This is a genomic window from Streptomyces sp. NPDC037421 (genome assembly GCF_055602105.1).
In genome coordinates this window covers 113,735-227,580 of record NZ_JBVJWV010000009.1, presented here as the reverse complement: position 1 = coordinate 227,580, position 113,846 = coordinate 113,735, and the positions used below count along the sequence as shown (strand labels likewise).

The 113,846-nt window shown below is 72.8% G+C and carries 95 protein-coding genes, 2 tRNA genes and 4 pseudogenes (2 of these 101 running past the window's edge); 46 read left to right on the top strand and 55 right to left on the bottom strand.

The genetic code is table 11. The annotated features are described in order from the left end of the window. Together ACZ7IF_RS16540 and ACZ7IF_RS16535 are read left to right on the top strand one after the other, a co-directional pair. Positions 1–6, top strand: partial view of a CTP synthase C-terminal region-related (seleno)protein gene (locus tag ACZ7IF_RS16540; protein ID WP_470971501.1) — the end only. Its footprint begins 750 nt before the window's first position; 6 of the gene's 756 nt are visible here — the last part of the coding sequence; the start codon falls outside the window, past its left edge; it ends in the stop codon at positions 4–6. Between the two features lie 74 nt (positions 7–80). Beyond that, positions 81–153: transfer RNA gene (locus ACZ7IF_RS16535), tRNA-His, on the top strand. 63 nt (positions 154–216) lie between these two features. Here ACZ7IF_RS16535 and ACZ7IF_RS16530 read toward each other — a convergent pair. From ACZ7IF_RS16530 to ACZ7IF_RS16520, 3 genes are all read right to left on the bottom strand, one after another. Beyond that, a complete protein-coding gene (locus ACZ7IF_RS16530; protein ID WP_470971329.1) occupies positions 217–972 on the bottom strand; it encodes an alpha/beta fold hydrolase in 756 nt (251 codons plus the stop codon). Positions 973–1,061: 89 nt separating this feature from the next. After that, a complete protein-coding gene (locus ACZ7IF_RS16525) occupies positions 1,062–1,520 on the bottom strand; it encodes an XRE family transcriptional regulator (protein WP_470971326.1) in 459 nt (152 codons plus the stop codon). Positions 1,521–1,593: 73 nt separating this feature from the next. Beyond that, positions 1,594–3,657, bottom strand: coding sequence for a phosphocholine-specific phospholipase C (locus ACZ7IF_RS16520; protein WP_470971323.1), 2,064 nt, complete (start codon positions 3,655–3,657; stop codon positions 1,594–1,596). Between the two features lie 329 nt (positions 3,658–3,986). On the opposite strand from ACZ7IF_RS16520, the gene ACZ7IF_RS16515 reads away from it, so the two are divergent. Further along, on the top strand, positions 3,987–6,086 hold the full coding sequence (locus ACZ7IF_RS16515; RefSeq protein WP_470971319.1) for a GTPase-associated protein 1-related protein: 2,100 nt from the start codon (positions 3,987–3,989) through the stop codon (positions 6,084–6,086). Here ACZ7IF_RS16515 and ACZ7IF_RS16510 read toward each other — a convergent pair. Continuing rightward, positions 6,064–6,393: a hypothetical protein gene (locus ACZ7IF_RS16510; protein WP_470971314.1), complete on the bottom strand. Its 330-nt coding sequence runs from the start codon at positions 6,391–6,393 to the stop codon at positions 6,064–6,066. The two genes, ACZ7IF_RS16515 and ACZ7IF_RS16510, sit on opposite strands and share 23 nt — an antisense overlap. Before the next feature lie 39 nt (positions 6,394–6,432). Continuing rightward, complete coding sequence (locus tag ACZ7IF_RS16505; protein WP_470971309.1) at positions 6,433–7,974, bottom strand: hypothetical protein; 1,542 nt, start codon at positions 7,972–7,974, stop codon at positions 6,433–6,435. A 176-nt stretch (positions 7,975–8,150) separates the two neighbouring features. Here ACZ7IF_RS16505 and ACZ7IF_RS16500 point away from each other — a divergent pair, with 176 nt between their 5' ends. From ACZ7IF_RS16500 to ACZ7IF_RS16475, 6 genes are read left to right on the top strand one after another with little or no spacing between them, the layout of a single operon-like run. Beyond that, on the top strand, positions 8,151–9,173 hold the full coding sequence (locus ACZ7IF_RS16500) for a 3-oxoacyl-ACP synthase III family protein (protein ID WP_470971305.1): 1,023 nt from the start codon (positions 8,151–8,153) through the stop codon (positions 9,171–9,173). After that, positions 9,170–9,916, top strand: coding sequence for a glycosyltransferase family 2 protein (locus ACZ7IF_RS16495; RefSeq protein ID WP_470971299.1), 747 nt, complete (start codon positions 9,170–9,172; stop codon positions 9,914–9,916). The genes ACZ7IF_RS16500 and ACZ7IF_RS16495 overlap by 4 nt, the downstream gene beginning before the upstream one ends. Next, a complete protein-coding gene (locus ACZ7IF_RS16490) occupies positions 9,916–11,400 on the top strand; it encodes an AMP-binding protein (protein ID WP_470971293.1) in 1,485 nt (494 codons plus the stop codon). The genes ACZ7IF_RS16495 and ACZ7IF_RS16490 overlap by 1 nt, the downstream gene beginning before the upstream one ends. Further along, a complete protein-coding gene (locus ACZ7IF_RS16485; protein WP_470971288.1) occupies positions 11,397–12,152 on the top strand; it encodes a glycosyltransferase family 2 protein in 756 nt (251 codons plus the stop codon). The genes ACZ7IF_RS16490 and ACZ7IF_RS16485 overlap by 4 nt, the downstream gene beginning before the upstream one ends. Then, the gene (locus ACZ7IF_RS16480) at positions 12,149–13,240 is read left to right on the top strand and encodes a cytochrome P450 (protein ID WP_470971281.1); all 1,092 of its coding nucleotides are present in this window, start codon (positions 12,149–12,151) and stop codon (positions 13,238–13,240) included. The genes ACZ7IF_RS16485 and ACZ7IF_RS16480 overlap by 4 nt, the downstream gene beginning before the upstream one ends. After that, positions 13,237–14,142 (top strand): NAD-dependent epimerase/dehydratase family protein, encoded by a 906-nt coding sequence (locus tag ACZ7IF_RS16475; RefSeq protein WP_470971276.1) that lies wholly within the window; start codon positions 13,237–13,239, stop codon positions 14,140–14,142. The genes ACZ7IF_RS16480 and ACZ7IF_RS16475 overlap by 4 nt, the downstream gene beginning before the upstream one ends. Here ACZ7IF_RS16475 and ACZ7IF_RS16470 read toward each other — a convergent pair. Together ACZ7IF_RS16470 and ACZ7IF_RS16465 are read right to left on the bottom strand one after the other, a co-directional pair. Beyond that, positions 14,120–14,332: pseudogene (locus ACZ7IF_RS16470) on the bottom strand (peptide-methionine (R)-S-oxide reductase); the annotation flags it as partial. The gene ACZ7IF_RS16475 and the pseudogene ACZ7IF_RS16470 sit on opposite strands and share 23 nt — an antisense overlap. Before the next feature lie 54 nt (positions 14,333–14,386). Next, complete coding sequence (locus ACZ7IF_RS16465; protein ID WP_470971272.1) at positions 14,387–15,508, bottom strand: NADAR family protein; 1,122 nt, start codon at positions 15,506–15,508, stop codon at positions 14,387–14,389. Between the two features lie 84 nt (positions 15,509–15,592). On the opposite strand from ACZ7IF_RS16465, the gene ACZ7IF_RS16460 reads away from it, so the two are divergent. From ACZ7IF_RS16460 to ACZ7IF_RS16450, 3 genes and pseudogenes are all read left to right on the top strand, one after another. Next, positions 15,593–16,966, top strand: coding sequence for a hypothetical protein (locus ACZ7IF_RS16460; protein ID WP_470971267.1), 1,374 nt, complete (start codon positions 15,593–15,595; stop codon positions 16,964–16,966). A gap of 68 nt (positions 16,967–17,034) precedes the next feature. Next, positions 17,035–17,107, top strand: a tRNA-Ser gene (locus ACZ7IF_RS16455). A gap of 55 nt (positions 17,108–17,162) precedes the next feature. After that, positions 17,163–17,435 (top strand): annotated as a pseudogene (locus tag ACZ7IF_RS16450) (HNH endonuclease); the annotation flags it as partial. Positions 17,436–17,514: 79 nt separating this feature from the next. On the opposite strand, the gene msrB reads toward ACZ7IF_RS16450, so the two are convergent. From msrB to ACZ7IF_RS16430, 4 genes are all read right to left on the bottom strand, one after another. Then, positions 17,515–17,922, bottom strand: a complete 408-nt coding sequence (msrB, locus tag ACZ7IF_RS16445; protein ID WP_470971260.1) for a peptide-methionine (R)-S-oxide reductase MsrB — start codon at positions 17,920–17,922, stop codon at positions 17,515–17,517. A 15-nt stretch (positions 17,923–17,937) separates the two neighbouring features. Further along, entirely contained in the window at positions 17,938–19,332 is a 1,395-nt protein-coding gene (murC, locus tag ACZ7IF_RS16440) for a UDP-N-acetylmuramate--L-alanine ligase (protein WP_470971253.1), read from the bottom strand. Positions 19,333–19,389: 57 nt separating this feature from the next. Next, on the bottom strand, positions 19,390–19,857 hold the full coding sequence (locus tag ACZ7IF_RS16435) for an indole-3-glycerol phosphate synthase (RefSeq protein WP_470971247.1): 468 nt from the start codon (positions 19,855–19,857) through the stop codon (positions 19,390–19,392). Between the two features lie 146 nt (positions 19,858–20,003). Continuing rightward, positions 20,004–20,807 carry a pyrimidine reductase family protein gene (locus ACZ7IF_RS16430; RefSeq protein WP_470971240.1) on the bottom strand — a complete coding sequence of 268 codons (804 nt, stop codon included), beginning with the start codon at positions 20,805–20,807 and terminating at the stop codon, positions 20,004–20,006. Positions 20,808–20,843: 36 nt separating this feature from the next. On the opposite strand from ACZ7IF_RS16430, the gene zapE reads away from it, so the two are divergent. The 4 genes from zapE (at position 20,844) to ACZ7IF_RS16410 (ending at position 24,941) form a co-directional block, all read left to right on the top strand. Further along, a complete protein-coding gene (gene zapE, locus ACZ7IF_RS16425; protein ID WP_470971235.1) occupies positions 20,844–21,950 on the top strand; it encodes a cell division protein ZapE in 1,107 nt (368 codons plus the stop codon). A gap of 62 nt (positions 21,951–22,012) precedes the next feature. Next, positions 22,013–22,438 carry an OsmC family protein gene (locus tag ACZ7IF_RS16420; RefSeq protein ID WP_470971229.1) on the top strand — a complete coding sequence of 142 codons (426 nt, stop codon included), beginning with the start codon at positions 22,013–22,015 and terminating at the stop codon, positions 22,436–22,438. Between the two features lie 156 nt (positions 22,439–22,594). Beyond that, on the top strand, positions 22,595–23,935 hold the full coding sequence (locus ACZ7IF_RS16415; RefSeq protein WP_470971224.1) for an alkaline phosphatase PhoX: 1,341 nt from the start codon (positions 22,595–22,597) through the stop codon (positions 23,933–23,935). 85 nt (positions 23,936–24,020) lie between these two features. Then, a complete protein-coding gene (locus ACZ7IF_RS16410) occupies positions 24,021–24,941 on the top strand; it encodes a polyphosphate kinase 2 family protein (RefSeq protein WP_470971219.1) in 921 nt (306 codons plus the stop codon). Between the two features lie 26 nt (positions 24,942–24,967). On the opposite strand, the gene ACZ7IF_RS16405 is transcribed toward ACZ7IF_RS16410, so the two are convergent. The 3 genes from ACZ7IF_RS16405 to ACZ7IF_RS16395 are packed head-to-tail and all read right to left on the bottom strand — an operon-like array spanning position 24,968 to position 27,581. Further along, positions 24,968–26,221 (bottom strand): HTTM domain-containing protein, encoded by a 1,254-nt coding sequence (locus ACZ7IF_RS16405; RefSeq protein ID WP_470971214.1) that lies wholly within the window; start codon positions 26,219–26,221, stop codon positions 24,968–24,970. Continuing rightward, a complete protein-coding gene (locus ACZ7IF_RS16400; protein WP_470971211.1) occupies positions 26,218–26,862 on the bottom strand; it encodes a DUF5819 family protein in 645 nt (214 codons plus the stop codon). The genes ACZ7IF_RS16405 and ACZ7IF_RS16400 overlap by 4 nt, the downstream gene beginning before the upstream one ends. Before the next feature lie 50 nt (positions 26,863–26,912). Further along, positions 26,913–27,581, bottom strand: coding sequence for a hypothetical protein (locus ACZ7IF_RS16395; protein ID WP_470971208.1), 669 nt, complete (start codon positions 27,579–27,581; stop codon positions 26,913–26,915). A 215-nt stretch (positions 27,582–27,796) separates the two neighbouring features. Between ACZ7IF_RS16395 and ACZ7IF_RS16390 the strand changes: the two genes are divergently transcribed. Continuing rightward, the gene (locus ACZ7IF_RS16390) at positions 27,797–28,696 is read left to right on the top strand and encodes a polysaccharide deacetylase family protein (protein WP_470971205.1); all 900 of its coding nucleotides are present in this window, start codon (positions 27,797–27,799) and stop codon (positions 28,694–28,696) included. 24 nt (positions 28,697–28,720) lie between these two features. Here ACZ7IF_RS16390 and ACZ7IF_RS16385 read toward each other — a convergent pair whose 3' ends face one another. The 4 genes and pseudogenes from ACZ7IF_RS16385 to ACZ7IF_RS16370 form a co-directional block, all read right to left on the bottom strand. Next, entirely contained in the window at positions 28,721–29,377 is a 657-nt protein-coding gene (locus ACZ7IF_RS16385; RefSeq protein ID WP_470971201.1) for an ABC transporter, read from the bottom strand. Next, the gene (locus ACZ7IF_RS16380; RefSeq protein ID WP_470971497.1) at positions 29,374–30,198 is read right to left on the bottom strand and encodes an ABC transporter ATP-binding protein; all 825 of its coding nucleotides are present in this window, start codon (positions 30,196–30,198) and stop codon (positions 29,374–29,376) included. The genes ACZ7IF_RS16385 and ACZ7IF_RS16380 overlap by 4 nt, the downstream gene beginning before the upstream one ends. Then, positions 30,195–30,869 carry an AIM24 family protein gene (locus tag ACZ7IF_RS16375; protein WP_470971196.1) on the bottom strand — a complete coding sequence of 225 codons (675 nt, stop codon included), beginning with the start codon at positions 30,867–30,869 and terminating at the stop codon, positions 30,195–30,197. The genes ACZ7IF_RS16380 and ACZ7IF_RS16375 overlap by 4 nt, the downstream gene beginning before the upstream one ends. A 103-nt stretch (positions 30,870–30,972) precedes the next feature. Next, positions 30,973–31,629: pseudogene (locus ACZ7IF_RS16370) on the bottom strand (RNA-guided endonuclease InsQ/TnpB family protein). Between the two features lie 143 nt (positions 31,630–31,772). Here ACZ7IF_RS16370 and ACZ7IF_RS16365 point away from each other — a divergent pair. The 5 genes from ACZ7IF_RS16365 to ACZ7IF_RS16345 all read left to right on the top strand — a co-directional run bounded on the left by ACZ7IF_RS16365 (position 31,773) and on the right by ACZ7IF_RS16345 (position 37,759). Next, a complete protein-coding gene (locus ACZ7IF_RS16365; RefSeq protein WP_470971192.1) occupies positions 31,773–32,522 on the top strand; it encodes an aminoacyl-tRNA hydrolase in 750 nt (249 codons plus the stop codon). Between the two features lie 157 nt (positions 32,523–32,679). Continuing rightward, complete coding sequence (locus tag ACZ7IF_RS16360; protein WP_470971188.1) at positions 32,680–33,969, top strand: MbnB/TglH/ChrH family RiPP precursor modification enzyme; 1,290 nt, start codon at positions 32,680–32,682, stop codon at positions 33,967–33,969. Next, the gene (locus tag ACZ7IF_RS16355; protein WP_470971184.1) at positions 33,966–35,027 is read left to right on the top strand and encodes a TIGR04222 domain-containing membrane protein; all 1,062 of its coding nucleotides are present in this window, start codon (positions 33,966–33,968) and stop codon (positions 35,025–35,027) included. Before ACZ7IF_RS16360 ends, ACZ7IF_RS16355 begins: the two co-directional genes overlap by 4 nt. A gap of 84 nt (positions 35,028–35,111) precedes the next feature. Continuing rightward, positions 35,112–35,870, top strand: coding sequence for a TIGR04222 domain-containing membrane protein (locus ACZ7IF_RS16350; RefSeq protein WP_470971180.1), 759 nt, complete (start codon positions 35,112–35,114; stop codon positions 35,868–35,870). Between the two features lie 107 nt (positions 35,871–35,977). Next, positions 35,978–37,759: an alpha/beta hydrolase gene (locus tag ACZ7IF_RS16345; protein WP_470971175.1), complete on the top strand. Its 1,782-nt coding sequence runs from the start codon at positions 35,978–35,980 to the stop codon at positions 37,757–37,759. 111 nt (positions 37,760–37,870) lie between these two features. Here the strand turns inward: ACZ7IF_RS16345 and hemQ are convergent, their stop codons facing one another. Together hemQ and hemG are read right to left on the bottom strand one after the other, a co-directional pair. Next, complete coding sequence (gene hemQ, locus ACZ7IF_RS16340) at positions 37,871–38,584, bottom strand: hydrogen peroxide-dependent heme synthase (protein WP_042802045.1); 714 nt, start codon at positions 38,582–38,584, stop codon at positions 37,871–37,873. Between the two features lie 23 nt (positions 38,585–38,607). After that, positions 38,608–40,083, bottom strand: coding sequence for a protoporphyrinogen oxidase (gene hemG / locus ACZ7IF_RS16335; RefSeq protein WP_470971170.1), 1,476 nt, complete (start codon positions 40,081–40,083; stop codon positions 38,608–38,610). A 139-nt stretch (positions 40,084–40,222) separates the two neighbouring features. Between hemG and ACZ7IF_RS16330 the strand changes: the two genes are divergently transcribed. Both ACZ7IF_RS16330 and ACZ7IF_RS16325 read left to right on the top strand, forming a co-directional pair. Continuing rightward, the gene (locus tag ACZ7IF_RS16330) at positions 40,223–41,239 is read left to right on the top strand and encodes a DUF4349 domain-containing protein (protein WP_470971165.1); all 1,017 of its coding nucleotides are present in this window, start codon (positions 40,223–40,225) and stop codon (positions 41,237–41,239) included. A gap of 63 nt (positions 41,240–41,302) precedes the next feature. Next, on the top strand, positions 41,303–42,685 hold the full coding sequence (locus ACZ7IF_RS16325; protein WP_470971160.1) for an FAD-dependent oxidoreductase: 1,383 nt from the start codon (positions 41,303–41,305) through the stop codon (positions 42,683–42,685). 140 nt (positions 42,686–42,825) lie between these two features. Here ACZ7IF_RS16325 and hemE read toward each other — a convergent pair whose 3' ends face one another. Further along, entirely contained in the window at positions 42,826–43,890 is a 1,065-nt protein-coding gene (gene hemE, locus ACZ7IF_RS16320; RefSeq protein ID WP_470971155.1) for a uroporphyrinogen decarboxylase, read from the bottom strand. Positions 43,891–43,981: 91 nt separating this feature from the next. Here hemE and ACZ7IF_RS16315 point away from each other — a divergent pair, with 91 nt between their 5' ends. The 3 genes from ACZ7IF_RS16315 (at position 43,982) to ACZ7IF_RS16305 (ending at position 47,064) form a co-directional block, all read left to right on the top strand. Next, positions 43,982–44,638, top strand: coding sequence for a DUF3000 domain-containing protein (locus ACZ7IF_RS16315; protein ID WP_470971151.1), 657 nt, complete (start codon positions 43,982–43,984; stop codon positions 44,636–44,638). Between the two features lie 298 nt (positions 44,639–44,936). After that, on the top strand, positions 44,937–45,599 hold the full coding sequence (locus ACZ7IF_RS16310; protein WP_007267191.1) for a helix-turn-helix transcriptional regulator: 663 nt from the start codon (positions 44,937–44,939) through the stop codon (positions 45,597–45,599). A gap of 175 nt (positions 45,600–45,774) precedes the next feature. Next, complete coding sequence (locus tag ACZ7IF_RS16305) at positions 45,775–47,064, top strand: HRDC domain-containing protein (RefSeq protein WP_470971145.1); 1,290 nt, start codon at positions 45,775–45,777, stop codon at positions 47,062–47,064. Between the two features lie 115 nt (positions 47,065–47,179). Here ACZ7IF_RS16305 and ACZ7IF_RS16300 read toward each other — a convergent pair whose 3' ends face one another. Next, entirely contained in the window at positions 47,180–48,349 is a 1,170-nt protein-coding gene (locus tag ACZ7IF_RS16300) for an alpha/beta hydrolase (RefSeq protein ID WP_470971139.1), read from the bottom strand. Between the two features lie 336 nt (positions 48,350–48,685). Here ACZ7IF_RS16300 and ACZ7IF_RS16295 point away from each other — a divergent pair, with 336 nt between their 5' ends. Both ACZ7IF_RS16295 and ACZ7IF_RS16290 read left to right on the top strand, forming a co-directional pair. Beyond that, positions 48,686–49,912, top strand: a complete 1,227-nt coding sequence (locus ACZ7IF_RS16295) for a thiolase family protein (protein WP_470971133.1) — start codon at positions 48,686–48,688, stop codon at positions 49,910–49,912. Further along, complete coding sequence (locus tag ACZ7IF_RS16290; protein ID WP_470971127.1) at positions 49,909–52,047, top strand: 3-hydroxyacyl-CoA dehydrogenase NAD-binding domain-containing protein; 2,139 nt, start codon at positions 49,909–49,911, stop codon at positions 52,045–52,047. The genes ACZ7IF_RS16295 and ACZ7IF_RS16290 overlap by 4 nt, the downstream gene beginning before the upstream one ends. 64 nt (positions 52,048–52,111) lie before the next feature. Here ACZ7IF_RS16290 and ACZ7IF_RS16285 read toward each other — a convergent pair whose 3' ends face one another. Both ACZ7IF_RS16285 and ACZ7IF_RS16280 read right to left on the bottom strand, forming a co-directional pair. Further along, positions 52,112–53,851 (bottom strand): polysialyltransferase family glycosyltransferase, encoded by a 1,740-nt coding sequence (locus tag ACZ7IF_RS16285; RefSeq protein WP_470971119.1) that lies wholly within the window; start codon positions 53,849–53,851, stop codon positions 52,112–52,114. After that, positions 53,848–54,822: a glycosyltransferase family 2 protein gene (locus tag ACZ7IF_RS16280; protein ID WP_470971112.1), complete on the bottom strand. Its 975-nt coding sequence runs from the start codon at positions 54,820–54,822 to the stop codon at positions 53,848–53,850. Before ACZ7IF_RS16280 ends, ACZ7IF_RS16285 begins: the two co-directional genes overlap by 4 nt. 275 nt (positions 54,823–55,097) lie before the next feature. Here ACZ7IF_RS16280 and ACZ7IF_RS16275 point away from each other — a divergent pair, with 275 nt between their 5' ends. Genes ACZ7IF_RS16275 through ACZ7IF_RS16260 form a run of 4 tightly spaced genes read left to right on the top strand, consistent with a single transcriptional unit; the run spans position 55,098 to position 59,156 of the window. After that, positions 55,098–56,375 carry a DUF6716 putative glycosyltransferase gene (locus tag ACZ7IF_RS16275; protein ID WP_470971109.1) on the top strand — a complete coding sequence of 426 codons (1,278 nt, stop codon included), beginning with the start codon at positions 55,098–55,100 and terminating at the stop codon, positions 56,373–56,375. A gap of 37 nt (positions 56,376–56,412) precedes the next feature. Beyond that, a complete protein-coding gene (locus ACZ7IF_RS16270) occupies positions 56,413–57,171 on the top strand; it encodes an acylneuraminate cytidylyltransferase family protein (RefSeq protein WP_470971102.1) in 759 nt (252 codons plus the stop codon). 6 nt (positions 57,172–57,177) lie between these two features. Then, the gene (locus ACZ7IF_RS16265) at positions 57,178–58,095 is read left to right on the top strand and encodes an N-acetylneuraminate synthase family protein (protein ID WP_470971097.1); all 918 of its coding nucleotides are present in this window, start codon (positions 57,178–57,180) and stop codon (positions 58,093–58,095) included. After that, the gene (locus ACZ7IF_RS16260; protein ID WP_470971094.1) at positions 58,092–59,156 is read left to right on the top strand and encodes a hypothetical protein; all 1,065 of its coding nucleotides are present in this window, start codon (positions 58,092–58,094) and stop codon (positions 59,154–59,156) included. Before ACZ7IF_RS16265 ends, ACZ7IF_RS16260 begins: the two co-directional genes overlap by 4 nt. Here ACZ7IF_RS16260 and ACZ7IF_RS16255 read toward each other — a convergent pair. Then, positions 59,130–60,257: a PLL family lectin gene (locus ACZ7IF_RS16255; RefSeq protein WP_470971091.1), complete on the bottom strand. Its 1,128-nt coding sequence runs from the start codon at positions 60,255–60,257 to the stop codon at positions 59,130–59,132. The two genes, ACZ7IF_RS16260 and ACZ7IF_RS16255, sit on opposite strands and share 27 nt — an antisense overlap. A 156-nt stretch (positions 60,258–60,413) precedes the next feature. Between ACZ7IF_RS16255 and ACZ7IF_RS16250 the strand changes: the two genes are divergently transcribed. Next, positions 60,414–61,517 (top strand): LCP family protein, encoded by a 1,104-nt coding sequence (locus ACZ7IF_RS16250; RefSeq protein WP_470971087.1) that lies wholly within the window; start codon positions 60,414–60,416, stop codon positions 61,515–61,517. Here ACZ7IF_RS16250 and ACZ7IF_RS16245 read toward each other — a convergent pair. From ACZ7IF_RS16245 to ACZ7IF_RS16220, 6 genes are all read right to left on the bottom strand, one after another. Beyond that, entirely contained in the window at positions 61,514–63,010 is a 1,497-nt protein-coding gene (locus tag ACZ7IF_RS16245; RefSeq protein WP_470971080.1) for an amino acid permease, read from the bottom strand. The two genes, ACZ7IF_RS16250 and ACZ7IF_RS16245, sit on opposite strands and share 4 nt — an antisense overlap. A gap of 102 nt (positions 63,011–63,112) precedes the next feature. Beyond that, a complete protein-coding gene (gene dxs, locus ACZ7IF_RS16240; protein ID WP_470971075.1) occupies positions 63,113–65,029 on the bottom strand; it encodes a 1-deoxy-D-xylulose-5-phosphate synthase in 1,917 nt (638 codons plus the stop codon). A gap of 252 nt (positions 65,030–65,281) precedes the next feature. After that, positions 65,282–66,574, bottom strand: coding sequence for a sugar ABC transporter permease (locus ACZ7IF_RS16235; protein WP_470971069.1), 1,293 nt, complete (start codon positions 66,572–66,574; stop codon positions 65,282–65,284). Continuing rightward, positions 66,571–67,359 carry an ATP-binding cassette domain-containing protein gene (locus ACZ7IF_RS16230; protein ID WP_007267176.1) on the bottom strand — a complete coding sequence of 263 codons (789 nt, stop codon included), beginning with the start codon at positions 67,357–67,359 and terminating at the stop codon, positions 66,571–66,573. Before ACZ7IF_RS16230 ends, ACZ7IF_RS16235 begins: the two co-directional genes overlap by 4 nt. Positions 67,360–67,541: 182 nt before the next feature. After that, the gene (locus tag ACZ7IF_RS16225) at positions 67,542–68,657 is read right to left on the bottom strand and encodes a sugar ABC transporter substrate-binding protein (RefSeq protein WP_470971063.1); all 1,116 of its coding nucleotides are present in this window, start codon (positions 68,655–68,657) and stop codon (positions 67,542–67,544) included. 117 nt (positions 68,658–68,774) lie between these two features. Further along, a complete protein-coding gene (locus ACZ7IF_RS16220; RefSeq protein WP_401242047.1) occupies positions 68,775–69,989 on the bottom strand; it encodes an ROK family transcriptional regulator in 1,215 nt (404 codons plus the stop codon). A gap of 612 nt (positions 69,990–70,601) precedes the next feature. On the opposite strand from ACZ7IF_RS16220, the gene mgtA reads away from it, so the two are divergent. The 3 genes and pseudogenes from mgtA (at position 70,602) to ACZ7IF_RS16205 (ending at position 74,423) form a co-directional block, all read left to right on the top strand. Continuing rightward, entirely contained in the window at positions 70,602–73,322 is a 2,721-nt protein-coding gene (gene mgtA / locus ACZ7IF_RS16215) for a magnesium-translocating P-type ATPase (protein ID WP_470971052.1), read from the top strand. 6 nt (positions 73,323–73,328) lie between these two features. Next, positions 73,329–73,469, top strand: a pseudogene (locus ACZ7IF_RS16210) (MgtC/SapB family protein); the annotation flags it as partial. A 78-nt stretch (positions 73,470–73,547) separates the two neighbouring features. Further along, complete coding sequence (locus ACZ7IF_RS16205; RefSeq protein ID WP_470971047.1) at positions 73,548–74,423, top strand: hypothetical protein; 876 nt, start codon at positions 73,548–73,550, stop codon at positions 74,421–74,423. 17 nt (positions 74,424–74,440) lie between these two features. On the opposite strand, the gene ACZ7IF_RS16200 is transcribed toward ACZ7IF_RS16205, so the two are convergent. From ACZ7IF_RS16200 to acnA, 4 genes are all read right to left on the bottom strand, one after another. Then, positions 74,441–75,367 carry a carbohydrate ABC transporter permease gene (locus tag ACZ7IF_RS16200; RefSeq protein WP_470971040.1) on the bottom strand — a complete coding sequence of 309 codons (927 nt, stop codon included), beginning with the start codon at positions 75,365–75,367 and terminating at the stop codon, positions 74,441–74,443. A 13-nt stretch (positions 75,368–75,380) separates the two neighbouring features. Then, positions 75,381–76,328, bottom strand: a complete 948-nt coding sequence (locus ACZ7IF_RS16195; RefSeq protein WP_470971037.1) for a carbohydrate ABC transporter permease — start codon at positions 76,326–76,328, stop codon at positions 75,381–75,383. A 37-nt stretch (positions 76,329–76,365) separates the two neighbouring features. Further along, positions 76,366–77,790 (bottom strand): N-acetylglucosamine/diacetylchitobiose ABC transporter substrate-binding protein, encoded by a 1,425-nt coding sequence (gene ngcE / locus ACZ7IF_RS16190; protein WP_470971489.1) that lies wholly within the window; start codon positions 77,788–77,790, stop codon positions 76,366–76,368. A 320-nt stretch (positions 77,791–78,110) separates the two neighbouring features. Beyond that, the gene (gene acnA / locus ACZ7IF_RS16185) at positions 78,111–80,825 is read right to left on the bottom strand and encodes an aconitate hydratase AcnA (RefSeq protein WP_470971033.1); all 2,715 of its coding nucleotides are present in this window, start codon (positions 80,823–80,825) and stop codon (positions 78,111–78,113) included. A 484-nt stretch (positions 80,826–81,309) separates the two neighbouring features. On the opposite strand from acnA, the gene ACZ7IF_RS16180 reads away from it, so the two are divergent. Next, positions 81,310–82,839 carry a helix-turn-helix domain-containing protein gene (locus tag ACZ7IF_RS16180; RefSeq protein WP_470971030.1) on the top strand — a complete coding sequence of 510 codons (1,530 nt, stop codon included), beginning with the start codon at positions 81,310–81,312 and terminating at the stop codon, positions 82,837–82,839. A 239-nt stretch (positions 82,840–83,078) separates the two neighbouring features. Here ACZ7IF_RS16180 and ACZ7IF_RS16175 read toward each other — a convergent pair whose 3' ends face one another. Continuing rightward, positions 83,079–83,714, bottom strand: a complete 636-nt coding sequence (locus ACZ7IF_RS16175; protein WP_189970091.1) for a VOC family protein — start codon at positions 83,712–83,714, stop codon at positions 83,079–83,081. Positions 83,715–83,869: 155 nt separating this feature from the next. On the opposite strand from ACZ7IF_RS16175, the gene ACZ7IF_RS16170 reads away from it, so the two are divergent. Together ACZ7IF_RS16170 and ACZ7IF_RS16165 are read left to right on the top strand one after the other, a co-directional pair. Then, a complete protein-coding gene (locus ACZ7IF_RS16170; RefSeq protein ID WP_470971025.1) occupies positions 83,870–84,529 on the top strand; it encodes an excalibur calcium-binding domain-containing protein in 660 nt (219 codons plus the stop codon). A gap of 103 nt (positions 84,530–84,632) precedes the next feature. Beyond that, positions 84,633–86,015 carry a cytochrome P450 gene (locus ACZ7IF_RS16165; RefSeq protein WP_470971022.1) on the top strand — a complete coding sequence of 461 codons (1,383 nt, stop codon included), beginning with the start codon at positions 84,633–84,635 and terminating at the stop codon, positions 86,013–86,015. Here ACZ7IF_RS16165 and ACZ7IF_RS16160 read toward each other — a convergent pair. Beyond that, the gene (locus ACZ7IF_RS16160; protein ID WP_470971018.1) at positions 86,006–86,593 is read right to left on the bottom strand and encodes a hypothetical protein; all 588 of its coding nucleotides are present in this window, start codon (positions 86,591–86,593) and stop codon (positions 86,006–86,008) included. The two genes, ACZ7IF_RS16165 and ACZ7IF_RS16160, sit on opposite strands and share 10 nt — an antisense overlap. Positions 86,594–86,628: 35 nt before the next feature. Beyond that, complete coding sequence (locus ACZ7IF_RS16155; protein WP_470971012.1) at positions 86,629–88,194, bottom strand: MFS transporter; 1,566 nt, start codon at positions 88,192–88,194, stop codon at positions 86,629–86,631. 82 nt (positions 88,195–88,276) lie between these two features. Between ACZ7IF_RS16155 and ACZ7IF_RS16150 the strand changes: the two genes are divergently transcribed. Continuing rightward, positions 88,277–90,337 (top strand): S9 family peptidase, encoded by a 2,061-nt coding sequence (locus ACZ7IF_RS16150; protein ID WP_470971006.1) that lies wholly within the window; start codon positions 88,277–88,279, stop codon positions 90,335–90,337. Between the two features lie 73 nt (positions 90,338–90,410). Here the strand turns inward: ACZ7IF_RS16150 and ACZ7IF_RS16145 are convergent, their stop codons facing one another. The 14 genes from ACZ7IF_RS16145 to ACZ7IF_RS16080 form a co-directional block, all read right to left on the bottom strand. Next, positions 90,411–91,430 carry an ABC transporter ATP-binding protein gene (locus ACZ7IF_RS16145; protein WP_470971000.1) on the bottom strand — a complete coding sequence of 340 codons (1,020 nt, stop codon included), beginning with the start codon at positions 91,428–91,430 and terminating at the stop codon, positions 90,411–90,413. Next, complete coding sequence (locus ACZ7IF_RS16140; RefSeq protein WP_470970995.1) at positions 91,427–92,455, bottom strand: ABC transporter ATP-binding protein; 1,029 nt, start codon at positions 92,453–92,455, stop codon at positions 91,427–91,429. The genes ACZ7IF_RS16145 and ACZ7IF_RS16140 overlap by 4 nt, the downstream gene beginning before the upstream one ends. Further along, a complete protein-coding gene (locus tag ACZ7IF_RS16135; RefSeq protein WP_470970990.1) occupies positions 92,455–93,441 on the bottom strand; it encodes an ABC transporter permease in 987 nt (328 codons plus the stop codon). The genes ACZ7IF_RS16140 and ACZ7IF_RS16135 overlap by 1 nt, the downstream gene beginning before the upstream one ends. Further along, positions 93,438–94,397 (bottom strand): ABC transporter permease, encoded by a 960-nt coding sequence (locus tag ACZ7IF_RS16130; RefSeq protein ID WP_470970986.1) that lies wholly within the window; start codon positions 94,395–94,397, stop codon positions 93,438–93,440. The genes ACZ7IF_RS16135 and ACZ7IF_RS16130 overlap by 4 nt, the downstream gene beginning before the upstream one ends. Before the next feature lie 23 nt (positions 94,398–94,420). Further along, positions 94,421–96,166, bottom strand: coding sequence for an ABC transporter substrate-binding protein (locus tag ACZ7IF_RS16125; RefSeq protein ID WP_470970980.1), 1,746 nt, complete (start codon positions 96,164–96,166; stop codon positions 94,421–94,423). Between the two features lie 220 nt (positions 96,167–96,386). Beyond that, positions 96,387–97,097, bottom strand: a complete 711-nt coding sequence (locus ACZ7IF_RS16120; protein WP_470970975.1) for a GntR family transcriptional regulator — start codon at positions 97,095–97,097, stop codon at positions 96,387–96,389. Between the two features lie 56 nt (positions 97,098–97,153). Further along, positions 97,154–98,119 (bottom strand): ornithine cyclodeaminase family protein, encoded by a 966-nt coding sequence (locus tag ACZ7IF_RS16115; protein WP_470970972.1) that lies wholly within the window; start codon positions 98,117–98,119, stop codon positions 97,154–97,156. After that, a complete protein-coding gene (locus ACZ7IF_RS16110; protein WP_470970969.1) occupies positions 98,116–99,135 on the bottom strand; it encodes a proline racemase family protein in 1,020 nt (339 codons plus the stop codon). The genes ACZ7IF_RS16115 and ACZ7IF_RS16110 overlap by 4 nt, the downstream gene beginning before the upstream one ends. Continuing rightward, a complete protein-coding gene (locus tag ACZ7IF_RS16105) occupies positions 99,132–100,136 on the bottom strand; it encodes a proline racemase family protein (RefSeq protein ID WP_470970965.1) in 1,005 nt (334 codons plus the stop codon). Before ACZ7IF_RS16105 ends, ACZ7IF_RS16110 begins: the two co-directional genes overlap by 4 nt. Before the next feature lie 17 nt (positions 100,137–100,153). Beyond that, positions 100,154–101,080 carry a dihydrodipicolinate synthase family protein gene (locus tag ACZ7IF_RS16100; RefSeq protein ID WP_470970961.1) on the bottom strand — a complete coding sequence of 309 codons (927 nt, stop codon included), beginning with the start codon at positions 101,078–101,080 and terminating at the stop codon, positions 100,154–100,156. A 76-nt stretch (positions 101,081–101,156) separates the two neighbouring features. After that, positions 101,157–102,614, bottom strand: a complete 1,458-nt coding sequence (locus tag ACZ7IF_RS16095; protein ID WP_470970956.1) for an FAD/NAD(P)-dependent oxidoreductase — start codon at positions 102,612–102,614, stop codon at positions 101,157–101,159. Then, the gene (locus ACZ7IF_RS16090) at positions 102,595–102,909 is read right to left on the bottom strand and encodes a (2Fe-2S)-binding protein (RefSeq protein WP_470971484.1); all 315 of its coding nucleotides are present in this window, start codon (positions 102,907–102,909) and stop codon (positions 102,595–102,597) included. The genes ACZ7IF_RS16095 and ACZ7IF_RS16090 overlap by 20 nt, the downstream gene beginning before the upstream one ends. Positions 102,910–103,118: 209 nt before the next feature. Next, a complete protein-coding gene (locus ACZ7IF_RS16085; protein ID WP_470970953.1) occupies positions 103,119–104,273 on the bottom strand; it encodes an NAD(P)/FAD-dependent oxidoreductase in 1,155 nt (384 codons plus the stop codon). A 93-nt stretch (positions 104,274–104,366) separates the two neighbouring features. Then, positions 104,367–106,754 carry a collagenase gene (locus ACZ7IF_RS16080; RefSeq protein ID WP_470970949.1) on the bottom strand — a complete coding sequence of 796 codons (2,388 nt, stop codon included), beginning with the start codon at positions 106,752–106,754 and terminating at the stop codon, positions 104,367–104,369. A 168-nt stretch (positions 106,755–106,922) separates the two neighbouring features. Between ACZ7IF_RS16080 and ACZ7IF_RS16075 the strand changes: the two genes are divergently transcribed. Continuing rightward, positions 106,923–108,296: an aminopeptidase P family protein gene (locus tag ACZ7IF_RS16075; RefSeq protein WP_470970945.1), complete on the top strand. Its 1,374-nt coding sequence runs from the start codon at positions 106,923–106,925 to the stop codon at positions 108,294–108,296. A gap of 3 nt (positions 108,297–108,299) precedes the next feature. Here the strand turns inward: ACZ7IF_RS16075 and ACZ7IF_RS16070 are convergent, their stop codons facing one another. Continuing rightward, positions 108,300–109,202, bottom strand: coding sequence for a LysR family transcriptional regulator (locus tag ACZ7IF_RS16070; RefSeq protein WP_470970941.1), 903 nt, complete (start codon positions 109,200–109,202; stop codon positions 108,300–108,302). Positions 109,203–109,304: 102 nt separating this feature from the next. Between ACZ7IF_RS16070 and ACZ7IF_RS16065 the strand changes: the two genes are divergently transcribed. Together ACZ7IF_RS16065 and ACZ7IF_RS16060 are read left to right on the top strand one after the other, a co-directional pair. Then, complete coding sequence (locus tag ACZ7IF_RS16065; RefSeq protein ID WP_470970938.1) at positions 109,305–110,054, top strand: SDR family NAD(P)-dependent oxidoreductase; 750 nt, start codon at positions 109,305–109,307, stop codon at positions 110,052–110,054. A gap of 43 nt (positions 110,055–110,097) precedes the next feature. Continuing rightward, positions 110,098–110,307 carry a tautomerase family protein gene (locus ACZ7IF_RS16060; protein WP_470970934.1) on the top strand — a complete coding sequence of 70 codons (210 nt, stop codon included), beginning with the start codon at positions 110,098–110,100 and terminating at the stop codon, positions 110,305–110,307. Between the two features lie 2 nt (positions 110,308–110,309). Here the strand turns inward: ACZ7IF_RS16060 and ACZ7IF_RS16055 are convergent, their stop codons facing one another. Beyond that, complete coding sequence (locus ACZ7IF_RS16055) at positions 110,310–110,708, bottom strand: RidA family protein (protein WP_470970929.1); 399 nt, start codon at positions 110,706–110,708, stop codon at positions 110,310–110,312. Beyond that, entirely contained in the window at positions 110,705–111,829 is a 1,125-nt protein-coding gene (locus ACZ7IF_RS16050) for an acyl-CoA dehydrogenase family protein (RefSeq protein WP_470970926.1), read from the bottom strand. The genes ACZ7IF_RS16055 and ACZ7IF_RS16050 overlap by 4 nt, the downstream gene beginning before the upstream one ends. A gap of 134 nt (positions 111,830–111,963) precedes the next feature. Here ACZ7IF_RS16050 and ACZ7IF_RS16045 point away from each other — a divergent pair, with 134 nt between their 5' ends. Next, the gene (locus ACZ7IF_RS16045; RefSeq protein WP_470970921.1) at positions 111,964–113,583 is read left to right on the top strand and encodes an AMP-binding protein; all 1,620 of its coding nucleotides are present in this window, start codon (positions 111,964–111,966) and stop codon (positions 113,581–113,583) included. Between the two features lie 4 nt (positions 113,584–113,587). Further along, positions 113,588–113,846, top strand: the 5' portion of a protein-coding gene (locus ACZ7IF_RS16040) for a PaaX family transcriptional regulator (RefSeq protein WP_470970916.1). 548 nt of this gene lie beyond the right edge of the window; 259 of the gene's 807 nt are visible here — the first part of the coding sequence; the start codon lies at positions 113,588–113,590; its stop codon lies beyond the right edge, outside the window.

Here is a 113,846-nt window from a genome sequence, read left to right as displayed (position 1 = left end):
GGATAACCCGTCGCGGGACCACCCCGCGGATCGGCTATGCTGTGCATGCACAACGAACGGGTGGTCCGCCGCCCTTCGTGGTGGGTGTAGCTCAGTTGGTAGAGCACCTGGTTGTGGTCCAGGTGGCCGCGGGTTCAAGTCCCGTCACTCACCCTGTTGGTCCCGTAGGGGGTACGAGGTTCGCCTCGCACCCCCTACGGGCTTTCCGCATCCGGGTCAGCCGCGCAGGAAGGCCTCCACCTCCGTGGCGAAGGCGACCGGGGTCTCGTGGGGCGGGTAGTGGCCGGCGCCGGGGATCGTGACGATTCTGCAGTTCGGGTACGAGGCCTGCCAGGTGGCCCGCATCACCTCGGCCGTCAGGGCCAGGTCGTACTCGCCCACCAGGACGAGCACCGGCACGGTGCTGCCCTTGATCGCGGAGAACAGGTCGCGGGGCTGCCAGTCGGCGAGGTAGCCGGCGAAGGCCTCGGGGCGGGAGACGTCGAGGGAGTGGCCGACCATGCGCTCCAGCCAGTGGCGGCTGGCCCGGTTGCCGGTGACCAGGTCGAGGATGGTCCGCCGCTTGCCGGGGTCCTCGGCGGCCCCGTAGAAGAGGGCGTGGGTCGCGTCGTCCATCGGGTACGGCCCGGCGGGGACGGGGGTGAGGCCGATCAGCTTCTCGACGCGCCCGGGGGCGCGGGCCAGTACCTGCTGGGCGGCCTTGCCGCCCATGGAGTGGCCGAGCAGGGAGAAGGTGTCCCAGCCCAGCTGGTCGGCGAGCGCGAGGACGTCGTCGGCGATCTCGGGGAGGCTGTAGCGGCCGGGGACGTCCCGCCGCTCGCCGTAGCCCCGGTAGTCGAGGAAGGCGTACGAGAACCCCTGCGGGTCCAGGTAGTCGAGCACGGAGCCCCAGTTGGCGGAGGTCCCGAACCAGTCGTGCAGCACGATGACGCGGACGGGTCCGGTGCCGATCCGGCGATGGGCGATGGCCATGCGTTCTCCCTCGGTGACGGGGGTGGTGGGAACCGACGCGGTACGTTCTGCCCATCCGGCCTACGATCACACCATCACCCGCAGCCGCCTCAGGCCACGGTGTACTCCGTGTCCCCGAAGTCGGCCACCACCCTCAGGCGGCCGCCGAGCGCCTCCACGTAGGAGCACAGGGTCGCCACCTCCGTGCGGTCGGTCTCGCCGTTCTCGATGGCCGAGACCCCGGGAGCCGAGACGCCCATGGTCTCCGCCACGTCCTTCTGGGTCAGAGCCTGCTCCTGGCGGATCTCGGCCAGCCGGCAGGCCCGGGCCTCGGCCATGAGCCGTTCCATGGCGGCCCGCTTCTCCGCCGGGGACCGCACGGGCAGGCCCGCAGCCGCCCGGCGCTCGCGCACCTGGCGCTTGGCCTCCTCCCAGCCGACGGCACCCGTTCGTACTCCCTCGTGTCCAGCTCGGCGATGTGGCTGCTCGGCACTGCTCCAGTCCGTCTCGGCCAGCGTCTCGAACCATTCCGCCACCTCGCCGACGAGGATCACTTCCCGTTGAGACACGCCCGCGAAGTCAACGCTTGCGTTGACTTCGCGGGCGTGGAACCGGGCCGGTTCACCCGTACGGGACCACGCGTCAGACGGTCTTGATCGCCGGGTCGGAGACGCTCGGGGCGCCCGTCTCCACGTGGCCGGCGAAGCGGCGCAGGAAGCCGGCGTCGGCGTCCGAGACCACGGAGACGTCGTACCAGCGGCCCGAGGCGCGCAGGTCGACGGTGTGGGAGACCGTGGCGCCCGGGTTGACCTTGAAGGTCTGGGCGGCGCCGCCGTAGGTGTTGGTCACCGTGAGGTTCACCGCGGCGGTGCCCCCGTTGACCAGGGTCAGGGCCAGGTTGCCGGTGGCGTCCACGTGGCGGGCCGTGACCTCGGGGCCGGCCTTCTTCGCCGGTCCCTTCCAGGTGCGCAGGAAGCCGTTGGGGCCCCAGACCGTGAGGTCGATCTTGTTGCCGGTGGAGCTGCTGGTGCTCCAGGTGTCCGAGAGGGTCTTGCCCGCCTCGACCGTGTAGGGCCAGGGGCCGTCCGTACGGTTGCCCGCGGTGCTGTGGAAGTGGGCGCCGAGCTTCGGGCCGGAGGAGAAGGTGAGCGTGAACTTGCCCGTGGAGACGGTGCGGGAGCCGTCCACGTACGGGCTGTAGCCGAGCGCGCGGGCCGGCTTGGAGCCCGCCTCCTGCTTGGGCAGGGTGCCGGTCGCCGGCACGGTCGGGTAGTAGGACGGGTGGCGGTCCTTGTCCGCCGGGACGTACCCGGCCGTGGAAGGCAGCGGGGCGGGCGCGGCGTCGGCCTGGGTGAAGTCGAAGGCCGAGGTCAGGTCGCCGCAGACGGCGCGGCGCCACGGCGAGATGTTGGGCTCCTGCACCCCGAAGCGCTTCTCCATGAAGCGGATCACCGAGGTGTGGTCGAAGGTCTCGGAGCAGACGTAGCCGCCCTTGCTCCACGGGGAGACCACGATCATCGGGACGCGCGGGCCCAGGCCGTACGGGCCGGCCGAGTACCCGGAGACTCCCCCGGTGTACAGGTCCCCGGTGACGCTCGCCGTGGACAGGCCCCAGGCGGAGGACGCCGGCGGGTACGGCGGGACGACGTGGTCGAAGAACCCGTCGTTCTCGTCGTAGGTGATGAACAGGGCCGTCTTCGCCCACACGGCCGGGTTCGCGGTCAGCGCGTCCAGCACCTGCGAGATGTACCAGGCGCCGAAGTTCGTCGGCCAGTTGGAGTGCTCGCTGAAGGCCTCCGGGGCGGCGATCCAGGAGACCTGCGGGAGGGTGCCGTTCACCACGTCCGCGCGCAGCCGGTCGAAGTACCCGTCGCCCGCCTTGACGTTGGTGCCCGTGCGGGCCTTCTCGTACAGGGGGCTGCCGGGCTGGGCGTTGCGGTAGGTGTTGAAGTACAGCAGCGAGTTGTCGCCGTAGTTGCCGCGGAAGGCGTCGTTGATCCAGCCCCAGGAGCCGGCCGCGTTCAGGCCGTCGCCGATGTCCTGGTAGACCTTCCAGGATACTCCGGCCGCCTCCAGGCGCTCCGGGTAGGTCTTCCAGCCGTACCCGGCCTCCTGGTTGCCGAGGACCGGGCCGCCGCCCACGCCGTCGTTGCCCGTGTACCCCGTCCACATGTAGTAGCGGTTGGGGTCGGTGGCGCCGATGAAGGAGCAGTGGTAGGCGTCGCACACGGTGAAGGCGTCGGCGAGGGCGTAGTGGAACGGGATGTCGTTCCGCGTCATGTACGACATGGTCGTGGCCGTCTTGGCCGGGACCCACTTGTCGTACTTGCCCTTGTTGTAGGCCTGCTGGCCGCCGGCCCAGTCGTGGTTCAGGCCCGTCAGGAACTGCATCCCGAGGTCCTCCACCTGCGGGTGGAAGGGCAGGATGTCCTTCGTCCCGTTGGACTGGTGGAAGACCGACTTGCCGTTGTCCTGGATGACCGGCCGCGGGTCGCCGAAGCCCCGGACGCCCTTCATCGAGCCGAAGTAGTGGTCGAAGGAACGGTTCTCCTGCATGAGGACGACGATGTGCTCGACGTCCTGGATCGTGCCGGTGGTGCCCTGCGCCGAGATGGCGGCGGCCCGCGCGATGCTGTCGTTGAGCATCGCGATGGCAGCCGTGCCGCCGGCGATCTGGAGGAACCTGCGCCGGTTGAGTTCAGCCATGGGTGACGACCTCTAGGGGGTGAGGGGGGATCGAGGGGCGCCCCAAGGACAGCGGTCCCGGGGTACCGGCCGGAGATCCCCGTCTGACGTCGGGCCGTACAGCGGGCGAACGGAAGCCCCTGTGGACGGAACTCCCGGACGCCCCCGATATCTGCTGGAATGGCCTCCACACACTGCAACGGGGGGCGCAGACGGATGGCGGGGGACGTGAGGGGGCGTGCCGTGCGCTCCGCTGCCGGTACGGTACGGGCAACCACGCCCCGCACAACAGTCCCTGACGTCACGTCAGTTCGGGTCGGGGCGGGCTCCGGCCGGGCGGGGGGCCGGGCGTGAACCTCCCCCAGCTGCACTACGAGGGCGGCCCCGGGGGCTCCGGCTTCACCTCCGTCACCCCGGGGGTGGGCGGTGAGCTGCTGCGGGAGGCGGAGCCGCTCCTGCGGTACGAGCCGCCGCGGGAGGCGCCGTCCGCCGGGTTCCCCGAGGCGCTGTCGCTGAGCCTGCTCTCCGACGGGAGCCGGCTGCTGTCCCGTGCGGTGCACACCGGTGCGGGCTTCGACTTCGACTCCGGGTACGGCGCCGGGTCCGGCGCCGGGGAGGGCTTCCACGCGCACGCCGTGCACCTGCCCGAGCCCGCCGGGGCGGGCCCCGCCCGGCCGCTGCCGGTCACCGCCTGGGGCTCCGCGCAGTGGGAGGAGCGGACCCCGGCGGGCGGGCCGCCCCCGCCGCTGGAGCGGATACCCGCGCCGGGGCGGCACGACCGGGCGGCGCTGGCCGCCTTCGTCGCCGCCCGGGGGCCGTGGCTCGCGGGGTTCTTCGCCGATGTGCGGCGGGCAGCGGAGGAGCCGGACGCCCCGCGCGTCCTGCTGGTGGAGGAGGACAGCGCGGCCGTGGCCCGCTGGGTGATGCTGGCCTGCGGGGTGCTGCCGCACGAGCGTGGACAGTGGCTGACCTTCACCACGTACGCCCGGCGGCCACTGCTCGCCCCGCAGCGGCTGGTCGGGGTGCTGCCCGGGGAGGAGCCGTCGCAGCCGGGGCCGTGGCGGGTGTACGGGGCCGCGGGGGCGGGCGCCCCCGGCGAGTGCGGGGACCTGTGGGCGCGGACGGCCTCGGCGGTGTGGCTGGCGGAGCGGCCCGAGCTGTTCGCGCGGGTGCGCCGGCTGTCCGCGCCGCCCTACGCGGCGGGCCCGCTGGCCTCCCTGGCGCTGGCCGCCGGGATACCGCTGGAGGAGGCGGCCCGGGAGGCGGCGGCCGAATGGGAGGCCCCCGCCGGACAGGCGGCCGCGCCGGAGGCCGTACGGCACCCCGTGCCCGCGCCGGAGCCGTCCGGCGGGGAGCCCCTGCCGGAGGTGGCGCGGCGGCTGGCGTTCGCGCTGTTCGCCGACCCGGACCGGGCGTACGGGCAGGAGGAACGGGAGTCGCTGGAGCGGCTGCCGGTGCTGCGGGCCCTCGTACTCGACCGGCTGGACGCGCTCGCCGCGGGCGATCCCGCCGCCGGGGCCCGGCTGTTCGAGCGGACCGGGCTGCGGCTGGGAGCGGCGGAGGCGCTGCCGCACCTGCGGATGTGCGCCCGGGCGGCGGAGGTCGCGGACGCCCACGAGGACCGGGCCGTCGCGCTGGACGCCCTGCTGCGGGAGGCCGGGGTCTCGCTGTACGCCGAGCCGCTCGTACTGCGCACCGGGATGCGGCTGGTCTGGGCCGGGCACCCGCCGGAGGCGGCCGAGGCCGGGCTGCTGCTGGCGACGACGGGTGCCGCCGTGCACCGGGACGCCGGCACCTGGGAGCTGCTCGCCCGCGCCGCCGCGGCGGCCCCCGCAGGGGACGGGGCGGCGGCGGACCTCGCGCCGGAGCTGCTGCGGCACTTCGGGGCGGAGCTGCCGGACGGGGCGCGTCCCGCGCTGCTGCTGTGGGAACTGGTCCGGGACCTGCGCGCGGGCGGCCCCGCCGGGGACGGGCTGCGCCGGGCCCTGGAGCTGGGGGCCCTGTCCCCGGAGCCGGGCGCGCTGGAGGCGGCGTACGCGGCGGTGGCCGGACGGCTGCTCGCGCGGGACGGGCCCGGGGAGCCGGGGCTGCGGGCCCTGGCGGGCAGCGAGGACCCCGGCCTGCTGGCCGCGTACCGGCAGGCGGCGCGCTCCGCCCCGGTGGCGGAGCTGCTGCGCAGCGACCCGGGCTACCTCGCCTCCTGCTACGCCGCCTGGTCGGCGCAGCCGCAGGCCGGGCCGCTGTGGCGGCAGACCCGTACGGAGCTGCTCGAAGGGGTGCTGCGGCCGCTCGTGCGGGAGCTGCCGGCCGGCCACCTGGCCGCGGCCGGGCGGGAGCTGGCCCGGCAGGACGGCCACCGGGCGCGGGAGTTCCACGCCTGGCGGCGCCCGTCCCCCTCCGACCGGCTGCGCGGCGCCCTGCGGGCGCTCATCCCCCGAGCAGGGCGCTGATCTGCTGGGCGAGGGCCAGGCCGCCGCTGCCCGCGCCCAGGCCGAGGGTGATGGTCTCCAGGCTGCGCCGGACCAGCCCCGGTTCGGGGGCGCGCTGCTCCCGGCCGGCCTCCCCCAGTTCGCCGCTCAGGGTCCGCGCCGCGTCGATCCGCTCCGGGGCGGCGCCCTGGTCGGTGAGCCACCGGGCGAGTTCGGCGGCCAGCCGCAGGACCCGGGCGGCGTCGTCCTCCCGCCCGATGTTGATCACGCCGTTGTCGCCGTAGTTCCCGGGGCCGTTGACGTTCCCGTGGAAGTGGTACGTGCCCATGCGGGGCTCCTCGTCCGGTGTCGGGGGTACGGGCCGGGCTCAGGGCTTGGCGGGGGTCGCCGGGGACGGTCCGGAGCCGCCGGGGGCCTGGGACGGGCCGGGCGTGCCCGGGCCCGGCAGCGGGCCGGGGGCGGCCGTGATCACGGAACCGCCCGCCCCGAAGTTGCCCGGCCCGTTGATGGGGCCCTGGAAGTTGTAGTTGTTGGTGTGGTTGATGACCTGCCGGGCCTCGTCGAAGGAGCTGGTGTCGACGTTGTGGTCCTTCAGGAACCGCTCGGTCGCGGTGAGCACGCCCTGCTGGAGGCGCTGGAAGAAGTCCACCGCGTCCATCTGCTCGGTGAATCCCATGCGCTCCCAGTCACCGGCCCGTTCGCGGATGCCGCCGGTCGCCCCGTAGTCGAACTCGGTGTGCCGCCGGCCGATGACCCATCGCCAGTACCGCAGCCGGCCCCAGCGCAGGCCCCTCGCCCAGCCCTTGCGCAGCAACCGGGCCGGGGCCTTGAACAGGAGGGGCAGGAAGCGTCGGGTGCCGAAGGCGAGCAGGGTGGACCAGCGGCCGAAGGGGTCCAGCCGGAGCGTGCGCACCGCCTCGAAGTCCTCCCGCAGGGGCGGGATGACGTAGGCGGCCACCTCCCAGGTGAGGCTGGGGTGCTGGAGCCGGGCCCGCAGGTACATGGAGACGATGACCCGGTCGCCCTCACCGGCCCGTTCCAGGCAGAGGTGCGTGCGCATGCCCCCGCCGGGCCGGGTCAGGCCCGCCCGCACCACCTCCTGCGGGACGACGGGGCGCGGCCGCCGCAGCGGGTCGGGCAGCAGCTCCGCGCCCGCGTAACGGACCCGGGTACCGAGCACGTACAGCCGGTCCTGGGCGCGCAGCCCCTCCAGGCCGGCGATGGTGCCCATCTGCTCGGCCACGAAGGCGTGCAGGTCGACGACGTCGAAGGGGATGATCTGCGGCGCCTGCCCGCCCGGAGGGGCGGGGGCGGGCGTGCTGACGTCGATGGGCTGCCAGACTCGCGGCTGGAAGGCCCTGCCGCTGCCGACGAACGGGGTCTCCCGCTCCGCCGTCTCGTGGTACGGGATGACATTGGCGCGCTCCTGCTCGCGCAGCGCGGCCTCGACCGCCGGGGCGAGCGGCGGGACCAGCCGTTCGGGGGACTCCTCGTCCCTGATCGCCCGCAGGGCCAGGGTCCGCGCCCGGTGTTCGGCGGCCAGCACCAGCAGCCAGGCGGCGAGGAGCCCGCCCACGACCGCGAAGCGGGAGAAGTCCAGCAGCGGCTCCGGCCAATCGACGGCGCTCGCGTAGAAGCGCAGCACGAAGCCGCCCGCCACCACCGCGAGCAGCCCCGTCAGCAGTGCGTCGCGCAGGTCGGTGCGGCGTGTCGCGGCGTGGGCGTGACGGGCCACCGCGACCAGGTCGAGGCCCAGCGAGGGGCCGAGGGCCTCCAGCCGGTCCCCGGTCAGTTCGACCGCCGTCCCGTGCGCGAACTCCTCGTCCAGGTGCGCGGCCGCGCTCAGCAGCCGGTTGGTGGCGTCGTCCCCGTAGGTGACGAGTCCGGGTAAGGCTCTGCCGTCCGCCATGTTCCCTCCCCCGTGGGTGGCCGGTCGGACCACGATACGTAAAGCCGTGCGCGGTGTCCCGGGGTTCGACGGTGCGTTCTCTGGGTGGGTGAGCGGGGGTCCTACTCAGCGTCCCCACAGGGGAACTGAGCATCCGTACTCAGGCCCGGGCGCGGCCGGATCGTCATCGTGGAGGCATGTCCATACAGTCTTGTGATCCGCGGCCGCGCGTCGGCATAACCGCCGTCGGCAGCCTGCTGCCCGAGGACGTGCTGTCCTCCGACGAGCTCCAGCGGGAGGTGGCCCGGCGCAGCGGACTGGCGCTGCCCGCGCGGCTCCTGACGCAGGCCACCGGGATCGTCTCGCGACGGGTCGCGGCTCCGGGGGTGTACGCGTCCACGCTCGCGGTGGGCGCGGCACGCCGGGTGCTGGACTCGGCCGGGCTCACCCCGATGGACGTGGACCTGCTGGTCTTCGCCTCCGCCTCGCGGGACGTGGTCGAGCCGGCGACGGCGCACATCGTGCAGGCCGAACTGGGTTCCAGGGCGCACGCGGTGGACGTGACCAACGCCTGCAACAGCTTCGTCAACGGGATCGACCTCGCCCGGAGCACGGTCCTCGCCGGGCGGGCCCGGCGGGCGCTGGTGGTCACCGGGGAGACCCCGAGCCGGGCGGTGCGCATGGACCCCGCCGACTTCGCGGAGTTCCGCAGCGGTTTCGCCGGCTACACCTTCGGCGACGCGGGCGCGGCCGTCCTGCTGGAGGAGGTGGGGCGCGGCGGGATCCTGGACGTGGACAGTGAGACGCATTCGGAGCACTGGGAGGTCGGGGGCATCCCGGGCGGCGGGTCGCGGCACCCGCGCGGGGACGCGTACACGTACTTCCAGGGGGACGGGCACGAGCTGCGCGGGGTGTTCGAGAAGGTGGGGACGGCGGTGATCGACCGGACGCTGCACCGGACGGGCATGGACTGGGACGGTTTCGCGAAGGTGCTGGTGCACCAGGTGACGGTGCCGTACCTGGAGCGGTTCGCGGAGCTGACCGGGGTGCCCGCGGAGAAGCTGGTGGTCACGGTGCCGGAGCTGGGGAACGTCGCGAGCGCGAGCATCGGGGTGCAGTTGGAGCGGGTCTTCCCGGAGCTGGCGGCCGGGGAGCGGGTGCTGTTCGTGGGGCTGGGCGGCGGGATCAGCATCATGACGATGGTCTGGGAGAAGTCTTGAGCACGCGGATGTGGGTGGTGGTGCCCGCGCACGAGGAGGAGGCGCGGCTCGCCGGCACCCTGCGGGCGCTGGCCGCGCAGCGGGACCGGGACTTCACGCTGCTGGTCGTCGACAACGCCTCGGCGGACGGCACGGCCGGCATCGCGCGGGAGTTCGCGGCCCGGGCGCCGTTCCCGGTGGAGGTGATCGAGGAGCCGGAGAAGGGGGTCGGCTCGGCGGTGGACACCGGGTTCCGGTACGCGATCGCGCGCGGCGCCACCCTGCTGGCCCGCACGGACGCCGACTGCCTGCCCCGGCCCGGCTGGACGGGCGCGGCGCGGGCCGCGCTGCTGGGCCGTCCCGGGCTGGTGTGCGGGCGGGTCACGGCCCGGCGCGACGAGCACGGGCCGCTGGGCCGGGCCGGCTTCGCGGGCCTGGTCGCGCTGGCCGCGCTGTTCGGGCGGCTGCGGCCCGAGCACGCCCGGCGGCGCGGTTTCCGGGCGCCGTACCGGATGCACGCGGGGAACAACATGGCGATCACCGCCGAGCTGTACCTGGCGGTGGGCGGGATGCCGCGGCGCCCCTCGCCGACGGACCGGCTCTTCCTGAACGCGGTGCGCCGCCACACCGACCGGATCTCCCGCTGCCGGGGCATGGTCGTGGAGAACTCCACGCGCCGGCTGCGTGCGTACGGCCTCGCCGGAACCGCCCGCTGGTACCTCGACCAGGGCAGCGGCACGCACGGAACGGACGACCCCCGCTGATGCTGGACCGACTCGGCAAGGCGCTGCGGGCCCGGCCCGAGCAGCCCGCCGTACTCTCCGCGACCCGTTCGGGCGGCACCCGGGTGCGCGCCACCCGGGGTGAACTCGCCGATCTGGCCGATGACTTCGCGGCCGCACTGCACGCGCGCGGGCTGCGCGCCGGGGACACCGTCGGGGTCGCCGTGCGGCCCGGGCCGCGCGCGCTGGCGGTGCTGCTCGCGCTGTGGCGGCTCGGGCTGCGCGGCGCGGTGCTGGATCCCGGGGCCGGCGCGGAGGTGCTGCGGGCCCGGCTGGAACTGGCGCGGCCCGCGCTGGTGCTGGCGGACGGCGCCGCGCAGGCGGTGGCGGGGTGGGCCCGGCCGCTGGCCCGGCGGGCGGCGCTGGAGCTGCCGGAGCTGGCTTCGCTGGGGCCGGTGGCCACGGTGGGGCCGCGGCTGCCGGGGTGTGCGCCGTCGCTGGAGCGGGGGGCGTCCCGGGCGGGGGTGCCGGGCGGCTACGGGGGTGACGGCGACGCGGTGATCGTGTTCACCTCCGGGACCACCTCGCGGCCCCGGGCCGTGGTGCACACCCGGGCTGGGCTGGCCGCCGGGATGGAGACGGTGTCGGAGCTGTTCGACGGGGGTTCCGACGGGCCCGTGCTGGGCGGGACCTTCTTCGTGCTGGTGCCCTCGCTGACGCGCGGGGCGCCGGTCGCGCTGCCGGCCCGCTCCCCCGCGACGCTGGCCCGGCAGCTGGCGCGGCTGCGGCCCCGGGACACGTACCTGACCCCGCCGCAGCTGCGGGACGCGCTCGGCGCGGGTGCCCGGTTCGGGGGCCGGGTGTGGACGGGTTCGGCTCCGGCGAGCGCCGGCCTGCTGGGCCGGGTCCGGGAGGCGGGCGCGGAGCAGGCGTGGGGGGTGTACGCGCTGACCGAGCTGTTCCCGGCGGCCGCGGTGGAGTCCCGGGAGAAGGCCGCCTTCGACGGGGCCGGGGACCTGGTGGGCGCCCCGCTGCCCGGGGTGCGGACCGCCGTGGACGCGGGCGGCCAGCTGCTGCTGACCGGGCCCGCGGCCCGGGACCGCTACCTGGGCGAGGAGCCCGATCCCTGGGTGGCGACGGGGGACCGGGCGAGCCTGGACGGGGCCGGCCGGATCGTGCTGGAGGGCCGCTGCAAGGACATGGTGCTGCGCAGGGCGGAGAACATCTACCCGGGCCTGTACGAGCCGGCCCTGCACGTGCCCGGGGTGGAGCTGGGCGTGCTCGTCGGGGTCCCGGCGGGCGACGGGGACGAGCGGCTGGTGGCGGTGGTCCAGCCGCGGCCCGGTGTCCCCGAACCGGCCCTCCGCGCCGCGCTGTCGGAGCCGCTGCGGCGGATGGGCACGGCCCGGCCGGACGCGCTGCTGTTCGCGCGGATCCCGCTGTCGGGGCGCTCGCGCAAACCGGACCGGGCGGCGGCGTCGGCGCTGGCGGCCCGGCTGGTGACGGCTTCGGGAACGCGGCCGTGAGCCTGTGGGTGGTGGTCCCCGCGTACAACGAGGCTGCCTCGATCGGGGGGACGCTGGCGGCGCTGGCCGCGCAGGAGGACACCGGGTTCCGCCTGGTGGTGGTCGACAACGCCTCCACCGACGGGACGGCCCGGATCGTGCGGGAGTTCGCGCGCTCGGCGCCCTTCCCGGTCGAGCTGGTCCACGAGCCCGAGCCGGGGGCGGGGACCGCCGCCGACACCGGCTTCCGGCACGCCGTACGCGGCGGGGCGCGCCTGCTGCTGCGTACGGACGCGGACTGTCTGCCCGCCCGGGACTGGACGGCGGTCGCCCGGGCGGAGTTCGGGCGGGGGGCGGAGGTGCTGTGCGGGCGGAGCGTGCCGCGCCGCGACGAGCGGCCGACGTTCGCCGAGGCCCGGCTGCTCCCGGCTCTGGTGCGGCTGTCGGCGCTGTACGGGCGCCTGCGCTCCGCGCACCGGGACCCCCGCTACCTCGCCCCGTACGTGTTGTGCCACGGCCACAACCTCGGCATCACCGCCGAGCTGTACGTGCGCTGCGGCGGGGCCCCGCGCGAGCGGCTGGAGGAGGGCTCGGAGGACGTCACCCTGCTCAACCGGGCCCGCGAGCACAGCGCGCGCGTCGTGCGCGCCGAGCGCTTGGTGGTGCAGAACAGCCTGCGGAGGCTGCGCTCCTGGGGTGCGCGGCGCACCCTGCTCTGGTACTGGGACCGGCGTTACCGGCCCGCCGACACGAAAGAGGTCCACGTCCGATGACCACCACCGCCCACGCCCGGGCCCGCCGGCGCGACCGCCGGGTCTACCTGCGCAGCCATCCGCTGCTGTTCGGGCTGCTCGCCGCCACGCGGGGGCGGGCCGCGCGCCGGATCGGGGGCACGGTGCTGGTGCACGGTGCCGGCGCCTACCGGGAGGCGCTGACCCGGATCCCGCTGGACAGGACGGCGGCCGGGACCACGGGCGGGGCCGCGCGGGAGGCGCTGCGCGGGGCCGGCGGGGTGCTGTTCGACCAGGAGGGCGGCGGGCACCGGGCGGGCCGGCGCTCCCTCGCGGAGGGCCTCGGCGCGGCCGGGGTGGAGGAGCTGCGCGCGCTGTGGCGGCCGCTGCTGGTACGGGGGCTCGCGCCGCTGGGCCGGGGTGCGGAGGTGGACGTGGTGGCACTGGCGCGGGAGCTGGCCGGGTCGGTGGCGGCGGCCCTGCTGGGCTGCGCGGCCGAGCCGCGGGTGCTGGCGGAGGCGGCCGCGGAGGCCGCGTCGGCCTCGGTGCGCGGCCACCTGCCGGGCCCGCCGAGGCCCGGGGCGGCGGCGGGCGCGGCCCGGGCGGCGGAGCGCCTGCGGGGGGTGCTGGGCGGCGGGGACGCCCTGGACGCGATGGTGGCGGTGGCCGCGGTGAACACCACCGTGGCGGCGGTGCCCCGGGCGGTCGCCTGGTGCGCGGACGCCGGGCTGTGGGAGCAGGCCGCGGACGCGGGGCTGCGGCCCCGGCTGGCGGAGGAGCTGCTGCGGGTCACGGCGGCCTCGCCGGTGCTGCCCCGGGTCGCGGCGGGCGCGGGGACGGTGGGGGGCTGCCCGGTGCGGGGCGGGGACCGGCTGCTGCTGGTGGCCCGGCACGCGGCGGGGGCGCACCGGCGCGACCCGGACGGGCGGGACCCGGCGGGGGCGGGGGTGGCGCGGCTGGTGTTCGGGGCGGGGCCGCACGTGTGCCCGGGGGCACGGCTGGCGACCGTACTGCTGGAGGACGTGCTGGGGGCGCTGGCTCCGCACCGGCCGGTGGTGGTGCGGTCCCGGGTGGACCGCCGGGCGGCCCTGCCGGGGTGGCGCGTGCTGACGCTGAGGGCGGGCTCGTGAGGATCGCGGTCACGGGCGCGAGCGGCTTCTGCGGCGGGCACGTCGCCCGCGCGGCGGCCGCGGCCGGGCACTCCGTCGTCTGCCTGGGCCGCGGGCCGGGCCCGCTGGGCGAGCACCGGTTCTGGGACGCGGCGTCGGCCGGGCCGGACCTGTCGGGGGTGGACGTCGTGGTGCACTGCGCGGCTGCGGTGGGCGATCCGGCGCCGGGCTCGCGGGCGGAGGCGGCCATGCGCGCGGTGAACGTGGACGGCACCGCGCGGCTGCTGCGTGCGGCGGCCGGGCGGCCGGTGGTGTGGGTGAGCAGCGCGAGCGTGTACGACCCGCGCCGCGGCCGTGCCCGGGTCACGGAGGACCACCCGCGCGCGAACCACCTCAACGCCTACGGCCGTACGAAGGCGGCGGGCGAGGCCCTGGCCCTGGCGGCGGGCGCGGTGGTGCTGCGTCCGAGGGCGGTCTACGGCCCGGGCGACACCCAGCTCCTGCCCCGCCTGCTGTCGCGGGTGCGCGCCGGCACCCTGCTGCTGCCGGGCCCGGACGTGGAGCTGAGCCTCACGGCGGTGGAGAACCTGGCGGACGCCTGCCTGGCGGCCCCGGGCTGGACCCCGGGCGCGTACAACGTGGCGGACGCGGCCCCGTACGCCCGGGACGCGGCGGTCGCCGCGGTCCTGCGCGCCCACGGGGTCCGGGCGCGGATCCGCCACCTCCCCCTCCCGGTGGCGGCCGCGGCGGCCCGCGCGGCGGAGTCGGTGTCCCGCCTGACCGGCACCGAGCCGGCCCTGAGCCGCTACGCGGTGGACCAGCTGGCGCACCCGGTGGTCCTGGACGTGGCCAGGGCCCGCGCGCAGGGCTGGACCCCGCGGCGGACCCTGGAGGACTACCTCAGTCCCGCTGTGCGGGGGTGAGCCGCAGGGAGATGCTGTTGATGCAGTACCGCTGGTCGGTGGGGGTCGGGTAGCCCTCGCCCTCGAAGACGTGGCCGAGGTGGGAGCCGCACTTCGCGCAGAGGACCTCGGTGCGGACCATGCCGTGCGAGGTGTCGGCCTTCAGCTCCACCGCGTCGGTGTCCTTCGGGTCGAAGAAGGACGGCCAGCCATCATCCTTGGCGATTCACACTTCTCCGGCGCCCGGACGCCTCAACCCGCCCCATCAGGGCATGAGACCAGCACGGTCAGCAAGGAGTTCAGCCCGGACGAGCTCAAGGAGTCGCCCCATCCAGTTGCGCCCTGCCCGACCGTGCTGGCCCCAATACCCGGGAGATCCCATATCGGTGTAGAGCAGCGTGGCATCTCCCGTGCCGAGCAGCTCCTCGGCGAGCGCGGGGTGCTGCGTGTACTTGGCTCGGAGCAGCTGTGCCATCACGGCCGGGCGGGCTTCGTCCCACTGCGCCCGCCGAGGGGCGTCCTGCGCCAGGCTCCGTGCCTCGAGTGCGTTCTTGGCCGAGCGGATCGCGGCCTGGTGCTCAGGGTCGTCGGTGGACAGCGTCCAGTAGGCGTGCCCGACGGTCGGATACTCGACGTCACCCACCCGTATCGGCGCGGGATACTCGTTGCGCAGAGCCAGCGTCCCAGGGTCCTCGGGCCAGCCGTTCGGATGGAAGACCTGGCCCAGTTCAATGGCCGGGGTACGCGGTTCCTGCGGTCCGTCCGCAGTGCGGCGGCGCTCGGCCACCCTGCCCCATTCTGCGCGCTCGGTGAAGTAGTCGAGGGCGTGTGCGTACTCTTCGTCGTCGACGGCCTCGGGAAGCCCGGGCAGAGTCCCGCCCGGTCCCGCGGCCAGGACCTTCAACGGCCAGTCCTTGCGGTCCATGTCGCCCAGGGCATAGAGGCGCATGGACTCCGGAATATCCAGGTAGGCATCCCGCAGTCCGGCTCTGTTCGCCTCGGTCGGATCGGCGAGGAAGGTGTCCACCGCGGTGAGGCAACGCTCGGTGGAGGTGGGCCGGCCGTTCAGCCGCTCGATCTCGTCGCGGACTTCGGCGAGCAACCAGTCCTGCTGCATGTACGAGTGGACATCCGTGAACCTCCACCCGCCCACGTCGTGTGCGGAGGCCTCCGCCCCCTCCTCCAGCTCTGTCGCGACCCACCCGGTCCGCAGCTTCTCGGCGAACTCGTCCACCGTGACCAGTCCCCAGCAGTCGATCAGCCCGTCGGCATAGATCAGAAGGTCCGTCAGGAAGTAGGTGGAGCCGTTGCGGATGAAGGCGTGCCGCCAGGTCCCGGGTATGCGCTCGCCGTCAACGAACCGATAGGTGAGGTGTCTGCCTGCCATGGCGAAAGGCTAGGCGAAAGGCGGAGCGAAAGACCGCTGGTTATCCGGTGGAGGTCCCGTGCGCTCGATGGCAAGGTGTGGCGCATGCCTTCGCCCCATGCCGAGCAGCTGCTGCGTGAGTTGCACGCCTCGCTCGGGCTCCGCAAACGCCCCGAGGACATAGCCCAGCTGATCCAGGACCTGTTCGCCGCCCGGAAGGTCGCCCTCGACCCCGTCACCACCGACGCCCTGGAGAAGGCCGCCGAGCATTCGCTGCACAGGCTGTGGCACGGCTACACCTCCATGCTCGAGGACTTCGCCCGACCGGTTGGCGCGCAGCGCCAGCTCGCCCGAGCCGGGGCACTGTTCGCGTCCGTGCCTGGAATCCCCGAGGGAGCCGGAGACGATCCCGCGGAGATCGAGGCCGTGATCCGTCGGGCCGGCGAGGAGATCCACCGGCAGTACGGGGAGAACGACTTCGGCCTCGACCGGCTGAACCGGGCCGAGCGGGCCGAAGCCGGCATCGGCGAGGTCTCCAAACGCCAGTACAACAAGCGTTTTCGTCTGCTGCGCCGGATGGAAGCCAAGCTGGCCCGACTCGTCCACGAGCAGTGCCGCCGCGAGGTCACCGTGACCGGCAAGGGCGCGCTCGCGCACACCCTGTCGTACGAGCTGTTCTCCGCCGACCCGGACACCGCTGCCTTCATCGCATACCTCACCGCCCGCGCGAACATGCGCAGCATCTTCACCAACGGCAAGCAACGCCGCCCCTACGACGAGGTCGCCGACGCGCTGTTCCGGCGACTGCGCGCGGCGCCCGAGCAGACGGACTGGTACGCCGTCGCGCACGTCCACCCCACCGCCGAGGTGCTGGGGCACCTCTCCGATCAGGAGCTCACCCGGCTCCTGGTCCGCTGGAACGGCTTCCTGCGGACCGTGGCCGACCTGCTGGAGGACGCCTGGAACCGTTCCCGCATCGAACCCGCGAGCATGATCGTGCGGCGCGGCGACGACTCCTCGACGTGGAACCAGGCGGCGCAGGCCTGGAGCACCGCCCGAGCGCATTGGTTCGCCCTGATGACCGAACTGGGCCAGGAGGAGATCCTGGACCGCGTGTGCCCGGGCAAGGTGCCCCGGCTGATGGCGGCCGACGTGGCCTACTGGCACCGCAGGAGCGGCGGCGGGCTGCACCCGGACACGTACGTGTGGGCGGAACTGCCCCGGCCGTGGGAAGTCCTGCGGGGCGAGAAGGAATGCCCCCGCTCGCTGGTCGAGGCGGCCTGCACCCGAAACGGTGTGGACCCGGTGGCCGGCGGCTGGACCGCGCCCCGGCCGACCGCGGAGGCCGTCCGCTTCAGCCGCACGCCGGAACTGGTGCACGGCGTGGCTGTCGCCGATCCCCTGATGGCGAGCGCCCTGCGGTCCGCCGGAGTGTTCTCGGGCCAGGGCAAGCGTGCTGCCGCCGAGGAATGGCTCTGACGTTCCGACCATCCCGGGCCGCAAATCAGTTGCCCGGGACGTCCGCGCTTGACGAGAATCGGGGCGGCGGCGAGGAAGCTCTGCGGAGGAGCGCCCGGCTCGATCTCCGGGTGGACGTAGGTTCGAATCCTGCCCTTGCCGCCGCCCTCACCACTACGTCGACATGGCGACATGCACCGCAGGCGGAACGAGCCAAAGCCAGGACGGCCCGCACGAGGTGAACAACGGGCTGGCACTGTGCTCCCTCCACCACTCTCTCTTCGACCTCTGAGTGCTGGGACCCCTGCCTGACCTGCGCATCCATGCCTCCCAGATGTACGTGGCGCGGAGCCGGTCAGGACAGGCCGCCGACGCCCTGCACGGCCAGCCGGTGTCAGCGGCCAGGCCCGGACCGGCCACCGTCGCCCCGAAGTTCGTCCTCTGGCACGGCCGCCAGGTCTTCAAACGCCCAGGCGTACAAGGTGCTTAGCACGAGAGCCCCGGAAACCATCGGTGTCCGGGGCTCAAGGCATCTCGGGGGCGCGCGGTCGACTACGGCGGCCGGCCTATCAGCCCTCGTTCGGGGTCAGGCGCAGAGAGATGCTGTTGATGCAGTAGCGCTGGTCGGTGGGGGTCGGGTAGCCCTCGCCCTCGAAGACGTGGCCGAGGTGCGAGCCGCACTTCGCGCAGCGGACCTCGGTGCGGACCATGCCGTGTGACGTGTCGGCCAACAGTTCTACGGCGTCCGAGTTGCGTGCATCGTAGAAGCTCGGCCAGCCGCAGTGCGAGTCGAACTTCTCCGAGGAGCGGAAGAGCTCGGCTCCGCAGCCGCGGCAGGAGTAGACGCCCTCCGTCTTGGTGTCGGTGTACTCACCGCGGAAGGCGGGCTCGGTGCCGGCGAGGCGCAGCACCTGGTACTCCGACGGGGTCAGCTCCGCCTGCCACTGCTCGTCCGTCTTCTGGACCTCGTACGCCATGACGCTCCCGCTCCCTCAGTTCGACAGGCGGGCGAGGATCTTCGGTCCCAGATCCGTGACGTCGCCCGCGCCCATGGTGAGAACGAGATCACCGGGCTTGGCCATTCCCGCGATCACGTCGGCGACGGCGTCCTTGTCGTGCTCGGCGGCGACGTCGGCTCCGGCGGTGCGGGCGGCGGAGATGATCAGCTCGCTGGTGATGCCGGGGATCGGGTCCTCGCGGGCCGGGTAGATGTCGAGGACGACGGAGGCGTCGGCCAGGGCGAGGGCCTGGCCCATCTCCTTGCCGAGTTCCTGGGTGCGGGAGAAGAGGTGGGGCTGGAAGACGACCAGGATGCGGGAGTCCCCGGCGGCGCCGCGGATGGCCTCCAGGTCGGCGGTCATCTCGGTGGGGTGGTGCGCGTAGGAGTCGATGACCTGGACCCCGGCGGCCTCGCCCTTGAGCTGGAGGCGGCGCTTGACGCCGGTGTACTTGCCGAGTGCGGCGGCCAGGTCGTCGGCCGGGATGCCGAGGGCGATGCCGGCGGCCAGGGCGGCGACGGCGTTGTGGGCGTAGTGGCGGCCGGGCACGGAGACGGTGAAGACGATCTCGCGGCCGTCGATCACGACCGAGACCTCGCTGGTCAGGCCCCGGGGGGTGACCTTCCGGATCCAGACGTCGGCGCCCTCGTGCTCGCCGTACGTGGTGACCGTCAGCTCGGGGTTGCCGCTGACCCGGTAGGCGATCTCGGCGGCGCCCTCCTGGCCGTGGGCGACGACGAGGGTGCCACCGGGGACGATCTTGCCGACGAATGTCTCGAAGGACTCGTAGATCTCCTCCATCGACGCGTAGTTCGCGTGGTGGTCGAGCTCCGCGTTGAGGATGATCGCGACCTGCGGGGTGTACTTGTGGAAGCTGCGGTCGCTCTCGTCCGCCTCGGCCACGAAGACGTCGCCCTCGCCGTGGTGGGCGTTGGAGCCGGGGGCGTCCAGGTCGCCGCCGATGGCGTACGAGGGGTCCAGGCCCAGGGCGCTGAGCGCGACGGCCAGCATCGAGGTCGTGGTGGTCTTGCCGTGGGTGCCGGCGACGGCGATCGGACGCAGGCCGTCCATGACGGAGGCGAGGGCGTCCGAGCGGTGCACGACCGGGATGCCGAGCTCGGCGGCACGGGCCAGCTCGGGGTTGTCGGCGCGGATCGCGCTGGAGACGACGACGCAGGTGGCGTCGGTGGCGAGGTGGCCGGCGGCGTGCCCGATGTGGACCGTGGCCCCGTGGGCGCGCAGCGCCTGGGCGGTCTCGGAGTCGCGGGAGTCGCTGCCGGCCACCTGCGCACCGCGCTGGGCGAGGATCTTCGCGATGCCGGACATGCCGGCGCCGCCGATGCCGATGAAGTGGGGCCGTTCCATCGCGGTCGGCAGGCCGGGCTTCATTCAGGTCGCTCCAGGATCGAGTGCGGGGCGTGCCCGCCGGGGTGTGTCCGCCCCAGCCTATTCGTTGTGGGCGAAGAGCTTGAGCACCGGAACCTCCACTTTGTGCCGGGCGCGGGAGGCCCAGTCGCGGTGGAAGAACTCCTCGACGAGGTGGGGGGCGGTCAGGACGATCACCTCGTCGGCTCGGGTCTCGTCGACGACGGCCTTCAGTTTGTCGAGCGGGTGGTCCTCGACGATCTGGCCGACGGCCTTGGCGCCCTTGGCGCGCAGGGCGGCGAGTGAGTGTTCGAGCGCCTGCGCGGCGGGCCCGAGGGCGGCCTCGCCCTCGGGCACGTCGGCCTCCCGGAGGGCCTCGGGCAGCTCGCCGAGCGCCACGTCGTCGATGGCACGGAGCAGTCGGTCCTGGTCACCCCTGGGTTGCATGAGGACGAAGAAGGAGACCGCGTCGTCTCCGTGCAGGGTGGTGACGAAGTCCACGTCCACCGTGGTCAGCGGCTGCTCGATCATCAATACGCTCGTGAACACGGACGCCCTCTCCTTCATGGGCCGAGGCCGGTCGGCCGGCCCCTGCGGAAACCATCCTGCCCCGCCGGCGCGCGGGGCCTCGCGAGTATGTGTGCCCAGGTATGTGCCCGTCGGAAGCTAAGCGGAACGAGAAATTCCGCTCCTTGTCAGATCCGACGGTAGCGGGTGAACAGGAACCCGGCCTCTTCCAGTACGCAGGCGGGCGTGAGCCGGTGCGGAACCGGGACGGAGGGCCCGCCGGAGATCCGCTGGGCGCCGCCCGCCGTGAGCGTCGGGGAGATCGTCAGGCACAGCTCGTCCAGTACGTCGGCCGCCACGAACTGGCCCAGCAGCCGGGGCCCGCCCTCGGTCAGCTGGCGGCACAGCCCCCGCGCGGCCAGCTCGCGCACCGCCCGCTCCGGGTCCACGGCGGCCCCCTCGCCCGCCACCACGACCTCGGCCCCGGCCGCGGCGGCCTCGGCCACCCGGTCCGAGGGGGCACCGGCACCGGTGACCACCAGGGTGGGGACCAGGGGCGAGGTGAACAGGGGCAGGGTGAAGTCAAGGTCCAGGCTCGCGGTGACCACCGCGATGGCGGGGGCGGGGCCCTGCCCCGCGGCCGCGCGGCGGGCCGCGAAGGCCTCCCGGGCCCGCGCCGGGCGGTAGCCCTCCTGGCGAACCGTTTCCGCCCCCACGACCACCACATCGGCCAGGGCCCGCAGGGTGCCGAAGATGCGCATGTCGGTCTCGCCCGAGATGGGCTGGGAGCGCCCGTCGTGCTGGGCCGCGCCGTCCAGGGTGGAGACCATGTTGGCCCGCAGCCAGTGGGCGCCGGGGGCCAGCGCGGGGTACGCGTAGGCGTCGGCGAGCTCGTCCAGCGACCACTCCCGGTCGCCGGACGGCCACGCACGGTCGGCCGGGCCCCCGGAAGCGGTGGATGTCTGATCGGTCACAGGGAACAGGCGTCGCATCGGTGCAGTGTGACACGCCCCGTAGAGTTAAGAGCTGTGTCAACATCACTCTCCACCTCCGGTCCTGCCTCCGGGCAGCCCCCGATAGCCGACGCGGGCCCGCTGGCCCTGTGCGCCCGCGAACCGCGCGTGCCCGCCGAACGGCTGGTGGCCGAGATGGTCCCGCCGCCCCGCTTCGACTCGGTGCGCTTCGACACCTACAACCCCGACCCCGCCCAGCCGAGCCAGGCCGAGGCCGTCACCGTGCTGAGCGGCTTCGCCGCCGGCCTGGGCGGGGCCCACGCCAGCGGCGCCGGCAAGCGCAGGTGGTTCCAGAAGAAGGCCCCCGCCCCGGCCCCCGGCCCGCGCGGCGTCTACCTCGACGGCGGCTACGGCGTCGGCAAGACCCACCTCCTCGCCTCGCTCTGGCACGCCACCCCGGCCGAGCCCGCGCTCAAGGCCTTCGGCACCTTCGTGGAGCTCACGAACCTGGTCGGCGCGCTCGGCTTCCAGCAGACCGTGCAGACCCTGGGCGGGCACCGGCTGCTGTGCATCGACGAGTTCGAGCTCGACGACCCGGGCGACACCGTGCTGGTGTCCTCCCTGCTCAGCCGCCTGGTGGAGCAGGGCGTGGCGCTGGCCGCCACCTCCAACACGCTGCCCGGCAAGCTCGGTGAGGGCCGCTTCGCCGCCGCCGACTTCCTGCGCGAGATCCAGGGGCTGTCCGCGCACTTCCGGCCGCTGCGCATCGACGGCCAGGACTACCGCCACCGCGGCCTGCCCGAGGCCCCGGCGCCCTTCTCCGACGAGCAGGTCGCGAAGGCCGCGTACGCGACCCCGGGCGCGAGCCTCGACGACTTCCCGGGCCTGCTGGACCACCTGGCGAAGGTCCACCCGAGCCGCTACGGGGCGCTGACGGACGGGATAGCGGCGGTCTGCCTGACCGACGTCGTCCCGGTGCCGGACCAGTCGACGGCGCTGCGCCTGGTGGTGCTGGCCGACCGGCTGTACGACCGCGAGGTCCCGGTACTGGCCTCCGGGGTGCCCTTCGACCGGCTGTTCAGTGAAGAAATGCTCAACGGGGGTTATCGGAAGAAGTACTTCCGAGCCATATCGCGGCTCACCGCGCTCGCGCGCGACGCGAAACCCCTGGTGTCCCAGTAGGTTTGGCACGGCCGGGTCGCTTCTCGCGGCCCGGCCGTTTCCACTTCTGCGAAGGGATCACCATGGCCACCACGCGTCACGCGCACACCGTCTGGGAAGGCGACCTCCTCAAGGGCAAGGGCGTCGTCTCCCTCGACTCCTCGGGCATCGGCTCGTACGACGTCTCCTGGCCGGCCCGTTCGGAGGCGGCCAACGGCAAGACCAGCCCCGAGGAGCTGATCGCCGCCGCCCACTCCAGCTGCTTCTCGATGGCCCTCTCGCACGCCCTCGCGGGCGCGGGCAACCCTCCCGCCCGCCTGGAGACCAAGGCCGACGTGACCTTCCAGCCGGGTGAGGGCATCACCGGCATCCACCTGACGGTGGAGGGCGAGGTCCCGGGCATCGACAACGACGCCTTCGTCGCCGCCGCCGAGGACGCGAAGAAGAACTGCCCGGTCAGCCAGGCCCTGACGGGTACGACGATCACCCTGAGCGCCAAGCTCGCCTGATCCCCTTCCTGCTGTCACCCCACCGGGCCCCGCGCGCAGCGCCGGGGCCCGGTGGGGTGACGGGGGCAGGTGCCCGCACGCGTCGCGCGGGACCCGGACGCCCTGCGTGGTACCACGGGCCGGTCACATCTCCAGTGGTCCAGCGGGGAGTTGCCGATGTCCGTCACCCGACGCAGCCTGCTCGCGGCCGGCGCGGTCGCCTTCAGCGGAGCCCTCGGAGCACTCTTCGCCCCGGGCCGGGCCCGCGCCTCCGCCCGGGGGTACGGGCCGCTGCTGCCCGACCCGGCCGGGCTGCTGGACCTGCCCGCGGGGTTCTCGTACCGGGTGCTCTCGCGGGCCGGGGACCCGCTGCGCTCGGGCGAGGGCACGGTGCCGGCCAACTGCGACGGCATGGCCGCCTTCGGCGCGGGCCGCGGCCGGCTCCGCCTGGTCCGCAACCACGAGAACCGCGCCACCGCCGCGCTGCGCGTCCCCGCCGTGGACGGGCTCACGTACGACCCCGGGGCGCTGGGCGGCTGCACGGTACTGGAGCTGGACGCGGCGGGCGCGGTGCGCGCCGAGCGGGTCGGCCTCGCCGGGACCGCCGTCAACTGCGCGGGCGGGCGCACTCCCTGGAACACCTGGCTGAGCTGCGAGGAGACCGAGGACCGGGCCGGGGACTCGGGGTATTCCCGGGACCACGGGTACGTCTTCGAGGTGGACCCCGCCGACCCGCACCGGCTCGGTGCCGTCCCGCTGACCGCGCTGGGCCGCTTCGCGCACGAGGCCGTCGCCGTGGACCCGTACCGGGGTGTGGTCTACGAGACCGAGGACGCGTTCGTGCGGCCCTTCGGGCTCTTCTACCGCTTCCTGCCCGCGCTGCCGCTCGCCGGCCGCGGCTCCCTGCGGGCCGGCGGCGTCCTGGAGGCGATGCGGGTGCCCGGGGTGGCGGACCTGTCGGCGGTGGACGAGCCGGGGGCGGAGTTCCCGGTGGAGTGGGTCCCCGTACCGGATCCGTCGGCGGCCGGGACGCCGGTCCGCTTCCAGGACTTCGGTCCGCGCGGGATCACCCACGCGCAGAAGCTGGAGGGCTGCTACTGGGGAGGCGCCGGGGTGTACTTCGTGTCCAGCTACGCCCGCGGCCGCGAGGGGGCCGCCGCCGACCACCACGGGCAGGTGTGGTTCCACGACCCGGTGCGCGGCCGGCTCCGGCTGGAGGTGCTCTTCGGTCCGGCGGCGGACACCGCCCTGCCCGGGGACTCCCCCGACAACATCTGCCTGGCGCCCGACGGGGGGCTGATGGTGTGCGAGGACGGCGGCGGCGACCAGTACGTCTTCGGCGTCACCCCGGGCGGGGCGGTCTACCCGGTGGCCCGCAACGCGGACGACGTCGGAATCGCCGGGGCGCCGGAGTGGGGGGAGTTCGCGGGGGTCACCTTCTCCCCCGACGCCCGGACGATGTACGTCAACGCCTACGCGCCGGGCACCACGTTCGCGGTGACCGGCCCCTGGCGGTGACCCGCCGCCCGGCCCCGGCCGTCTCGCGGTCGCGTTCGATCTGCTGCACGATCGTACGGAACCGACCGGATCGGGGTGGACAGCGGTGGCCGAGAAGGACGAGAAGGGCGGCGGCGCCCGCCGGGCCGGGGACGCCCGCAAGGCCGGTGGGACCCGGGAGGGGCAGGGACCGGCGGTCGCGCCGCTGCTGCGGGTGACGCCCGGGGAGCGGGTCGCCCTGGCCGCGCTGGACACCTCCGCGACCCCGGGCGGGCCCTCCGGCAAGGCGGCCGGGACCGAGGCCATCGCCCGGATGGCCGCACCGCTGGCCTCCCTCCAGGAGCGGCTCTACGCGGCCAGCACCGCCGGGGACCGCCGCAGGCTGCTGCTCGTCCTCCAGGGCATGGACACCAGCGGCAAGGGCGGCACGGTCAAGCACGTGATCGGCCAGTTCAACCCGTCCGGCTGCCGGATCAGGGCCTTCAAGGCCCCCACCCGCGAGGAGCTCAGCCACTCCTTCCTCTGGCGGATCGAGAAGGCCCTCCCCCAGCCCGGCGAGATCGGCATCTTCGACCGCTCGCACTACGAGGACGTCCTCATCGCCCGGGTCCGCGAGCTGGTGCCGGCCGACCGGGTGGAGCGCCGCTACGCGCAGATCAACGCGTTCGAGAAGTCCCTCGCCGACGACGGCGTGACCCTGGTGAAGGTCTTCCTGCACATCGGCTGGGAGGAACAGCGCGAGCGGCTCCTGGCGCGGCTCGACGACCCGCACAAGCACTGGAAGTTCAGTACGGGCGACATCGAGGAGCGCGCGCTGTGGCCGGCGTACCGGGAGGCGTACGAGCTGGCGCTGGAGCGCTGCTCCACGGAGGCGGCACCCTGGTACGTGGTCCCCGCGGACCGCAAGTGGTACCGCAACTGGGCGGTCGGCAAACTGCTGCTGGAGCATCTGGAGGCGATCGGGCCGAAGTACCCGCCGGGCGGCTTCGACGTCCAGGAGTGCCGTAGGCGTCTGCTGGCGGGCTGAGTCCCCCGCCGCCCGGTTCCCGTCGGTCATCTCCGGGCGGCCAGCGCCCTCCGGACGCGCGCGTCGAGGGCGAGGAGCAGGGCGGTGGGCAGGAAGAGCGCGTCACAGACGATCATGCCCAGGGAGAGGAACGGGAGCCCGAGGGCCACGGCGATCCCCGCGTGCTCCGCCATCATCACGGCGAGCAGGACGTTCTTGATCCTGCGGTTGGCCAGGGTGAAGGGGAACGCCACCTGGAGGATGACGGTGGCGTACGCCATGACCACGAGCGGGACCATCCCGGAGGCCAGCAGCTCGGACAGCCACGGCCAGGGCCGGAAGTGGTCCAGGTGCAGGGCGTAGTACAGGGCGCTGCCCTCCTGCCAGCGCGAGCCCTGGATCTTGTACCAGCCGGCGGTGCCGTAGATGAAGCAGACCTGAAGGGCCAGTACGGCCATCGCGCAGTTGTGCAGCATGCCGGTCAGGCGGTCCAGTACCGCACGGGCCTCGTGCCGCGGGAACCACCGCTCGCCCGCGTGGCGCAGTCCCCGGGCCGCCCAGAGGGCCCACAGCACCGCGCTCCAGCCCCACTGGGGAAATCCGAACAGGACTCCGAGGAACACGCCCGTCCCCTGCCACAGGTGCAGCCCGGAGCGGTCCGGCCGGCCGGCTTCCCGCAGGCGGCGCCGTCGGCGGGCGTCCAGCGACCAGACCTCGGCGCAGCGGAGGAAGACCAGGTAGATCGCCATGATCCGCAGGACGTTGTCGCCGCCGTCGCCCAGGAACGGCGAACGGAACTCCAGGGACAGCACACCCACCATGAAGAACACGGAGGTGCCGCGGGTGCGCCAGCCCACCATCAGCAGGAGGGCGGCCGCCAGGGTGGCGTGGTAGACGGTCTCGAACCACCACCGGCCGGACCACCAGGTCAGCACGCTGAAGGCCTGGTCCTCGCCGATCAGCCGCACGGCCATGTCCAGCGGCCAGGGGTTGAGGTCGCCGAAGAGGATCCGGCGGTGCGGCCATTCGCGCACGAGGAAGCCCGCGAAGACGAAGGCGAAGCCGATGCGGACGACCGCCGCCTGGTGGGGGAACCGGGTCCGGCCGATGGACTCGACGAACGCGGTCAGCCTCTCGGGGACGGTCCGCCCGGGTGCGGGCCTCCCCTCGGCGGCGGCGGCGACGGCGACGGCGGGCGGGGCTTCGGGGCGGGCGGGCGCCGGGACGCCGGACGCGTCCGGTGCCGGGGCGGGCGCCGGGATGAGCGGCTTCATGTCGGCGGGTTTGCGGTCAGGGGTCACAGGTCCTCCCCGTCCTTCGGCTCGACCGGCCACCAGGGCAGCGTCAGTTCGCGGGGGGTGGTGTCGAGGGGGCTGAGGTCCCAGTCGGGCGGTTCCACCGCCGTGACCCGCGTCCTGAGCTGGACCTCGACGGGCCGCTCCGCGCCCTCGGCGGCACCGAGGCGCTGGAGCACGATCCTCCTGAGGTACTGCTCGGACATGCCCGCTCGCGCGTCCGAGGCCCGGCCGTCGTCCTCATGGGTGACCTTGTAGAAGTCCCAGGCCCGGCGCAGCAGGTTCTGGTGCAGGTGGCTGGGGACCGGAGTGCCGTGGATGGCCTCGATGTCCTGCGCGGTCAGATCGGTCCACGCCCCGACGCGGCCGCCGTCACCCGGGCCGGTCCGTACCCGGGCGGAAATCGCCATGTTCTCCTGCACCGGGTTGGGCGCGAAGAGCTTCCAGTCCTGCCCGAACTCCGGGCGGACATGGCCGTCGATCCCCTCCGCGTACTCCCGTGAGATGCCATTGGGGGGTGCGAGGGAGAGGAACAGCGCCGTGCCGTGCCACAGCGCGGCACCGGCGAGGATCGCGGCACCCGTGAGGAGCGCCGCGAGGGCTGGTGGGGACCAGGCCCGGGGAGGTTGTTCCTGAGTGCCCGTCATGGCTGTGCGCTCCTGATTCCGCCGGGCCTGATCACGCGTCCTGTTGTGCGTCAGCGGGTGAGGCCGAGGATGCCGAGCAGGCCGCCGGAGGAGGAGCCGGGCAGGCCGGAGGAGCCGGAACTGCCCGAGGAACCGGAGGAACCACCAGAGGTGCCGCCGGAGGAGGACGCGCCGGAACTGCCCGAGGAACCGGAAGTGCCCGAGGAGCCGGAAGTGCCGGAAGATCCGCTGGATGAGGCACCGGAGGAGCCGGAGCTGCCGGAGGAGCCGGAGCTGCCCGACGAACCCGAGCTGCCCGACGAACCGGAGGAGCCAGAGGAACCCGAGGAGCCGGAGGAGCCGGAGGAGCCGGAGGAGCCGGAGGAGCCGGAGGAACCCGACGAACCGGAGGAACCCGAGGAGCCGGAGGAGCCGGAGGAACCCGAGGAGCCCGAGGAGCCGGAGCTGCCCGAGGTGCCGGACGAGCTGCCGTCGCCGTCGTTGTCGTCGCCGTCGCCGTCGCCGAAGATCAGCCTGCGGATGTTCAGGTCGACGCGCGGCCGGAACTCGTTGGTCTGGTTGCAGAAGCCGTTCAGGACCGGTCCGCAGTTGTGACGGATGGTGTTCGTCTGGGAGTTGTTGGAAGAGTCGCCGTTCTGGTCGGCCACGGCGACCTGGCCGAATGCCGAAGCACCGACGATCGACACCACGACCAGCAACGACTGGAGAGCACGCTTCATCGCGCCACCTTCTTTCCTCGCGCCGGACGGCGACCTCACCGGCTGCCGCAGCCGCCCCAACGAAGGGATCCGGCCAAGGGCATGCGGATCGGCACCCGAAATGGGCCAGGCCGGTGAGGGAAGTCCACGGAAGGCCCCGTCCGGATTCAGACGCCCCGCCGGCTTGACCGCCTGTCGCGCGGCCCTCTTATCGGAAAGTCATATATTTTTCGTGCGTGACCCTTTCTGCACGCAAAGTGGCGGCCTTGGCCCTGCTCGGCGCCGCCCTCACGGGATGCGGGAGCGGCTCCTCGGGCCCCCCGCAGGGCGCCGGGCAGGCGCGTCTGGCCAGTCCCGCGGCCTCCGGCCCGGCCACCGCGTCCGCCCAGGCCTCCCCCTCCGCCCCCGCCTCCCCGCTGCCCGGCGCGCCCGCCCGGGTCCCGGTCCTGAACCCCGGCGCGAACGGCCTGACCCCCGTCTTCGAGCGGACCCGGCAGCGCTCCGAGAAGACGGTGGCGCTCACCTTCGACGCCGACATGACCTCAGATCAGGGACCGCGCGCCGCCTCGGGGGAACGGTTCGACAACCCGGACCTGATCGCGACCCTGCGCCGGCTGAAGGTGCCCTCGACGGTCTTCATGACGGGCCGCTGGGCCGAGGAGTACCCCGACCAGGCCAAGTCCATCGGTACGGACCCGAACTTCGAGATCGCCAACCACTCGTACAGCCACCACGCCTTCAAGTCCCCCTGCTACGGGCTCCCCGCGCTGGACGGCGAGGCCGCTCGGGCCGATGTGGACCGGGCCTTCGCGGCGTTCAGGAAGGCCGGCGCGGTCAACACCGTCCCGTACTTCCGCTTCCCCGGCGGCTGCTACGACGACCAGGCGCTGAAGGCCCTGTCCCCCGCCAAGGTCACCGCGGTGCAGTGGGACGTGGTCAGCGGGGACGCCTTCGCGAAGGACCCCGACGCGGTGGCGGAGCAGGTGCTGGCCGGGGTGAAGCCCGGTTCGGTGGTGGTGATGCACTGCACGCGCAGCGCGGCCCCGGTGACCGAGCAGGCGATCCAGAGGATCGTCCCCGAGCTGCGAAAGCGGGGATTCCGCTTCGTGAAGGTGTCGGAGCTGATGGGGAAGTGACGTTCCTCCCCCGGCCCGCCCCGGTCAGCTCCGCCGTCTGCTGACCAGGCAGGCCACCGCCCCCGCCGCGCCCGCCAGCAGCAGCGCCCCCGCCAGCGCGCCGAGCGGGAGCGGCGCGGCGTCCGCGCGGGCGGCCCCGACCAGGGCGGACACCGCGTTGCGGGCCGGGGAGAAGGCCGCGACCCAGGCCAGCAGCGAGCCCACGCCCCCGGCGAGGACGGCGCGTCCCCGCCCGCGGAGCAGCGGCCTGCTGCACACCGCGCCCACGGCCGCCCCCGTCAGGGCGCACACCGCCACCGCCACCGCTCCGGCGAGGGCCGCCTCGGCCGGGGGCTGGTGCGTGAGGTCGCCGAGCAGCAGGGCGTAGGCCGTGCCCGCCGCCCCGGCGAGCAGCGTCCCGGCCAGCGCGGTCAGCAGGGCCGCCGCGTGCACCCGTACCGGACCGGCCGCGGCGGCGGAGACGGCGCGGGCCGCCGGGGGTTCGGCGGTGACGCAGATCCGGACCAGCCAGACGCTCAGCGGCACCAGGCCGGCCGCCGTGTAGCCGAGGGCGTCGAGCGCCGGGTCGCCGGAGCGGATGCCGACCGCGAGGAACGCCGCGTACACGACGAGCGGGCCGATCCAGTGCTGGGAGTGCAGCAGCAGGGCGCCCTGGTAGCGCAGCAGGGCGGTCACGGTCACGGGAGTTCCTCCACGGCGCGGATGTGCCAGGGCGGGCTGGCGGTGAGCAGTTCGCGCAGTACGGCGTCGGAGCGGGCGGCGTCCACGGTCAGCAGGACCCCGCCGTCGGGGGCGGGTCCGGCTGCGGTGGCCAGGCCCGGGGGCGGGGCGGTGCCGGGCGGGCCGGCCGCGTGGATCCGTACGGCGGGTACGCGCGTGACGGGGTGCGCGGCCGGGTCCTCCAGGGTGCCGCCGCGCACCCGGTAGCGGGCATCGGGCAGGCCGGCGAGCCGGGCGGGGTCGTGGTCGACGAAGACCACCGTGCCCCCGGCGGCGGTGCGTTCGGCGACGGCGCGGTCCAGTTCCGCCCGGGCGGGCGCGTCCAGCCCGGTCCAGGCCTCGTCGAGGACGAGCAGCCCCGGCCCGGCGAGCAGTGCCTGGGCGACGGCCACCTTCTGGCTGGTGCCCTTGGACAGTTCGGCCATCGGGGTGCGGGCGTACGCGGCGGCGCCGAAACGCTCCAGCCCCTCGGCCGCCCGCCGGGCCGCCTGCGCGCCCGTCAGGCCGTGCAGCCGGCCGAGGTGGGTCAGGTAGGCGCCGGCCGTGAGCGGCAGGGCCGCCGGGAAGCGTTCGGGGACGTAGGCGGTGCGGGGCGGGCGGCCCTCGATCCGGCCCTCGGTCGGCGTGTCGATGCCGGCGATGACGCGCAGCAGGGTGGACTTGCCGCCGCCGTTGCCGCCTTCGACGCGGACCAGGGCGCCGGCCGGCAGCTCGGCCGTGATCCCGCGCAGCACCCAGGGCCGGCGCCTTCCGTAGCGGCGGCCCACGTCGGTGAGCTTCAGTGCGCGGCCGCCGTCTCGGTGAGCTCGCTGGGCCGGACGATGACGAAGCCCTCGCCGCTCAGCCTCAGCTGGACGGCCTCGCCGGAGCCGCCGCGGATCATGGAGCCGACGGACTGGGAGCGGTGCAGCCCGGTCTCCAGCGCCGCGCTCCAGCCGACGACCGCGTCCGTGTCCACGTACACCGGCGCCTGGGCGGTGACCGGGATGATGATCGGGTTGCCGTCGCAGACCACGGCGAGCTTGCCGGTGCCGGTGAAGAGGCTGTTGAAGAGCCCGCCGCCGGTCATGCCCGCGCCCTTCACCATCCTGATCTCGTAGGAGAGGGTCGGATCGAAGCACAGGACGTTGCGCCCGTTGATGGTGAGGGCGTCGCCGTGCTCGAAGTCGATGATGAAGCAGTTCCCGGCCTGGTGCGCGAACCAGGCCTCGCCCTGGCCGCGTACGGACATCAGCGCGAGGCCCTCGCCGGTGACGGCCCGCTTGAGCATGCCGCCGATGCCCTGGCCCTTGCGCTCGAACTGGAGGTTGCCGCGGAAGGCGACCATCGACCCCTGGCGGGCGAGCATCTCCCCGTTGACGGCGTACTTCACGGACTTGGCGTTCTGCAGGGTCATGCCCGGTGCGGTGGCGGGCTGGACGAGGTTCTCGCTCGCGAAAAGGTCGCTCTTCATGGAGTCGATCCTCGCCTGCGCCGGCCACCCGGGACATCCTCCTGAAGGCGGAGGCCGGCATGCCTTGCAGGTTGACTTCCTCTCGTCCTGAAGGAGGGGGTTCCTACGGCTCGCGACGCCGTGGGGTTTCCTGCTTCACGGCCGACCGCCCGCCCGGACTCGTCCGTTGAGGTCTTGCGCCGGCTCCACAGGCTGTCACCGCCAGCCCGGCGGGCAGAAGGGTTTGCGATGCGTTCGTGTCCCGGTCGGGTGGTCAGCTTGTGCAAGTGGTCCCGGCGCCGGTCGGCGATCCGGGCGTGGATCCTGGCGACCTTGCGCCGGGCCTTGGCCCGGTTCGCACCGTCGCCAGCGGGTCCTTCATCCTGGCGAGCGTGAGCCGGCCGTCCCTGTACTTGAAGGCACTCGTGGTGTACTCGGCAGATCGCCTGGACTTTTTCCGCGACTTGAATCGCGGGTACTTGGCCCGCTTCCCGGAGAATCCGGCGAACGCCATCTGCAAATGCCGGAGCGTCTGCTGGAGCGGAACGGACGACACCTCGTTGAGATGCGCGGGCTCCTCGGTCTTCTTCCAGGCCGTGAGCATCGCCGACGTCTGGTTGCAGTTGACGCGCTCCTGACGCGTCCACGCCTCCGTCCGCGCGGCCAGCGCCGTGTTGTAGACCTTCCGCACGCACCCGAAGGTGCGCGACAGCTCGGCCGCCTGCGCATCCGTCGGATGGAAGCGGTACTTGAACGCCCGCTTCACGTGAGTCGAAGCCACGCCTCACAAACTTATAGAGTCGCTCAGTGAGAGGACAATCCCTGGCCAGAACAGCGCAACAGCGAACTCCGCCACTGTCGCCGGCCAGAAGGTGATTTCTCTCGCCGGCCTGTAGAGCTGGCTTTCCACTCAAGGAGAATTCGATGAGCAGCCAGCACGTGAACGAGACCACAGACGTACCCGCGGTCGGCGCGGACAGCCCCTTCCGGCGCGAGCGCGCCCTGCGCGACGAGGCCCCGCAGTTCGTCCTGCCTCTGGTGGTGCGGATCGAGAAGGCCGAGCCGCCGGCGCGGACCGACGCGCTGGAGACGGCGGCCCGTGCGGTGCTGGTGCTGCTGACGGACGAGCGCTCGCACGGCGAGGGCGAGTGGGCTCGGGCAGTGCGCGACTGGCAGGACGCGCGGATCCGCAAGGTGGTCCGGCGGGCGCGCGGGGCGGAGTGGCGCAAGGCGGGGACCCTGCCGGGCGTCACGGTGGAGGGGCGGGCCTCGGAGGTCCGGGTCTTCCCGCCGGTCCCCCTGGACGGCTGGCCCAAGGAGCTGGCCAAGCTCCAGGTGTCGGGCACCGACCTGGACGACCCGGAGCCGGCGGGCCCGGTCGAGCCGGGGATCCCGGTGCTGTGGCTGAACCCGGACCTCGGCATGTCGGCGGGCAAGGCCATGGCCCAGGCGGGGCACGCGGCGCAGCTGGCCTGGTGGGAGCTGACGGCGGCCGAACGCGCCCTGTGGCAGGCCTCCGGCTTCCGGCTGGCGGTACGCACGGCCCCGCGCGAGCGGTGGGCGGAGCTGAGCGGCAGCGGCCTGCCGGTGGTCCGCGACGCCGGCTTCACGGAGATCGCCCCGGGTTCCTGCACGGTGGTCTCGGACCACCCGGCCCTGCGCGCCCGGCTCTGAACCGGCGGGGCCGGTTCCGGCCTGGTGGGGCGTGAGGCCGTGACCGCGGCCGTGGAACCTCAAATGTTGCTCTGAACGTCCCCAACCGGTGGTTGGCCGGGCCGCGCCGGGGCCATCACTTCGGCATACGGTCCGGATAAGGGGGGCGAGGGGGGACATGAAGCCCATGGAACGCCTGGGGGTGGGCATCGGCTGGCGGCCGGAGATCGCGGACGCGGTCGAGCGGCTGGACGGCCTGGACTGGGTCGAGGTGGTGGCGGAGAACGTCTGTCCGGGCCACCTGCCCGAGTCCCTGGTGCGGTTGCGCGAGCGGGGGGTCCGCGTCGTGCCGCACGGGGTCTCGCTGGGCCTGGGCGGGGCCGACCGCCCCGATCCGGCGAAGCTGGCGGCGCTCGGGGAGCGGGCGGTGGCGCTGGGGGCGCCGCTGGTCACCGAGCACATCGCCTTCGTGCGTACGTCCTCGCCGCTGCTGGAGGCCGGGCACCTGCTGCCGGTGCCCCGGACCCGCGACGCGCTGGCCGTGCTGTGCGAGAACGTGCGGATCGCGCAGGACGCGCTGCCCGTGCCGCTGGCGCTGGAGAACATCGCCGCGCTGGTGTCGTGGCCCGGGGAGGAGCTGACGGAGGGGCAGTTCCTGACGGAGCTGGTCGAGCGGACCGGGGTGCGGCTGCTCATCGACGTGGCGAACCTGCACACCAACCGGGTCAACCGCGGCGAGGACCCGGCCGCCGTGCTGGATTCGGTCCCGCTGGAGGCACTGGCGTACGTGCACGTGGCCGGGGGGGTGGAGCGCGACGGAGTCTGGCACGACACCCACGCGCACCCCGTGCCGCCGGTGGTGCTCGACGTACTGGCCCGGCTGCGCGAGCGGGTGGACCCGCCCGGGGTCCTGCTGGAGCGGGACGACGACTTCCCGCCCGAGGCGGAGCTGGCCGCCGAAGTGGCGCGGATCCGCGCGGTGGTGGACGCGGGCGGGCCTCCGGGCACCGTGCGGGAGCGGGTGGCCCTGCGCGAGGAGGCCCCGGGGCCGGCCGGGGAGGCCGCGCGGACCCGGCTGGCACTGGGGCAGGCGGCCCTGCTGTCGGCGCTGGTCGCCGGGACGCCCGTACCGGAGGGCTTCGACCGGCAGCGCGTCCGGGTGCAGGCGCGGGCGCTGGCCGCCAAGCGGGCCTCGGTGGTCGCGAAGGTCGCGCCGGAGCTGCCCGGGATCCTGGGAGGTCCTGCCTCCTACCGCACCGCCTTCCTCGGCTACGCCCGCGGCCGCCCCATGACGGCCGGGTACCGCCGCGACGCGCTGGACTTCGCCGAGCACCTCCTCGTACGGGACCTGCCGGCCGACCCGGCCGCGCGGCGCCGGCTCACCGCCTGGTGGCGGGAGCGGGCGGGGGTGCGGCCGCGGGGCCGGGTCGCACGCTGGGCACGCGCCCTGGTCGGGCGGACCCGGTGAACACGCTGGCCGTCGCCGTCTGGGCGGCCGTCACCCTCTCCACCGTCCTGCTGCTGCGCGCCCTGCGCCGCGCCCGGCCACCGGTGTCCGGGCCCGCGCCGGCGCTGCACGACCTGTCCGAGGCCGCGTTCCTCACGGGCGGTCCCGGCACCGTGGTCGACAGCGCGCTCGTCTCGCTGTTCGGGGACGGCCGGCTGGCCGTCGGCGGCCCGGGCATCGTGCAGGCCCGGGCGGGGGCGCGGGGCGCGGACCCCGCCGAGCGGGCCGTACTGGCGGCGCTCGCGCAGGCGCCGTCCGGGTGGCTCTACCAGGTGCGGTACGCCGCCATGTGCGAGCCGGCCGTGCAGGAGACCGGGGACGCGCTGGCGGCCCGCGGGCTGCTCTCGGCACCCGGAGCGGGGCGCGGGGTGCGGTTCTGGGGGCTGGCGCAGGCGGTGGTGTGCGTGGCGATGGTGCCGGTGTCGCTGGTGGTCACCTCGGTGTTCTGGTCGCTGTACCCGGGGCCCCAGGTGCCGTTCGTCCTCAAGGTGCTCCCGGCGCTGTTGGGCGGCTTCGCGGCGGGTGTGCTGTGCGCGCGGCGGGCCAGGCTGCGGATCACCCCGACGGGGAAGCGGGCGCTGGCCGGCTTCCGGGAGCGGTACGCGGCCGATCCGGCTCCGCGGGTGCAGGTGGCGCTGTTCGGGCTGCGTGGGCTGGGGGACGCCCGTCTGCGCGAGCAGCTGGTGCCGGCGGCGCGTGACACCCGGCTGGCGGCGGCCCAGTCCCGGGTGCGCGGGCGCGGCTCGTCGGACACGTTCGGGGCGGCGTCGGCGGAGCTGCTGCCGGTGCTGTGGTGCGCGTCGGGCGACGGCGGGGGCGGGTCCTCGGGGTCCGGTGGCTGCGGTTCCTCCGGAAGCAGCTGTTCCGGCGGCTCCGGTTCGGGTTGCTCGGGTGGTTCCGGTTCAAGCTGCTCCAGCAGTTCCGGTTGGAGCTGGTCCAGCGGTTCGGGTTGCGGCAGTTCCTCTGGTTCCAGCTGCTCCAGCAGTTCCTCCGGTTCGAGCTGCTCCAGCAGTTCCTGACCGACCATCACCAGCGCATCACGAGCTGCTCACGCTTGGGCACCGGCCGCCTGAAAGCGGCTCCGGCGGCTGTAGAAATCGGCCATGTTCTGGATCTTGTTCCTGCTGCTGGCCTGGGCCGGGGTGCTGTCCTCGGCCGCCCGCCTGCTGCGGGCCGCCACCGAGGCCGCCGAGCCGGCGCCGTGCCCCGCCGCCGCCCGGCCGCCGGGGGCGCTGAACCTGTACGAGGCCGCGTACCTGGCCGGCGGCCCGGAGCGGGTCGCCGTGCTGACCCTGCTGTCGATGGAACGCCGGCACCGGCTGCTGCTGGCCCGCACGGGGTGGGCCACCGTGCTCGACCCGGTCGCCCGTGACGCGCACGAGCGGGCCGTGCTGGCCGCGTTCGGCCCCGACGGCCAGTCCCCGGTGTCGGCGCTCCGGCGGGCCGCCGCCGCGCACTCGGCCGTACGGGCCCTCGCGGACCGGCTGGACGAGGCGGGCCTCGCGGTGCCGTGCGGGGTACGGGACGCGGTGGCGGACGGGGTCCGGTCGGTGCGGTGGGCCGCCGTGCTGGTGGCGGCCATGGCGGGGGCGGCGCTGGCCGTCCCGGCGGACGGGGCGGACGTGTCGAAGGTGCTGTACTGGTTCGCCCTGCCGATGCTGCTCGCGGTGTGCTGCCTGGCCATCGCCGGCACCGGCGGCCCCGCGCACTCCCCCTGGGCCTCCCCGGCCGGGCAGCGGCTGCTCGTCGCCCTGGACCGCGAGAGCGGCGCCGGCGACCTCCTGGCGGCGGTGGCCGTCCGGGGCCTGAGCGCGGTGCGCGACCCGGACCTGCGGGCGGCACTGGGGCGCGACGCGCCGTGAGCCCTACGGCAACAGGGCGTACCGGGAGGGGCGTTCCGGCGGTTCGCCCGTACCCGCGCGCGGTCCTGGCATCTCATCGGACCGGACGATGAGATGAAGGGGTCGCCATGCGGACGGGTCGGACGTGCCGGACGACGACGCTCACGCGGCAGGGGGTCGCCGCGGCGGCGCTCTGCCTCGCCCTGTGCGCACCCGCGCCGGCCCGGGCGAGCGGGCCCGGACCGGGAGGCGGGGGCGGTGGTGGCGGGGACGCCCGGACCGCCGCCGAGGACGCCGGCGCGGAGCTGGTCGCGCGGCGGGCCGCCGCTGCCGCCGCGCCGCGTCCGGCGGGCGGGACGGCCGGGGCGGGCGGGGCTCCGGCGCAGGGGGACCGGCCCGTGACCAGGCCCGTGGCCCGGCCCCCCGCCGCCGGGGGCGGGCTGGAGTTCCGGCCGTGTCCCGCCGTCGAGGAGCTGCCCGACCCGGTGCGGTGCGCCACCCTGCGGGTCCCGCTCGACTACGCCCGCCCCGACGGCCCGCAGGTCTCCCTCACCGTCAGCCGGGTCCCCGCCACCGGGCGCGGCGGCGCCGCCCGGCAGGGCGCGCTCGTGTACAACCCCGGCGGGCCGGGCGCCTCCGGGATGTCCTTCCCGCTGCTCGCCGACCGGCCCGCGTGGGCCCGTATCGCGGCCGCCTACGACCTCGTCGGCTACGCCCCGCGCGGGGTCGGCCGCTCCGCCCCGCTGACCTGCCAGGACCCGGCCGAGCGGCCGCAGGGGCCGACGCAGGTCCCGGCCGAGCCCTCCGCCGCGTACAAGCGGGAGCGGCTGGCCGCCGCCCGGGCCTACGCCCAGGGGTGCGCACGCCACGCCGGGTCCGCGCTCGGGTCCTACACGACCCTGAACAACGCCCGCGACCTGGACGTGCTGCGGGCCGCGCTCGGCGAGCCCCGGCTGACCTTCATGGGGGCCTCGTACGGCACCTACCTCGGGGCCGTCTACGCCACCCGCCACCCCGGGCGCGTGCGCCGCATGGTCTTCGACTCGGCGGTCGATCCGGACCCGCGCGGCATCTGGTACTCCAACAACCTGGCCCAGGCCCCGGCCTTCGAACGCCGCTGGGCCGACTTCCGCGCCTGGGCGGCCCGCCACCACTCCATGTACGGGCTCGGCACCACGGCGCGGGCCGTGCGGGAGAGCTACGAGAAGGTCCGCGCGGCCGTGGCCCGTACCCCGGCGGGCGGGGTGGTCGGGACGGGCGAACTGCACGCGGCGTACCTCCAGACCGCGTACTACGACGACGTCTGGCCGGAGCGGGCCGCGGCCCTCGCCGCCTTCCTGCGCGGGGACCCGGCCCCGCTCGTCCGGCAGGCGGCCCGCGACCCCGCGACGGCGCAGCGGGCGGCCAACGCGACCGCCGTCTACACGGCGGTGCTGTGCAACGACGCCCCCTGGCCCGGCGACTGGGAGACCTGGGACCGCGACAACACCGAACTGGCCCGCCGGGCCCCCTTCGAGACCTGGGCCAACGCCTTCCTGAACCTGCCCTGTGCCTCCTGGCCGGTGTCCGGGCGGCAGCGGCCCGTGGACGTGGGGGCGGAACCGGGCCGGCTGCCGGGGACGCTGATCGTCGCGGCGGAGCGGGACGGGGCGACGCCCCACGGGGGCGCGCTGGAACTGCAGGGGCGGCTCGGCGCCCGGGCCTCGCTGGTCACGGAGCAGCGGGCGGGCACCCACGGGGTGGCCGGCGGACGCAACGCGTGCGTGGACCGGCATGTGGAGCGGTACCTGCTGACGGGTGCCACCCCTGGGTGGCGCGTCACGTGTGCGCCGCATCCGGAGCCCGCACCGGTGTCGCTGGACGACCGGGCAGCGGGCGCCTCCAGGGCGCTGCTGCCTCCGGTCGTCTGAACTTCCGGGCGGGATCTCCGGCTGCGTCGTTTCGGGGGCAGGGCCTCCCGATCCCCGGAGGCCACCCTTGTGTCACGGGTGTTCCTCCGGTCCTTCCCCCCAGGGGAGGTATCAGGCGAGCCCGGCCACCAGATCGGCGACGGACTTGCGGCGCCCGGTGTAGAAGGGCACCTCCTCGCGGACGTGCATGCGGGCCTCGGAGGCACGCAGGTGGCGCATGAGGTCGACGATGCGGTAGAGCTCGTCGGCCTCGAAGGCCAGCAGCCACTCGTAGTCGCCCAGCGAGAAGGAGGCGACGGTGTTGGCGCGCACGTCCGGGTAGCCGCGGGCCATCTTGCCGTGGTCGGCGAGCATGCGGCGGCGGTCCTCGTCGGGCAGCAGGTACCAGTCGTAGCTGCGCACGAAGGGGTAGACGCTGACGTAGTCGCGGGCGACCTCGTCGGCCAGGAAGGCCGGGATGTGCGACTTGTTGAACTCGGCCGGGCGGTGCAGGGCCATGTTCGACCACACCGGCTCCAGCGCGCGGCCCAGCTTGGTGCGGCGGAACAGGTTGTAGGCGGTCTGCAGCTCGTCCGCGGTCTCGGCGTGCCACCAGATCATGATGTCCGCGTCGGCGCGCAGGCCGGAGACGTCGTAGGTGCCGCGGACCGTGATGTCCTTGGCGGCCAGCTGGTCGAACAGCTCCTGGACCTCGTCGGCGAAGCCGGTACGGTCCTCGGGCAGGACGTCCTTCAGCTTGAAGACGGACCACAGGGTGTAGCGGATGACCTCGTTGAGGTCCTTCGCCTTCTTCCCCGCGTTGGGAATCTTCTCTGGTGCAGTCATGTGTCCATTGTCCCGTGTGCTGATCAGTGGTCTGTCCCAGGGGTGGCCAAAGCGGCGATCACCGCGTCGGCCGCCTTCCCGGCGCTCGCGACGCAGGCCGGGATGCCGACCCCGTCGTAGAGGGCTCCGCAGACCGCGAGGCCCGGCAGCCCGGCCACGGCGGCCCGGATCCGCTCGACCCGGTCGAGGTGGCCGACCGGGTACTGGGGCAGTCCGCCGTCCCAGCGGGTGACGGTGGCGGCCACCGGCCGGGCGGCCAGCCCGACGGCCTCGCCGAGGTCGCCGAGGGAGACGTCGACCAGCTCGGAGTCCTCCCGCTTGAGGTCGCCCTCGTCGCCGTGGCGGCCGATGGAGGTGCGCAGCAGGAAGAGCTCGGGGTCGGCGCCGGCCCAGGACCACTTGTTGCTGGAGAAGGTGGACGCCTTGATCGTGCGGCCGTCCACCGGCGGTACGAGGAACCCGCTGGCGCCGCCGTCGGCGATCGCGGCGGGCAGGTCGGAGCGCCGGAAGGCCATGGTGACCAGGGCCATGGAGGCGTACTCGACCTCGCGCAGCCCGGCGGCGGCCGCCGGCGCGAGGCCGGCGAGCAGCCCGGCGGCGGGTCCGGCGGGGGTGGCGAGGACGACGGCGTCGGCGTCGAGGACCTCGCCGCCGGCGGTGATCCGCCAGCCCCCGGGCGTACGGGCGATCCCGCGCGCGGGGGTGCCGGTCAGGATCCGCGCCCCGGCGGCCCGGCATGCGTCGGCGACGGCGAGCGGGAGGCGGCCGATGCCGCCGGCGATCCCGGCGAAGAAGGCGCCGGTGGCGGCGGCGCCGGTGACGGTGGTCCGCTCGGCCGCGCGGGCCGCGGCGCCGCCCTGGAGGGAGCGGACGCTCTCGGTGAGCGTGGGGTGGGTGCGGACGGCCTGGTAGAGGGCGGGGACGGCGGCGCGCATCGAGATGCGGTAGGCGTCGCCGGCGTAGACCCCGCCGAGCAGGGGTTCGACGAGCCGGTCGACGACCTCGCGGCCCATGCGGGCGGCGACGTACTCGCCGACGGCGACGTCCTCGCCGACCTCGGTGGGCGGGAGTCCGGTGTCGGCGGCGATGCGGGCGAGGCCCTCGGCGGAGAGCACGCCGGAGGCGGCGAGCGGGGCGGTGTCGCCGGGGACTCCCATGACGTGGCCCTTGGGCATGTCGCGCAGGGCGCCCCGGGTCCACAGCCGGGCGGTGGCGGTCGCCGGGGGCTGGAGGGCGTCGCCGAGGCCGACGGCCCGGGCCAGCTCCAGGGCCTCGGGGCGGCGGGCGAGCACGGATTCGGCGCCGAGGTCGACGGGGGCGCCGGCGAGCTCTCCGGCGTACAGCTTGCCGCCGAGGCGCGGGCCGGCCTCCAGGAGGGTGACGCGGACCCCGTCGGCGAGCAGCCGGTGGGCGGCCGCGAGGCCGGAGATGCCGCCGCCGATGACGACGACGTGCCGCGGGGCGCCCGGCCGGTCCGTACGTGTGTCCGCTTCGTGCATGAACACATCGTCTCAGACGGCACCATGAGGCCTGAACGTGACCACTTCGGGACCGGCTCGGGACCTGGCGGGCGAAACCCGCCGGGGGCCCGCGGGCGTCGAAACGGGGACACCAGCCGATCCCCCGGGGGTACAGACGATGCAGACGCTCCACAGACACCGCGGCGCCGTGGCGCTGGCCGGACTCTCGCTCGCGGGGGCCCTCGCGCTCACGGGCTGCGGGGCCGACGGCGGCGCGAAGCCCTCCTCGGACCGGGCGGCGGTCGCCGGGCCCCGGGAGGGCGCGGCCGCCCAGGGCAAGCCGGGGGCCGGGGCGGCCGCGCCCCCGGCCGCGGCGCAGGATTCCAAGGCCGGGCCGCAGGCGCCGGTGCGCCCGCACGTCATCCGTACGGGGACGCTGGGCATCGAGACGGCCGAGCCGCAGAAGGCCCTCGCGGCGGCCCGTACGGCGGCCGAGGGCGCGGGCGGGTACGTCGGCAACGAGTCCACCGAGCGCGGCCGGGACGGCCGGATGACCTCGACGCTGACGCTGCGGGTGCCCGGCGAGCGGTTCGACTCGGTGATCGGCGCGCTGGAGGGCAGCGGGAAGCTGCTGAACCGGAAGGTCGAGGCGCAGGACGTGACCGAGAAGGTCGCCGACGTCGACAGCCGCGTGAAGTCGCAGCAGGCCAGCGTGGCCCGGGTGCGGGAGATGATGGAGAAGGCCTCGGCGCTGAGCGACGTGGTGATGCTGGAGGGCGAGCTGAGCCGGCGTCAGTCCGACCTGGAGTCGCTGCTGGCCCAGCAGAACGCGCTGAAGGACCAGACGGCGATGGGCACGATCACGGTGTCCGTCTCGGAGCCCGCGGCGGTCGCGGCGGAGCGGAAGAAGGAGGAGGCTCCGGGGCTGGGCGATGCCCTGGGCGCCGGCTGGGGCGTGTTCGTCACGCTCGTGCGCTACCTGGCCCTCGCGGTCGCGGCGGTGCTGCCGTTCGGGATCGCCGCCGCCCTGCTGGTCCTCGCGTTCAAGGCCTACCGCAGGCTCCGTCCGGCGAAGCCGAGGACGGGCGTCAACCGCACCCTGGTGCCCCGGCAGGCGCCCGCCCCCGCGCCCGTGCCCGCGCAGGCCCCCGCCCCGGCGCGGTCCGACGCCCCTGGAGCGGATCTCCAGGACTGACGGCGGGTCCGCCCGTAGCGTGTCCCCGTAGGCGCAGGCAGCGGCACGGAGGCGGGGCGGACGATGGCGGTGGAACGACTGGTGGTGGTCGGCGGCGACGCGGCGGGGATGTCCGCCGCGTCGCAGGCGCGGCGGCTGAAGGGCCCGGCGGAGCTGGAGATCGTCGCGTTCGAGCGCGGGCACTTCACCTCGTACTCCGCGTGCGGGATCCCGTACTGGGTCGGCGGGCAGGTCGGCGGGCGGGACGAACTGATCGCCCGTACCCCCGAGGAGCACCGCGCCCGGGGCATCGACCTGCGCACGCGGACGGAGGTCGTGGAGCTCGACGTCGCGGGCCGCCGGGTGCGCTCCCGGGACCTGGAGAGCGGCGCCGAGTCCTGGACGGGCTACGACAAGCTGGTCCTGGCGACCGGCGCCCGCCCGGTCCGGCCGAAGCTGCCGGGGATCGGCGCGCACGGGGTGCACGGGGTCCAGTCCCTGGACGACGGTCAGCGCCTGGTGGACGACCTGGAGCGCACGCGGGGCCGCCGGGCGGTCGTGGCCGGCGCGGGCTACATCGGCGTGGAGATGGCCGAGGCCCTGGTGAACCGGGGCTTCGAGGTCACCGTCCTGCACCGGGGCCCGCAGCCCATGTCCACCCTGGACCCGGACATGGGGGGCCTGGTGCACGCCGCGATGAACGCCATGGGCATCGTGACGGTCGCCGGCGCCGACGTGGCGAAGATCCTCACCGACGAGGAGGGCCGGGCCCGCGCGGTGGCCACGGCGGACGGGCGCGAGTACCCGGCGGACGTGGTCGTGCTCGGCATCGGCGTGGAGCCCCGTACGGCTCTCGCCCGTGCCGCCGGGCTGCCGCTCGGCGGGTCGGGGGGCCTGCTGACGGACCTGTCGATGCGGGTCCGGGGCCACGAGGACATCTGGGCCGGCGGTGACTGCGTGGAGGTCCTGGACCTGGTGGCGGGCCGGACGCGGCACATCCCGCTGGGCACGCACGCCAACAAGCACGGCCAGGTGATCGGCTCGAACGCGGGCGGCGGCTACGCCACCTTCCCCGGTGTCGTCGGGACGGCGGTCAGCAAGGTCTGCGACCTGGAGATCGCCCGTACTGGGCTGCGCGAGAAGGACGCCCGGGAGGCGGGCCTGCGGTTCGTGACGGCCGCCATCCGCTCCACGAACACGGCGGGCTACTACCCGGGCGCACAGGAGATGACGGTCAAGATGCTGGCGGAACGCCGCACGGGCCGGCTGCTCGGCGTGCAGATCGTCGGCGGCGCCGGCTCCGCGAAGCGGGTGGACATCGCGGCGGTCGCCCTGACGGCGGGGATGACGGTGGAACAGGTGGTCTCCCTGGACCTGGGCTACGCCCCGCCGTTCTCTCCCGTGTGGGACCCGGTGCTTGTGGCGGCCCGCAAGGCGGTTGCCGCGGTCCGCTCGGCGGGGGTCTGACCCTGCGGGGCCGGACCCCTGCCCTCCCCCCGGACTCCGTCCGGGGGGACCCCCGCTTCGCCCGTTCCCCTGGGCTCCGCCCCGGGAAGCGGAGAAAGCGCGGGGCGGGGAGCAGCGCCGCAGGCACCGCCCCCGTACCGCTAGCGCTGCGTCCGGGTGTGGACGTAGTCCACCAGGCGGGTCAGCGCGTCCGGGTCGGTCGTCGGCAGGACGCCGTGGCCGAGGTTGAAGACGTGGCCCTCCAGGCCGGCCGCGGCCGCCAGGACCTCGTCCGTCTTGGCCTGGACGGCCTCCGGGGTGGAGAAGAGGACGGCCGGGTCCAGGTTGCCCTGGAGCGCCTTGCCGGGGCCGACGCGGCGGACGGCCTCGTCCAGCGAGACCCGGTAGTCGACGCCCATGACGTCCGCGCCGGCCTCGCCCATCAGGCCGAGCAGCTCGCCCGTGCCCACGCCGAAGTGGATGCGCGGGACACCGTACGAGGCGACGGACTCCAGGACCTTCGCGGAGGCCGGCATGACCGAGCGGCGGTAGTCCGCCGGGGCCAGGGCGCCGACCCAGGAGTCGAACAGCTGGACCGCGGAGGCGCCGGCCTCGATCTGGACCTTCAGGAAGGCGGAGGTGATCTCGGCGAGGCGGTCGAGCAGCTCGGCCCACAGCTCCGGGTCCCCGTACATCAGGGCCTTGGTGTGCTCGTGGTTCTTGGACGGGCCGCCCTCGACGAGGTAGCTCGCGAGGGTGAAGGGCGCGCCGGCGAAGCCGATCAACGGCGTGCCGCCCAGTTCACCCGTGAGCATGCCGATCGCCTCGGTGACGTACGGGACGTCCTCCGGGGTGAGGTCGCGCAGCTGTGCGAGGTCCTCGCGGCGGCGGATCGGCCGGGCGACGACCGGGCCGATGCCCGGCTTGATGTCCAGGTCGACGCCGATGGCCTTCAGGGGGACCACGATGTCGGAGAAGAAGATCGCCGCGTCCACGTCGTGGCGCCGCACGGGCTGCATGGTGATCTCGGTGACCAGGTCGGGGCGCATGCAGGACTCCAGCATGGCCGTGCCCTCGCGCACCTTGCGGTACTCGGGGAGTGAGCGGCCGGCCTGCCTCATGAACCACACCGGCGTGTGGGGTACCGGCTCCCGCCGGCACGCCTTCAGGAAGGCTGAATCGTACGTCTGGCTCGGCGGGCCCTGGGGGCGGTCGTTGGCGCTCACGACCCAAATCTTCGCACGTATGAAGAAGTGCCCGGCCCGGCACGGGTGTCCCTGCGCCGTACGGGCGCTCGTTCCGCCTAGTCTTCCCGGCATGGCTGCGGCTCAGGGACGATTTTCAGATGGCGCCGAGGGTACGGACAGCGCGAAGGAGAGTTCGGTCCCGCTCCCGTTCCGGCGGGCGGTCGACGGCTTGCGCAAGGCGCGGCTGCGGCCCGGGATCGAGATCGAGCCGACGAAGCCGCCCCAGCGGCTGGCGCCGTACGCCTACGCGCTGGAGGCGGCGGTCGTGGACGGGGAGGAGGACCTGGCCGACGGCCGGCTGATCCTGCTCCACGATCCGGCCGGGCACGACGCCTGGCAGGGCACCTTCCGGCTGGTGACGCTGGTACGGGCGGAGCTGGAGCCGGAGATGGCGGCGGATCCGCTGCTGGCGGAGGTGTGCTGGTCCTGGCTGACGGGGGCGCTGGAGGCGCGCGGCCTGGCGTACGGGGAGGCGAGCGGCACCGTGACGATGGCGGCCTCGCACTACTTCGGCGGGCTCGCGGAGCGGCGTCCGGCGACCCAGATCGAGATCAGGGCCTCGTGGACGCCGCGCGAGGGGGTGGGCGGGGTGCCGGACACGACCGCGCACCTGGCGGCCTGGTGCGAGCTGCTGTGCCAGATCGCGGGGCTGCCCCCGGTGGGGCCGACGGACAACGGCACGGGCGTGGTGTCCCTGCCACAGCGGCGCGGTCCGCACCACCCGTAGCCGGACGCCCCGAGGGGTCCGTACGGCCCCGTCCGGCCCCGTCGCCGGCCCCTCCGTGCGCACCGTAACGACCGGTCGTTGTCATAACGGTGCGTCAGAACGGCGCGCGCCGGGCGGCCTTCTGATCATCCCTTGATCGATCGTGCGTCCGAATTGCCCGAATTGTTACTCACCAAATCGTGATCATTCCCTAAAGCCGGGTGGGTGACGTGCCGAAGGAGTCAGTGACCATCCGCACGGTGCGAACCGGCTTCCTTCCCCGAGCCGGCCCGTCCCGCCACTCCCCCAGGAGGCCTAGGTGTCCGTTCTTCTCGAGCAGCCCGCAAGCCTGGTCGCCTACCGCCCGAACAAGCCGACGGCCATGGTCGTCGTGGCCGACCCGCGCGTCCGTTCCACGGTGACCCGCCATCTGTGGGCCCTCGGAGTCCGTGACGTGATCGAGGCGTCGTCCATCGCGGAGGCCCGCCCCCGCGTCGGCAGCCCGCGCGACATCTGCGTGGCCGACGTACACCTGCCCGACGGCTCCGGCCTCACCCTGCTCTCCGAGACCCGTGCCGCGGGCTGGCCGAACGGCCTGGCCCTGTCCGCCGCCGATGACATCGGTGCCGTGCGCAACGCCCTCGCGGGCGGGGTGAAGGGCTACGTCGTCACGGGTACGCGGACCAACATCGGGCTCCCCACCCGGCCCGGTGCCGCCCCCATCGGTGCTGCCGCCGCCCGTATGCACCGCCGCCCCCCGGGTGCCCCGAGCCACCCGGGCGGCTACCGAGAGCTCTCCGGCCGCGAGGTCGAGGTCCTGCGCCTCGTCGCGGAGGGCCAGTCCAACAAGGCCATCGGCGTCTCGATGGGCCTGTCCGCCCTGACCGTCAAGTCCCACCTCGCCCGGATCGCCCGCAAGCTGGGCACCGGCGACCGGGCCGGGATGGTCGCCGTCGCACTGCGGACGGGGATCATCCACTGATCCGTCCCGAGGCTCCGGGGCCAGGGGGTGTCCGGCGGAGCCGGGCCCGGCCATGATCCGCCGGACACCCCCGGCCGCCGGGAGACCCCGGGAACCGGCCGCCGTTCTCCCCTTCGCGCCCGTCGACGGAACGTTCCGGCGACGGGCGCGTCACATACACGGATACCCTTTACCGGTGACCGACGCCCAAGAGACCGCAGCACACCTGCGCACCACCACCGGGGGCGGCCCCCCGGACGCCGAGGTTCCGTCCGATGGGCAGCCGACGCCGATCCCCTTGCTGGAGCCCCGTGAGGGCATCCCCCCGGTCGTCGCCGACGCCGACGCCCTCGCCCGGGTCGTCGCGGCCTTCGCCGCCGGCACCGGGCCCGTGGCCGTCGACGCCGAGCGCGCCTCCGGCTACCGGTACGGCCAGCGCGCCTACCTCGTGCAGCTGCGCCGCGAGGGCGCGGGCTCCGCGCTCATCGACCCGGTGGGCTGCCCGGACCTGTCCGCGCTGGGCGATGCGCTCTCCGGAACCGAGTGGATCCTGCACGCCGCCACCCAGGACCTGCCGTGCCTGCGTGAAATAGGCATGGTGCCCACCTCGCTCTTCGACACCGAGCTGGCCGGCCGTCTGGCGGGCTTCCCCCGGGTCGGGCTCGGCGCGATGGTCGAGAGCGTGCTCGGCTACGCGCTGGAGAAGGGGCACTCCGCCGTCGACTGGTCCACCCGCCCGCTCCCCGAGCCCTGGCTGCGCTACGCCGCGCTCGACGTGGAGCTGCTGGTGGACCTGCGGGACGCGCTGGAGAAGGAACTGGACCGGCAGGGCAAGCTGGAGTGGGCCCGCCAGGAGTTCGACGCCATCGCCTCGGCCCCGCCCGCCCCGCCCCGCAAGGACCCGTGGCGCCGTACCTCCGGCATGCACAAGGTGCGCCGCCGCCGGCAGATGGCGGTCGTCCGGGAGCTGTGGGAGTCCCGCGACCGGATCGCGCAGCGCCGGGACGTCTCCCCCGGCAAGGTGCTGGGCGACGCCGCGATCGTGGAGGCGGCCCTCGCCCTCCCCGCGAACGTGCACGCCCTGTCGTCCCTGCCCGGGTACGGGCAGCGGATGGGCCGGCGCCAGCTGGACCAGTGGATGGCCGCCGTGGACCGGGCGAAGGCCCTGCCCGAGAACGAGCTGCCGCAGCCCGGGGCGTCCCCGTCCGGCCCGCCCCCGCCGCGTTCCTGGGCGGACAAGGACCCGGCCGCCGCGGCCCGGCTGTCGGCGGCCCGCGCGGCCGTCTCCGAGCTGGCCGAGCGGCTGAACCTGCCGCAGGAGAACCTGGTCACCCCGGACACCGTCCGGCGGCTGTGCTGGGAGCCCCCGAAGCGGCTGGAGGCCGCCACGGTGGCCGAGGCCCTGGCGGGCTACGGCGCCCGCCCCTGGCAGATCGAGCAGGTGACCCCGGCGCTGGTCACGGCCCTGGCCGCGACCGCCGCCTGACCGGCCCCCCAAGAGGCCCGAACCCGCGAGCGGTGACGCGCTGAGAGCCCCCGGCCACCCCGGCCGGGGGCTTTCGCGCGGGCCGGCCGCGCGAGTACGCCGGCGCCCCGGCGTCCTACGGCACGGGCTGCGGCGTGACGTCGTCGTTGTCGTCCAAGTGGAAGCTGCCCTTGCCCTTCCCGAACACCTTGCCGTGCTTGAGCCACTGCTTCGACATGGTGTGCAGCATCGTGCGCCGGCCCTCCCACGCCATCTGGTGACTGGCGCAGGACACCTTGAACATCAGCTTGTTCTCACCCGGGATGGCCTTGTAGAGCTCCGTGACGGATGCGATCCCGGTGGTGACGGTCCTGTCCAGGTCCCCGTACACGATGAAGACGGGGACCGGGCCGCCGAGCGTGCCGTGCAGGGGCACGGTCTTCTTGTTCCAGCCCCACCAGAAGGTCTGGCGCTGGCGATTGATCCCTTCCGTCCCACCGCCCGGCAGCGGCTTCCCCCACGTGCGGCCCACGGGGTCGCTCGCCATGATCGCTTCCCAGACCGTGTCCTCGACGCCCGGCGCCCGCTGGCCCGGGCAGGCGGAGCTGGTCTCGGCGTCCCAGGCGTCCTTCAAGCCCTTCTTGATGCCGAGGGCCATCGGGTACGGCGGGGTGTCCGTGGGCAGCGGGACCGGGGCGCCGAACTCGGTCCCGGGGGCGCTGTCAGTGCCGTTGGGCGTGAAGGCGGGTGCCTGGAACATCAGGCTGCGGACGTTGCCCTCGTGCTGGATGGTGTAGGGGCCCAGCGCGAACGCGGCGGCGGAGTTGCCGATCAGGTCCACCTGCTGCACGCCGTGGAGGTCCTTGATGTACTTGACGACCGCGTGGACCTCGTCCCAGTCGCTCTGCGAGTTGCCGAGTTGGTGGGGGTACGTAGGGGGGCCGTCGGAGGTCAGCGGCAGGTTGGGGTAAAGGACGCGGTCGTGCTGGGCCGGGTTGCCGTTGTACGCGCTGTCCATCTCCGGGCGGGGCGAGAGCCCCATCCCTTGGAGGTCCATCATGAACACGTCGTAACCGGCCTGCGCCAGCACCCTGGACCAGCTGTAGTCGCCGAGACCGATGTCGTACACCGCCAGGACCGGGACGGTCCTGCCGTGCAGCATAAGGACGACGCGGCGGTTCTCGGGCGAGGCGCCCGACGGAGTCCCGTCGTACTCGCGGACGAAAAGGTTCACGGACTGGCCGTAGTTGGCGGGGACGGTCGACTCGTGCGGGACGGCGTGGTCGGTCTGCTTGATGGGCGCCATACGGCACTCCGTTTCCGTCGGAGGGGGCCCGGAGGCGGGCGCCCCCGGGCGGAGCCAAGGATCGGGGCCGCCGGGACGCCCGGCCCGGAGCCGGACCGGGCGGGCGGCCGAGGACGACCCCATCGAGGCGTCCTGCCGGTCCGATCGGCCGGGCGCACGGCGGGGCACGAGAGGGCTCACACGGTGCGGGCGAGTGTGACCTTCGCCGCTGTTCCGGGTGGGGGTGTCCACAAGGGTTACCCGCAAGTAGCATGGGCCGGGTGAGCGGGCGCTCAGCCATACCGGCCGGGCCGCCCCCGCGCAGCAGCGCCATCCCGTACCTGGAGGAGAGCCAACGTGCCTCGTACCGTCAGGGACGTCGTCTTCGTCGACGGCGTCCGCACCCCGTTCGGCAAGGCGGGCCCGAAGGGCATCTACCACGAGACCCGCGCCGACGACCTCGTCGTGAAGGCGATCCGGGAGCTGCTGCGCCGCAACCCGGACCTGGACCCCAAGAAGATCGACGAGGTCGCCATCGCCGCGACCACGCAGATCGGCGACCAGGGCCTGACGCTGGGCCGCACGGCCGGCATCCTCGCGGGCCTCCCGCAGTCCGTGCCGGGCTACTCCATCGACCGCATGTGCGCCGGCGCGCTGACCGCCGTGACCGCCGTCGCGGGCGGTGTGGCCTTCGGTGCGTACGACGTCGCCCTCGCCGGCGGTGTCGAGCACATGGGCCGCCACCCCATGGGCGAGGGCGTGGACCCGAACCCGCGCTTCGTCTCCGAGAAGCTGGTCGACGAGTCCGCCCTGTTCATGGGCATGACCGCCGAGAACCTGCACGACCGGTACCCGACGATCACCAAGCTGCGCGCCGACCAGTACGCCGTGCGCTCGCAGGAGAAGGCCGCCAAGGCGTACGCCGACGGCAAGATCCAGCAGGACCTGGTCCCGATCTCGGTCCGCAACACCAACGAGGCCGCGGGCGAGACGGGCTGGGGCCTGGTCACCACCGACGAGCCGATGCGCCCGGGCACCACGCTGGAGAACCTGGCCGGCCTGAAGACCCCGTTCCGTACGCACGGCCGGGTCACCGCGGGCAACGCCGCCGGTCTCAACGACGGTGCCACCGCCGCGATCATCGCGTCCGAGGACTTCGCCCGCGAGAACAACCTCCCGGTCAAGATGCGCCTCGTCTCGTACTCCTTCGCGGGTGTCGAGCCGGAGGTCATGGGCTACGGCCCGATCCCGGCGACCGAGAAGGCCCTCGCCCAGGCCGGCCTGTCCATCGAGGACATAGGCCTGTTCGAGGTCAACGAGGCCTTCGCGGTCCAGGTCCTCGCGTTCCTGGAGCACTACGGCATCGCCGACGACGACGCCCGGGTGAACCAGTACGGCGGCGCCATCGCCTTCGGCCACCCGCTCGCCTCCTCCGGCGTCCGCCTGATGACGCAGCTGGCCCGCCAGTTCGAGGAGCAGCCGCACGTCCGCTACGGCCTGACCACCATGTGCGTCGGCTTCGGCATGGGCGCCACGGTCATCTGGGAGAACCCGCACTTCAACGCCGAGGGAGACTCCAAGTGAGCACCACCGCTGAGCTCCTGAAGGGCGCGGCCGAGCTGTTCCCGGACGAGGTCGTCACGTCCGCGCACGTCCGCCACCTGGACCTGCCGTTCGGCGCGGGGCGCTTCGCGCTCATCACGCTGGACAACGGCTTCGACCACACCAAGCCGACCACCTTCGGCCCGCAGTCGCTGGCCAACCTGAACGCGGCGATCGACCAGGTCGAGCAGGAGGCCACCGCCGGCTCCATCGTCGGCGCGGGCATCACCGGCAAGCCGTTCATCTTCGCCGTCGGCGCCGACCTCAAGGGCGTCGAGCTGCTGAAGAAGCACGACGAGGCGCTCGCCATCGGCAAGGGCGGCCACGACGTCTTCAAGCGCCTCTCCGCGCTGGCCGTCCCCACCTTCGCGTACTACAACGGCGCGGCGATGGGCGGCGGTGTCGAGGTCGGTCTGCACTGCTCCTACCGCACCGTCTCGAAGGCCATCCCGGCCTTCTCGCTGCCCGAGGTCTTCCTCGGCCTGGTTCCGGGCTGGGGCGGCTGCGCCATCCTCCCGAACCTGATCGGCGCGGAGCGCGCGGTCTCGGTCATCATCGAGAACTCGCTGAACCAGAACCGCCAGCTCAAGGGCAAGCAGGTCTTCGAGCTCGGCATCGCCGACGCGATCTTCGAGGGCGCGGACTTCCTGGAGCAGTCGCTCCTGTGGACCGCGAACGTCCTGAACGGCACCACCGAGGTCGTCCGCGCCGAGGTCGACCGCGGCGAGGCCTGGGACGCGGCCGTCGCCAAGGGCCGTGCCATCGCGGACTCCAAGGTGCACGGCGCCGCTCCGGCCGCCTACCGCGCGCTGGAGATCATCGCCGCGGCCAAGGACGGCGACCTCCAGGCCGGCTTCGACGCCGAGGACAAGGCCCTGGCCGACCTCATCATGGGCGGCGAGCTGCGCTCGGGCATCTACGCCTTCAACCTGGTCCAGAAGCGCGGCAAGCGCCCGGCCGGTGCCCCGGACAAGTCCCTGGCCCGTCCGGTCACCAAGGTCGGCGTCGTCGGCGCGGGCCTGATGGCCTCGCAGCTGGCGCTGCTGTTCCTGCGCCGCCTGGAGGTGCCGGTGGTCCTCACCGACATCGACCAGGAGCGCGTGGACAAGGGTGTGGGCTACGTCCACGCCGAGATCCAGAAGCTGCTCGGCAAGGGCCGCATCAACCAGGACAAGGCCAACCGCCTGACCGCCCTGGTGACCGGTGTCCTGGACAAGGCCGAGGGCTTCGCGGACGCGGACTTCATCATCGAGGCCGTGTTCGAGGAGATGTCCGTCAAGCAGAAGGTGTTCGCGGAGGTCGAGGCGGTCGCCCCGGCGCACGCGATCCTCGCCACCAACACCTCCTCGCTGTCGGTGTCGGAGATGGCCTCCAAGCTCCAGCACCCGGAGCGCGTGGTCGGCTTCCACTTCTTCAACCCGGTCGCGATCCTCCCGCTGCTGGAGATCGTCCGCGGTGAGCAGACCGACGACGCCTCGCTGGCCACGGCCTTCGGTGTCGCCAAGAAGCTGAAGAAGACCGCGGTCCTGACGAAGGACGCCCCGGCGTTCGTCGTGAACCGCATCCTGACCCGCTTCATGGGCGAGATCCAGAACGTCATCGACGAGGGCACCCCGGTGGCCACGGCGGAGAAGGCCATCGAGCCGCTCGGCCTGCCGATGTCCCCGCTGGTCCTCCTGGAGCTCGTGGGCCCGGCGATCGGTCTGCACGTCTCCGAGACGCTGAACCGTTCCTTCCCGGAGCGCTTCACCGTGTCGCCGAACCTCAAGCGCGTGGTCGAGGCCGGCAAGCGCGGCTTCTACGTCTACTCCGCCGAGAACGGCTTCAAGCCGGAGCTGGACCCCGAGGTCGCCGCCCTCCTGGTGCAGGGCGACGCCGTCCTGACCGAGGAGCAGGTCCGCGACCGCGTCCTGGACGCGGTGGCGCAGGAGATCGGCCTGATGCTGGAGGAGGGTGTCGTGGCCGAGGCCCAGGACATCGACCTCTGCCTCATCACCGGTGCGGGCTGGCCCTTCCACCTGGGCGGCATCACCCCGTACCTGGACCGTGAGGGCGTCTCGGAGCGGGTGAACGGCAAGAAGTTCCTCGCCCCGGGTGTCGCCAGCGTCCCGGCGTAACACCGCGAGCAGTACCGAGAGGGGCCCGTCCGCACCTGGTGCGGGCGGGCCCTTCCGCGTACGCCTACCTGCGGCCGAGCCGGCCGGTCTTGACCAGGCGCTGGGCGGCCGGCGAGTCCGGGTTGATGCCGAGTGCCCGCTGACCCGCCCGCAGGCGCAGGTCGTCGCCGCGCTTGCCCAGCTTGGCGGCCGTCTCCGCGATCCGCAGCCACACCAGGGCGCGCCCGCTGTCGGCGGAGATCTCGGCGGCCCGCTCGATCCGCTGCCTGGCCTGGTCGGTCTCCTTGCGGCGGATGTGGGCCTGGGCCATGCCGATGAGCAGGTCGAGGTTCTCCTGTTCGGCGAGCAGCCGCGCGCCGACCTCCAGGACGCCCCGGTCGTCCTTGGCCTCGACGAGCGAGGCGAAGCCGCTCATCGAGACGTCGGTGACGGGCACCTCGTCCGGCTCGCGGCGCTCCCCGGTGCTGCGCAGGGTCCAGCCCAGGCCGCGCCGCCACTTCCAGGTGCGCGGGCCGGGCAGTTCCAGGCGGGTGCGGGTGCGCTCGTTGAAGTGCATGGACAGCTCGGGGCGGCCCTCCCACTGGTCGACGGCCGCGGCGATGTACGCCTCGGCCACCGGGCGCAGGAAGCCGAACCGCTTGGGCTGCATGCAGTAGCCGACGGCCTGGACGTACGGGGTGACCTCGGTCCGGATGTGTTCGGCGTCCAGGATCCGGTCGGCCGGGGCGGCCGTCGGCTCCTCCAGGTCGGGGACCAGGGCGTGGGTGAGGGTGGCGGGGATCCGGTTGCTGTTGGCGTACGGGCGCATGCGCCGGACGACCTCCAGGGCGCCGATCTGGGCGACGGGGATCCCGTACAGGGCGCGGGCGGTGAACAGGCCGGTGGAGAAGCAGCCGATCACCCGGCTGGGGCGCAGGTACTCGAAGACCGTCTCGGCGAGGACCGGGACGTCCAGCACGAGGAAGGGGACGCCGGCCTCGCGGGCCGCCCCGGCGAGGGCGTCGGAGAGGCTGGAGGGGGCGCTGGGGTGGGGTTTGAAGACGACGGAGGTGTGGCCGAGCCGCACCGCGTGCTCGAACATGCGCCGGTGCAGATCCTCTTCCTCCTCTTCGGTGAGGATGCCGAGGGGGGAGAGGTACTGGCCGAGGAGGAGTGCGGTCTGCGGGCCGCGCTCGGCGAGCTGCGGCGGGATCACCCGGTCGAGGATCGGGCGGCACTCCTCGGTGAGCTCCGCCATCAGTTTGAGGACGGCTCCGGTGTGCACGGGCTGTGAGGGGATCCCGTACTCGGTGAGGAGCATGGGCAGCAGGGTGGGGATGAGGTCGAGGTAGAGGACCTGGTCGATCCGGCCGTGGATGGGGCGGGGCAGGTCGTTGCGGGTGGGGCCGTAGCTCATGACGCCGTCGGCGTACACGGCGAGGGTGGCGTCGGAGAAGATCTTGCAGAGCGTCTGGGCGGGCTTGACCTGGATCGACTCGACGACGAGTTCCAGGGGTCCGGGCCGGATGGCCATCTTCTCCCCCATGACGGTGCGCCAGAGGGGGGCGTCCTCGTCGCGGGGTGCCCACAGCGCCGGGTGGAAGGGGTAGATGAGGTCGTTCCAGTAGACGACCCGGTGGAAGCGCGCGAGGACGGCGGCGGCGCCGGGCATGCGGTGCAGCGGGGTGGCGACTTCGGGGATGTCGACGTTGTTGCAGACGAGCAGGACGCGCTCGCGGTCGTCATGGCCGAGCTGCCCGGCGTCGATGGCGGCGGCCACCGTCATGGCGCCGTAGAGGGTGGAGGCTGCGAATATCCGGGTCATCGGGCGGCGGCGCCCTGGTGCTGCGACATGAGTTCCCTGAGCTTGGTCACGCGTGCGGAGTCCATTCCGGCCAGGGTTCCTTCGAGGATGTCCTGGGGGAGGTCGAAGAGGATCTGCGCGCTGCGTTCGCGCAGCAGCTCCCGGGTGAGTTCCTCGTACTGCTCCTCGCGGCCCAGATGAATGACGACGAGCGCGCACAGGGTCCGCATGGCCTTGAACGACAGTTCATATCCGCGCGGGTGGTGGGAGAGTTCGCCGAAAATCAATCGGAAGGCCGGAAGGAAGTCCAGCTGCCGTTCGTCGGGGACCTTGGTGAGGGAAGTGGACACGTCGCGGCGGTAGAAGATGCCGTGGAGGTCGACCACTCCGAAGGAGCGCATCCGCAGGTGCAGCTTGTAGAACCAGGGGCGGTCCTCGGCGGTGCGCAGGCTCTCGTCGAAGAACAGCGCGTCGGCCTCCCGCAGGCGCTCCCGGTCGTAGATGCCCGCCCAGGACTGCGGGTAGTCCATGAAGGTGGAGGCGTCGACGGGGCCGATGTAATCGGCGGGATCCAGCGGGAGGGCCCTCGGCGCGAGCGGCGCCATGACGATCTTCCGCTTCCTCCCGTAGACGCGGACATGGCCGGTGCGCAGGAAATCCACGCCGGACTGGCTCATCCAGCCGACGAGTTGCGCGAGATATCCGGGTGCGTACCAGTCGTCGCCGTCGAGGAAGGTGAAGAACCGGCCGCGGGCGGCGGCGAGGCCGATGTTGCGGGTGGCCGATATCCCCAGGTTCCGCTCGTTGCGGATCAGCACGGCGCCGGGAATTCCCGGCACCATCTCCCGCAGGATCTCTGACGTGCCGTCAACGGAGGCGTCGTCCACGACGATGAACTCGAAGTCCTCCCGGGCATTGAGCGCCAAGGACTTGAGCGCCGTCCGACAGAACTCCCGGACGTCACACATCGCGACGATTACCGAAAGGGTCACCACCGGAAGCACTCACCTTCTCCCCATTGCCCACACACATCCGCCGAAGCCCCGCGGACGGACCGGACATCATGATAGAAGCGCCCGGAGAGGCACCCGGATCCTCCGGGTGTGACGTACAACTCCCCGGGCCGTCGAAGCCTTTCCGTGACACATAAGGCTCAGGTGAGCATGTAGGGTCTATGGGGCCCGGCGGCAGTCCCGCCCCTCGCCCGCGCCGGCCGCGGGTACGCCGACGGCAGTTGGGCTCCGCCGACCGACCCGGGAATCACCAAGTGCGCATCCACGTGCTCGCAGACTCCGACACCCGCTGGAAATGGGGCGCGGGGCTGGCGGTGGGCCTGGCACCGGGCAGCAAGGTGCACGCCCACATGCTGCGCGGCCGCAGTACTCCGACGGCGCGCCAGCTGGCGGAGGTCGGCATCACCCCCGCCTCGATCACCGAGGCCACGCTCGCCGATTTCGCGGCGGCGCCGGAACTCGACGGAGCGGATCTGATCATCCTGGGAACGGTCGGCGGCGCCACCCACGCGGCCCTGCACGCGCTCGCCCACCGGTTCGCCGGGGCGCCGCGGCGGCCGGTCCTGATGACGGGATACGTGGGCGTCGTCTACGAGAAGATGGCCGACGGGCTCCTGCTGCGGGCCGGCGCGGACATCGTCCTCGCCAACAGTCCTTTCGACCGGCGCCGTTTCACCGAGGTGTACGGGCCCCTCGGAATTCCCGTTTCCTGCATAGTCCAGACGGCGCTCCCCTTCCTCGACCAAAGGCCTTACGACCCGAACCGCACGTACGCCACCCACCCCTATACGGTGTGCTTCGCCGTCCAGCCGTCGGTGCCCGCCGACCGGAACGGCCGCCTTTACATGCTGCGCCGCGCGATATCCCATGCGCGGCTGCGTCCGGGGCGCGACGTACTCGTCAAACTCCGCAGCAAGCCCGGTGAGGCGACCACCCATGTGGAGGCCTTCCACTACCAGGTGCTCGCGGAACAGCTGGAAGAGCCGCTGCCGCCCAATCTGCATTTCGTCTACGGAAACATGTCGGACACCCTCGACCGCACCGACCTGCTGGTGACGGTCAGTTCCACGGCCGCGCTCGAATCGATGCACCGGGGAATGCCCACCGCGATCCTCAGCGATCTCGGAGTCCGGGAAGTCCACGGAAACCACTATTTCACCGGTTCCGGCTGCGTCACCGACTGGACCGCGATAGACGACGGCGACGCCCCGCTCGCGGACGAATCCTGGACGGCCGACCAGGGAATCCGCGCGGTGGATCCGTACGGGGAACTGCGTCACCGGATCGACCAGTTGCGCGGTGCCGCGCTGCCGCCGATATCCCCGTACTACACGGCCGACAGCGCCCCCGAATACGTGGGTACGCTGCTGCGCCGCCGGGGGCTGAACCCGGACGGCTCCCCCGGCGCGGCCGCCGCCGCCCGCCGCCCGAGCGGCCCCATGCGGCGCACCTCCCGCCGCGTGCTGAAGGTCGCCTACCAGTTCGGGGTCCAGCGCGTGGCCCCGAAGATCCAGCAGTGGGGCGGCGTGTGACCGCCCCCGTCGTCCCGGCACCCCAGGGGGAAGCCTCGTGAACGTCACCGCCGTCATACCCGCCCGGGGCGGCTCCAAGGGCATCCCCGGCAAGAACACCGCCGAGGTCGGCGGGGTCCCGCTGGTCGCCCGCGCGGTCCTCGCCTGCCTGGGCGCCGCCCACGTGACGCGGGTCGTGGTCTCCACCGACGACGCGGCCATCGCCCGCGCCGCCCGCGGGGCCGGCGCCGAGGTCGTCGACCGCCCGGCCGAGCTGGGCTCCGACCGGGCATCGAGCGAGTCCGCGCTGCTGCACGCGCTGGACGTGCTGGAGGAACGTCACCGCGAGCCCGTGGACGTACTCGTCTTCGTCCAGTGCACCAGCCCCTTCACCACCCCGGAGGAGGTCGAGGAGACCGTCCTGGCCGTGGTCCGCGACGGCGCCGACTCCGCCTTCACCGCCGTGCCCTTCCACGGCTTCCTCTGGGGCACCGGGCCCGCCGGGGCAGAGCCCGGCCACCACGCGCACGGGGTCAACCACGACAGCTCCGTACGCCTGCGCCGCCAGGACCGCACCCCCGAGTACCTGGAGTCGGGCGCCGTCTACGCCATGCGCGCCGACGGCTTCCGCCGGCACGGCCACCGCTTCTTCGGCCGGACCCAGCTCGTCCCCACGGCCCCCGAGCGGGCCATCGAGATCGACGAGCCCGGCGACCTCGACCGGGCCCGGTCCCTGGCCCCCCTCCTCGACCCCCAGCAGACCCCGGCGGCCCCGCCGTCGCCGGACCCCTCGCAGTACCCCGGAAAGGAACTCTGAACAGTGGTGCACAGCAGCCGAATCCGCCGTATCGGGAACAAGGAGGTCGGCCCCGGCCGGCCCACCTATGTGATCGGCGAGATCGGGATCAACCACAACGGTGAGCTCGCCAACGCCCTCGCGCTGATCGACGCGGCCGCCGACGCCGGCTGCGACGCCGTCAAGTTCCAGAAGCGCACCCCCGAGATATGCACCCCGCGCGACCAGTGGGACATCGAGCGGGACACCCCCTGGGGCCGGATGACGTACATCGACTACCGCCACCGCGTGGAGTTCGGCGAGGACGAGTACCGGGCCATCGGCGAGCACTGCGCGAAGCGCGGCATCGACTGGTTCGCGTCCCCGTGGGACACCGAGGCGGTGACCTTCCTTGAGAAGTTCGACGTGCCCGCCCACAAGGTGGCCTCCGCCTCCCTGACCGACGACGAGCTGCTGCTCGCCCTGCGCGCCACCGGCAAGACGGTCATCCTGTCCACCGGGATGTCCACCCCGCAGCAGATCCGGCACGCCGTGGAGGTGCTGGGCAGCGCGAACGTCGTCCTGCTGCACGCCACCTCGACGTACCCGGCCAAGGCCGAGGAGCTCAACCTGCGCGTCATCAACACGCTCCGGGAGGAGTACCCCAACGTCCCGATCGGCTACTCCGGCCACGAGACCGGCCTGCAGACGACCGTGGCAGCCGTCGCCCTCGGCGCGTGCGCCGTGGAGCGGCACATCACCCTGGACCGCGCCATGTGGGGCTCCGACCAGGCCGCCTCCGTCGAGCCGGGCGGCCTCGCCCGCCTGGTCCGCGACATCCGCACCATCGAGACCGCCCTCGGCGACGGCGTCAAGCGCGTCTACGCCTCCGAAATCGGCCCCATGAAGAAGCTCCGCCGCGTCCAGGGCACCCTCCCCGCCGAGGGCGTGACGGCCTCGGCATGAGCGACACCCTCGCCCTGGTGGAGAGCCCGGCTCAACTACTGAACGTGCTGGAGTGGGCGTACGTCCACCCGGGCGAGGCAGCGTCCCTCACCATCGCCGTCCTCCAGCCGGTGGACCCGCGTTCGCGCGCCCAGGTCCGCCGGCTGTGCCGGTTCGCCTCCCAGTCCAAGGTGGTCTGGCGGCGCTACGAGGTCCGCGCGGGCTATCTGGGGCGGGCCGGGGAGCTGGTCCGCCTCGGCCGTGCGGTCGCGGCCGCCCGGCGCCTGGTGATCGGGGACCTGTTCTCCCGTACGATCCAGCTGCTGCTGCCCCGCTCCAAGGCCCGCGAGGTGGTCGTCGTGGACGACGGCACCGCCACCACCGAGCTGGTCAGCCTGCTGACGTACGGCGGGCAGCTGACCCGCTGGCACCAGGGCGAGCTCAAGCCCTCCGCCAAGGGCGGCCCGGTCAACCGCTGGCTGGCCCGGGAGGACCTGGAGCGCGCCGTCTTCTTCACCTGCATGCCGGTCGCCGCGCCGCCCGGCACCGAGGTACGGCCCAACGACTACGCCTGGAGCCGGGCCGCCTTCGGTCCGGTGCGGGTGCGGCCCGGGGCCGATCTGGCGGGCAGCTCCCTGGTGGAGACCGGGGTCGTCGACGAGGACCGGTACATCGACGCGGTCGGCTGGATAGCCCGCCACCGGGCGGCCGGCCGGTACTTCGCGCACCGCCGGGAGAGCGGGCCCAAGCTGGAGCGGATCGCCGGGCTCACCGGCATGGAGATCGTCCACCCCGAGCTGCCGCTCGAACTGACCGCGCTCACCGAGCCCATCGGCCAGTCCCTGCTGACCTTCGCGTCCACCATCGCCTACACCCTGCCCATCGTGCTGGGCGGCTCGCCCGTGCGGGTGGAGCTGTGCGACATCGACGACGCCTGGATCACCCCGGACACCGCCGAGCGGTCGGTGGACTTCCTGCGGCGGATATCGGCGCTGGCGGTGGACCGGCACAACCTGACGAGGATCCCGCCGCAGGGGCGGCGGCGCCCCGAGCCGTCAGAGGCGCTGCCAGCGGCCCAGTGACAGACCGGAGTTGTCCTTCTGCCGGCTGACCAGCAGTTCGCCCCGGGCGCTGACACAGGCGATGACGACCAGGCCCCGGGCGTCGACGGCGAGCGCCGGGGAACCAACGCACTCCTCGCCGATCTCGGTCCACCAGAGCCCCGCCGCCTCGTGTTCCGTGGGGTACGCCGCGAGGGCGGTGCGCCCGTTCACGCCCCGGTGGGCCAGCACCGTGCAGTCGTAGCCGTCGACCAGCGCGCGGACGGCCGCGACCGCGCCGACCGCCGGTCCGCCGCCGAGCGCCAGCACCCCGGCGCCCTCGCGGCAGGCGAACACCCCGCTCCCGTCGGCCGCGTGCCAGAAGTGGGTGACGCGGCCCGGGGCCGTCTCCAGTGTGCGCACCGAGCCGTCCTGGACGGGGTACGGGATGTCCTCGGCCCGCTCCATGGGGCCGCCGGGCGTGCTCTGGGTCCAGCGGGAGAGCCCCTTCTCGCCGGGCGCGGCCAGCCAGACCCGGCCCTCGGCGGCCGAGTCGGCGCCGATGCCCTCGAAGGCCTTGCTGCCCCTCAGGTCCTCCCAGGCGTGCCAGTTGCCCTTGCTGTCCTGGCGCCTGACGTGGACGCCGCGGCCCGCGTTGCGGACGAAGACGTGGGGCGATCCCTGGGCGTCCACCGCCAGGGCGGGCGGTCCGCCGCGGTGCGACGTCCCGGGCCGCTGGTAGAGGGTGCCGAGGGATTCCCAGGGGCCCATCGGGCGGCCGCTCTGGTACTGCACCGCGTGGTGGTAGGTGACCGTCTCGGCGTCCCCGGTCCTGGTGCGGCGCCGGCCCGCGAAGTGGGCGTACCCGTCCGGGCCCTGGCCCACCGCGAGGTCGGTCAGCCCGTCGGCGGGGAGGAGGTCGGGGCCGCTCCACCCGGGGCCGCCGGGGGCGCTCTCGGTCCAGCGGAGCAGACCGCCCCCGGCATGCGCGTAGGCGGTGAGCCGGCCGTCCTTGCCGGCGAGGAGCCAACGGCCCGTCAGGGGGCCCGGCGTCACGGTGTTCCGGTCGCCCGTGGGGGACCCGACGGCTCCGGAGGGCTGCTCGGGGGATCTGTTCGAACCGCGCCGGGATCGCGTCGCCATGAAACCGCAGCAACCCTTCCGCTTCGCCGTTCGAACAGAATCAGGATACCCCGGGGCTCCCGGGCGGCCCCCTGCGTCTATGTTGTAGGCCGCGAGATCCCCTCGAGATCCCCACCGGATCTCCCGCCACCCGTTCGGAAGGACCGGTTCCCGGGCATGACTTCAGACTCCACCCCCACCACGAAGCCGCCCCGTTCGCGAGCCTCCCGGATCCGGCGGGGGCTCGCCTGGACGGCGGCCGTGGTGGTCCTCGGCGCGGCGGGGTCCGGCTGGTGGGTCTACGGCCACCTCAGCGGGAACATCGACAGCGTGGACCTCGACCAGGCCATCGGCGCGGACAACCGGCCGCCGAAGGTGGCCGGGAACGCGCAGAACGTCCTGGTGCTCGGCTCCGACTCCCGGGCCGGGGCCAACGGCGAGCTCGACCACGGCGACGTCAGCGGGGCCCGCTCCGACACCGCGATGCTGGTGCACATACCCGAGGGCCGGGCCAGGGCCACCGCGGTGAGCATCCCGCGCGACACCCTGATCACCCGGCCCGAGTGCAAGGACGAGGACGGCAGGACCGTCCCCGGGGCCGGCCGGGTCATGTTCAACTCCGTCTACTCGCTGGCCGGTCCGGCCTGCGTGGTCAAGACGGTGGAGCAGCTGTCCGGGATCCGCGTGGACCACTTCGTGGAGGTGGACTTCGCCGGCTTCAAGGGCCTCGTCGACGCCCTCGGCGGGGTCACCGTCACCCTCGACAAGCCGATGACCGGCGCGAAGGGCGGCCTCAGACTGGACGCGGGGACGCACCGCCTCAACGGCACCGACTCGCTGAAGTTCGTACGGACCCGCTACGGCTACGGGGACAGCAGCGACCTCGGACGCATAGGGCTCCAGCAGCAGTTCATGCTCGCGATGCTGTCCGAGATCAAGAAGCAGGACGCCCTCGGCAATCCGGCGCGGCTCTACAAGCTCGCCGACGCCGGCACCAAGTCGCTGACCACCGACTCCGATCTGGCCTCGCTCACCGCGCTGTCCGACTTCGCGCGGAGCATGCAGGGCGTGGACCCGTCCACCATGGAGACCATCATGCTGCCGGTGGCCTACGACAAGGTGGACCCGAACCGGGTCGTGGTCGCACAGGAGCGGGCCTCCCAGCTGTGGGAGGCCCTGCGCAACGACCAGAAGGTCCCCGCCTCGGCGAAGGACTCCCCCGCCAAGGGCGGCGGCCCGGGCGCCAAGTCCCGGGCGCCCGGGCCGTCCCCGTCGTCCTAGTACTCCGCGTCCTGGCCGACCTGCGCCAGCCGGCTCTTCCGCTTGCCGTACAGGAAGTAGACGACGAAGCCGACCACCATCCAGATCCCGAAGCGCAGCCAGGTCTCGGCCGGCAGGTTGAGCATCAGCCACAGCGAGGCCGCCATCGACAGGATCGGGACCACCGGCACCCACGGGGTGCGGAAGGACCGGTGCAGGTCGGGGCGGGTCCTGCGCAGGATGATCACGCCGAGCGCCACGATGACGAAGGCGAACAGGGTGCCGATGTTGACCAGTTCCGCGAGCTTCGCCAGGCTGGTGAACCCCGCGATGACCGCGATGACCCCGCCGAGGAGCAGGGTGGCCCGGTACGGGGTGCGGTACTTGGGGTGGGTGACCGAGAAGACGCGCGGCAGCAGTCCGTCACGGCTCATCGCGAAGAACACCCGGGTCTGGCCCAGCAGCAGGATCATGCTGACCGTGATCAGGCCGACGGCCGCCCCGAGGCTGATGGCACCGGAGAAGAACGGCTGGTTCACCGACTTGAAGGCCTCGGCGAGCGGCGCGGTCGGCGACATCTCCGCGTAGTACTGCATGCCGGTGACCACGATGGTCACGGCGACGTAGAGGAGCGTGCAGATGAGCAGAGAACCGAGGATGCCGCGCGGCATGTCCCGTTGCGGGTTCTTGGTCTCCTCGGCCGCGGTGGCCACGACGTCGAAGCCGATGAAGGCGAAGAAGACCAGGGAGGCCGCGGTGAAGATGCCCATGACGCCGAAGTTGGTGGGCTCGAACCCGAACAGCAGCTGGACCAGTGGTGCCGTCCAGCCGCTGCCGCTCGGCTGCGGCTGCGCCGGGGGGATGAACGGCGAGTAGTTGTCGGCCTTGATGAAGAACAGGCCCGCGATGATGACCAGCAGCACCACGGTGACCTTGATGGCCACGACGACCGCGGTGATGCGCGCCGACAGCTTCGTCCCGACGACGAGGATCGCGGTCAGGGCGAGGACCAGCAGGAAGGCCATCAGGTCGAAACTGCCGCCCGCGTCGGGCCCGGACAGCGCGACGGGCATGTCCCAGCCGAGGTTCGTGTGCATGAGGTGGCGTACGTACCCGGACCAGCCGACCGCCACGACGGCCGTGCCGAGCGCGAATTCGAGCACCAGGTCCCAGCCGATGATCCAGGCCGGCAGCTCGCCGATCGAGGCGTACGCGAAGGTGTACGCCGATCCGGCCACCGGGACGGTGGACGCGAACTCGGCGTAGCAGAGGGCCGCGAGGGCGCAGACGACGCCCGACACCACGAAGGAGAGCGCGGTGGCGGGGCCGGCGTTGTTCCGGGCCGCGATGCCCGTGAGGACGAAGATGCCGGTACCGATGATGACGCCGACACCGAAGACGGTCAGGTCCCAGGCGGAGAGCGATTTGCGGAGCGCGTGCTCCGGTTCCTCCGTGTCACGGATGGACTGTTCCACCGTCTTGGTGCGGAACGGGCTGTTCTGATCCGTGCTCACCGACGCACCTCCCAAGAAGTACGCGAACGGGCCGGGAGGCCCACCCTTCAAGGGTGATCTCCCGGCCCGTGACGTGCAACCGCGCGATCCGGCCTGTTCCGGCTAGTCGACGGCGGCGGCCCGCTCGCTCTCGAAGCGGCCGTCCAGCTTGGCGACCAGACCGGTGACCTGGCGGGCGATGTCCGGGGCGGTCAGGCCGATCTCGGCCATGATCTCCTTGCGCTGCGCGTGGTCGAGGAAGCGCTGCGGGATGCCGAAGTCGCGCAGCGGTACGTCGACGCCCGCGTCGCGCAGTGCCTGGGACACGGCGGCGCCCACACCGCCGGTGCGGCCGTTGTCCTCGACGGTGACGACGACCCGGTGCCGGTCGGCGAGCGGGGCCATGGCCTCGTCCACGGGCTTGACCCAGCGGGGGTCGACCACGGTGCAGGAGATGCCCTGCTTGTCGAGCAGGTCGGCGATCTCCAGGCACATCGGGGCGAGCGCGCCGACGGAGACGAGGAGTACGTCCGGACGGGTGACCTCGGGGGCCGGGGTGCGCAGGACGTCCATGCCGCCGATCCGGCCGACGGCCGGGACGGCCGGGCCGACGACGCCCTTGGAGTAGCGCACGACGGTCGGGGCGTCCTTGACCTCGACGGCCTCGCGCAGCTGGGCGCGCAGCTGCTCGGCGTCGCGCGGGGCCGCCAGGCGCAGTCCGGGGACGACCTGGAGGATGGACATGTCCCACATGCCGTTGTGGGAGGCGCCGTCGTCGCCGGTGACCCCGGCCCGGTCGAGCACGAAGGTGACCCCGCACTTGTGCAGGGCCACGTCCATGAGGACCTGGTCGAAGGCACGGTTGAGGAACGTGGCGTAGACCGCGAAGACGGGGTGGACGCCGCCCGTGGCGAGGCCGGCGGCCGAGGTGGCGCCGTGCTGCTCGGCGATGCCGACGTCGTAGATGCGGTCCGGGAAGGCCTCGGCGAACTTGTTCAGGCCGACCGGGTGGAGCATGGCGGCGGTGATGCCGACGATGTCCTCGCGCTCGTGGCCGAGCTTGACCATCTCGTCGGCGAAGACGGAGGTCCAGCTGGCGGCGGCGGTCTTGACCGGGAGGCCGGTGTCGGGGTGGATCACGCCGACCGCGTGGAAGCGGTCCGCCTCGTGCTCCAGGGCCGGGGTGTAGCCGCGGCCCTTCTGGGTGAGGCAGTGCACGATGACCGGGCCGCTGAAGCGCTTGGCGCGCTGGAGCGCGGACTCCAGGGCCTCGATGTCGTGGCCGTCGATGGGGCCGATGTACTTCAGGCCCAGGTCCTCGAACATGCCCTGGGGGGCGATGAAGTCCTTGAGGCCCTTCTTGGCGCCGTGCAGGGTCTCGAAGAGCGGCTTCCCGACGACGGGGGTGCGCTCCAGGATCTCCTTGCCGCGGGCCAGGAAGCGCTCGTAGCCGTCCGTGGTGCGCAGGGTGGCCAGGTGGTTCGCGAGGCCGCCGATGGTGGGGCCGTACGAGCGCTCGTTGTCGTTGACGACGATGACGAGCGGGCGGTCCTTGGCGGCGGCGATGTTGTTCAGCGCCTCCCAGGCCATGCCGCCGGTCAGCGCGCCGTCGCCGATGACGGCGGCGACGTGGTGGTCCTCGCGGCCGAGCACCTCGTTGGCCTTGGCGAGGCCGTCGGCCCAGCCCAGCACCGTGGAGGCGTGCGAGTTCTCGATCACGTCGTGGTCGGACTCGGCGCGCGAGGGATAGCCGGACAGGCCGCCCTTGGCGCGCAGGTCCGAGAAGTCCTGGCGGCCGGTGAGCAGCTTGTGGACGTAGGCCTGGTGGCCGGTGTCGAAGAGGACCTTGTCCTTGGGCGATTCGAAGACCCGGTGCAGGGCGATCGTCAGTTCGACCACGCCGAGGTTGGGGCCGAGGTGCCCGCCGGTCTTGGAGACGGCGTCGACGAGGAAGGACCTGATCTCTGCCGCGAGCTGATTGAGCTCCTCCTGGCTGAGCCGGTCCAGATCGCGCGGTCCCTTGATGCGGGTCAGCAGCACCCGTGCCTCCTTGCAGTTGCTTGCTGGTCTGTCGAGTCTAATGTTCCGCTCGCGAGGGCGGTCATCGGGCCGTACCTGGCGGGTCACACCTTTGTCATACCTGTACACCTCGTCGCGAAATCACACGTCCCAAACGGGCGTATACCTGCACACCCGTACGCACACGTGTACGCACAGGTGCCCGGCGCCACGCGGAGTGGCACCGGGCACTGTGACGGGTCTTACCGGCTGGGATCGGCCCAGGTCGCGCGGTCAGGCGCGGCCGGCCGACTTCTGGGTCTTGCGGGTCACCGAGTCGATGACCACCGTGGCCAGCAGTACGGCACCGGTGATCATGTACTGGATCGGAGTCGCGATCCCCTCCAGGGCCAGACCGTACTGGATGCTGGTGATGACCATCACACCGAGGAGGGCGTTCCAGGTCCGGCCGCGGCCGCCGAAGAGGCTGGTGCCGCCGATGACGGCCGCCGCGATCACGTTCATCAGCAGGTCGCCGGCGCCGGCGCTCTGGTTGGCCGCCGCGATCTTGGAGGCCCAGAAGAGGCCGCCGACGGCCGCGAAGGTGCCCGCGATCGCGAAGACCGCGATGCGGATCCCGTTGACGTTGATGCCCGCGCGGCGGGAGGCCTCGACGCTGCCGCCGAGGGCGAAGACGTTGCGGCCGAAGGTCGTGCGGCGCAGGACGAAGTCCGTGCCCACCAGTGCCACGACGAAGATCACCAGCGCCAGCGGCAGGCCCTTGTACTGGTTGAACACGACGGCGGGGCCGAAGGTGAAGACCGCCAGCAGGCCGGTGCGCAGCAGGATCTCGCTCAGCGGCCGCGAGGGGACCCCGGCGGCCTCCCGGCGGCGGTTGTCGAGGAAGGTGGCGAGGAAGTACGCCACCGTGGCGACCGCCGCGAGGCCGTAGCCGGCGGCCACGTCCGAGAAGTAGTACGTGGTGAGCTGCCCGACCACGCCCTCGGAGTCGAGGTTGATGGTGCCGTTGCTGCCCAGGATCTGGAGCATCGCGCCGGACCAGAACAGCAGGCCGGACAGGGTGACGGCGAAGGCGGGGGCGCCGATCTTGGCGAAGAAGAAGCCGTGGACCGCGCCGATCAGGGCCCCGCCGCCGACGGCGGCGAGGATCGCGACCCACTCGTTGACGCCGTGGGTGACGGCGAGGACGGCGACGATCGCGCCCGAGACGCCGCTGACCGAGCCGACCGAGAGGTCGATCTCGCCGAGCAGCAGGACGAAGATGATGCCGACGGCCATCATGCCGGTGGCGACCATCGTGATCGCGATGTTGGAGAGGTTCTCCGGGGAGAGGAAGTTCGAGTTCAGCCCCTGGAAGATGCTCCAGATGATGATCAGGCCGAGGACGACCGGGATCGAGCCCAGGTCGCCGGCCTTCATCTTGCGGCCGAACTCGCTCAGGTAGCCGGACAGCCCCTGCTCGCGCACGAGCAGGCGGGGGTCCACCACCGGAATGGCGTCCGCCGGGGCGGCCGGGTTGGCCAGCTTGGCCACCTCTTCCGCCGCGGTGTGGTGTTCGGTGCTCACTTGCGGGCCTCCCCGGTGCGGGCCGCCCGGCGGGTCACGGCGTTGTCCGTGGCCCCGGTGATGGCGGAGATGATCTCTTCCTGCGAGGTGTCGGCGACGTTGAAGACACCGTTGTTGCGGCCCAGCCGCAGCACCGCCACCTTGTCGGCGACGGCCTTCACATCGGCCATGTTGTGGCTGATGAGGATGACGGCGTGACCGCGCTCGCGCAGCCGCTCCACGAGGTCGAGCACCTGTGCGGTCTGCTCGACGCCGAGGGCCGCGGTGGGCTCGTCGAGGATGACGAGCTTGGGCTCGCCCAGCATCGAGCGGGCGATCGCCACGGTCTGGCGCTGGCCGCCGGAGAGCGAGGCGATGGGGATCCGGACACTGGGGATCCGGATGGACAGGGTGGTCAGGAGCTCGCGGGCGCGGCGCTCCATCTCCACCTCGTCGAGGACGCCGAAGCGCTTGAGCTCGCGCCCGAGGAAGAGGTTGCCGACGACGTCGATGTTGTCGCACAGCGCGAGGTCCTGGTAGACGGTCGCGATGCCGAGGTTCTGGGCGTCGTGGGGCTTGCCGATGGAGACCGGGCGGCCCTCCCACTCGATGACTCCGTCATCGATGGGGTGCACGCCGGCGATCGTCTTGACCAGCGTGGACTTGCCGGCGCCGTTGTCGCCGACCAGGGCGACCACCTCACCGGAGTGGATCTCGAGTTCTACGTCGGTCAGGGCCTGGACGGCGCCGAACCGCTTCGAGACCCCTCGCAACGCCAGCACGGGCGCAGCGGACACATGAACCATCTCCTTCGCCGCCTGACCGGCGGGGATGTCGTGCAAAAGAGCAGGAGCGGGGCGGATGGGATACGACAAGCGAAAGGTGAATCGTTTCTGCCCGGCGCCCCGCGGTTGGCGGGGTATGAGGGGCGGGGCGCCGGGCAGGGCAGGGGGGTCGCCGGGCCGCGGGGGCGGCAGCGTCGACGGCCTTACTTGAGGCCGATGGTGGCGCAGGCGGTCGCGAACTTGTCGGTGCAGATCTCGTCGACCGTGTAGACGCCGTCCTTGACGACGGTGTCCTTGATGTTGCTCTTGGTGAGCGAGACGACCGGGATCAGCACGGACGGAACGCCCTTGGAGGTCGGGCTGTCGACCTTGTTGTTGATGATCCCGTCGATCTTCTCGCCCTTGGCGAGGGCGACGGCCATCTCGGCGGCGGCCGCGGCCTCGGGGGCGTACGGCTTGTAGACGCTCATGAACTGCTCGCCCGCCACGATCCGCTGCACACCGGCGAGTTCGGCGTCCTGGCCGGTGACCGGGGGCAGGGGGGACAGGCCGGCCGCCTTGAGGGCGGTGATGATGCCGCCGGCCATGCCGTCGTTGGCGGAGTAGACGCCGATCACCTTGTCCTTGCCGAGCGCGGTCAGCGCGCCCGCCATGTTGGTGTTGGCGTTCTCCGGCTTCCACTCCTTGGTGTCGTACTCCTTGCCGATGGTCACCTTGCCGTCGAGGACGGAGTGGGCGCCCTTCTTGAACAGCGCGGCGTTCGGGTCGGTGACGGAGCCGTTCATCATGACGATCTGGCCGTCCTTGGCCTTGTCGCCCAGGGCCTCCAGCAGGGCCTTGCCCTGCACCTTGCCGACCTCTTCGTTGTCGAAGGAGGTGTAGGCGTCGATCGGGCCCTCCGCCAGGCGGTCGTAGGCGACGACCGGGATGCCGGCGTCCTTGGCCTTCTTGACCGAGCCGGCGATGGCCTTGGCGTCGACCGCGTCGACGATCAGGACGTTCACCTTGTTGGTGATCATCGTGTCGACCTGCGAGTTCTGCGTGGTCGCGTCCTGCTTGGCGTTGGCGTAGACCACCTCGGCCTTGCCGCCGGTGAGATCGGCGACCTTCTTCTCGATCAGCGGCTTGTCGAACTTCTCGTAGCGCGCGGTCTGGTTCTCGGGCAGGAGCAGACCGACCTTGATGGCGTCACCGGTGGCGGCGGAGCCGGAGGGCTTCTTCTCGCCACCGGCTTCCTTGGCGCTGCCACATGCGGCCAGCGAAACGGCCATGGCGCCGGCGGCGACGGCAACGGCGGCTCTACGCATACGCGTGTTCATTCGTTGAACCTCCCTGACGAGGCCGCAACGCTGCGGCCGAGGTGGACGTGAGTCAACCCCGGCCGCCGTTTGCCGTCAAGGAGTGAATCCTTAACGAGATGACAACGGTGCCATCCGTTATCTACCTGAAGGCATGGCGGCGGGGACTCGCACCCCAATGCCATTTTCCGCCAAAAGCGTCGAATCGCCCATCTCGCTGAGTACGAGGGCCAGTGCGCCCAGTACTTCCGCGCGGCCGCCCAACGACCCCGTGAGGACCGACAGCTGGCGGGCCGCGCTGGGGATCGCGTACCGCCCCACGGACTCGCGGATCGGCGCCAGCACCAGCTCGCCGGCCTCCGCCAGCGAGCCGCCGAGCACGATCCGGCTCGGGTTCAGGAGGTTGCAGAGGCTGGCCACGCCGCTGCCGATGTGACGGCCCACGTCGGTGATGACCCGGCGGCACCCGGGGTCCCCGCCCCGGGCCAGCTCGACCACCTTCTCCATCGTCAGTTCCGGTCCGTGCGTGCCCTGGAGCAGCGGCAGCACGTAGCGCGCGGCGGCGAAGGTCTCCAGGCAGCCGCGGTTGCCGCAGCGGCAGACGGGGCCCGATTCGTCCAGGGTGATGTGCCCGATCTCCCCCGCCGTGCCGCCGGGTCCCCGGTAGATCTGGCCGTTGATCACCAGGCCCGCGCCCACACCGCTCGCGACCTTGATGTACGCCAGGTCGCGGACCCCCCGGCCGCTGCCCCAGACCAGCTCCCCCAGCGCGCCGAGGTTCGCGTCGTTGTCCACGTAGACGGGTACGCCCAGGCGCTGCGAGAGCTCCTGGCGCGGGTTGATCCCGGCCCAGCCCGGCAGGATCGCGGTCGAGCCCAGGGTGCCGGACTCCACGTCGATCGGGCCCGGGACGCCGAGCCCCACGCCGATGACCTTGTCGCGGGCCACCCCGATGCCCTGGACCAGCCGTCCGACCAGGGCTTCCGCCCGGTCGAAGCCGTCCACCCAGGAGGCGTCGACGTCCAGCGGCTCGGCCTCCTCGGCGAGCACCTGGTGCGCCAGGTTGCCCACGGCCACCCGCAGGTGGGTGTGGCCGAAGTCGACTCCGATCACGATGCCCGCGTCCCCGCTGAGCGAGACGCTGCGGGCCCGGCGGCCGCCGGCCGAGGTGTCGGTGACCTCGACGGTCCCGCTCTCCTTCAGTTCACGGACGATGTTGGAGACCGTGGCCGCCGACAGTCCGGTGGTGCGGGCGATCTCCGCCTGGGTCAGCGAACCGGCGAGGCGCACGGCCCGCACGACTCTCTCCAGGTTCGCGCGATGCAGCGAGGACTGCGATCCGGGAGTCTGCACGACTCATCCACTCCTGCCCATTAGCGACGGCCATCCGTCGCCCCCCGGCCGGTGTCGCGGCTATGCGCTCCGAGACCCCGGCGTCTCTCCAACTTGTGAACCTTAAGTCGAGCCTTTGCCCACTCCGCCGTCAAGAGCCTGAGACAGAGCGAACCGGACAGATGGCCCGAAAGTATGAACAAGGGCCACCTAGATCGTGCTACGGTCGCTGAGGCGCCGGTCCTCTGCGGCCTTTCCGGCCGGACCGCGCGCCGTGCCATGACAGCGCTACGCGAGGAGGTGTTCGGGATGAGTCCCGATCGAAGTCCTCGCCGCGCCTGCTCCGGCTGACCCGCCGACCGTCCGGGCCACTGCCCCGCTGATCGGCTGACCTTTCCGCGTACGCCCACGGCGACGGCCCCGCGCCGTTTCCGTGCCGCGCCCGCTCCGGTCTTCCCGCGGGACCCCGTTCCCCCTTTCCTTTCGCATGCCCTGACTCTCCTGTCAGGCATACGTCATCCATGTCCGCGGCGCACCCCGTGGCGTCCTGTGCCATCCCGCGCCGCACATCGATCACTCCACGTCACCGCGCGGCTCCGCGCTGCCCGGACGCCGTGGAGGGAGGTATTCGTCATGACCATGCTCACCCCTCGTACCCCGGCGAAGCTCGCGCCGCCGGGCCGCGGCCGCCGCGAGCGCAAGGCCGCCGAGCTCGAAGCCGCCACCCGCCTCGCCGGCGAGCGCCTGGCCGCGATCAGCGCCCGCCCGGCCGTGCGGGTCCTCCAGGACGCCGACACCTCCCGGAGCGGCCTCACCCACGCCGAGGCGGCCCTGCGGCTGGAGCGGCACGGCGCCAACGCCGTCGCCCAGGAGCGCACCCCGCTGTGGATCACGCAGCTCGCGAAGGCCTTCTGCAACCCCTTCATCGGCGTCCTGGTCTTCCTGGCCGCCGTCATGTTCTGGCAGGACCCCGCGGATCCCGGGGTCGTCATCCTCTCCGTGATGGTGGCGGTCAGCGGGCTGCTGCGGTTCTGGCAGGAGTACCGCTCGGGCCGGGCCGCCGACGCCCTGAAGAAGCTCGTCACCACCACGTGCGCGGTGCAGCGCCGGGCCGGCAGCGGATCGGTGCCCACCACCTTCGAGGTGCCGATGGACCGGGTGGTCCCGGGCGACCTGGTCAAACTCGCCGCCGGCGACCTGATCCCGGCCGACCTGCGGCTGATCACCTCCAAGGACCTGATGGTCGGCCAGGCGGCGCTGTCCGGCGAGTCGTTGCCGGTCGCCAAGGCCGACACCCGCGCCGAGGACCTCGGCCAGGACGCGACCACCGACCCGGTGGAGGCCGACAACCTCTGCCTGATGGGCACCTCGGTGACCTCCGGCACCGCCACCGGCGTGGTCGTCGCCACCGGAGCCGACACCTACTTCGGCTCCATGGCCGGCACCCTGGTGGGCGAGCGCCCGCAGACCAACTTCGACACCGGCGTGCGCAAGGTCAGCTTCCTGCTGATCCGCTTCATGCTGGTGATGGTCCCCGTCGTCTTCATGGTCAACGGCCTCACCAAGGGCGACTGGAACGAAGCCTTCCTGTTCGGTGTCGCCGTCGCGGTGGGCCTGACCCCCGAGATGCTGCCGATGGTCGTCTCCGCCAACCTGGCGCGCGGCGCGGTCGCCATGTCCAGGCGCAAGGTCGTCGTCAAGCGGCTGAACGCGATCCAGAACCTGGGCGCGATGGACGTGCTCTGCACGGACAAGACCGGCACCCTCACCGAGGACCGGATCGTCCTGGACCGCTACCTGGACGTGCACGGCGCCGAGGACGGCGAGGTGCTGGAGTACGGGTACCTCAACGCCCACTTCCAGACCGGCCTGAAGAACCTGATGGACCAGGCGGTCATCGACCGCGTCAACGAGGCCGAGGAGGTTGTCGTCGACGCACGGTTCTCGATGGTCGACGAGATCCCCTTCGACTTCGCCCGGCGCCGGATGTCCGTGGTCCTCAACCGCAACAGCATGGCCGGGGCCGCCGGCCGGCCTGAGCACGTCATGATCACCAAGGGCGCGGTCGAAGAGGTCCTGGCCCTCTGCACGCACATGACCGACCGCGGCGAGAGGGTCGGGCTGACCGGCGAACTGCGCCTGCGCGCCGCCCGGATCGCCGAGCGGAACAACCGGCAGGGCCTGCGCGTCCTGGCGGTGGCCACCCGCACCGTCGCCGACCCGCGCGACACCTACACCGTCGCGGACGAGGACGGGCTGACCCTGGTCGGCTTCCTCGCCTTCCTCGACCCGCCGAAGGCCTCCGCGGCCGCCGCCCTGCGGGGCCTGGCGGACAAGGGCATCGCGGTGAAGGTGGTCACCGGCGACAACGAGCTCGTCGCGGCCCGGGTCTGCGCCGACGTCGGCATCGAGGTGGGCCACGTGGTCTCGGGCTCCGAGGTGGACGCCCTCGACGACACCGCGCTGCGCGCGCTGGCCGCCCGTACGACGGTCTTCGCCAAGGCCAACCCGGTCCAGAAGGCCCGGATCGTCAGGGCCCTCCAGGCCGAGGGGCACACCGTCGGCTTCCTCGGCGACGGGATCAACGACGCGGCCGCCCTGCGCGACGCCGACGTCGGCATCTCGGTGGACACCGCCGTCGACATCGCCAAGGAGTCGGCGGACATCATCCTGCTGGAGAAGGACCTGACCGTCCTGGAACAGGGCGTGGTCCAGGGCCGGACCACCTTCGGCAACACGATCAAGTACATCAAGATGACGGCCTCGTCGAACTTCGGCAACGTCTTCTCGGTACTGGTGGCGAGCGCGTTCATCCCCTTCCAGCCGATGCTCGCGATCATGCTGCTGGTGCAGAACCTGGTCTACGACATCGCCCAGCTGGCCACGCCCTGGGACCGGATGGACGAGGAGTACCTGCGCAAGCCCCGCAACTGGGACGCCAAGGGCATCTTTCGCTTCATGGTCACCATCGGCCCCATCAGCTCGATCTTCGACATCGCGATGTTCGTGATCATGTGGCACGTCTTCGCGGCCGACACGGCGGCCGAGCAGTCGCTCTTCCAGTCCGGCTGGTTCGTCGAGGGCCTGCTCTCGCAGACCCTGATCGTCCACATGATCCGCACCCGCAAGATCCCCTTCATCCGGTCCCGCGCCTCCTGGCCGGTGATGGCGATGACCGTCCTCGCGGTGCTGACCGGGCTCTGGCTGCCCTTCTCCCCGCTGGCCCCCTCGCTGGGCTTCGTCGCCCTGCCCGCGGGCTACTTCCCCTGGCTGATCGGCGTACTGCTCGCGTACTGCACGCTCACCCAGCTCGTGAAGACCTGGTACATCCGCCGTTTCGGCGCCTGGCTCTAGGGGGTGGACGGCCGACGACCCTCGCGGGTCGCCGCCCAGATCGTCTCGGGGATCGGCTTCCTCGGCGCCGGGGTGATCACGCGGGACGGGCCGAGCGTCCGGGGCCTGGACACGGCCGCCACCCCGTGGTGCCCGGCGGCCGTGGGCGGTCGTGCCCGCGTAATGAATTGAACACGTTCAGCCCGGCTGGCAGTATGGATCCGGGACGTCACCGGGGGGGCGAGCATGCGTCAGAAACGGTCGTACGGACGGGTCCTGCTGATATCCGTACTGGTGGGATACCTGGAGGTGGCGCTCACCGTCGTGGTCGTACTGCTGTACGTCCGGACGCAGCCGCCGCCGGACGTGCCGCCCGACTACGGCCGGATCGCAGCGGCCCTCTTCTCCCTCGCGGGCATCGTCGGCGTCATCGGGCTCCTGCTGTCACTGCTCTTCGTCCTGCCGGCGGTCGCGCTGTCCGACCTGCTCGGCCGCCGGCTCGGCGAGCGTGCGGCGTGGTGCTGCGTGCCGCTGCTGGTGGCCGCCCTGCTGGCGCCTCCCGTCTGGGCCTTCGCGGTGTACAACGACGCGCAGACCCGGCCCACGCTGCTCTTCTGGGCCGCGGCCACGGCCTCGCTGTCGGCGGGCGCGCTGGCCGCCCGGCCCCGGGGTGCGGGACTGACGCGCCGGGTGGCGCTGTGGGGCGGGGCGCTGGTGGTGGGGACGGGCCTGTCCGGCGCGCTCGCGCTGGCCGCCGGAGTGCTGCCCGCGTACGAGCCGCCGGTGATCGGCCCGCGGACCCTGGCCGGCACCTGGACCGATCACACCACCGGCACGCTGACCTTCACCCCGGACGGCCGGGTCACGGCCTCCGGCGTCGGCGTGCACACCCCCGGAGACCCCCCGAGCGGCGCCTCACGGCGCTGCTCGGGCTCCGGCACCTGGTCGTACGAGCCCGGCCGGGACCCCTGGTCCCAGCGGGTCCGCGTGGACGTACCGGGGTGTCACTGGCCGGCGTGGGGCGTCGGCGGCACCGGGCGGCGGCCCAGGATCCACCAGGACATCGGCCACCCCGGTTCCGGGGAGCTGTACCAGCTGCGGAAGTCCTCCGGCGGCCCCTGACGCCGGTGCCGGACCGGCTACTTCAGCGTGGCCGAGGTGAGGCCCGCCTGGATCTGTCGCTGGAAGGACAGGTAGACCACCAGCATCGGGATCATCGCGATGGTCACACCGGCGAACAGCACCGGCAGGTCCGTCTCGTAGCCCATCTGGTACTGGAGCTGGATCAGGCCCTGGGTGAGCATGTAGCGCTCGGGGTCGGATCCGCTCTGCGGCTGCATCAGCACCGAGGGCAGGATGTACTGGTTCCACTGGCCCAGGACATTGAATATCCCCACGCTGATCAGGCCGGGCTTGGCCATCGGCAGCATCACCTGGAAGAAGATCCGGGTGTCGGAGGCCCCGTCGATCACCGCCGCCTCGTGCACCGCCGTCGGCAGGGTACGGAAGAAGGAGTGCATGAAGAAGACGGTGAAGGGCAGCGAGTACGCGACGTAGACCAGGATCAGCCCCTGGTAGGTGTTGAGCATGTCCAGGCGCTTGACCATGAAGAACAGCGGTACCAGCGCCAGGAAGACGGGGAACATCGCCCCGCTGACGAAGAAGTAGTAGATGATCCGGTTCCCCCGGAAGGGGTAGCGGGCCAGCACGTACGCGGCCATCGAGCCGAGCAGCATCGTCAGCGGGACCGAGAAGGCCAGCACGATCAGGGTGTGGCCGAAGTAGCCGCCGATGCCCTTGTCCCAGGCGCGGCCGAAGGCGTCGAGGTGCCAGTTGGAGGGCCAGCTGAGGGCCGAGGAGCCGATCTGGGTGTCGGTCTTGAAGGACCCGAGCACCAGCCACACGAGCGGCAGGACGATCAGTACCGCCCAGACGGCGAGGAAGCCGTGCGAGAAGACGTTGAGCACCATGCCGTCGGAGCGGCCGCCGCCGTCGCGGGCGCCGGCCCCGCCGCCTCCGGAACGCTCGGCGGAGGGCTCGCCCGGTGCCTTGATCACTGTGGTCATCGTGGTCTCCCGCTCAGAACTCGATGCGCTCGCGGCGGGTGGCGCGCAGCGTGACGATGGAGAGGATCATGGTCAGGACGAGCATGACCACGCCCATGGCGCAGGCGTAGCCGCTCTTGCCGAAGTACAGGAAGTTGCGCATCAGCACCGTGGCCATGACCTCGCTGTGGTGGTCGGGTCCGCCGCCGAACTGGCCCGAGGTCATGGTCGACACCAGGACGAACATGTCCATCGCGGCGATGCCCAGGTAGACCGCGGAGGTCTGCACAGAGTCCCACAGCAGGGGCAGCGTGACCCTGAAGAAGGTCTGGGCGCGCCCGGCCCCGTCGAGCAGCGCGGCCTCGTAGATGTCCCTGGGCACGGACTGCATGGCGGCCGAGAAGAGTACGAGGTAGAAGCCGACCCCGTGCCAGACCACCACGAGGAGCAGGCACCACAGCACGAGGTCGGGGTCGTTGAGCCATTCGACGGGGTGGGCCGGGTCGACGAGGCCGGCCCAGGCGAGGAATCCGTTCAGCAGGCCGCCCTCGTCGCTGCGGTACACCGCTCCGAAGAGCACCGCGAGGATGGCGAGGGAGAGGACCTGGGGGAAGAAGTAGACGATCTTGTAGAAGGCCGATCCGCGTACGCCCCGCACCCCGCCGGCCCCGCTGCGCCCTCCCGCGTTCACCATGAAGGCGAAGAAGAGGGCGAGCAGGATGGTGATCACCGGGACGAACACCAGGAGCAGCAGGTTGTGCCAGAGGGCGCCGCGGAAGACCTCGTCGTCCATCAGGGCGGAGTAGTTCTCCAGGCCGACGAAGTCGAACGTCGGCGACTGGCCCGACCAGTTGGTGAAGGAGTAGCCGAACGTCTGAACGTAGGGCCAGATGACGAAGGTCAGGTACAGCGCGAGCGGCAGGACGAGGAAGCCGGCGATGAAGCCGGTGGTCCTTCCCCTGCGCCGGGCTACTTGGCTCATGGTGTCCGTCCCTGATGACGCTGCCGGTGGACGTGGGTCAGCTGCGGTGGTTGTTCTTGGCGTTGGGGTCCTTGGCAGCCTTGTCTACCGCAGCCTGGGCCCGCTTGATCCACTCCTTTGGCTGAATCCGCTGGGCCATCAGCTCATTGGACGCGTTCTGGATGTCGGAGTCCATCTCGCTGTACCAGTCGGGGTAGAGGTAGTTGAAGGTGTCGGCTCCGGCGGCCTTGACCGCGGCGACCGCGGACTGCGTGCCCGGCCGGAGTTTGACGCCCGGGTCGACGCCGTCCTTGACGACGGTGAGGGAGTTGGCCTGCTGGGCGAAGAGCGTCGACCATTCGCGGGAGAGCATGGAGCGCAGGAACTCCAGGCCGCCGGCCTTGTTGGCGGCCTTCTCGGGGACGACGAAGGCCTCGTTGGCGCCGGCCCGGATGGCGGTGAAGGGCAGCTTGCTGTCGGCGAGCACGGGTACCGGCAGGAACTTCATGTCGAAGTCGTCCGGGGTCTGCTTGAGCTGCTCGTTCTCCAGCCAGGAGCCGGAGGGGATGAAGGCGGCCTTGTACTGGTTCCAGGCGGTCTGGGACTCGGTGTGGGTCAGGCCGTTGGTGCCGGGCATGAGGTAGCCCTTCTCGACCACCTCGTAGACCGCCTCGACGGCGGCCAGGGCGGCGGGGTTTCCCTCGAAGGCGTTCGGGGCGAGGTTGTCGATGGCCTTCATGGCCTCCAGACCGCCCTTCTTGGCGATCAGGTCCATGATGACGACGTTGATGTAGTAGGGGTACTTCCCCTGGTGGGCCAGGCCGCCGATGCCGGCCTCCTTGGCCTTGGCGCAGACGGCCAGGAACTCGTCCCAGGTCTTCGGCTCGGTCCAGCCCTTCTCCTTGAAGAGCTTGCCGGAGTACCAGAGGCCGAAGACGGTGTAGACGTAGTTCAGGGCGACGAACTTGCCGCCCTGGGACCCCTGTTCGACCGTGCCGGGGATCAGGGTGTCGCGGACCTTCTTGCCCGGGTCGTCGAGCGAGGGGGAGTCGAGGAGCGCGGTCAGGTCGGCGAGCTGGCCGCCCTTGGCCAGGACGTCGATCTTGATCATCTGGGCGCCGGAGTCGTTGAGGACGTCCGGCGGGTTGCCGGCGTTGAACCGGGGCTGGAGCTTGGCCGCGATCTCCTGGGTGGCCAGGTGGGAGCTGGTGGTGCCCCACTTCTTGTCGAACGCGGCCTCCCAGGCCTTCGCGTAGTCGTCGCCGAAACCACCCTTGAAGATGACCACGTCGAGCTTCCCGCCCTTGGCGAGGCCGAAGGGGTTCTCCTTGGAAACGACCCCCTTGCCGGGGCCCTTCGTGGTGTCCTCACCGCCGGAGGCGCAGGCGGACAAGAAGCTCATCGTCGGCACGCTGATCAGTCCGAGCGCTGCGGAACGCTTGATCAGATCACGGCGGCCGAGGCCCTCACCGGTGGATCCCATGCTCATGTCCTCGCCTTCGTCAGATGTGTGAAGGAGGCCGGAAAACGCGGCAGTTACCGTGCAGGCGGGCATCACCGCAGGTCCCCCGGCTTCCCCCGGCCCGGGCCGCTCATCGCGCGGTGGCCCGGACGGGCACAGGTATAGTCCACTTCCGCTCGGCTGAGCAAGATCGTGCACAAGGATCGTTCCCGGCTTTTCCGAGTTGAGACCTGTCCGTCACCTGAGACCGCCGCCGCGAAAAGCGGAAGGGCCGCACCCCCTTAACGGGGGTACGGCCCTATGGTGCCGACAGACGGCGGATCGCTCCGCCTGGCGCGCCCTTAGCCGCGGATGAGGTTCCGCAGGACGTACTGCATGATGCCGCCGTTGCGGTAGTAGTCGGCCTCACCCGGCGTGTCGATGCGGACGACCGCGTCGAAGGAGACACCGGTGTCGGTGGTGACCTTGACCGTGCGCGGGGTGGTGCCGTTGTTCAGCTCCTCCACACCGGTGAAGGAGAAGGTCTCCTCGCCGGTGAGGCCCAGGGAGGCCGCGGTCGCGCCCTCGGGGAACTGCAGGGGCAGGACGCCCATGCCGATCAGGTTCGAGCGGTGGATGCGCTCGTAGGACTCGGCGATGACGGCCTTGACGCCGAGCAGCGCGGTGCCCTTGGCCGCCCAGTCGCGGGACGAGCCGGAGCCGTACTCCTTGCCCGCCAGGATGACCAGCGGGATGCCGGCGGCCTGGTAGTTCTGGGAGGCGTCGTAGATGAAGGAGACCGGCGCGCCCTCGACGGTGAAGTCGCGGGTGAAGCCGCCCTCGGTGCCCGGCGCGATCTGGTTGCGCAGGCGGATGTTGGCGAACGTACCGCGGATCATGACCTCGTGGTTGCCGCGGCGGGAACCGTACGAGTTGAAGTCGCGGCGCTCGACGCCGTGCTCCGTGAGGTACTTGCCGGCCGGGGTGTCGGCCTTGATCGCACCGGCCGGGGAGATGTGGTCGGTGGTGACCGAGTCGCCCAGCTTCGCCAGCACGCGCGCGCCGGCGATGTCGGAGACCGGGGTGGTCTCCATCGTCATGCCCTCGAAGTAGGGGGGCTTGCGGACGTAGGTGGACTGCGGGTCCCACTCGAAGGTGTTGCCGGTCGGGATCGACAGCGCCTGCCACTGGGCGTCGCCCGCGAAGACGTCCTGGTAGGACTTGCTGAACATGTCCTCGCCGATGGCGTTCGCCACGACGTCGTTGACCTCGGCCTCGGAGGGCCAGATGTCCTTGAGGAAGACCGGGTTGCCGTCGGTGTCGGTGCCGATGGCGTCCGTGGTGATGTCCACCTTCATGGAGCCCGCGATGGCGTACGCGACGACCAGCGGCGGGGAGGCCAGGTAGTTCATCTTGACGTCGGGGTTGATGCGGCCCTCGAAGTTGCGGTTGCCCGAGAGGACCGAGGTGACCGCGAGGTCGTGCTCGTTGATCGCCTTCGAGATCTCCTCGTCCAGCGGACCGGAGTTGCCGATGCAGGTGGTGCAGCCGTACCCGACGAGGTTGAAGCCCATCTTGTCGAGGTACGGGGTCAGGCCGGCCTTGTCGAAGTAGTCGGTGACGACCTTCGAGCCCGGCGCCAGGGTGGTCTTGACCCACGGCTTGCGGGTCAGGCCCTTCTCGACCGCCTTCTTGGCCACGAGCGCCGCGGCGACCATGACGTAGGGGTTCGAGGTGTTGGTGCAGGAGGTGATCGCGGCGACGGTGACGGCGCCGTGGTCGATCTCGAACGAGGTGCCGTCGGCCAGGGTGACCTGGGTCGGGCGGCTCGGCACGCCGTTGGCGGAAGCCGGGGCGTCGGAGGCCGGGAAGGACTCCTTGCCCGCCTCGTCGTCGTCCTCGACGTAGTTGCGCACGTCCAGCGCGAACTGCTGGGCGGCGTTGGCCAGGACGATGCGGTCCTGCGGGCGCTTCGGGCCGGCGATGGAGGGGACGACCGTGGAGAGGTCGAGCTCCAGCTTCTCGGAGAAGTCCGGCTCGGCGGCCGGGTCCAGCCACAGGCCCTGCTCCTTGGCGTACGCCTCGACCAGCGCGACCTGCTGGGCGTCGCGGCCCGTCAGGCGCAGGTACTTCAGGGTCTCGTCGTCGATCGGGAAGATCGCGGCGGTGGAGCCGAACTCCGGCGACATGTTGCCGATGGTGGCGCGGTTCGCGAGGGAGGTGGCGGCGACGCCCTCACCGTAGAACTCGACGAACTTGCCGACGACGCCGTGCTTGCGCAGCATCTCGGTGATGGTCAGCACCAGGTCGGTGGCGGTGGTGCCGGTCGGCAGCTCGCCGGTCAGCTTGAAGCCCACGACGCGCGGGATCAGCATGGAGACCGGCTGGCCGAGCATCGCGGCCTCGGCCTCGATGCCGCCGACGCCCCAGCCCAGCACGCCGAGGCCGTTGACCATGGTGGTGTGCGAGTCGGTGCCGACGAGGGTGTCGGGGTACGCCTGGCCGTTACGGACCATGACCGTGCGGGCCAGGTGCTCGATGTTGACCTGGTGGACGATGCCGGTGCCCGGGGGGACGACCTTGAAGTCGTCGAAGGCGGTCTGGCCCCAGCGCAGGAACTGGTAGCGCTCCTTGTTGCGGCCGTACTCCAGCTCGACGTTCTGCGCGAAGGCGTCCTTCGTGCCGAACTTGTCGGCGATGACCGAGTGGTCGATGACCATCTCGGCGGGCGAGAGCGGGTTGATCTTCGCCGGGTCGCCGCCGAGGGCCTTCACGGCCTCGCGCATGGTGGCGAGGTCCACGACGCAGGGGACGCCGGTGAAGTCCTGCATGATCACGCGGGCCGGCGTGAACTGGATCTCCTCGCTGGGCTGGGCCTGCGAGTCCCAGTTGCCGAGCGACCGGATGTGGTCGGCGGTGATGTTCGCGCCGTCCTCGGTACGGAGCAGGTTCTCCAGCAGGACCTTCAGGCTGTAGGGCAGGCGGGCGGAGCCCTCGACCTTGTCCAGCCGGAAGATCTCGTACGACTCGTCGCCCACCTGCAGCGTGCTGCGGGCGTCGAAGCTGTTCGCCGACACGACAGTCTCCTTCATGCATGATCTCGCGCGTATAACCGCAATCCTGCCGCCACGCCCTGTGGCCAATCCGCTAAGGTAAGGCTAAGTTAGGTAACCCTTATCAGCGGGGGCGGCTGCGGTACGCCTTCGGCAGATATCTCGATGTCGAGATAACTCTAGTACATGTCCGGGGGCGGGGGCGAGGCGCGCACCTCGCGGCCCGCCGGAGCCGTCCACCGGGCGGCCGCTCCGGCATGCCCCGACGGCGGCCGGACGAACGCGGCCGGCGCCGGTGCACCCCGCGCCGCCGCCCGGCAAATCGGGACGAGAAGCAATCTATCCCTGAAAGATCGGCGCACCGGGACAAAGGGGAGTTGACGTCGGTGCCGACGGAGTCCGCGCGGCGCAAGCCCTGTTGGGCCGGACGTGGAATCTGACGGGTCGATAACACCCGTCCGCCACACCCCAGCCGATCGACATCTCATATCTGAGATACGGTGCACCCATGGCAGACGATTACCTCGTACGCATCGGCAAGCTCATCCGTGACGCCCGGCAGCACCGGGGCTGGACACAGAGTCAGCTCGCCGACGCCCTCGGCACGAGCCAGAGCGCCGTGAACCGCATCGAGCGCGGCAACCAGAACATCAGCCTTGAGATGATCGCCCGAATCGGTGAAGCGCTCGACAGCGAGATCGTCTCCCTGGGCTACGCCGGCCCGATGCACCTGCGCGTCGTCGGCGGCCGCCGCCTGTCCGGCTCCATCGACGTCAAGACGAGCAAGAACGCGTGCGTGGCGCTGCTGTGCGCCTCCCTGCTCAACAAGGGCCGCACGGTCCTGCGCCGGGTGGCCCGCATCGAGGAGGTCTACCGGCTCCTGGAGGTCCTGAACTCCATCGGCGTGCGCACCCGCTGGATCAACGACGGCGTCGACCTGGAGATCGCCCCGCCGGCCCGCCTCGACATGGACGCCATCGACGCGGACGCGGCCGTCCGCACCCGCAGCATCATCATGTTCCTGGGCCCGCTGCTGCACCGTCTGGACCAGTTCCGCCTGCCGTACGCCGGCGGCTGCGACCTCGGCACCCGCACCATCGAGCCGCACATGATCGCCCTGCGCCGCTTCGGCCTGGACATCACCGCGACCGAGGGCATCTACCACGCGAAGGTCGAGGCGGGGGTCTCCCCCGACCGCCCCATCGTCCTGACCGAGCGCGGGGACACGGTCACCGAGAACGCCCTGCTGGCCGCGGCCCGCCACGACGGCGTGACCGTCATCCGCAACGCCTCCTCCAACTACATGGTCCAGGACCTCTGCTTCTTCCTGGAGGCACTGGGCGTCAAGGTCGAGGGCATCGGCACCACCACGCTGACCGTCCACGGCGTGCCCGTCATCGACGCCGACGTGGACTACTCCCCCTCCGAGGACCCGGTCGAGGCGATGAGCCTCCTGGCCGCCGCCGTGGTGACGGAGTCCGAGCTCACCATCCGCCGCGTGCCGATCGAGTTCATGGAGATCGAGCTCGCGGTCCTGGAGGAGATGGGCCTCGACCACGACCGCTCGGCGGAGTACGTCGCCGACAACGGCCGCACCCGCCTGGTCGACCTCACGGTCCGCCCCTCCAAGCTCGAAGCCCCCATCGACAAGATCCACCCGATGCCCTTCCCCGGGCTGAACATCGACAACGTCCCGTTCTTCGCCGCCATCGCCGCCTCAGCCCAGGGCAAGACCCTGATCCACGACTGGGTGTACGACAACCGGGCCATCTACCTGACCGACCTCAACCGCCTCGGCGGCCGCCTCCAGCTCCTGGACCCCCACCGCGTCCTGGTCGAGGGCCCCACCCGCTGGCGCGCGGCCGAGATGATGTGTCCCCCGGCCCTCCGCCCGGCGGTGGTCGTCCTCCTGGCCATGATGGCGGCCGAGGGCACCTCGGTCCTGCGCAACGTCTACGTGATCAACCGCGGCTACGAGGAACTCGCCGAGCGCCTCAACTCGGTCGGCGCGCAGATCGAGATCTTCCGCGACATCTAGGTCCTGTCTCTCTGGTCGGACGGCTGCGGGATGACCGCGCGGATCCCGCGTCGTCGCAGGTGGGGCCGGACGGCACGGGCGTTCCGGAACGGGCCGCGCTCGTCGGGCAGGTCCCGCCGGGGCGAGTGGGTGCGGTACTTCCACGCGATGGCATCGAGCGTTCGGCGGTGATCGGTCAAAGAGACACGCACTGGCCAGGAGACCCCAGCCGGCTGCTCCCGCGGGGCAGCCGGGCCTGGTCAGATCGTGACCGGGCCGTGGGCGGTGGCGAACTCGACCGAGACCAGGCCCGGTTCCTCATCCTCGACCCAGGTGACGTCGATCTGGTCGAGGGGGTGGTCGGCCGGTTCGCCGAGGAATTCGGCGATGGAGGCGGCGTCGCCGGCGATGGAGACCCCGTGGATGGTGGTGGAGGTGCGCGGGTCGGCGCTCGGGCGCTCCTCGGTGGGGACCAGCCACTGGAGGAAGTAGGGCAGTTGCGGGTCCTCCAGCAGTTCCAGCAGGCCGATCTGCTTCCACCTCAGGTCGAACCCGTCGGGGCGGACACGGTGGCCCTCGGCCGAGGTGCGGCCGAGGCGGGCCTCGACCGGGGCGATGTCGTCGACGGAGACCACCCAACCGAGCCAGCCGCCGCCCTCGGCGGCGCGGCGGGCGACGGCCTGGCCGAAGGGTGCGCGGTCGGCGGCGGGGTGGTCGAGTGTGGTGACGACCTCGACGTAGGTGCCGCCGCTCAGCGGGAGAATGAAATTGCGGGTGCCGAATCGCGGGTGCACGCCCCCGTCGACGAACCCGGCGCCGAGGGCCGATCCGATCCACTGGACGGTCGAGACGAAGCTGTCGCGGGCCACCGCATAGGACACGTGATCAAGTCGCACTGCGCCATCATCACCCGACAACCCGCACAGATCCCGACGCCACGCCCGCCGGAGCGGCGCTCGTACCTGATGGACATGACGGGAAACCCCTGACCCGGGCGGGGTGGCGCCCTTAGGCTGCGGCGGTTTGCGTTGTCGATCTCGGGGGGTTGATCGTGTTCCAGCGTCGGGGTGTCGCCGTGGCCGGTGTCATGGGGGCCGTCGTGCTGTTGGCCGGCGGGTGTGAGGGCGGTACGCCGAAGAAGGGTGCGGGCGGCGCGAAGCCCGGGGCTGCGGCGTCCGCACCGGCTCCGGCTCCGACTCCGACTCCGGCCAGTGCTTCGGCGCAGGCGGTGATGCCGGCGGTCGTCGGGCAGAAGTTCGCCGCCGCCGAGGCGCTCGTGCGGCAGGTGGTCAGCACGCCGGTCGCGGCGCGCGGGGCGTACGCCGGGGTCGTTCCGGCCCCGGACCACGGTCAGTGGGAGGTGTGCTTCCAGAACCCGGCGGCCGGCGCCGCGGTCGCCGCCGACGCAGCCGTCGAGCTGTCCCTCGTGGCACCCGGCACCTCCTGCCCGGCCACGGCCGGGGCGCCGTCGAAGCCCTCGGCGGCCCCGAAGTCCCCGTCCGTGCCGGCGCCCGCGCCCACCACCGCCAAGCCCAAGCCCGCCACCGAGGGACCGACCGACGGGTCCACCGGCGGCAGCGGCGCCGGGAGCGTCTACTACAAGAACTGCGACGCCGCGAAGGCGGCCGGGGCGGCGCCTGTCCGGCGCGGTCAGCCGGGCTACCGCGAGGCCCTCGACCGGGACAAGGACGGCATCGCCTGCGACAAGTAGGCAACGGCGGTATTCGGCCGGATGGCTTGCCGGGGGTCGATCCGGGTGGGGCGGGCGGGCAGAATCATCCTCGTCGGACGGTGTCCAGAGGCGGGGGCGGCAAATGGCTGACGGGCTGGGGATTCCCGGGCTGGAGGGGGTCCCGCTGCTCGGGTCGCTCTTCGACCTGAAGGCGGACTCCCTCGGGACCTACGAACGGGCCCGGCAGCGGCACGGGGACGTCGTACGGATCAGCGCCGGGCCGCCCGGGCTGCGCGCCGAGCTCTACTGCGTGTTCTCCGCGGAGGGCGCCCAGCGGGTGCTGGCCTCCGAGGCGGCGAACTTCCGCAAGGACAACGCCTTCTACCAGGAGCTCCGCGACTCCTTCGGCAACGGCCTGCTGACCAGCCAGGACGCCGACTACATGCGCCAGCGCCGGCTGGTCCAGCCGCTGTTCACCCGCAAGCGGGTGGACGGCTACGCCGACGCCGTCGCCGCCGAGACCGAGGGCACCCTCGCCGCGTGGGCGGAGGCCCGGGACGGGATCGTCGACGTCTCCACCGAGATGACGCACCTCGCCCTGCGCGCGGTCTCCCGGATCCTGTTCGGCGCGGACGTCGACGCCACCGTGGACGTGGTGGACCGGTGCTTTCCGGTCATCACGGAGTACGTGCTGCGCCGGGGCTACTCCCCCGCCAACCTCCCGCGCACCTGGCCGACCCCCGGCAACCGGCGGGCGGCCACCGCGCTGGACGAGCTGTACGCCGTCTGCGACAAGATCATCGCCCAGCGGCTCGGGGCCTCCACCGGGCAGGCGGAGGGCGAGGACCTGCTGACACTGCTCGCCGGTGCGCGGGGCGAGGACGACGCCACCTTCGACCCCGCCGAACTGCGCGACCAGGTGCTCGTCTTCCTGCTCGCCGGGCACGAGACGACCGCCACCTCGCTGGCCTTCGCCCTGCACCTGCTCGGCCGCCACCCCGAGGAGCAGGCCCGGGCCCGCGAGGAGGTCCGGAGCGTGCTGGGCGGGCGTACGCCAGAGGCCCGCGACCTGGAGCGCCTCCCGTACCTCACCCGGGTGCTGAAGGAGGCCATGCGCCTCTACCCCGCGGCCCCGGTGATCGGGCGCAAGGCCGTCGCCGCCACCGAGATCGAGGGCCACACCGTCCCGGCGGGCACCGATGTGATCCTGGCCCCCTGGGTCACGCACCGCCACCCCCGCTACTGGAGCGACCCGGAGCGCTTCGACCCCGACCGCTTCGCGCCGGAGGCCGAGGCCGGCCGGCACCGCTACGCGTGGTTCCCCTTCGGCGGCGGTCCGCGCGCCTGCATCGGGCAGCACTTCTCGATGCTGGAGTCCGTGATCGCGCTGGCGATGCTGCTGCGGGCGTACGAGTTCGAGGCCGTGGACCGGGAGGTGCCGGTGAGCGCCGGGATCACCCTGCGGGCGGCGGGCCCGGCGCGCTGCCGGATCCGCCCCCTGGCGTCCCCTCCGCGTCAGCGGTAGTCGTCGGGGTGGTCCTGCATCCAGGTGTTGATCTGGTCCCGGGTGCCGGTCAGCGCGCTCTGGTGCTTCTTCAGGTTCTCGAAGGTGCGGTCGCCGCCGAGTTCCTTGTCGAGCTTCGCGATGAGGGCGATCGGCTCGGGGAAGTGGCCGGGGCCCTTTTTGTCGGCCTTCATCGCGCGGTCCAGGCGGTGGAGTTCGTCGTAGACCCGGCCGAGGAAGTACGCGCAGTTGCCCGGGGTGCAGGAGTCGTCCAGGGTCGCCTGGAGCCCGGCGAAGGCGTCCCGGACGAGTTCGGGCGAGGTGGTGGGCAGGCCGCTCTCCGGGGCCTGGGCAGTGGGCCTGGCCGTGGGCGTCGCCGCCGGCGCGGGCGTGCCCGTACCGGCCGGGCCGGCGCTCGGGGACGCGGCGCCGGGGACGGGCGCGGAAGTGGAGGCGGACGAGGAGGCCGGCGCGGTGGGCGACGAGGCCGAGGAGGCCTTCGCCTTGGGCTCCGCGTCGCTCCCGCAGGAGACGGTGAGGGCCGCCAGGGTGACGGTCAGGGCTGCTGCGGCGGCGCCGCGCACGGTCGATCGGAACATCGGATTTCCCCCCGGTTTGCGATGATCGGCCGAGCCTACCCGCTGCCCTCGCCCGGGACGGCCGCCGGGGTGTGGTTGCCCTGGAGGCGTTCCAGGTCGGAGGGCCGGACCTGGATCGCGAAGACCGCGATGACCGCGCCGGCGAGGGTGAACAGCGAGGCCGCGACGAAGGCCGCGCTGACTCCCGAGGTCAGCACCTGGTCGGCCCAGGGCCTGGGGAGCTGCCCGGTGCGGGCGAGGAAGGCCTTCTGTTCGGGGCTCGCCGAGCCGAGGAAGGACGCCGCCTGCTCCTTCGCCTCGTTGCGGCTGGCCGTGCCGAAGACGGTGACCAGGATCGACAGTCCGAGCGACCCTCCGACCTGCTGCATCGAGTTGAGCATTCCGGAGGCGGCGCCGGACTCCCGGTCGGGGACGTCGGACAGGGCCATCAGGGTCAGCGAGACGAACTGCAGCCCCATGCCGGTGGCGAACACCAGGATCGGGCCGAGGACGCTGCCCAGGTAGGTGGAGTGGACGTCGGTGAGGGTCAGCCAGCCCAGTCCGGCGGCGCAGCACAGCGCGCCGGCGACCATGAAGGGCTTGGGCCCGTACTTCGGCAGCAGTTGGGAGGTGGCCCCGGCGGCGAGCGCGACCATCACGCTGACCGGCAGGAAGGCCAGTCCGGCGCGGAGCGGGCTGAAGCCGAGGACGTTCTGCACGAACAGGGTCAGGAAGAAGAACATGCCGAAGATCGCGCAGGCGAGGAAGAGCATGATCCCGTAGGTCCCGGCGCGGTTGCGGTCGGCGAACATGTGCAGCGGTGTGATCGGCTGCGGCGAGCGCCGCTCGTTGAGGACGAACAGGACCAGCAGGGCCACGGCGGCGGCGAAGGAGCCGAGGGTGAACCCGTCGCGCCAGCCCTCCTGGGAGGCGCGGATGAAGCCGTAGACGAGGGCGACCATGCCGCAGGTGCCCAGCAGCGCGCCGATCAGGTCGAAGTGTCCGGGGTGGCGTTCGGACTCGCGCAGGACCCGGGAGGCCAGTACGGCGATCAGGACGGCGATCGGGACGTTGACGAAGAGGACCCAGCGCCAGTCGAGCCATTCGACCAGCACCCCGCCCGCGAGGAGCCCGATCGCGCCGCCGCCGGCGGAGACGGCGGCGAACACGCCGAAGGCCCGGTTGCGTGCCGGGCCTTCGCGGAAGGTGGTGGTGATCAGCGCGAGCGAGGTCGGGGAGGCGATGGCTCCGCCGACGCCCTGGAGGGCCCGGGCGGCCATCAGCTGGCCCGCGTTCTGAGCGAGTCCGCCGAGCATGGAGGCCAGGCCGAAGAGCAGGACGCCGAAGACGAAGACGCGCTTGCGCCCGAGGATGTCGCCGGTTCGGCCGCCCAGCAGGAGCAGGCCGCCGAAGGTCAGGGTGTAGGCGTTGACGACCCAGGACAGGCTCTCGGTGGAGAAGTCGAGGGCGGTCTGGATGTGTGGTAGCGCGATGTTCACGATGCTGATGTCGAGCACGACCATGAGCTGGCAGGAGGCAATCACGAACAGGGCCAGCCCGTTTCCGCTCCCGCGGACCTTGCCGTCGGTCCCGTTGTGGTTCGGCAGTGCGTTCGGGTCCACTAGTCGACGCTAAGCCCGTGGACCATGGGTCACCACTCGAATGGCCTATGCTATGTGATATTGCACATGCCACAATAAGATCATGGATGAATTCCTCAGGCTCTCCGCCGACACGGCCCGGTTCACCCACGGCTCGCCCAGGGCCTTCTCGTTCGGTGACGACGGCCGGCTCCTCTGGTTCCTGCGCTCCACGGGCCCCACCGACGCCCTCGACAGCCTCTGGATCCTCGACACCGCCACCGGCGCCGAGACCCGGCTCGCCGACCCGCGCGAACTCTCCCCCGAGCCCGGTGAACTCCCCGTCGCCGAGCGCCGTCTGCGCGAGCGCACCCGGCTCGTCGCCGCCGGGATCGGCTCGTACGCCCTCTCCGGCGACGGCCGCCGCGCCGTCTTCCCGCTCTACGGAAGGCTGTACGCGGTCACCTGCGACGGCACCGGCGCGCCCGAGCCGCTCCCGGCCGCCGGCCCCGCCCTGGACCCGCGCCCGAACGCCGACGGCTCGCGCACCGCGTACGTCGCCGACGACGCCCTGTACGTCCACCCCGGCGGCCGGATCAGCCCCGCCGACGGGGCCCGCTGGGGCCTCGCGGAGTTCGCCGCCGCCGAGGAACTCGGCCGCACCCGTGGCCACTGGTGGTCCCCCGACGGCATCACCCTGCTCGCCGCCCGCGTCGACGAGAGCGCCCTCCAGCGCCGCCACTTCGCCGACCCGGAGCACCCTGAGCTCCCGGCCGAGGACTTCGCGTACCCCGAGGCGGGCGGCCCCAACGCCGACGTGCAGCTGTGGGTGCTCGGCCCGGACGGCAGCCGGGTCCGGCTCGACTGGGACGCCGAGTCCTTCCCCTACGTCTGCGACGCGGACTGGGAGTCCGGGACGGAGATCCTGCTGACCGTGCAGGACCGGCTCCAGCGCAACGTGCTCCTGCTCAGCGCCGACCCGGCCACCGGCCGCACCGCGGAGCTGTCCCGCACCACGCACCCCCAGTGGGTGGACCCCCTCCTGCCCGGCACCCCGGCGCGGCTGCCCGACGGGCGGATGCTCACCGCCGCCGACACCCCCGGCGGGACCGCGCGCGGCCTCGCCCTCGACGGGAAGCCCCTCACCGGCGAGGGGATACAGGTCCGCCGGGTGGCCGGGCTCCACGAGGGCCGGCTGCTGATCGAGGCCGGGCGGCGCGACCCCGCCGAGCAGCAGGTGCTGCTGCTGGACCCCGACAGCGGTGAGCTGACCCCGCTCGCCGACGGACCCGGGGTGCACGGCGTGTCGGCCTCGGCCGGGACCCTGCTGCTGACCAGTGCCGACGCCGACGGGATCCGGCGTACCGTACGCGCCCCGGACGGGCGCGGGTCCAGCCCCGCCGACCTGTCCGCCCCGCTGCCGTACCGGGTGGAGCCGGTCCTGGAGCGGGTCACCGAGCTCGGCATCCCGACCTCCCTCGTGCTGCCGCGCGGCCATGTCCCGGGCCGGCGGCTGCCGGTGCTGGTGGACGGCTACGGCGGCCCCGGCTTCCAGGACGTGTCCGCCGAGCCGCGACGCTGGCAGGCCCGGCAGTGGTGGGCCGACCAGGGCTTCGCCGTGGTCACCGCCGACAACCGGGGCACCCCGTACGTCTCGCCCGCCTTCACCCACGCCATGTACCGGGGCTTCTCCGAAGTCACCCTGGAGGACCAGGTCGCGGCGCTCCGGGCGCTCGGCGAACGCCACCGCGACCTCGACCTCGGCCGGGTCGGGATCCGCGGCTGGTCCTACGGCGGCTACCTGTCGGCGATGGCGGTGCTGCGCCGGCCGGACGTCTTCCACGCGGCGGCCGCCGGGGCCGCGCCGACCGACTTCCGGCACTACGACACCGCGTACACCGAGCGCTACCTCGGACTCCCGCAGGAGCACCCCGACGTCTACGAGCGGGACTCCCTGATCCCCGACGCTCCGAAGCTGACCCGGCCGCTGCTGCTGGTCACGGGCCTGGCCGACGACAACGTCCACCCCTCCCACACCCTGCGGCTGTCCCGGGCCCTCACCGACGCGGGCCGCCCGCACCAATTGCTGGCACTGCCCGGAGTCACGCACATGACCCCGGGCGGGACACGGGAGAAGATCATGGCGCTGGAGCTGGAGTTCTTCCGCCGCGAACTGGCCCTCTGACTCCCGCGGACACCGGGAGGGCCCCGCGGACGCCGTGGTCCGCGGGGCCCTCCCCTTCTTCCCGTGATCCCCGTCAGTCACCCGGGAAGTGACAGGCCACCTCTCGCGAGGCGGCGGGCCGCAACAACGGCCGCTCGGTGCGGCAGATCTCCTGCGCCTTGGGACAGCGCGGGTGGAAGGTGCAGCCCGGGGGCGGGGCGGCCGGGCTCGGCGGGTCGCCGAGCAGCACGATCCGCTCCCGCCGCCGCTCCGCCGCCGGGTCCGGCAGCGGTACGGCGGACAGCAGCGCCCGGGTGTAGGGGTGCTGCGGGTTCTCGTAGAGGGACTTCTTGTCCCCGATCTCGACGATCCGGCCGAGGTACATGACCGCCACGCGGTCGCTGACCCGCTTGACCACCGAGAGGTCGTGGGCGATGAACACGTAGGCCAGGCCCAGTTCGGCGCGCAGCCGCTCCATCAGGTTGACGATCTGCGCCTGGACGGAGACGTCGAGGGCGGAGACCGGCTCGTCGGCGATCACCAGCCGGGGGCTGGTGGCCAGCGAGCGGGCGATGCCGATGCGCTGGGCCTGGCCGCCGGAGAACTCGTGCGGGTAGCGGTCGATGTGCTCGGGGATCAGCCCGGTCAGCTCCATCAGCTCGGCGGCCCGGCGGCGGGCGTCCGCCGCGCTCCAGCCCTGCACCAGCAGCGGGTCGGAGATGATCCGGGCCACCGTCTGGCGGGGGTTGAGGGAGGAGTGGGGGTCCTGGAAGACCATCTGGATGTTGCGGCGCAGGGGGCGCAGCGCACGCTGGGAGAGCCGGCTGATGTCCTGGCCGTCGAAGGTGATGCTGCCGGAGGTGGGCTCCAGCAGCCGCACCAGCATCCGGCCGGTGGTGGACTTGCCGCAGCCGGACTCGCCGACGAGGCCGAGGGTGCGGCCGGGCTCCAGGTCGAAGGAGACCCCGTCGACGGCCCGGACGGGCGCCGCCCGGCGCCCGCTCAGCGACCGCCTGCCGGGGAAGGTCATGGTCAGGTCCCGTACGGAGAGCAGGGGCCCGGCCGGGTCGTCCGGCCGCGCGGCCCGGTCCTGGCTGGTGGCCGGGGCGGTCATCGGGACACCTCCGGGGTGGGGGCGGGCGCGGGGGCGGAGCCCGCGAAGTGGCAGGCCGCGGTCCGGGCCGGGGATCCGTACGGGCGCAGCTCGGGCAGTTCGCCCGTGCAGCGCTCCCGCTCGTGCCGGGGGCCGGCGGCGGCGCGCGGGCAGCGGGGGGCGAAGGCGCAGCCCGGGTCCCGGTTCAGCAGTGAGGGCGGGGAGCCGGGGATGGAGGGCAGCGGGACGTCGTCGGCGCTGTCGAGGCGGGGCAGGGAGTCGAGCAGGCCCCGGGTGTAGGGGTGGGCCGGGTCGGCGAACAGTGCGTCGGCGGGGGCCTGTTCGGCGGCCCGGCCGCCGTACATGACGAGGACCTCGTGGGCGACGCGGGCCACCACCCCCAGATCGTGGGTGATCATCACGACGCCGAGGCCGCGTTCCTCCTGGAGGCGGGCGATCAGTTCGAGGATCTGGGCCTGGACGGTGACGTCGAGGGCGGTGGTGGGCTCGTCGGCGATCAGCAGGTCGGGTTCGCAGGCCAGGGCCATGGCGATCATGGCGCGCTGGCGCATGCCGCCGGAGAACTGGTGGGGGTACTCCCCGGCCCGGCGGGCCGGTTCGGGGATGCCGACCTCGCCGAGCATGTCGACGGCGCGTTTGCGGGCCGCGGCCCGCCCGGCCCGGAAGTGCACCCGGAAGTGCTCGGCGATCTGCTCGCCGACGGTGTAGTAGGGGTGCAGGCTGGACAGCGGGTCCTGGAAGATCATGGCCATCCTGCGGCCGCGGACCTTGGCCAGTTCCTTCTCGGGCAGGCCTCGCAGCTCCTGTCCGGCGAGCTTGACGGAGCCGGTGACCTCGGCGCCGGTGCGGTGCAGGCCCATGACGGCGAGGGAGGTGACGGACTTCCCGGATCCGGATTCGCCGACGATGCCGAGGGTGCGGCCCGCTTCGACGGTGAAGCCGAGCGAGTCGACGGCGCGTACGGTCCCGCGCGGGGTGCTGAACGTGACGTGCAGGTCGCGCACTTCGAGCAGCGGGGTGGTCATCAGTACCTCACCCTCGGGTCGACTACGGCGTACAGGAGGTCGACGGCGAGGTTCGCGACGACGATGAAGAAGGCGGCGAGCAGGGTGACCCCGAGGACCACGGGCTGGTCGGAGCTGACGAGGGCTCCGTAGAAGAGCCTGCCGATGCCGGGGAGTCCGAAGATGGACTCGGTGATGACGGCGCCGGCGAGCAGGCCGCCGAGGTCCATGCCGAAGATGGTGAGGATCGGGGTCATGCCGGAGCGGAGGCCGTGTTTGACGACGACGGTCCGTTCGGGCATGCCCTTGGCGCGGGCGGTGCGGATGTAGGGCTCGGCCATCGCCTCGATCATCGAGCCGCGGCTCTGGCGGGCGTACATGGCGGCGTAGAGCAGGGCGAGCGCGGTCCAGGGCAGCAGCAGGTTCGAGGCCCAGGCGAGGGGGTCGTCGGTGAAGGCCTGGTAGCTGGGGTAGGGCAGCAGTCCGGCGGTGCGGATGACTCCGTAGATGAGCAGGACGGAGGTGAAGTAGACGGGCAGGGAGGCGGCCGCGACGGCGCCGACCATGAGGGCCTTGTCGGTGGCGGTGTCCTTGCGCAGGGCGGCGGTGACGCCGGCGCCGAGGCCCAGCAGGAGCCAGAGGGCGGCGGCGCCGACGGCGAGGGAGGCGGAGACCGGGAGCCGGTCCATCAGCAGGTCCCAGACGGGCAGGGAGTTCTCGTACGAGTAGCCCAGGCAGGGGAAGTCGCACTGGACGGCGTACTGGCCGGAGCCGAGGGTGCGGCCGGTGAAGATGCCGGTGAGGAAGTCGGTGAACTGCCGCCACAGGGGCTGGTCGAGGCCCAGGTATTCGCGTACGTCGGCCAGCCGTTCGGCGCTGCAGGTCTTGCCGCAGGCCGCGGCGGCCGGGTCGGTGGGCAGGACGTAGAAGATGAGGAAGGTGACGGCCGCGATGGCGAGGAGCACGCCGGCCAGGGCGAGCAGGCGGCGCAGCAGGTAGAGGATCAACTGCGGCCGCCCCTCGGGTCGAGGATGTCGCGCAGGGCGTCGCCGAGGAGGGTGAAGGCGAGGACGGCGAGGAAGAGGAAGACGCTCGGGATGACGAAGTACATGGGGTCGGTCTCGTAGAAGGCCACGGACTCGGCGATCATCTGGCCCCAGGACGGGGTGGGCGGGCGGACCCCGACGCCGAGGTAGCTGAGCGCGGCCTCGGTGCTGATCATGCCGGGGATGAGCAGGGTGGTGTAGGCGATGACCGGGCCGGAGACGCCCGGGAGGATGTCGCGGGTCAGGATGCGCCAGGCGCTCGCGCCGCCGACGCGGGCGGCGTCGACGTACTCGCGGTGTTTGAGGGAGAGGGTCTGGCCGCGGACGACGCGGGCGACGCCGGGCCAGCCGAAGAGGCCGATGACGGCGGTCATCAGGACGATGCGGTTGACGTCCTTGGCCACCGACAGCATCGCGATCATGAAGATCAGCGAGGGGAAGGACATGGTGAGGTCCATCAGCCGGGACAGGACGGCGTCGGTGCGGCCGCCGAAGTAGCCGGCCGCGATGCCCGCGGCGGTTCCGGCGAGGACGACGATGGCTGTGGCGGCGAAGGCGATGAGCAGGGAGACCTGGGCTCCGTGGACGACGCGGGCGAACAGGTCGCGGCCGGTGACGGGTTCGACGCCGAGCCAGTGCTCGGGGCTGATCCCGCCGAGGGAGCCGAGCGGGAGGCCGCCGAGGTAGGGGTCGACGGCGCTCTTGTCGAACTCCTCCGGGGACCAGCCGCCGAGCGCTCCGAGCCAGGGGGCGGTGGCGGCCATCAGGACGAAGAGGAGGACGACGCAGGCGCTGACGCGGACGGCGGGGCGGCGGCGCAGTTCCCGCCGGGCGAGCTGCCAGGGGCTGCTGCCCGGCGCCGCCGCGGGGCGGGCGGTCGCGGCGCCGGGTGCGGCGCCGGGTGCGGTGGTGGTCATGGTGTCGGGAGCCTCCGGCTTCCTCAGCCCTGGCTCTTCGACGGGTCCTTGAGGCCGACCGTCCCGTAGTCGATGGTGCCGGTCCAGACGGGGTGCCCGTAGGCGCCGGCGATGTTGGTGCCGATGAGCAGCGGCTTGCGCTCCAGCAGGACCGGGATGGACGGGGACTTCTTCATGATCTCGGCGTCGAGGTCGATCCAGGCCTGGTTGGCCTGCTTGGCGTCGGCCATGGCGTTGATCTCGTCGATCCGCTTCGTGGTCGCCTCGTCGCGGAACTGGGAGTAGTTGCCCTGGTTGCCCTTGTCCTTGATGGTGCGTCCGTCGAAGACGAAGGGGATCCAGGTGGAGCCGGAGGGGTAGTCGGGGCACCAGCCGGTGAGGGTCATGTCGGGCGTGGTGGAGAGGTCGCCGATGACGTCGTAGTAGGCGCCGGGGTCGACGGTGTCGATGACCACCTGCACTCCGGCGCGGGACAGGCCCTGCTGGACGGCCTCGGCCTTGGCCTTGTCGCCGGTGGAGACGGACAGGGAGACCTTCAGGTTCTCCTTGCCGGCGGCCTTGAGGAGTTCCTTGGCCTTGGCGGGGTCGCCGGACGGGGCGATCTTGAGGGTGTCGGCCTGCTTGCCGCCGGTCAGGGCCGGGGGCAGGTAGGCGGTGGCGACCTCGTTGAGGGCGGGTCCGCCGCCGGCGGTGACCACGGCCTCCTTGTCGACGGCGTACTGCATGGCCTCGCGGACCTTGGGGTCGTTGAAGGGGGCGCGGGAGTTGTTGAGGTGGAGCATCTCGGTACAGCCCTGGGACTCGGCGAGCAGGCGCGATTTGACGTCCGGCTTGGGCAGCACCTTGGGGGCGCTCTCGGGCCGCATGTCCTGGTACTCGACGGCGGAGGCGTCGGCGCCGTCGCCGGCGATGATCCGGTCGTCGACCTGGCCGCCCTTGAGGCCCATGACGACCACGAACTTGTCCGGGTAGGCCTTGCGGACGGTGTCGGTCTTGGGGTCCCAGTGCTCGTTGCGGACGAGGACGAGCTTCTTGTCGCGGTCGTACGTCTCGATCTTGTACGGGCCGGAGGAGAAGGGGCGGGCGTCGTACTGGGTGCCCTTCTCCTGGGACTGCGGTACGGGCGCGAAGGTCGGCAGGGTGGCGGTCGCGGAGAACTCGGCGACGGGGCGCTTGAGTTCGAAGACGATCGTCCGGTCGTCGGGGGTCTTCACCGAGTCGAGGTGCTGCCCCTGGAGGGGGCCCTTGTAGCCGTCGGCGCCGGCCAGGTACTGGGCCGCGTAGTCGGGGCCGCCGGTCAGGTCGGGGGCGAAGGAGCGCTCGACGTTGTACTTGACGTCCTGAGCCTTGATGGGGCTGCCGTCCTCGTACTTGAGGCCCTCCTTGAGGGTGAAGGTCCAGGTGCGGCCGCCGTTGGAGGGGGTGCCGAGGTCGGTGGCGAGGTCGGGGACCAGTTCGCTGCCCGCCTTGCCGGGCTCGGCCTTGAAGGTGACGAGCGTGCGGTAGAGCAGCCGGGTGCCGAAGTCGATGGTCGGCAGCGTCCAGTTGCGGGCCGGGTCGAGGTGGGCGAAGTCCTGGTTGGACAGGACGGTGAGGGTGCCCCCCTTGGCCGGGGTCCCGCCGAGGACCTTCCCGTCGTTCGCGGCGGCGGGGTTGGAGGCGCCGCCGCCGGCCGCGGAGCCCTTCTTGGTGTCGGAGCAGCCCGAGGCGCCGAGTACGAGCGTCGCCACCAAGGCGGTGGCGAGGGTGAGCTGGGTGCGCTTGGTCATGGGTCACTCCAGGGAAGGGCCGCGCTTTAGGATGTGACCGGTAACATAGTAATGTGAAATTGTACTGACAAGAGGTTGCCGCCGCCGTTATCCAGCCGTGTCCAAAAGCAGTGCGGGAAGAGCGAGTTGGGCCCGGACGGGAAGGTCCGGGCCCAACGGGCGTACGGCGGTCAGCCCGGCAGCGCGAGGCGGCCGGTGCGGCCCCGGGGCGGCAGCCGGGTCAGAGGCCCGAGCCGAGGCGGCCTTGGGGGCGGCCCACGGGCTCGTCACGGCCCTGCGCCCAGAGGGAGCGGACGTGGCCCAGGTGGCGCTGCATGCAGGCCTCGGCCGCCTCCGCGTCACCGGCGATCATCAGGTCGAGCAGCTCGATGTGCTCCTCGGCCGAGGAGACCAGCTTGCCGGCCTCGTCCAGGCCCGTGAGGCCGTACAGCCGGGAGCGCTTGCGCAGGTCGCCGACGGTCTCGACCAGGCGCTCGTTGCCCGCGAGGGCGAGCAGCCCGAGGTGGAAGCGGCGGTCGGCCTCCAGGTAGCCGATGAGGTTGTGCTCACGGGCGCTGCTGACGATCTCCTCGGCGACGGGGCGCAGCTGTTCCAGCTGCTCCGCCGTGGCCATCCTGGTGACCCGGCCGACGGTCGGGACCTCGATCATCGTGCGGAGTTCGGTGTACTGGTCGAGGTCGCGCTCGCTGACCTCGGTGATCCGGAAGCCCTTGTTGCGGACCGGCTCCACCAGGCCCTCGCGGGCGAGGTCCAGCATGGCCTCGCGGACCGGAGTGGCCGAGACCCCGAGTTCGGCGGCGAGGCCCGGGGCCGAGTAGACGCTGCCGGGACGCAGCTCGCCCGCTATCAGCGCGGCGCGCAGGGCATGGCCGACCTGGTCGCGCAGCCGCTCCTGGGCCTTGATGAGACTGTGCTGCTTCAGGTCACCCATTGCTCTTCCTCCGAGACCCCGCACACCACCGACGTGCGGAGGAACAGCGTACAATGTCACGTTTCGCTGTTCGCTCCGGTCGCGTGGTAGATCGCCACCGCGACGGCAAGATCTTCCCAGGCCATGCCCACGCTCTTGAAGAGCTGTGGACAACTCGGCCTGCCGCCGCCGGTATTGCGTCCCGCGACCAGGTCGGCGAGGGTTCCGGCGATATGACCGGGCCCGATCGCGCCCTCGGCCTCCGGCACCAGCAGGTCCCCCGCCTCGCGCAGCGCGGCCGCCCGCGACTCCACGTACACCGCCGCGCGTCGCACGAGGGCGGTGTCGGTCTCCCGGGCGTCCGGCTCGTGCGAGCCGACGGCCACGACCACCGCCCCCGGCGCGACCAGCCTCCCGTCGAAGAGCGGCTCGCGGGCGGTGGTGCAGCACAGGACCAGGTCGGCGCCGGCCACGTCGGCGGGCGTGCCCGTGCGGGCGGGGACGCCCAGCTCCCGGGCGTGCGCGGCCAGCTTCTCCGCGCGGCCCGGGTCGCGGGCCACGACCACCGCCTCGGCCAGGTCCCGCAGTTCCAGCACCGCTTCGAGGTGCCCGTACGCCTGCGGTCCCGAGCCGAACAGCACCAGCCGCAGCGGGCGCCCGGGCGCGGTCAGGTACCGCAGGGCGAGCGCGGAGACCGCCGGGGTGCGCAGGGCGGTCAGGGCGGCGCCGTCCAGGAGGGCCAGCGGGCGCAGGGTGGGGCCGTCCAGCAGGAGGTAGCTGCCGGTGATCCGGGGCAGTCCCCGCGCCGGGTTGCCGGGGGCCACCCCGGCGATCTTCACCCCGGCGTACGCGCCCGACGCGGCCGGCATGAGCAGCAGTTCGCCGCCGGGCGCGGGCACGCTGGTGCGCTGCGGGCAGGCCTCCGGGTCCAGGCCGGAGCGCAGGGCCGCCTCCAGGGCGTCGGCGGCCCGCGCGGTGGTGAGCGGGCCCGCCGTCTCGCGGGCGTCCAGCCGGAGGAAGCCCGTCGCGGGGGTGGCCGTCACAGCAGGAAGCCCGCGCCGAGGGCGTCGTACGGGTCGGCGGTGAAGGTGTGCTCGCCGGTGCGGTAGGCGGTCCCGGTGACCTCGGTGACCCCGTCCGCGAGGATCCGCCCGGTGAAGACGGTGCCGGTCACCGACTCGTGCAGCAGGTCCTCCCCCGCCCCGAGCCGGCCGTCCTCCGCCAGCAGCGCGAGCCGGGTGGAGGTGCCGGAGCCGCAGGGCGAGCGGTCGATCTGCCCGTCGGCGAAGACGGTGACGTTGCGCTGGTGCGGCCCGAAGGGGGTGTCCGGCAGCTCCTCGTACAGGACCACCCCGTAGACCCCGGACAGCAGCGGCCCGCCCGGGTGCCAGGTCGCCGGGTGGGTGGCCAGCGCGGCCCGGACCTCCCGCCCGGCGCGCACCAGGTCCGCCAGCGCGGCGCGGGTGACCTCCAGGCCGAGGTCCCGCGCGGCGACGGAGGCGTAGCAGGCCCCGGCGTGGGCGATGTCCACCTCGGCGAGGCCGAGGGTGGTGGCCACCGGCACCTTGCGGGCGGCCACCCGGGCCGGGACGTTGCGGAAGGTGACCCCGGTGGTGCGGCCCTGGGACCGGTGGACGGTGGCGGCGACCCGGCCCGAGGGCACGTCGATGCGCACCTGGGCGTCCCCGTCGTCGGGCGCCGCGACGCGGCCGGTGTCCACGGCCCAGGCGCCGAGCGCCATGGTGCCGTGGCCGCAGGCGGTGGAGTAGCCGTCCTTGTGCCAGAACAGCACCCCGAGGTGGGCCCCGTCGTCGTCCGGGGGCACCACGAACCCCCCGTACATCCCGGCGTGCCCGCGCGGTTCCTGCACCAGCAGGCGGCGTACGTCGTCCAGGGCGCTGCGGCGCGGCATGGTCCCGGAGCCTCCGGGGCCGATGGCGGTGGCGCAGCGCTCGGCGACGGTGTCGCCGGGGACGGGCGGCAGCCCGCCGGAGGTGGTGTCGACGATGCGAAAGGGCTCCCCCGCCGTGTGGTAGTCGGTGGTGCGGACGGCGGTCACAGCAGGAACCCTCCGGGGAAGGGGTCGGTCGGGTCGAGGAAGTACTGGGCGGTGCCGGTGATCCAGGCCCGCCCGGTGACGGTGGGGACCACGGCCGGCCTGCCGCCGACCGTGGTCTCCGCGACGAGCCGGCCGGTGAACTCGGTGCCGATGAAGGACTCGTTGACGAAGTCCGTGCCGAGCGGCAGCAGCCCCCGGGCGTGCAGCTGGGCCATGCGCGCGCTGGTGCCCGTACCGCAGGGCGAGCGGTCGAACCATCCGGGGTGGATGGCCATGGCGTGCCGGGAGCGGCGGGCGTCGGAGCCGGGGGCGGCGAGGTAGACGTGCTTGACCCCGGCGATGGAGGGGTTCTCGGGGTGGACGGGGCGGTCGGGTCCCCCGTTGACCGCGTCCATGACCGCGAGGCCCGCGGCGATCAGGTCCTCCTTGCGGGCCCGGTCGAAGGGGAGCCCGAGGGCGTCGAGTTCGACGAAGGCGTAGAAGTTGCCGCCGTAGGCGAGGTCGTAGGTGACCGTGCCGAAGCCGGGCACCTCGGCCTTCAGGTCGAGGCCCACGCAGAAGGACGGGACGTTGGTGAAGGTGACGGCGGTGGCCGCGCCGTCCTCGACGCGTACGTCGACGCTCACCAGGCCGGCCGGGGTGTCGAGCCGGACCGTGGTGACCGGCTCGACGGCCGGGACCATGCCGGTCTCGACCAGGACCGTGGCCACCCCGATCGTCCCGTGCCCGCACATGGGGAGCAGGCCCGACACCTCGATGTAGAGCACGCCGAAGTCGGCGTCGGGCCGGGTGGGGGGCTGCAGGAGGGCACCGCTCATCGCCGCGTGGCCGCGCGGCTCGTACATCAGCAGGGTGCGGACGTGGTCCATGTGCTCCATGAAGTGGAGCCGCTTTTCGGCCATGGTGGCGCCGGGGATCACCCCGACTCCCCCGGTGATCACCCGGGTGGGCATGCCCTCCGTGTGGGAGTCCACGGCGTGGTAGATGTGGCGCGTGCGCATTCCGGTCCCCCCTGGGACTAGTTGAGGCCTTCGGCCAGGGCCTTTTCGGTGGCGGCGCGCACGGCGGCCTCGGTCTCCCCGGTGAGCGGGAAGCGCGGGGGTCGGGTGGCGCCGCCGGGGCGTCCGGCGAGGTCCATCGAGAGCTTGATGGCCTGGACGAACTCGGTCTTGGAGTCCCAGCGCAGCAGGGAGTGCAGGGACTTGTAGAGCGGCAGGGCGGTGGCGAGGTCGCCGGCGACCGCGGCCCGGTACAGGGTGGCGCAGGACTGCGGCAGGGCGTTGGGGTAGCCGGCGATCCAGCCGACGGCGCCGGCGAGGGCGAGTTCGAGCAGGACGTCGTCGGCGCCGATGAGCAGGTCGAGGCCGGGGGCGAGTTCGGCGATCTCGTAGGCGCGGCGGACGTCGCCGCTGAACTCCTTGACGGCGACGATGCTGCCGTCGGCGTGCAGGCGGGCGAGGAGGGCGGGGGTCAGGTCCACCTTGGTGTCGTACGGGTTGTTGTACGCGACCACCGGCAGGCCCGACCGCGCGACCTGCGCGTAGTGGGCGCGCACGGTCTCGTCGTCGGCGCGGAAGGCGTTGGGGGGCAGGAGCAGGACGGAGCCCGCGCCGGCCTCGGCGGCCTGGTCGGCCCAGCGGCGGGCCTCGGCGCTGCCGTACGCGGCCACGCCGGGCATCACGCGGGCACCGTCGCCGGCGGCCTCGACGGCGGTGCGGACGACGCGGGCCCGCTCCTCGTCGGTGAGGGTCTGGTACTCGCCGAGGGAGCCGTTGGGGACGACGCCGTCGCAGCCGTTGGCGATGAGCCAGGCGACGTGTTCGGCGTAGGCGTCGTAGTCGACGGTGAGGTCCGCGCGCAGGGGCAGGGCCGTGGCGACCATGATGCCGTGCCAGGGACGGGTGCGGGTGCCGACGCTGGGCGCGGGGGTGGGCGCGTGGTTCATGAGGGGACTCCCTAGTGTGGTGTGTGACATTTTACTAGTGGGTGTGAGGTGGCCACAAGGGTCCGGGAGGACCCGATCAGCGGCCGGGGGCGGGAAGTTCGGCGTCCGGGGGCGAGGTCCGCTCCAGGGCCGCGAGGTGGCGCAGCGGCACCGGGCAGGACAGGGGGCGGCGGTCGGGGGCGGCGGCCCCGTCGCCGCCGGCCAGGGCAGCCACGGCCGGACCGCACATCCGGCCCTGGCACCAGCCCATTCCGGCCCGGGTCAGCAGTTTGACCGTACGGGCGTCCCGCGCCCCCAGGTCCTCCACCGCCTCGCGGATCCGGCCAGCCGGGACCTCCTCGCAGCGGCACACGTCCGTCTCCTCCCGCAGCCAGCCGGTCCACCCGGAGCCCGGGCGGTGGGCCGCGGCCATGGCGTCGGCGAAGGCGCGCAGCCGGGCGCGGCGGCGGGTCAGGGCGGCGGGGACGGGCGGTCCGGCGAGGGTCTGGGCCGCGATCGCGTGGGCGGCGATCTCCCCCTCGGCGAGGGCGAGTTCGGCGCCGCCGATACCGCCCGTCTCGCCGGCGGACCAGATGCCGGGGACCGAGGTGCGCTGCTCCGCGTCCACTTCCAGGGCGGCCGTGCCGTCGGCGGCCGGGCGGGTGGCGCAGCCGAGGCCGGTGGCCAGCTCCAGCTGGGGCACCAGGCCGTGGCCCACCGCGAGGGCGTCGCAGGGGATCCGGCGGGCGGTGCCGGGCAGGGGGCGCCAGTCGCCGTCGAGGCGGGTGACGGTGACGGCCTCGACGCGGGTGGTGCCGTGCGCCTCGGTGACGGCGTGCCGGGTGAGCAGGCGGATGCCGTGGCGCAGCAGGGCGCCGCCGTACGTGGCGCCTTCGGCGAGCTTGGCGGGGTTGCGGAGGAGGGCGGGGGCCTGGGGGGCGTACGCGGTGTACGAGGCGGCCTCGACGACCGCGGGAACGGTGGCCCCCGCGGCGGCGAGGGAGCCGGCCACGGCGAGGAGGAGGGGCCCGGAGCCGGCCACGACGACGCGGCGGCCGGGCAGCACGAGGTTGTTCTTCAGCATGGCCTGGGCGCCGCCCGCTCCGACGACGCCGGGGAGGGTCCAGCCGGGGAAGGGCAGCTGGCGCTCGTAGGCGCCGGTGGCGAGGAGGACGTGGCGGGCGCGGAGGGTCGCGGGGGTCTCGTCGGGGCTGTGGCCGGCGACCGCGTGGAGGGTCCACTCCGCCTCGTCGGGGACCACCGTCCAGACGTGGTGGGCCGGGAGGTAGGTGACGCGGCCCGCCGCCCGGTGGGCGCGGAGGGCGGCTTCGCGGGAGGCGAAGGCGCGCCAGCCGTGGTGCAGGGCCTGGGGGCGGGCGGCTCCGAGGCCGGGGGCGGGGTGGCGGTAGTACTGGCCGCCGGGGCGGTCGGCGGCGTCGAGGAGGGTGACGCGCAGGCCGAGGCGGGCGGCGGTGACGGCCGCGGCCAGGCCGGCGGGGCCGGCGCCGATGACGGCCAGGTCGGTGGGGGTGGGGCTAGACGGCGAGGTCGGCATGGCCGGTGCCTTCCTGGGTGGTGACGGAGTCTCCGGGGCGGGCGGGGACGAGGCAGGCCCGCTGGTTGGGGCGGCCGTTGACGGTGACGAGGCAGTCGTAGCAGGCGCCGATGCCGCAGAAGGCCCCGCGGGGGGTGCCGCCCTCGCGGGTGGTGCGCCAGGCGAGGATGCCGGCGGCCCACAGAACCGCGGCGATGGACTGGCCGTCCTGGGCGGTGAGTTCGCGGCCGTCGAAAGCCAGGGGGAACGTTGCCGCCGGGCTGCCGCCCACCAGCTCGCGCGGGCTGCGCATCAGGGGTCTCCTCGGGTTGGTCCGCCCTGGCCGGGCGGGGTCGGGGTGGGTCGTGGTCGGCGCCTTTGCCCTGGCCGGGCGGGGTTCGGGTGGGGTGCCTGCGGGGCCGGGGTCGGTACCGGGGCGGGGTGTCGTGCGGGACGGGCTTCGACGTCCGGCGCCTGTTCCGGATCCGGTTGGCAAGCGGTACCGCGCGCCGAAAACATCTCGTTTCAGTCCCGGACGACACCCCGCCCCGTCCCCGCCCCCTCCGGGAACCGGTCCGGGCGGAACGGGTGCAGGGGCATCGGGGGTTCGGCTCCGGTCAGGGCGGCCGCGATCAGGGCTCCCGTCACGGGGGCCAGGCCGATGCCCGCGCCCTCGTGACCGCAGGCGTGGAGCAGGCCGGGCACCCGGGGGTCGGGGCCGATCGCCGGGAGGTGGTCCGGGAGGTAGGGGCGGAAGCCGTGGTAGGTGCGCATGACGCGGATGTCCGCCAGGACGGGGAAGAGGGCTGCGGCCTGGGTGGCGAGGCGGCGGAGGGCTTCGGTGGAGAGGGTGCGGTCGAATCCGACGCGTTCGCGGGTGGCGCCGATGAGGACCGGGCCGGAGGGGGTGCCCTCCACCACGCCCGAGGACTGCAGGGCCGCGGAGTCGCTGGCCACGTCGGCGACGTAGTCGGCCGCGTAGACCTTGTGGCGGACCACCCGGGGCAGGGGTTCGGTGACCAGGACGAACCCCCTGCGGGGCAGTACGGGGAGGGTGGTTCCGGCCAGGGCGGCGATCGCGCCGGCCCAGGTGCCCGCCGCGTTGACGATGTTGGGGGCGAGGAGGGTGCGTTTGGCGGTGCGGACCCCGTGGACCGTTCCCGACTCCAGGATGAACCCGGTGACCTCCTCGCCCAGGTACAGCTCGGCGCCCGATGCCTTGAGGAGGTGGGCCGCCGCCTGGGCCGGGTGGACCTGGGCGTCCTGGGGGTAGTGGAAGCCGCCCGCCAGCCCCGGGGCCAGGTGGGGTTCCAGGTCGTGCAGGGCCTCCGGGCCCACCTCGGCGGAGACGACCCCGGCGGCGCGCTGGCCGTCGGCGAAGTGGCGCAGGGCCTTGAGGGTGGCTTCGTCCGGGGCGACGACCAGGCCGCCCTTGGTCTCGTACTCGATGGCGTGCGGGAGTTCGGCGTGGAGGTCCCGCCAGAGTTCCGTCGAGAGGAGGGCGAGGCCGAGTTCGGGGCCCGCGTCCTTGTCGGAGACGAGCAGGTTGCCCTCGCCCGCGCCGGTGGTGCCGCCCGCGACGGGGCCGCGGTCGACCACCGCCACGGAGAGGCCGGAGCGGCTCGCGTAGTACGCGCACGCGGCCCCGACGACGCCGGCGCCAATGATCACGACGTCCATGGTCAGTAATATGTCACATTCTTTAGAGAGTGCCTAGGGTGGCCCGGCCGGCCCCGCCCCCCGTTCGGATACGGGGCCGGCCGGGGTGCGTGGTCAGCTGCGGAGCGGGCCTTCGCAGCTGTAGGAGGAGGTGCCCGCCGCCTTGTTGTCCCAGATCTCCACCGGGCCGAAGGAGCAGTTCATGTCGGCCAGGTTGTTGGAGGCTGCGCCCGCCCGGTCGAGGATGAAGTAGTCCACCGTCTCCGACATGTCCTTGAAGTTCTGGTCGTCGCTGCGCCAGTTCTTCAGGTTCGCGGTGATCCGGCCGGTACAGGTGAAGCGGCGCTTGCCGGGGTCGCCGTTCTCCACGCAGTCGGGCGTGTTGTACGTGGCCGTCGCGAAGGAGGACTTCACCGAGGCGAGCGCCGCGTCGCGCAGCTGGCCGTTCGGGGTGAAGGTGGTGTTCGGGACGTAGAGCTGGTCCACCTTGGCGATCTGGGCGTCCAGGAAGCGGTTGTAGTCGCGCTGGAGGTAGGTGTCCGCGCCCGTGCGGTGGCGCCACGCGTCGTACCCGGCGACGTCGTTGGCGCGGAGGTGGCCGTACATCTCGCGCAGCAGCGAGGGCTTCTCGGTCCACAGGAACTCGAAGAAGGTGCCCGCGTAGCTGTAGAAGCGGAAGCCGTCGCCGTCGTAGGTGGCGTTGAGCAGCTGCTCGACGGTCATGCGGGGGCCGCCGCCGGCGGTGTCGTTGATGATGCTCTTGACCAGGGACTTGCGGACGGCGATGCCGTTGTCGCGGGTGGCGCCGTCGAAGAACTCGGCGGTGCCCTCGTCCATGGCGGTCGTACGGTCGCCCTCGTACCAGGGGCCCTGGCCGAAGAAGCCGGGGACGGCGAAGCGGCCGTTGAGGTAGTGCGTGTACTCGTGGCGGAAGAGCTCTTCCAGGGTGAGGGAGGAGTCCTGCGGGACGCGGCGCTGGTAGGTGTAGAAGGTGGCGCCGTTCTCGATGTAGATGCCGCCGTTGTTGGTGTCGTAGCCGGTCAGGATCGGGTGGTAGTTCTCGTAGTCGGCGCGGGAGGCGTAGAGCACGATGTTGAGGGTGCTGTTCGGGTCCCCGGCGAGCGGCTGGTCGGTGCCTATCACGCGGTGGAACTGCGTCTTGACCTGCTTGCTGGCGTAGTAGAGCTGGTCGACGGTGGCCTTGTCGAGGCCGGTGCGGACCTTGATGGCGCCGTTGTCGTAGGTGTAGGTGTACGGGAAGATCTGCTTCTCGATGTCCTCCTTGCAGACCCCGTACTGCTTGCAGGCGCCGTAGAAGTTGAGCCAGGAGACGATCTTCGCCCAGGGCTCGCTGCCGAAGTCGGCCTTGACGCGCTCCAGCATGGCGCCGAGGTCGGCGACGACCTGGTCCTTGAGGCCCTCCACCTGGCCGAAGCGGGCGTACTCGCTGATGGCGTCGCGGACCACCCAGGAGTTGCCGGTGCCCTTGAGGTGGGTGTATCCGGCGAAGGCCTTGAAGGCGGCGCGGTACGAGGCGTCTCCCGCGACCGCCGCGTGGAAGGGCGCGTCCTGGTTGCCCGGGTAGACGCCCAGGTAGTTGGTGGAGAGGGCGGCGAGGACGGCGCCCGCCCAGCCGGCGTCGAGGTGGGTGGCCGGGTGCGCCGGGTCCATGGTGGCCAGGACCTTCTTGATCAGGCCGAGCTGGTGGTGGCGCAGGCCGGGGCCGGCGGCGTAGAGGGCCTCGCGCAGGGTGCGGGCGTTGGACGGAGTGACGTCGAAGGTCCGCGCGGCGTTGCCGAAGTCGTCGATGGCCTGGCGTATCGCGGCGGTGGTGGGGGCGTCGGTGACGTCGATCTCGTCGCGTGAGAAGTCGTGGTAGGCGACGGCGTGCAGGTAGGTGAACATCTCCTCCAGGTGGGAGGAGTTACGGCCGTCGTGGGCGGCGGCCAGGCTGGATATCCGGCGGGAGACGGCCTGGACGTGGGCGTCGGACATGACGGGCGCCAGGCGGGCGTCCCAGGTCCAGATCAGTCCGCGCAGACAGCCGTCGGCGGTGACGGCCTGGTCGCCGAGGAAGTCGGCGAACTGCTCCGGGGTGAGGTTCTTGATCCCGTCGAGGGTGCAGGGGACTCCGGCGGCGACGCTCTTCGCGGTGGGCGCGGCCTGGGCGGACTTGCGGCTCTTCTCCGTGCGTTCGGCGGTCGCGGTGGAGCCCGGGGCTTCCACGGCCGGCGCGGCGCCGGGTACCCGGCCGTCGGTGACGGCCTTGCCGCCGGGGGCCGGGGCGGGCGCCGGGACGAGCGGCTTGGCCTCGGCCAGGCGGTCGACCTCGTCGAAGGGGTTGGGCGCCGTGGGGGTCGCGCCCTGGACTCCGGCGGCGAAGGTGCTCGTGGGGGTGGCCCGTTCCGCGGCCTGCGTCGAGGCCTGGCCCGCGGTGGCGAGGAGGGTGACCGTGACGGCGGTGGCGAGGAGAGACGTACGCACAGCTCTGTGCTGGAACACCGAGGACTCCTGTTGGGAGGGAGGTGGGGGAAAGGTGCGAACTGCCCTGCGTCACGCGGCGTTTGACGGGGATTAATGTGCCGCGGTGTGAGCTGTAACATAGTAATGTGAAATTGCACTGGCAAGACCTGTGCGCACACCAGTTCAGTACTTCTTGAGGGAGCCTCCGTGACCGACACCTCCCCCCGCCTGGACACCGGCAGCCACGACCTACCGGTATCCAGCGAGTTGTCCCGGTTCATGGCGGGGAACTGGGCGGCCTCCCCCCTGGCCGAAACCGCGCGCACGGCCTCGTACGCCGTCACCCCCGCCCGCCGCGCCCGGCTCTCCGCCCGCTTCCCGGGCGAGCGGCTCCTCGTACCCGCCGGCGAGCTGATGGTGCGCTCGAACGACTGCGACTACCGGTTCCGGCCGCACAGCGCGTACGCCTGGCTGACCGGGCTGACGGGCGAGGACCAGGTGGGCCACGTCCTGGTGCTGGAGCCGGCCGGGCCGCACGGCCACGAGGCGGTGCTGTACCTGCGGCCGCGCTCACCCCGCGCCGACGGCAACGAGGAGTTCTACCGGGACCGGCGCTACGGCGAGTTCTGGGTCGGCCGCCGCCCGGACCTCGCGGAGGCCGAACGGCTGACCGGCATCCGCTGCGCCCACCTGGACGCCCTCGGGTCCCCGCCGGCCCGCAACGCCGCCACCGACCCCGAGCTGGCCACCGTCCTGTCGGAGCTGCGCCTGGTCAAGGACGCCTGGGAGGTGGAGCAGCTCCAGCTCGCGGTGGACCACACGGCGGCCGGCTTCGAGGACGTCGTACGCGCCCTGCCGCGCGCGCTGGCCCACCCGCGCGGGGAGCGCTGGATCGAGGGGGTCTTCGGCATGCGCGCCCGGGCCGAGGGCAACGGCACGGGCTACGACACCATCGCCGCGTCGGGCGCCCACGCGTGCGTGCTGCACTGGATCCGCAACGACGGCCCGCTCGACCGCGGCGAACTGCTGCTCCTGGACGCGGGCGTGGAGACGGACACCCTCTACACGGCCGACATCACCCGCACCCTCCCGCTGTCGGGCCGCTTCTCCCCCGTGCAGCGGCAGGTCTACGAACTGGTGCTGGCCGCGCAGGACGCCGGCATCGCGGCGCTGCGGCCGGGGGCGAGCTTCCGGGACTTCCACCGCGCCGGGATGCGGGTCATCGCCGAGGGGCTCGCGGAGTGGGGGGTCCTCAAGGACGCGGAGGGCGACCTGCACCGGCGGTACACCCTGTGCAGCAGCGGACACATGCTGGGGCTGGACGTCCACGACTGCGCGAAGGCGCGGGCCGGGACGTACCTGGACGGGGTGCTGGAGGAGGGCCAGGTCCTCACCGTGGAGCCCGGCCTCTACCTCCAGCCGGACGACGAGACCCTCCCGGCCGGGCTGCGCGGCATCGGCGTGCGCATCGAGGACGACCTGGTGGTCACGGCCGACGGCGCCCGCCTGATGTCGGGGGCGCTGCCGCGCACGGTGGCGGGCATCGAGGAGTGGATGGGCGCCCTGCTGGACACCCGCTGAGGTTCAGGCCCGAGTCCTGAGGTGGGTCAGGAGTTCCTCGACGAAGCTCTCCACGTGGGGCGGGTGGGGGCCCCTCCGGGTGGCGCAGAACCAGGTCCGGGTCAGCGGCTGTTCGCCGATCCGGACCAGCGCCAGGCCGTGCGAGGCCGTGTACGGGGCGGCCACCCAGTTGGGCAGCACCGCCACTCCCTGGCCGCCCGCCACCATCTCGACCACCAGGTCGGTCACCACCGGCATGGTGGTGATCCGGCCGGGCCGGGCGCCCGCGGGGAGCGGCAGCGGCACCGCGGGGATGCGCTTTTGGTCGTAGAAGTCGTAGAGGACCAGGTCGGCGCCGTCGAAGTCGCGGACGGTCAGGTGCGGGAGCGTCGCCCAGGGGTGGCCGGCCGGTACCACCGCCACCATCTCGTCCTCGAAGAGCCGGGTCAGGGTCACCCGGTCCATCTGCACGTCCGGCTTGGTGACGAGCGCGACGTCGACCTTGTCGGCGAGCAGCGCCGGGATCGGGGCGTCGTCGGGGACGGTCGCGATCCGCACCTCGATGTCCGGCTCCCGCTCGCGGTAGGCGCGCAGCACGGGCGGCAGCCAGGGGAAGGTGGTGCTGCACTGGGCGGCGAAGCGCACCCGCCGGTCGCGGCCGTCGCGGATGTCGCGCAGGTCCCGGGTGGCCGACTCCAGCTCGCCGAGGATGCGGCGGGCGGCGACCAGCATCCGGCGCCCGGCCGCGTTCGGCACCAGGCGGCGGCCCTGCCGGTCGAAGAGCCGCATCCCCAGGCGGTCCTCCAGCCGGGTCAGCCGCTGGCTGAGGGCGGGCTGGCTGACGTAGAGCCGCTCGGCTGCGGCGGTCAGGGAGCCCGTCTCGGCGGTGACGTCGAGGAGTTCCAGGTCACGCAGATCCACATCCATAACCCTGGATTATCCCATGCTCCAATTTCCGTCGTGGTGTTATCGGTTGAGGGCTCATACGTTTCTGGTGTCGCCGCAGAACTTCCCGAAAGGCACCGGAACATGACCGACACCACGAACCGCCCCACCGCCCTGATCACCGGCTCCTCCAGCGGCATCGGCCTGGACATCGCCCGGGCCTTCCTGGCCGACGGCGCCAACGTGGTCCTCAACGGCCGCGACGCCGACCGCCTCGCCAAGGCCGCGGCGGGCCTCGGACACCCCGGGCGCACCGCGTGGGCGGCGGGCTCCATCGCGGCGCCGGAGACCGGCGAACTGCTCGTGCGCACCGCGCTGGAGCGCTTCGGCCGCATAGACGTACTGGTCAACAACGCCGGCACCTTCGCCCCCAAGCCGTTCACCGAGGTGACCGAGGAGGAGCTCGACGGCTTCCTCACCGGCAACCTCAAGGGCACCTACCTCACCACGCAGGCCGTCGTGCGGGCGCTGCGCGCCCAGGGCCGGGGCGGGAGCGTCGTCAACATCGGCACCGTGCTGGTGGACCACGCGATCGCCGGTTTCCCGGCCTCCGCCCCGGTGGTCAGCAAGGCCGGTGTGCACGCGCTGACGACGAGCCTGGCCGCCGAGCTCGCGGCGGACGGCATCCGCGTCAACCTGGTGGCGCCGGGGGTGGTCCGCACGCCGCTGCACTCCGGCGCCGACGTGGACTCCTTCGGCGGGCTCGCCCTGCTGGACCGGGTCGGCGAGGTCTCGGAGATCTCCGAGGCGGTGCTGTACCTGGCGGGAGCCGCTTTCGTCACCGGCCACGCGCTGCGCGTGGACGGCGGCCACGTCACCGGCCGCCGCTCCTGACCCCCGCCCGCCCCCGCCCGCCCCCACCGAAAGGATTTCCCCGATGCCGTACGTGAACGTCAGGATCACCCGCGAGGGAGCCACGGCCGCCCAGAAGGCCGAGATCATCGCCGGTGTCACCGACCTGCTGGTCAGGGTCCTGGACAAGGACCCCGCCACCACCTTCGTCCTCATCGACGAAGTCGCCCTGGAGGACTGGGGCGTGGGCGGGGTCACGACCGACGAGTACCGCCGCCGGGCGGTGAAGCGGTAGCCCTACGGGAGCACCGCGATGCCGTCCAGTTCCAGCTGGGCCTCCGTGTCCCACAGGCGGACCACCCCGACCACCGCCATCGCCGGGTAGTCGCGGCCCGCGAGGCGGCGCCAGACGCGTCCCAGTTCGGCGGCGTGTGCGCGGTAGGCCTCCACGTCCACCGCGTACACCGTCACCCGGGCCAGGTCGGACGGGTGGCCGCCGGCCGCGGCGAGGGCGGTCAGCAGGTTGGCCAGGGCGCGCTCGAACTGATCGGGCAGGCTCTCGCCGACCACCTTCCCGGAGCCGTCCAGCGCGGTCTGGCCGGCCAGGAAGACGATCCGCGAGCCGGTGGCCGACACCGCGTGGGAGAAGCCGGTGGCCGGGGACAGCTCCGGGGGGTTGAGGCGTTCGGGGCTCATCGCGCCGCCACCCCCCGGTAGAGCTCCTTGGCGATGATGGTGCGCTGCACCTCGCTCGCCCCCTCGTAGATCCTGGGCGCCCGCACCTCCCGGTAGAGGTGCTCCAGCAGGTGGCCCCGGCGCAGGGCGGCCGCGCCGTGCAGCTGGACGGCGTGGTCCACGACGTACTGGGCCGTCTCCGTGGCGAGGAGCTTGGCCATGGCGGCGCGGCCCGGGACGTCGGACGCGCCGCTGTCGTACGCGCCGGCCGCCGCGTACACCAGCAGCCGGGCGGCCTCGGTGCGGGTGGCCATCTCCGCGACGCGGTGCGCGACCGCCTGGAGGTCGGCGAGCACCCCGCCGAAGGCGGTCCGGCCGGCCGTGTGGGCCAGGGTCGCGTCGAGCGCGGCCCGCGCCATGCCGACCGCGAAGGCGCCCACGCTGGGCCGGAAGAGGTTCAGGGTCTCCATCGCGACGCGGAACCCCTGCCCGGGCTCGCCAAGTACGTCCTCGCGGCCGACGGGTACGCCGTCGAAGGCGAGCGAGCCGATCGGGTGCGGGGAGAGCATCTCCAGGGCCTCGCCGGTCAGCCCCGGGCGGTCCGCCGGGACCAGGAAGGCCGTGATGCCCTTCGCCCCCGGGGCCTCACCCGTACGGGCGAAGACGGTGTAGAAGTCGGCCTCGGGAGCGTTGGAGATCCAGCACTTGGTGCCCGCCAGCCGCCAGCCCGGCCCGTCCGGGGCCGCCGTCAGGGCGAGGGCCGCGGCGTCGGAGCCGGCACCGGGCTCGCTCAGCGCGAACGCCGCCACGTGCCGGCCGGCCCGGACGCCCGGGAGCCACCGCTCCCGCTGGGCCGCGCTGCCCGACCGGAGCACCGGATGCGCCCCGAGCCCCTGGAGGGCCAGGGCCGTCTCCGCCTCGGTGCACCCGTAGGCGAGGGACTCCCGCAGCAGGCACAGCTCCAGCGCCCCCGAGCCGAAGACCCGCTCCAGCAGGCCCAGTTCCCCCAGCTCGGCGAGCAGGGGCCGGTTCACCCGTCCGGGCTCGCCCTTCTCCGCGAGCGGCCGCAGCCGCTCGCGCGACAGGGCGCGCAACCGGCCGCACCATTCCTCTTGTTCCGCCCCGAGTGCGAATCCGGCCATCCGAATGCCCCCAAGTCCTGTCGACACTCTTATCGCGTCCTGTTGACTGCCGTCACCATCACGATACGCTCGGAAGGCATTCGCACGGCCGGCTCCACCACAAAATCCGGACGTTGCAAGGGGGCGTACCCGCCTTGGAGCTCAAGCCATCCGCTCACTCCGACACCTTTGCCCGCGACCACCTGCCGCCCGCCCACGCCTGGCCGCGGCTCCTCTTCGAGCTGCCCGAACTGGCCTACCCGGACCGGCTGAACTGCGGCACCGAACTGCTCGACGCCACCATCGAGCGCTTCGGCCCGGACCGGCCCGCCTTCCGCGACGGCGCCGGCGGGGTGTGGTCGTACGGGGAGCTCCGCGAGCGCGTCGACGCCCTCGCCCACGTCCTCACCATCGATCTCGGCGTCGTCCCCGGCAACCGGGTGCTGCTGCGCGGGCCCACCGGCCCCTGGCTCGCGGCCTGCTGGCTGGCGGTGATGAAGGCGGGTGCGGTGGCCGTCACCGTACTGGCCCAGCAGCGCGCCCAGGAGCTGGCCACGGTGTGCGCCATGGCCGAGGTACGGCACGCCCTGTGCCACGTCGACGCCCTCGACGACCTCGCCAAGGCCGAGGTGCCCGGACTGCGGATCACCCCCTACGGCGGCGCGGCCGGGGACGACCTGCTGCGGCTCGCCGAGGCGCACTCCGCGCCCTACCCGGCCGTCGGGACCTCCGCCGACGACGTCGCGCTCATCGCCTTCACCTCCGGGACCACCGGCCGGCCCAAAGGCTGCATGCACTTCCACCGCGACCTCCTCGCCGTCGCCGACACCTTCTCCCGCCGCGTCCTGCGGCCACGCCCCGACGACGTGTTCGCGGGCAGTCCGCCGCTCGGGTTCACCTTCGGCCTCGGCGGACTGGTCGTCTTCCCGCTGCGCGCCGGCGCCTGCGCGCTGCTGCTGGAGCAGGCCACGCCCCGGGTGCTGCTGCCCGCCCTCGCCGAGCACCGGGTCACGGTGCTGTTCACGGCGCCCACCGCGTACCGGTCGATGCTGGACACCCTGGGCCCGTACGACACGGGGGCCTACGACCTGTCGGCGCTGCGCCGCTGCGTCTCGGCCGGCGAGAACCTGCCCGCCGCGACCTGGCAGGCCTGGTACGAGCGCACCGGACTGCGGATCATCAACGGCATCGGGGCCACCGAGCTGCTGCACATCTTCATCTCCGCCGCCGACGAGGACATCCGCCCCGGTACCACCGGCCGGGTGGTACCCGGCTGGGAGGCGCGGGTGGTGGACCCCTCCGGGCGGCCCGTCGCCGACAACGAGCCGGGGCTGCTGGCGGTGCGCGGGCCGGTGGGCTGCCGCTACCTCGCCGACCCCCGGCAGGGCGAGTACGTCCGGGACGGCTGGAACCTGACCGGCGACACCTACGTCCGCGACCCCGACGGCTACTTCCGCTACGTCGCCCGCGCCGACGACATGATCATCTCCTCGGGCTACAACATCGCGGGCCCCGAGGTCGAGGAGGCCCTGCTGCGCCATCCGGACGTGGCGGAGGCCGCCGTCGTCGGCCGCCCGGACGAGCGGCGCGGGCAGATCGTGGTGGCGTACACCGTGCCGCGCGACGGGGCGGTGCTGACGGAGGAGGCCCTGCGGACCTTCATGAAGGGGGAGCTCGCCCCGCACAAGTGCCCGCGCTCCTTCGTCTTCCTGCCCGCGCTGCCGCGCACCCCCACCGGCAAGCTCCAGCGGTTCCGGCTGCGCGATCTAGAGTGAACCCGTGGTCGAGCAGCACACTCCGCGATCTCTGATCGTCACCTTCTACGGCGCCTACGGGCGGACCTTCGAGGGCGCCGTCCCGGTGTCCGCACTGGTCCGCCTGCTGGGCGCGGCCGGGGTCGACGCGCCCTCCGTCCGCTCTTCGGTGTCCCGGCTGAAGCGGCGCGGCTTCCTGGTGCCCGCGAAGGCCGCCGACGGTTCGGCCGGGTACGAGCCGTCCGAGGAGGCCCGGCTGCTGCTGGAGGACGGGGACCGGCGGA

Excerpts from the sequence above, each read along its gene's own strand:
- ACZ7IF_RS16420 (WP_470971229.1), top strand. The coding sequence starts at position 22,013 with ATGGCCACCACGCGTCACGCGCACACCGTCTGGGAAGGCGACCTCCTC.
- ACZ7IF_RS16510 (WP_470971314.1), bottom strand. The coding sequence starts at position 6,393 with ATGGGCACGTACCACTTCCACGGGAACGTCAACGGCCCCGGGAACTAC.
- ACZ7IF_RS16365 (WP_470971192.1), top strand. The coding sequence starts at position 31,773 with ATGAGCAGCCAGCACGTGAACGAGACCACAGACGTACCCGCGGTCGGC.
- mgtA (WP_470971052.1), top strand. The coding sequence starts at position 70,602 with ATGACCATGCTCACCCCTCGTACCCCGGCGAAGCTCGCGCCGCCGGGC.
- ACZ7IF_RS16395 (WP_470971208.1), bottom strand. The coding sequence starts at position 27,581 with ATGAAGCGTGCTCTCCAGTCGTTGCTGGTCGTGGTGTCGATCGTCGGT.
- ACZ7IF_RS16180 (WP_470971030.1), top strand. The coding sequence starts at position 81,310 with ATGGCAGACGATTACCTCGTACGCATCGGCAAGCTCATCCGTGACGCC.
- ACZ7IF_RS16400 (WP_470971211.1), bottom strand. The coding sequence starts at position 26,862 with ATGACGGGCACTCAGGAACAACCTCCCCGGGCCTGGTCCCCACCAGCC.
- ACZ7IF_RS16105 (WP_470970965.1), bottom strand. The coding sequence starts at position 100,136 with ATGCGCACGCGCCACATCTACCACGCCGTGGACTCCCACACGGAGGGC.
- ACZ7IF_RS16140 (WP_470970995.1), bottom strand. The coding sequence starts at position 92,455 with ATGACCACCCCGCTGCTCGAAGTGCGCGACCTGCACGTCACGTTCAGC.
- ACZ7IF_RS16230 (WP_007267176.1), bottom strand. The coding sequence starts at position 67,359 with ATGGTTCATGTGTCCGCTGCGCCCGTGCTGGCGTTGCGAGGGGTCTCG.
- ACZ7IF_RS16160 (WP_470971018.1), bottom strand. The coding sequence starts at position 86,593 with ATGTTCCGATCGACCGTGCGCGGCGCCGCCGCAGCAGCCCTGACCGTC.
- ACZ7IF_RS16055 (WP_470970929.1), bottom strand. The coding sequence starts at position 110,708 with ATGAGCCCCGAACGCCTCAACCCCCCGGAGCTGTCCCCGGCCACCGGC.
- ngcE (WP_470971489.1), bottom strand. The coding sequence starts at position 77,790 with ATGGGATCCACCGGTGAGGGCCTCGGCCGCCGTGATCTGATCAAGCGT.
- ACZ7IF_RS16130 (WP_470970986.1), bottom strand. The coding sequence starts at position 94,397 with ATGACCACCACCGCACCCGGCGCCGCACCCGGCGCCGCGACCGCCCGC.
- ACZ7IF_RS16325 (WP_470971160.1), top strand. The coding sequence starts at position 41,303 with ATGGCGGTGGAACGACTGGTGGTGGTCGGCGGCGACGCGGCGGGGATG.
- ACZ7IF_RS16100 (WP_470970961.1), bottom strand. The coding sequence starts at position 101,080 with ATGAACCACGCGCCCACCCCCGCGCCCAGCGTCGGCACCCGCACCCGT.
- ACZ7IF_RS16050 (WP_470970926.1), bottom strand. The coding sequence starts at position 111,829 with ATGGCCGGATTCGCACTCGGGGCGGAACAAGAGGAATGGTGCGGCCGG.
- ACZ7IF_RS16085 (WP_470970953.1), bottom strand. The coding sequence starts at position 104,273 with ATGGACGTCGTGATCATTGGCGCCGGCGTCGTCGGGGCCGCGTGCGCG.
- ACZ7IF_RS16260 (WP_470971094.1), top strand. The coding sequence starts at position 58,092 with ATGAGCGACACCCTCGCCCTGGTGGAGAGCCCGGCTCAACTACTGAAC.
- ACZ7IF_RS16300 (WP_470971139.1), bottom strand. The coding sequence starts at position 48,349 with ATGGCGCCCATCAAGCAGACCGACCACGCCGTCCCGCACGAGTCGACC.
- ACZ7IF_RS16430 (WP_470971240.1), bottom strand. The coding sequence starts at position 20,807 with ATGCGACGCCTGTTCCCTGTGACCGATCAGACATCCACCGCTTCCGGG.
- ACZ7IF_RS16070 (WP_470970941.1), bottom strand. The coding sequence starts at position 109,202 with ATGGATGTGGATCTGCGTGACCTGGAACTCCTCGACGTCACCGCCGAG.
- ACZ7IF_RS16255 (WP_470971091.1), bottom strand. The coding sequence starts at position 60,257 with ATGGCGACGCGATCCCGGCGCGGTTCGAACAGATCCCCCGAGCAGCCC.
- ACZ7IF_RS16465 (WP_470971272.1), bottom strand. The coding sequence starts at position 15,508 with ATGGCAGGCAGACACCTCACCTATCGGTTCGTTGACGGCGAGCGCATA.
- ACZ7IF_RS16375 (WP_470971196.1), bottom strand. The coding sequence starts at position 30,869 with ATGAAGAGCGACCTTTTCGCGAGCGAGAACCTCGTCCAGCCCGCCACC.
- ACZ7IF_RS16500 (WP_470971305.1), top strand. The coding sequence starts at position 8,151 with ATGTCCATACAGTCTTGTGATCCGCGGCCGCGCGTCGGCATAACCGCC.
- ACZ7IF_RS16345 (WP_470971175.1), top strand. The coding sequence starts at position 35,978 with ATGCGGACGGGTCGGACGTGCCGGACGACGACGCTCACGCGGCAGGGG.
- murC (WP_470971253.1), bottom strand. The coding sequence starts at position 19,332 with ATGAAGCCCGGCCTGCCGACCGCGATGGAACGGCCCCACTTCATCGGC.
- ACZ7IF_RS16195 (WP_470971037.1), bottom strand. The coding sequence starts at position 76,328 with ATGAGCCAAGTAGCCCGGCGCAGGGGAAGGACCACCGGCTTCATCGCC.
- ACZ7IF_RS16520 (WP_470971323.1), bottom strand. The coding sequence starts at position 3,657 with ATGGCTGAACTCAACCGGCGCAGGTTCCTCCAGATCGCCGGCGGCACG.
- ACZ7IF_RS16200 (WP_470971040.1), bottom strand. The coding sequence starts at position 75,367 with ATGACCACAGTGATCAAGGCACCGGGCGAGCCCTCCGCCGAGCGTTCC.
- ACZ7IF_RS16505 (WP_470971309.1), bottom strand. The coding sequence starts at position 7,974 with ATGGCGGACGGCAGAGCCTTACCCGGACTCGTCACCTACGGGGACGAC.
- ACZ7IF_RS16460 (WP_470971267.1), top strand. The coding sequence starts at position 15,593 with ATGCCTTCGCCCCATGCCGAGCAGCTGCTGCGTGAGTTGCACGCCTCG.
- ACZ7IF_RS16125 (WP_470970980.1), bottom strand. The coding sequence starts at position 96,166 with ATGACCAAGCGCACCCAGCTCACCCTCGCCACCGCCTTGGTGGCGACG.
- hemG (WP_470971170.1), bottom strand. The coding sequence starts at position 40,083 with ATGCACGAAGCGGACACACGTACGGACCGGCCGGGCGCCCCGCGGCAC.
- ACZ7IF_RS16095 (WP_470970956.1), bottom strand. The coding sequence starts at position 102,614 with ATGCCGACCTCGCCGTCTAGCCCCACCCCCACCGACCTGGCCGTCATC.
- ACZ7IF_RS16250 (WP_470971087.1), top strand. The coding sequence starts at position 60,414 with ATGACTTCAGACTCCACCCCCACCACGAAGCCGCCCCGTTCGCGAGCC.
- ACZ7IF_RS16205 (WP_470971047.1), top strand. The coding sequence starts at position 73,548 with ATGCGTCAGAAACGGTCGTACGGACGGGTCCTGCTGATATCCGTACTG.
- ACZ7IF_RS16165 (WP_470971022.1), top strand. The coding sequence starts at position 84,633 with ATGGCTGACGGGCTGGGGATTCCCGGGCTGGAGGGGGTCCCGCTGCTC.
- ACZ7IF_RS16415 (WP_470971224.1), top strand. The coding sequence starts at position 22,595 with ATGTCCGTCACCCGACGCAGCCTGCTCGCGGCCGGCGCGGTCGCCTTC.
- ACZ7IF_RS16360 (WP_470971188.1), top strand. The coding sequence starts at position 32,680 with ATGAAGCCCATGGAACGCCTGGGGGTGGGCATCGGCTGGCGGCCGGAG.
- ACZ7IF_RS16145 (WP_470971000.1), bottom strand. The coding sequence starts at position 91,430 with ATGACCGCCCCGGCCACCAGCCAGGACCGGGCCGCGCGGCCGGACGAC.
- ACZ7IF_RS16530 (WP_470971329.1), bottom strand. The coding sequence starts at position 972 with ATGGCCATCGCCCATCGCCGGATCGGCACCGGACCCGTCCGCGTCATC.
- ACZ7IF_RS16330 (WP_470971165.1), top strand. The coding sequence starts at position 40,223 with ATGCAGACGCTCCACAGACACCGCGGCGCCGTGGCGCTGGCCGGACTC.
- ACZ7IF_RS16490 (WP_470971293.1), top strand. The coding sequence starts at position 9,916 with ATGCTGGACCGACTCGGCAAGGCGCTGCGGGCCCGGCCCGAGCAGCCC.
- ACZ7IF_RS16060 (WP_470970934.1), top strand. The coding sequence starts at position 110,098 with ATGCCGTACGTGAACGTCAGGATCACCCGCGAGGGAGCCACGGCCGCC.
- ACZ7IF_RS16150 (WP_470971006.1), top strand. The coding sequence starts at position 88,277 with ATGGATGAATTCCTCAGGCTCTCCGCCGACACGGCCCGGTTCACCCAC.
- hemQ (WP_042802045.1), bottom strand. The coding sequence starts at position 38,584 with ATGACTGCACCAGAGAAGATTCCCAACGCGGGGAAGAAGGCGAAGGAC.
- ACZ7IF_RS16225 (WP_470971063.1), bottom strand. The coding sequence starts at position 68,657 with ATGAACACGCGTATGCGTAGAGCCGCCGTTGCCGTCGCCGCCGGCGCC.
- ACZ7IF_RS16120 (WP_470970975.1), bottom strand. The coding sequence starts at position 97,097 with ATGGGTGACCTGAAGCAGCACAGTCTCATCAAGGCCCAGGAGCGGCTG.
- ACZ7IF_RS16285 (WP_470971119.1), bottom strand. The coding sequence starts at position 53,851 with ATGACCCGGATATTCGCAGCCTCCACCCTCTACGGCGCCATGACGGTG.
- ACZ7IF_RS16315 (WP_470971151.1), top strand. The coding sequence starts at position 43,982 with ATGGCTGCGGCTCAGGGACGATTTTCAGATGGCGCCGAGGGTACGGAC.
- msrB (WP_470971260.1), bottom strand. The coding sequence starts at position 17,922 with ATGGCGTACGAGGTCCAGAAGACGGACGAGCAGTGGCAGGCGGAGCTG.
- ACZ7IF_RS16065 (WP_470970938.1), top strand. The coding sequence starts at position 109,305 with ATGACCGACACCACGAACCGCCCCACCGCCCTGATCACCGGCTCCTCC.
- ACZ7IF_RS16350 (WP_470971180.1), top strand. The coding sequence starts at position 35,112 with ATGTTCTGGATCTTGTTCCTGCTGCTGGCCTGGGCCGGGGTGCTGTCC.
- ACZ7IF_RS16480 (WP_470971281.1), top strand. The coding sequence starts at position 12,149 with ATGACCACCACCGCCCACGCCCGGGCCCGCCGGCGCGACCGCCGGGTC.